Origin of the sequence: Ectobacillus antri (assembly GCF_003852715.1) — a bacterium.
GTDB classification, from domain to species: domain Bacteria; phylum Bacillota; class Bacilli; order Bacillales; family Bacillaceae_G; genus Ectobacillus; species Ectobacillus antri.
The window spans coordinates 173,015-261,314 of sequence record NZ_RIAV01000003.1 but is presented as its reverse complement, the minus strand read 5'-3'; the positions used below and the strand labels follow the sequence as shown (position 1 = coordinate 261,314).

Annotated in this window: 102 protein-coding genes, 2 pseudogenes and 1 other annotated feature (1 of these 105 only partly in view); of the genes and pseudogenes, 19 read left to right on the top strand and 85 right to left on the bottom strand. The window is 39.7% G+C overall.

From position 1 onward, the window contains the following. Window positions 1–135: 135 nt before the first annotated feature. Window positions 136–1,473: a sodium-dependent transporter gene (locus EEJ45_RS05585; protein WP_124563803.1), complete on the bottom strand. Its 1,338-nt coding sequence runs from the start codon at window positions 1,471–1,473 to the stop codon at window positions 136–138. Window positions 1,474–1,570: 97 nt separating this feature from the next. Then, window positions 1,571–1,801 (bottom strand) — a binding site (T-box leader). Window positions 1,802–1,890: 89 nt separating this feature from the next. Then, window positions 1,891–4,608 carry an aconitate hydratase AcnA gene (gene acnA, locus EEJ45_RS05575; protein ID WP_124563801.1) on the bottom strand — a complete coding sequence of 906 codons (2,718 nt, stop codon included), beginning with the start codon at window positions 4,606–4,608 and terminating at the stop codon, window positions 1,891–1,893. 274 nt (window positions 4,609–4,882) lie between these two features. Between acnA and EEJ45_RS05570 the strand changes: the two genes are divergently transcribed. Next, window positions 4,883–5,266, top strand: a complete 384-nt coding sequence (locus tag EEJ45_RS05570; RefSeq protein ID WP_124563800.1) for a hypothetical protein — start codon at window positions 4,883–4,885, stop codon at window positions 5,264–5,266. A 47-nt stretch (window positions 5,267–5,313) separates the two neighbouring features. Further along, window positions 5,314–5,463, top strand: coding sequence for a small acid-soluble spore protein O (gene sspO / locus EEJ45_RS05565; protein ID WP_124563799.1), 150 nt, complete (start codon window positions 5,314–5,316; stop codon window positions 5,461–5,463). 33 nt (window positions 5,464–5,496) lie between these two features. Here sspO and EEJ45_RS05560 read toward each other — a convergent pair whose 3' ends face one another. Continuing rightward, window positions 5,497–5,754: a hypothetical protein gene (locus EEJ45_RS05560; RefSeq protein WP_124563798.1), complete on the bottom strand. Its 258-nt coding sequence runs from the start codon at window positions 5,752–5,754 to the stop codon at window positions 5,497–5,499. A gap of 109 nt (window positions 5,755–5,863) precedes the next feature. On the opposite strand from EEJ45_RS05560, the gene EEJ45_RS05555 reads away from it, so the two are divergent. Together EEJ45_RS05555 and EEJ45_RS05550 are read left to right on the top strand one after the other, a co-directional pair. Continuing rightward, the gene (locus EEJ45_RS05555; RefSeq protein ID WP_124563797.1) at window positions 5,864–6,004 is read left to right on the top strand and encodes a small acid-soluble spore protein P; all 141 of its coding nucleotides are present in this window, start codon (window positions 5,864–5,866) and stop codon (window positions 6,002–6,004) included. A gap of 370 nt (window positions 6,005–6,374) precedes the next feature. Continuing rightward, window positions 6,375–6,752, top strand: coding sequence for an Hsp20/alpha crystallin family protein (locus EEJ45_RS05550; RefSeq protein ID WP_124563796.1), 378 nt, complete (start codon window positions 6,375–6,377; stop codon window positions 6,750–6,752). Window positions 6,753–6,816: 64 nt separating this feature from the next. Here EEJ45_RS05550 and EEJ45_RS05545 read toward each other — a convergent pair whose 3' ends face one another. After that, window positions 6,817–8,055, bottom strand: a complete 1,239-nt coding sequence (locus EEJ45_RS05545; RefSeq protein WP_380018070.1) for an MDR family MFS transporter — start codon at window positions 8,053–8,055, stop codon at window positions 6,817–6,819. 150 nt (window positions 8,056–8,205) lie between these two features. Beyond that, window positions 8,206–8,607, bottom strand: a complete 402-nt coding sequence (locus EEJ45_RS05540; protein WP_124563795.1) for a hypothetical protein — start codon at window positions 8,605–8,607, stop codon at window positions 8,206–8,208. Window positions 8,608–8,738: 131 nt separating this feature from the next. Between EEJ45_RS05540 and EEJ45_RS05535 the strand changes: the two genes are divergently transcribed. Then, entirely contained in the window at window positions 8,739–9,923 is a 1,185-nt protein-coding gene (locus tag EEJ45_RS05535) for an alanyl-tRNA editing protein (protein WP_124563794.1), read from the top strand. A gap of 158 nt (window positions 9,924–10,081) precedes the next feature. On the opposite strand, the pseudogene EEJ45_RS18925 reads toward EEJ45_RS05535, so the two are convergent. Both EEJ45_RS18925 and EEJ45_RS05525 read right to left on the bottom strand, forming a co-directional pair. Further along, a pseudogene (locus tag EEJ45_RS18925) lies at window positions 10,082–10,408 on the bottom strand (3-hydroxyacyl-CoA dehydrogenase NAD-binding domain-containing protein); the annotation flags it as partial. 83 nt (window positions 10,409–10,491) lie between these two features. Beyond that, complete coding sequence (locus EEJ45_RS05525) at window positions 10,492–12,105, bottom strand: long-chain fatty acid--CoA ligase (protein WP_124563793.1); 1,614 nt, start codon at window positions 12,103–12,105, stop codon at window positions 10,492–10,494. A gap of 522 nt (window positions 12,106–12,627) precedes the next feature. Between EEJ45_RS05525 and EEJ45_RS05520 the strand changes: the two genes are divergently transcribed. Then, on the top strand, window positions 12,628–13,437 hold the full coding sequence (locus EEJ45_RS05520; RefSeq protein ID WP_124563792.1) for a YitT family protein: 810 nt from the start codon (window positions 12,628–12,630) through the stop codon (window positions 13,435–13,437). 166 nt (window positions 13,438–13,603) lie between these two features. Here the strand turns inward: EEJ45_RS05520 and EEJ45_RS05515 are convergent, their stop codons facing one another. Next, window positions 13,604–13,900, bottom strand: coding sequence for a rhodanese-like domain-containing protein (locus tag EEJ45_RS05515; protein ID WP_124563791.1), 297 nt, complete (start codon window positions 13,898–13,900; stop codon window positions 13,604–13,606). A 134-nt stretch (window positions 13,901–14,034) separates the two neighbouring features. Then, window positions 14,035–14,157, bottom strand: a pseudogene (locus tag EEJ45_RS05510) (arginase family protein); the annotation flags it as partial. Between the two features lie 192 nt (window positions 14,158–14,349). Between EEJ45_RS05510 and EEJ45_RS05505 the strand changes: the two are divergent. Continuing rightward, window positions 14,350–14,778 (top strand): DUF2621 domain-containing protein, encoded by a 429-nt coding sequence (locus EEJ45_RS05505; RefSeq protein ID WP_124563789.1) that lies wholly within the window; start codon window positions 14,350–14,352, stop codon window positions 14,776–14,778. A 26-nt stretch (window positions 14,779–14,804) separates the two neighbouring features. Here EEJ45_RS05505 and EEJ45_RS05500 read toward each other — a convergent pair whose 3' ends face one another. Together EEJ45_RS05500 and EEJ45_RS05495 are read right to left on the bottom strand one after the other, a co-directional pair. Beyond that, the gene (locus EEJ45_RS05500) at window positions 14,805–15,302 is read right to left on the bottom strand and encodes a CcdC family protein (RefSeq protein WP_124563788.1); all 498 of its coding nucleotides are present in this window, start codon (window positions 15,300–15,302) and stop codon (window positions 14,805–14,807) included. Between the two features lie 87 nt (window positions 15,303–15,389). After that, window positions 15,390–16,097: a cytochrome c biogenesis CcdA family protein gene (locus EEJ45_RS05495; protein ID WP_124563787.1), complete on the bottom strand. Its 708-nt coding sequence runs from the start codon at window positions 16,095–16,097 to the stop codon at window positions 15,390–15,392. A 224-nt stretch (window positions 16,098–16,321) separates the two neighbouring features. Here EEJ45_RS05495 and EEJ45_RS05490 point away from each other — a divergent pair, with 224 nt between their 5' ends. Beyond that, window positions 16,322–16,480, top strand: coding sequence for a YjcZ family sporulation protein (locus tag EEJ45_RS05490; protein WP_124563786.1), 159 nt, complete (start codon window positions 16,322–16,324; stop codon window positions 16,478–16,480). 38 nt (window positions 16,481–16,518) lie between these two features. Here the strand turns inward: EEJ45_RS05490 and coaA are convergent, their stop codons facing one another. The 9 genes from coaA to EEJ45_RS05445 all read right to left on the bottom strand — a co-directional run bounded on the left by coaA (window position 16,519) and on the right by EEJ45_RS05445 (window position 26,424). Next, window positions 16,519–17,436 carry a type I pantothenate kinase gene (coaA, locus tag EEJ45_RS05485; protein ID WP_124563785.1) on the bottom strand — a complete coding sequence of 306 codons (918 nt, stop codon included), beginning with the start codon at window positions 17,434–17,436 and terminating at the stop codon, window positions 16,519–16,521. Between the two features lie 169 nt (window positions 17,437–17,605). Then, complete coding sequence (locus EEJ45_RS05480) at window positions 17,606–19,354, bottom strand: ABC transporter ATP-binding protein (RefSeq protein WP_124563784.1); 1,749 nt, start codon at window positions 19,352–19,354, stop codon at window positions 17,606–17,608. Beyond that, window positions 19,351–21,096: an ABC transporter transmembrane domain-containing protein gene (locus EEJ45_RS05475; protein WP_124563783.1), complete on the bottom strand. Its 1,746-nt coding sequence runs from the start codon at window positions 21,094–21,096 to the stop codon at window positions 19,351–19,353. The genes EEJ45_RS05480 and EEJ45_RS05475 overlap by 4 nt, the downstream gene beginning before the upstream one ends. Before the next feature lie 356 nt (window positions 21,097–21,452). After that, window positions 21,453–21,671: a YneF family protein gene (locus EEJ45_RS05470; protein ID WP_028399092.1), complete on the bottom strand. Its 219-nt coding sequence runs from the start codon at window positions 21,669–21,671 to the stop codon at window positions 21,453–21,455. Window positions 21,672–21,755: 84 nt separating this feature from the next. Continuing rightward, the gene (gene sirA / locus EEJ45_RS05465; RefSeq protein ID WP_124563782.1) at window positions 21,756–22,199 is read right to left on the bottom strand and encodes a sporulation inhibitor of replication protein SirA; all 444 of its coding nucleotides are present in this window, start codon (window positions 22,197–22,199) and stop codon (window positions 21,756–21,758) included. Window positions 22,200–22,454: 255 nt separating this feature from the next. Next, window positions 22,455–24,452: a transketolase gene (tkt, locus tag EEJ45_RS05460; protein ID WP_124563781.1), complete on the bottom strand. Its 1,998-nt coding sequence runs from the start codon at window positions 24,450–24,452 to the stop codon at window positions 22,455–22,457. Window positions 24,453–24,855: 403 nt separating this feature from the next. Beyond that, window positions 24,856–25,341 (bottom strand): CarD family transcriptional regulator, encoded by a 486-nt coding sequence (locus EEJ45_RS05455; RefSeq protein WP_124563780.1) that lies wholly within the window; start codon window positions 25,339–25,341, stop codon window positions 24,856–24,858. Between the two features lie 150 nt (window positions 25,342–25,491). After that, entirely contained in the window at window positions 25,492–25,731 is a 240-nt protein-coding gene (locus EEJ45_RS05450; RefSeq protein ID WP_124563779.1) for a DUF896 domain-containing protein, read from the bottom strand. Window positions 25,732–25,770: 39 nt separating this feature from the next. Further along, window positions 25,771–26,424: a YneB family resolvase-like protein gene (locus EEJ45_RS05445; RefSeq protein WP_124563778.1), complete on the bottom strand. Its 654-nt coding sequence runs from the start codon at window positions 26,422–26,424 to the stop codon at window positions 25,771–25,773. 191 nt (window positions 26,425–26,615) lie between these two features. Between EEJ45_RS05445 and lexA the strand changes: the two genes are divergently transcribed. Continuing rightward, on the top strand, window positions 26,616–27,230 hold the full coding sequence (gene lexA, locus EEJ45_RS05440) for a transcriptional repressor LexA (RefSeq protein ID WP_124563777.1): 615 nt from the start codon (window positions 26,616–26,618) through the stop codon (window positions 27,228–27,230). Window positions 27,231–27,301: 71 nt separating this feature from the next. On the opposite strand, the gene EEJ45_RS05435 is transcribed toward lexA, so the two are convergent. The 5 genes from EEJ45_RS05435 to EEJ45_RS05415 form a co-directional block, all read right to left on the bottom strand. Further along, window positions 27,302–27,505, bottom strand: coding sequence for a hypothetical protein (locus EEJ45_RS05435; RefSeq protein ID WP_124563776.1), 204 nt, complete (start codon window positions 27,503–27,505; stop codon window positions 27,302–27,304). A gap of 436 nt (window positions 27,506–27,941) precedes the next feature. Continuing rightward, a complete protein-coding gene (locus EEJ45_RS05430; RefSeq protein WP_124563775.1) occupies window positions 27,942–30,119 on the bottom strand; it encodes an ATP-binding protein in 2,178 nt (725 codons plus the stop codon). Further along, window positions 30,116–30,496: a hypothetical protein gene (locus EEJ45_RS05425; RefSeq protein ID WP_124563774.1), complete on the bottom strand. Its 381-nt coding sequence runs from the start codon at window positions 30,494–30,496 to the stop codon at window positions 30,116–30,118. Before EEJ45_RS05425 ends, EEJ45_RS05430 begins: the two co-directional genes overlap by 4 nt. A 151-nt stretch (window positions 30,497–30,647) precedes the next feature. Continuing rightward, window positions 30,648–30,932 carry a hypothetical protein gene (locus EEJ45_RS05420; protein WP_124563773.1) on the bottom strand — a complete coding sequence of 95 codons (285 nt, stop codon included), beginning with the start codon at window positions 30,930–30,932 and terminating at the stop codon, window positions 30,648–30,650. Continuing rightward, window positions 30,922–31,758, bottom strand: a complete 837-nt coding sequence (locus EEJ45_RS05415) for a ParM/StbA family protein (protein WP_124563772.1) — start codon at window positions 31,756–31,758, stop codon at window positions 30,922–30,924. Before EEJ45_RS05415 ends, EEJ45_RS05420 begins: the two co-directional genes overlap by 11 nt. A 203-nt stretch (window positions 31,759–31,961) precedes the next feature. Here EEJ45_RS05415 and EEJ45_RS05410 point away from each other — a divergent pair, with 203 nt between their 5' ends. Next, window positions 31,962–32,201 carry a helix-turn-helix transcriptional regulator gene (locus EEJ45_RS05410; RefSeq protein WP_124563771.1) on the top strand — a complete coding sequence of 80 codons (240 nt, stop codon included), beginning with the start codon at window positions 31,962–31,964 and terminating at the stop codon, window positions 32,199–32,201. Here the strand turns inward: EEJ45_RS05410 and EEJ45_RS05405 are convergent. Further along, the gene (locus EEJ45_RS05405) at window positions 32,179–32,502 is read right to left on the bottom strand and encodes a hypothetical protein (protein WP_124563770.1); all 324 of its coding nucleotides are present in this window, start codon (window positions 32,500–32,502) and stop codon (window positions 32,179–32,181) included. The two genes, EEJ45_RS05410 and EEJ45_RS05405, sit on opposite strands and share 23 nt — an antisense overlap. Window positions 32,503–32,670: 168 nt before the next feature. On the opposite strand from EEJ45_RS05405, the gene EEJ45_RS05400 reads away from it, so the two are divergent. Continuing rightward, window positions 32,671–33,168 (top strand): PH domain-containing protein, encoded by a 498-nt coding sequence (locus EEJ45_RS05400; protein WP_245999827.1) that lies wholly within the window; start codon window positions 32,671–32,673, stop codon window positions 33,166–33,168. A 148-nt stretch (window positions 33,169–33,316) separates the two neighbouring features. Here EEJ45_RS05400 and EEJ45_RS05395 read toward each other — a convergent pair whose 3' ends face one another. The 44 genes from EEJ45_RS05395 to EEJ45_RS05190 all read right to left on the bottom strand — a co-directional run bounded on the left by EEJ45_RS05395 (window position 33,317) and on the right by EEJ45_RS05190 (window position 65,163). Then, complete coding sequence (locus tag EEJ45_RS05395; RefSeq protein ID WP_124563769.1) at window positions 33,317–33,640, bottom strand: hypothetical protein; 324 nt, start codon at window positions 33,638–33,640, stop codon at window positions 33,317–33,319. 86 nt (window positions 33,641–33,726) lie between these two features. Then, complete coding sequence (locus EEJ45_RS05390; protein ID WP_124563768.1) at window positions 33,727–34,110, bottom strand: hypothetical protein; 384 nt, start codon at window positions 34,108–34,110, stop codon at window positions 33,727–33,729. Between the two features lie 28 nt (window positions 34,111–34,138). Next, window positions 34,139–35,101 carry a hypothetical protein gene (locus tag EEJ45_RS05385; protein ID WP_124563767.1) on the bottom strand — a complete coding sequence of 321 codons (963 nt, stop codon included), beginning with the start codon at window positions 35,099–35,101 and terminating at the stop codon, window positions 34,139–34,141. 206 nt (window positions 35,102–35,307) lie between these two features. Further along, entirely contained in the window at window positions 35,308–35,955 is a 648-nt protein-coding gene (locus EEJ45_RS05380; RefSeq protein WP_124563766.1) for a M15 family metallopeptidase, read from the bottom strand. Window positions 35,956–35,968: 13 nt separating this feature from the next. Then, a complete protein-coding gene (locus EEJ45_RS05375; RefSeq protein WP_124563817.1) occupies window positions 35,969–36,199 on the bottom strand; it encodes a holin in 231 nt (76 codons plus the stop codon). A 2-nt stretch (window positions 36,200–36,201) separates the two neighbouring features. Beyond that, window positions 36,202–36,435 (bottom strand): hemolysin XhlA family protein, encoded by a 234-nt coding sequence (locus EEJ45_RS05370; RefSeq protein WP_124563765.1) that lies wholly within the window; start codon window positions 36,433–36,435, stop codon window positions 36,202–36,204. Between the two features lie 29 nt (window positions 36,436–36,464). Next, window positions 36,465–36,674, bottom strand: a complete 210-nt coding sequence (locus EEJ45_RS05365) for a hypothetical protein (RefSeq protein ID WP_124563764.1) — start codon at window positions 36,672–36,674, stop codon at window positions 36,465–36,467. Beyond that, window positions 36,674–37,081 (bottom strand): hypothetical protein, encoded by a 408-nt coding sequence (locus tag EEJ45_RS05360; RefSeq protein ID WP_124563763.1) that lies wholly within the window; start codon window positions 37,079–37,081, stop codon window positions 36,674–36,676. Before EEJ45_RS05360 ends, EEJ45_RS05365 begins: the two co-directional genes overlap by 1 nt. A gap of 10 nt (window positions 37,082–37,091) precedes the next feature. Continuing rightward, window positions 37,092–41,477: a phage tail protein gene (locus EEJ45_RS05355; protein WP_124563762.1), complete on the bottom strand. Its 4,386-nt coding sequence runs from the start codon at window positions 41,475–41,477 to the stop codon at window positions 37,092–37,094. Between the two features lie 12 nt (window positions 41,478–41,489). Beyond that, complete coding sequence (locus tag EEJ45_RS05350; RefSeq protein WP_124563761.1) at window positions 41,490–42,221, bottom strand: distal tail protein Dit; 732 nt, start codon at window positions 42,219–42,221, stop codon at window positions 41,490–41,492. Continuing rightward, window positions 42,221–44,191 carry a phage tail protein gene (locus EEJ45_RS05345; protein ID WP_124563760.1) on the bottom strand — a complete coding sequence of 657 codons (1,971 nt, stop codon included), beginning with the start codon at window positions 44,189–44,191 and terminating at the stop codon, window positions 42,221–42,223. Before EEJ45_RS05345 ends, EEJ45_RS05350 begins: the two co-directional genes overlap by 1 nt. A gap of 4 nt (window positions 44,192–44,195) precedes the next feature. Continuing rightward, window positions 44,196–44,816 carry a Gp15 family bacteriophage protein gene (locus tag EEJ45_RS05340; protein WP_124563759.1) on the bottom strand — a complete coding sequence of 207 codons (621 nt, stop codon included), beginning with the start codon at window positions 44,814–44,816 and terminating at the stop codon, window positions 44,196–44,198. Further along, window positions 44,813–45,202 (bottom strand): hypothetical protein, encoded by a 390-nt coding sequence (locus EEJ45_RS05335; RefSeq protein WP_124563758.1) that lies wholly within the window; start codon window positions 45,200–45,202, stop codon window positions 44,813–44,815. Before EEJ45_RS05335 ends, EEJ45_RS05340 begins: the two co-directional genes overlap by 4 nt. Before the next feature lie 56 nt (window positions 45,203–45,258). Next, on the bottom strand, window positions 45,259–46,023 hold the full coding sequence (locus tag EEJ45_RS18335) for a phage tail tube protein (RefSeq protein WP_164464206.1): 765 nt from the start codon (window positions 46,021–46,023) through the stop codon (window positions 45,259–45,261). Then, on the bottom strand, window positions 46,023–46,421 hold the full coding sequence (locus EEJ45_RS05325; protein ID WP_164464205.1) for a minor capsid protein: 399 nt from the start codon (window positions 46,419–46,421) through the stop codon (window positions 46,023–46,025). Before EEJ45_RS05325 ends, EEJ45_RS18335 begins: the two co-directional genes overlap by 1 nt. An 11-nt stretch (window positions 46,422–46,432) precedes the next feature. Next, window positions 46,433–46,792, bottom strand: a complete 360-nt coding sequence (locus EEJ45_RS05320) for a minor capsid protein (RefSeq protein ID WP_124563756.1) — start codon at window positions 46,790–46,792, stop codon at window positions 46,433–46,435. Continuing rightward, on the bottom strand, window positions 46,789–47,130 hold the full coding sequence (locus EEJ45_RS05315; protein ID WP_124563755.1) for a putative minor capsid protein: 342 nt from the start codon (window positions 47,128–47,130) through the stop codon (window positions 46,789–46,791). The genes EEJ45_RS05320 and EEJ45_RS05315 overlap by 4 nt, the downstream gene beginning before the upstream one ends. Beyond that, window positions 47,127–47,513 (bottom strand): head-tail connector protein, encoded by a 387-nt coding sequence (locus EEJ45_RS05310; protein WP_124563754.1) that lies wholly within the window; start codon window positions 47,511–47,513, stop codon window positions 47,127–47,129. The genes EEJ45_RS05315 and EEJ45_RS05310 overlap by 4 nt, the downstream gene beginning before the upstream one ends. Before the next feature lie 6 nt (window positions 47,514–47,519). Then, window positions 47,520–47,663 (bottom strand): hypothetical protein, encoded by a 144-nt coding sequence (locus EEJ45_RS18330; protein WP_164464204.1) that lies wholly within the window; start codon window positions 47,661–47,663, stop codon window positions 47,520–47,522. Window positions 47,664–47,677: 14 nt separating this feature from the next. Further along, window positions 47,678–48,565: a hypothetical protein gene (locus EEJ45_RS05305; protein ID WP_124563753.1), complete on the bottom strand. Its 888-nt coding sequence runs from the start codon at window positions 48,563–48,565 to the stop codon at window positions 47,678–47,680. A gap of 16 nt (window positions 48,566–48,581) precedes the next feature. Beyond that, a complete protein-coding gene (locus EEJ45_RS05300; RefSeq protein WP_245999826.1) occupies window positions 48,582–49,154 on the bottom strand; it encodes a hypothetical protein in 573 nt (190 codons plus the stop codon). An 81-nt stretch (window positions 49,155–49,235) separates the two neighbouring features. After that, window positions 49,236–50,360: a phage minor capsid protein gene (locus EEJ45_RS05295; RefSeq protein ID WP_124563752.1), complete on the bottom strand. Its 1,125-nt coding sequence runs from the start codon at window positions 50,358–50,360 to the stop codon at window positions 49,236–49,238. Continuing rightward, window positions 50,360–51,853 carry a phage portal protein gene (locus EEJ45_RS05290; RefSeq protein WP_124563751.1) on the bottom strand — a complete coding sequence of 498 codons (1,494 nt, stop codon included), beginning with the start codon at window positions 51,851–51,853 and terminating at the stop codon, window positions 50,360–50,362. Before EEJ45_RS05290 ends, EEJ45_RS05295 begins: the two co-directional genes overlap by 1 nt. Before the next feature lie 12 nt (window positions 51,854–51,865). After that, window positions 51,866–53,149, bottom strand: a complete 1,284-nt coding sequence (locus tag EEJ45_RS05285; RefSeq protein ID WP_124563750.1) for a PBSX family phage terminase large subunit — start codon at window positions 53,147–53,149, stop codon at window positions 51,866–51,868. Continuing rightward, window positions 53,142–53,639: a hypothetical protein gene (locus EEJ45_RS05280; RefSeq protein ID WP_245999825.1), complete on the bottom strand. Its 498-nt coding sequence runs from the start codon at window positions 53,637–53,639 to the stop codon at window positions 53,142–53,144. Before EEJ45_RS05280 ends, EEJ45_RS05285 begins: the two co-directional genes overlap by 8 nt. 121 nt (window positions 53,640–53,760) lie before the next feature. Continuing rightward, a complete protein-coding gene (locus tag EEJ45_RS05275) occupies window positions 53,761–54,513 on the bottom strand; it encodes a hypothetical protein (RefSeq protein WP_124563749.1) in 753 nt (250 codons plus the stop codon). Window positions 54,514–54,792: 279 nt separating this feature from the next. Beyond that, on the bottom strand, window positions 54,793–55,059 hold the full coding sequence (locus EEJ45_RS05270) for an ArsR/SmtB family transcription factor (protein ID WP_124563748.1): 267 nt from the start codon (window positions 55,057–55,059) through the stop codon (window positions 54,793–54,795). A gap of 58 nt (window positions 55,060–55,117) precedes the next feature. Next, the gene (locus tag EEJ45_RS05265) at window positions 55,118–55,729 is read right to left on the bottom strand and encodes a hypothetical protein (RefSeq protein WP_124563747.1); all 612 of its coding nucleotides are present in this window, start codon (window positions 55,727–55,729) and stop codon (window positions 55,118–55,120) included. 18 nt (window positions 55,730–55,747) lie between these two features. Then, window positions 55,748–55,921: a DUF6877 family protein gene (locus tag EEJ45_RS18325; protein WP_164464203.1), complete on the bottom strand. Its 174-nt coding sequence runs from the start codon at window positions 55,919–55,921 to the stop codon at window positions 55,748–55,750. Between the two features lie 38 nt (window positions 55,922–55,959). Continuing rightward, on the bottom strand, window positions 55,960–56,211 hold the full coding sequence (locus EEJ45_RS05260; RefSeq protein WP_124563746.1) for a hypothetical protein: 252 nt from the start codon (window positions 56,209–56,211) through the stop codon (window positions 55,960–55,962). Window positions 56,212–56,287: 76 nt separating this feature from the next. Further along, window positions 56,288–57,049 carry a hypothetical protein gene (locus EEJ45_RS05255; RefSeq protein ID WP_124563745.1) on the bottom strand — a complete coding sequence of 254 codons (762 nt, stop codon included), beginning with the start codon at window positions 57,047–57,049 and terminating at the stop codon, window positions 56,288–56,290. 48 nt (window positions 57,050–57,097) lie between these two features. Continuing rightward, entirely contained in the window at window positions 57,098–57,679 is a 582-nt protein-coding gene (locus EEJ45_RS05250; RefSeq protein ID WP_124563744.1) for a 2-methylcitrate dehydratase, read from the bottom strand. A gap of 12 nt (window positions 57,680–57,691) precedes the next feature. After that, a complete protein-coding gene (locus EEJ45_RS05245) occupies window positions 57,692–58,129 on the bottom strand; it encodes a RusA family crossover junction endodeoxyribonuclease (protein WP_124563743.1) in 438 nt (145 codons plus the stop codon). 305 nt (window positions 58,130–58,434) lie between these two features. Beyond that, window positions 58,435–59,745: a replicative DNA helicase gene (gene dnaB / locus EEJ45_RS05240; RefSeq protein WP_245999824.1), complete on the bottom strand. Its 1,311-nt coding sequence runs from the start codon at window positions 59,743–59,745 to the stop codon at window positions 58,435–58,437. Next, entirely contained in the window at window positions 59,717–59,998 is a 282-nt protein-coding gene (locus EEJ45_RS05235) for a replicative helicase loader/inhibitor (RefSeq protein ID WP_124563742.1), read from the bottom strand. The genes dnaB and EEJ45_RS05235 overlap by 29 nt, the downstream gene beginning before the upstream one ends. Further along, window positions 59,995–60,819, bottom strand: a complete 825-nt coding sequence (locus EEJ45_RS05230) for a phage replisome organizer N-terminal domain-containing protein (RefSeq protein ID WP_124563741.1) — start codon at window positions 60,817–60,819, stop codon at window positions 59,995–59,997. Before EEJ45_RS05230 ends, EEJ45_RS05235 begins: the two co-directional genes overlap by 4 nt. A 99-nt stretch (window positions 60,820–60,918) precedes the next feature. Next, window positions 60,919–61,752, bottom strand: coding sequence for a recombination protein RecT (gene recT / locus EEJ45_RS05225; protein ID WP_124563740.1), 834 nt, complete (start codon window positions 61,750–61,752; stop codon window positions 60,919–60,921). Continuing rightward, complete coding sequence (locus EEJ45_RS05220) at window positions 61,742–61,987, bottom strand: hypothetical protein (protein ID WP_124563739.1); 246 nt, start codon at window positions 61,985–61,987, stop codon at window positions 61,742–61,744. Before EEJ45_RS05220 ends, recT begins: the two co-directional genes overlap by 11 nt. Window positions 61,988–62,003: 16 nt before the next feature. Then, entirely contained in the window at window positions 62,004–62,939 is a 936-nt protein-coding gene (locus EEJ45_RS05215) for a YqaJ viral recombinase family nuclease (protein WP_124563738.1), read from the bottom strand. Window positions 62,940–63,013: 74 nt separating this feature from the next. Next, entirely contained in the window at window positions 63,014–63,205 is a 192-nt protein-coding gene (locus EEJ45_RS05210) for a hypothetical protein (protein ID WP_124563737.1), read from the bottom strand. A gap of 5 nt (window positions 63,206–63,210) precedes the next feature. Next, complete coding sequence (locus EEJ45_RS05205; protein WP_124563736.1) at window positions 63,211–63,579, bottom strand: hypothetical protein; 369 nt, start codon at window positions 63,577–63,579, stop codon at window positions 63,211–63,213. Beyond that, window positions 63,576–64,340 carry a phage regulatory protein/antirepressor Ant gene (locus tag EEJ45_RS05200; RefSeq protein ID WP_124563735.1) on the bottom strand — a complete coding sequence of 255 codons (765 nt, stop codon included), beginning with the start codon at window positions 64,338–64,340 and terminating at the stop codon, window positions 63,576–63,578. Before EEJ45_RS05200 ends, EEJ45_RS05205 begins: the two co-directional genes overlap by 4 nt. A gap of 269 nt (window positions 64,341–64,609) precedes the next feature. After that, complete coding sequence (locus EEJ45_RS05195) at window positions 64,610–64,879, bottom strand: group-specific protein (protein WP_124563734.1); 270 nt, start codon at window positions 64,877–64,879, stop codon at window positions 64,610–64,612. Between the two features lie 53 nt (window positions 64,880–64,932). After that, window positions 64,933–65,163, bottom strand: a complete 231-nt coding sequence (locus EEJ45_RS05190; protein WP_342769340.1) for a helix-turn-helix transcriptional regulator — start codon at window positions 65,161–65,163, stop codon at window positions 64,933–64,935. Between the two features lie 154 nt (window positions 65,164–65,317). Here EEJ45_RS05190 and EEJ45_RS05185 point away from each other — a divergent pair, with 154 nt between their 5' ends. The 3 genes from EEJ45_RS05185 (at window position 65,318) to EEJ45_RS05175 (ending at window position 67,510) form a co-directional block, all read left to right on the top strand. Continuing rightward, on the top strand, window positions 65,318–65,722 hold the full coding sequence (locus EEJ45_RS05185; protein WP_124563733.1) for a helix-turn-helix domain-containing protein: 405 nt from the start codon (window positions 65,318–65,320) through the stop codon (window positions 65,720–65,722). Window positions 65,723–65,859: 137 nt separating this feature from the next. Continuing rightward, on the top strand, window positions 65,860–66,339 hold the full coding sequence (locus EEJ45_RS05180; RefSeq protein ID WP_124563732.1) for an ImmA/IrrE family metallo-endopeptidase: 480 nt from the start codon (window positions 65,860–65,862) through the stop codon (window positions 66,337–66,339). A 13-nt stretch (window positions 66,340–66,352) separates the two neighbouring features. Then, window positions 66,353–67,510, top strand: a complete 1,158-nt coding sequence (locus EEJ45_RS05175; protein ID WP_124563731.1) for a tyrosine-type recombinase/integrase — start codon at window positions 66,353–66,355, stop codon at window positions 67,508–67,510. A 107-nt stretch (window positions 67,511–67,617) separates the two neighbouring features. Here EEJ45_RS05175 and glnA read toward each other — a convergent pair whose 3' ends face one another. From glnA to hflX, 4 genes are all read right to left on the bottom strand, one after another. Continuing rightward, window positions 67,618–68,952, bottom strand: a complete 1,335-nt coding sequence (gene glnA / locus EEJ45_RS05170; protein ID WP_124563730.1) for a type I glutamate--ammonia ligase — start codon at window positions 68,950–68,952, stop codon at window positions 67,618–67,620. 52 nt (window positions 68,953–69,004) lie between these two features. Continuing rightward, window positions 69,005–69,352: a MerR family transcriptional regulator gene (locus tag EEJ45_RS05165; RefSeq protein ID WP_124563814.1), complete on the bottom strand. Its 348-nt coding sequence runs from the start codon at window positions 69,350–69,352 to the stop codon at window positions 69,005–69,007. 229 nt (window positions 69,353–69,581) lie between these two features. Next, window positions 69,582–70,847 (bottom strand): methionine gamma-lyase family protein, encoded by a 1,266-nt coding sequence (locus EEJ45_RS05160; RefSeq protein ID WP_124563729.1) that lies wholly within the window; start codon window positions 70,845–70,847, stop codon window positions 69,582–69,584. After that, the gene (gene hflX / locus EEJ45_RS05155; RefSeq protein ID WP_124563728.1) at window positions 70,840–72,114 is read right to left on the bottom strand and encodes a GTPase HflX; all 1,275 of its coding nucleotides are present in this window, start codon (window positions 72,112–72,114) and stop codon (window positions 70,840–70,842) included. The genes EEJ45_RS05160 and hflX overlap by 8 nt, the downstream gene beginning before the upstream one ends. A gap of 140 nt (window positions 72,115–72,254) precedes the next feature. Between hflX and EEJ45_RS05150 the strand changes: the two genes are divergently transcribed. The 3 genes from EEJ45_RS05150 to sspL all read left to right on the top strand — a co-directional run bounded on the left by EEJ45_RS05150 (window position 72,255) and on the right by sspL (window position 73,230). Further along, complete coding sequence (locus tag EEJ45_RS05150; protein WP_124563727.1) at window positions 72,255–72,878, top strand: trimeric intracellular cation channel family protein; 624 nt, start codon at window positions 72,255–72,257, stop codon at window positions 72,876–72,878. Window positions 72,879–72,943: 65 nt separating this feature from the next. After that, entirely contained in the window at window positions 72,944–73,084 is a 141-nt protein-coding gene (locus EEJ45_RS18320) for a hypothetical protein (RefSeq protein ID WP_164464202.1), read from the top strand. 5 nt (window positions 73,085–73,089) lie between these two features. Next, entirely contained in the window at window positions 73,090–73,230 is a 141-nt protein-coding gene (sspL, locus tag EEJ45_RS05145) for a small, acid-soluble spore protein L (protein ID WP_124563726.1), read from the top strand. A 161-nt stretch (window positions 73,231–73,391) separates the two neighbouring features. On the opposite strand, the gene EEJ45_RS05140 is transcribed toward sspL, so the two are convergent. Together EEJ45_RS05140 and spoVK are read right to left on the bottom strand one after the other, a co-directional pair. Continuing rightward, complete coding sequence (locus tag EEJ45_RS05140; protein WP_124563725.1) at window positions 73,392–73,964, bottom strand: poly-gamma-glutamate hydrolase family protein; 573 nt, start codon at window positions 73,962–73,964, stop codon at window positions 73,392–73,394. 41 nt (window positions 73,965–74,005) lie between these two features. After that, window positions 74,006–74,959 carry a stage V sporulation protein K gene (gene spoVK, locus EEJ45_RS05135; protein ID WP_124563724.1) on the bottom strand — a complete coding sequence of 318 codons (954 nt, stop codon included), beginning with the start codon at window positions 74,957–74,959 and terminating at the stop codon, window positions 74,006–74,008. A 136-nt stretch (window positions 74,960–75,095) separates the two neighbouring features. Between spoVK and EEJ45_RS05130 the strand changes: the two genes are divergently transcribed. After that, window positions 75,096–76,079 (top strand): tyrosine-type recombinase/integrase, encoded by a 984-nt coding sequence (locus tag EEJ45_RS05130; protein WP_124563723.1) that lies wholly within the window; start codon window positions 75,096–75,098, stop codon window positions 76,077–76,079. Window positions 76,080–76,107: 28 nt separating this feature from the next. Here EEJ45_RS05130 and hfq read toward each other — a convergent pair whose 3' ends face one another. Beyond that, complete coding sequence (gene hfq, locus EEJ45_RS05125) at window positions 76,108–76,332, bottom strand: RNA chaperone Hfq (protein ID WP_028399070.1); 225 nt, start codon at window positions 76,330–76,332, stop codon at window positions 76,108–76,110. A gap of 39 nt (window positions 76,333–76,371) precedes the next feature. Further along, window positions 76,372–77,307, bottom strand: a complete 936-nt coding sequence (miaA, locus tag EEJ45_RS05120) for a tRNA (adenosine(37)-N6)-dimethylallyltransferase MiaA (RefSeq protein WP_124563722.1) — start codon at window positions 77,305–77,307, stop codon at window positions 76,372–76,374. A 492-nt stretch (window positions 77,308–77,799) separates the two neighbouring features. Between miaA and EEJ45_RS05115 the strand changes: the two genes are divergently transcribed. After that, a complete protein-coding gene (locus EEJ45_RS05115) occupies window positions 77,800–78,030 on the top strand; it encodes a hypothetical protein (protein ID WP_124563721.1) in 231 nt (76 codons plus the stop codon). 191 nt (window positions 78,031–78,221) lie between these two features. Here the strand turns inward: EEJ45_RS05115 and EEJ45_RS05110 are convergent, their stop codons facing one another. From EEJ45_RS05110 to EEJ45_RS05080, 7 genes are all read right to left on the bottom strand, one after another. After that, a complete protein-coding gene (locus EEJ45_RS05110; protein WP_124563720.1) occupies window positions 78,222–79,295 on the bottom strand; it encodes a Ger(x)C family spore germination protein in 1,074 nt (357 codons plus the stop codon). A gap of 5 nt (window positions 79,296–79,300) precedes the next feature. Continuing rightward, complete coding sequence (locus EEJ45_RS05105; RefSeq protein ID WP_124563719.1) at window positions 79,301–80,383, bottom strand: GerAB/ArcD/ProY family transporter; 1,083 nt, start codon at window positions 80,381–80,383, stop codon at window positions 79,301–79,303. 15 nt (window positions 80,384–80,398) lie between these two features. Then, window positions 80,399–81,871, bottom strand: a complete 1,473-nt coding sequence (locus tag EEJ45_RS05100) for a spore germination protein (RefSeq protein ID WP_124563718.1) — start codon at window positions 81,869–81,871, stop codon at window positions 80,399–80,401. 323 nt (window positions 81,872–82,194) lie between these two features. Continuing rightward, window positions 82,195–84,039, bottom strand: coding sequence for a DNA mismatch repair endonuclease MutL (gene mutL / locus EEJ45_RS05095; protein ID WP_124563717.1), 1,845 nt, complete (start codon window positions 84,037–84,039; stop codon window positions 82,195–82,197). A 4-nt stretch (window positions 84,040–84,043) separates the two neighbouring features. Continuing rightward, window positions 84,044–86,632: a DNA mismatch repair protein MutS gene (mutS, locus tag EEJ45_RS05090; protein ID WP_124563716.1), complete on the bottom strand. Its 2,589-nt coding sequence runs from the start codon at window positions 86,630–86,632 to the stop codon at window positions 84,044–84,046. 256 nt (window positions 86,633–86,888) lie between these two features. Beyond that, on the bottom strand, window positions 86,889–87,434 hold the full coding sequence (locus EEJ45_RS05085; protein WP_124563715.1) for an outer spore coat protein CotE: 546 nt from the start codon (window positions 87,432–87,434) through the stop codon (window positions 86,889–86,891). Between the two features lie 586 nt (window positions 87,435–88,020). Then, a protein-coding gene (locus EEJ45_RS05080; RefSeq protein WP_124563813.1) for a YlbF/YmcA family competence regulator crosses the window boundary here: on the bottom strand, window positions 88,021–88,300 show its 3' portion. It continues 125 nt past the right edge of the window; 280 of the gene's 405 nt are visible here — the last part of the coding sequence; its start codon lies off the right edge, out of view; its stop codon occupies window positions 88,021–88,023.

Sequence of the window (88,300 nt, the reverse complement as noted above, 5' to 3'; positions counted from 1 at the left end):
GAATCTTTCCCTTTTAAGTAATCTTGAACGACCTCTAGTTTAGTTTCTAACGTATATTTGGTCATAGAAAAACTGCACCTCCGATTGTTAGACGTGTCTAACAATCGGGGTGCAGTTCACTTAGGTTCCTGCTTTTTATAATATTTGTAACGCATGTAAAAATACAACGATAACAGTAATTGGTGCAACATATTTTAACAAGTAAAACCAAATATTGAACAGCACTTGTCCTTGTTTTGTAACCCCTAGCTCTGCCTTAAGCACAGTCCGCTTCATCTTAGCAGGAACAAATAAAGAAATACTTAGTACACCTAGTGGCAATAATATATTGCTTACTATATAATCCACTACATCAAACACTGTTTTATTGAATATCTTTATTTCTTCCATTACACCAAAAGATAAAGCTGATGGAATTCCTACCATAAAAATGAGAGTTCCCAAGAGAATAGATAAGCGCGGGCGCCTTTCTGCTTGATGTCCTCCAGCAGCTGCCACTACAATTTCAAGCATTGAAACAGCAGATGTGATAGTTGCAAAAAAGAACAATAATAAAAAGGCAAGGAAAAAGATAGATCCCATTGGAATTTGTTCAAACACAGCAGGCAATACGATAAAAAGTAAGCCCGGACCTTCAGTAGGTTTCATTCCAAGCGCAAACACACCCGGGAAAATAGCCAATCCTGCCAATACAGTTATAAATAATGTTAGTCCGACAATAGAAGTGGCAGACTTTACAAGACTCTCTTCTTTTCGCAGATACGAACTGTATGTGACCATAACAGATGCACCAACCGTCAGTGAGAAAAACGATTGTCCCATCGCATACAATATGCCTTCAGCTGTCAATTTTGAAAAATCTGGCTTTAAAATAAATGTTACTCCTTCCATTGCGCCATCTAATGTTAAAGAGCGTCCAATTAGTAGTAAAAATAAAATAAATAGTGCAGGCATCATATACTTATTGGCCTTTTCAATCCCTTTTTCCACACCTCGGCTGACAATAAAGATGGTAATAGCTAAAAATATACCTTGTGCAATAACAGCACTATACGGATTTGCAATTGTTTGTCCGAATAATGTTTCAAAATCGCTTACCTCTCTCCATAATCGACCCGACAAAGCATAATACATATATAATAAAATCCAACCGCCCACTACACTGTAAAAAGACAGAACTAAAAAGCTTGTCACGACCCCTAGGCGGCCAATCCATGGATACAAACGACCTGGTACTAGTTTTTTATAAGCAGTAACCGCTTCAGATTGCGTACTGCGGCCAATCACAAATTCAGCCAATAATAACGGCATGCCTATAAGAAGCGTGAACAGAATAAAGATTAAGAAAAAGGCTCCGCCTCCTCCGCTTCCAGCTACATAAGGAAATTTCCATATTGCACCGAGTCCAATAGCAGCGCCAGCTGATGCCAAAATAAAACCTAACTTTGATGTCCATTGCTGTGTTTTTTCCACACTTTTCTCTCCTTTTCACTCTTATTAGTATCCGAACTTCCCCTCACTTCATACTGTTCACCTCCTTTTGCACGCAAAAAAGTCCTCTGCAAATATTGCAGAGGACGATATGTATTACCGCGGTGCCACCTCGATTGGATTCCAAATCCCACTTTTTCAGATACACATGATACCCTATCCTTGTAACGGCGGAACCCGGGCTGCCTACTACTCTTTCAACAAGCCTCTCACAAGTCCATTCTGTATATCGTATCGTACCAGGTTCACACCTATCCCCAGCTCTCTGAACGCTTCTTATATACATACTACTCTTGTTCACTGATTTACTGTCTTTGAATTAAAGCAATTATATACTAGTATAATAGGTTTGTAAAGATATAAGAATTTAAAAACCAGGCTGCGAATGCAGCCTGGTTTTTAGTTTACAACTTTAGAATCTTTTAACTTGTCACGAAGTACCATTTGCAGAATACCCCCATGACGGTAATAATCGATTTCTACTTCAGAATCAAAGCGTGCAATTGCTTCAAAGTGCTTTACATTTCCTTCCGGATCAATTGCAGTTATTTTTACGATATCACGAGGCTTTACGTACTCGTCAACTTGTACTTCGAATGACTCATTACCGATTAGACCTAGTGTTTCTGCATTTTCGCCTTCTTTAAATTGAAGAGGAAGAACGCCCATCAATACAAGGTTACTGCGATGGATACGCTCAAAGCTTTCTGCAATAACTGTTTTAATACCAAGTAGATTTGTTCCCTTTGCAGCCCAGTCACGAGAGCTTCCCATACCATAATCTTTACCAGCAATAATCATCAAGCCCGTACCGTCTTGTTTGTATTTCATTGCTGCATCATAAATGGACATGACTTCACCTGTTGGCCAGTATGTTGTATAGCCACCTTCTGTTCCAGGAGCAATCTGGTTTTTAATACGAATGTTCGCGAACGTCCCTCTCATCATGACTTCATGATTACCGCGACGAGAACCGTAAGAGTTAAAATCTACCGGTTGTACACCTTGAGATAGTAAATACTGACCTGCCGGTGTATGCTTAGCAATAGAACCTGCCGGAGAAATATGGTCTGTTGTTACAGAATCACCAAATTTACCCAAAACACGAAGTGCTTTCAAAGGTTCTACTTCTTTTGGATCTTTTGATAACCCCTCAAAGAACGGTGGGTTTTGAATATATGTGGATGTGTTATCCCACGTATAAAGCGCTTCGTTAGATGTTTGAATTGCATTCCAACGCTCATTGCTATCAAATACGCGCTCATATTCTTTCTTAAACAACTCAGCAGTTACTACAGAAGACACAACTTCTTGAATCTCATCAGCAGTTGGCCAAATATCGTTAAAATAGATAGGATTGCCGTTCTCATCTTTACCAAGTGCATCTTTACGAAGATCAATATCAACCGTTCCTGCAATCGCATATGCAACTACTAATGGCGGAGATGCCAAATAGTTTGCTTTTACAAGCGGGTGAATACGACCTTCAAAGTTACGATTACCAGATAATACAGAAGTTACAAGTAAATCGTTTTCTGCAATCGCTTTTTCAAGCTCTGGTGCCAACGGACCGGAGTTACCGATACACGTTGTACATCCGTAACCAACTGTATTAAAGCCCAAATCATTCAAATAAGGCGTGAGCCCTGCTTTATCTAAATACTCGGTAACAACTTTAGAGCCTGGAGCCAAAGATGTTTTTACATAGCTAGGTACTTTCAAGCCTTTTTCCACTGCTTTTTTCGCAACCAAACCTGCGCCTACAAGAACATATGGATTAGATGTGTTCGTACAGCTTGTAATCGCAGCAATCGCGATTGCGCCTGTTTTCATTGTTACTTCGCTTCCATCTAAGGTTACTTTCATTTCCTTTTCTAGCTCTTTATCTAAGAGTCCAAAGCCTTGGTTGCCCACCGGCGCCACCACTGCCTTGCGGAACGATTCTTGCATATCAGAAAGTGTAATTAAGTCTTGCGGGCGTTTTGGACCGGAAAGACTTGGTTCAATTGTTGTAAGATCAATGTGTACCAAATCCGTGTAAATTGGATCTTCGCTGTCTGGCGTGTAGAACAGATCATTTGCTTTACAATACTGCTCTACAATATGAATTTGCTCTTCACTTCTTCCTGTTAAGCGCAGGTAGTTAAGAGAAATATCATCGATTGGGAAGAACCCGCATGTTGCACCGTACTCTGGTGCCATGTTGGAAATCGTCGCGCGGTCCGCAAGCGGCATGCTTGCAAGTCCTGGTCCAAAGAACTCAACAAATTTGCCAACTACACCTTTTTGACGTAGTACTTGCGTTACTTTTAATGCAATATCCGTTGCAGTTACACCACTTGGTAACGTTCCTGTTAGCTTTACGCCAATTACTTCCGGAACTGGGAAATAAGAAGGCTGTCCTAACATTCCAGCCTCTGCTTCAATACCACCAACACCCCATCCAAGTACGCCGATACCGTTAATCATTGTTGTGTGAGAATCTGTTCCCACCAATGTGTCCGGATAAGCAATCATCTCATCGCCCACTTGCTGTACATGTACAACTGGTGCCAAATACTCAAGGTTTACTTGGTGTACAATACCAGTTGCAGGTGGAACGGCACGGTAGTTGTCAAAAGACTTTTGTGCCCAGCTCAAGAATTTATAACGCTCTTCGTTTCGCTTAAACTCTAAATCCATATTAAATTGCAAGGCATCTGCAGTACCTGCTTTATCAACCTGTACGGAGTGATCAATAACGAGATCTACTGTAATTTCTGGATTGATTTTGTCTGGGTCCCCGCCCATATCAGCCATTGCTTTGCGCAAAGAAGCTAAATCTACAACAGCTGGAACACCTGTGAAATCCTGAAGAATAACACGTGAAGGTTTAAACGGTACATCGATATCTTGCACATCGTTTGTACCCCATTTTGCAAGATTTTCTACGTGCTCTTCTTTAATCACACGTCCATCTACTTGACGTAATACAGACTCTAGCAATACTTTAATAGAATAAGGTAAACGTGAAACATTTCCTATTCCAGCATCTTCAAGCGCTCTCAAACGATAGTATTGATACGTTTTCCCATCTGCCGTAAATAGAGAACGAGCATGAAATGGATCTTTAACCATTGTAAATCCCCCCTGTTAAACGTAAACAAAAATCTGAATATAAAGTGTATACAAACTTTTCTATACCTTACGATAATATATTATTACAACTTGGAACATAAGTAAATAATAAGAAACTTATAGTGCATAATAAGATTTGTTTATACATGGGGGTTTTTCCGCTATTTTACGCTTATCAAATTTTTATTTACAAAAACAGTGAATGTGATGTTATAGTTTTTTATTTGTCTACAATAATGAAATGCATATTTTCTATTACAAAGGGGCCGTTTGCATGAATAAATATTTGTTCTTAATGCTTTTTTTTGTATTGTTTTGTTGTGGATGTAGTACAAAAACGATAAACAAACCCAAAATAAAAGAACCTTCTTTTAAAATTGTTACAGAAGAAACTTTTACGGATACAAACGAATGCATTGTTCATGTGACAACAGAAGCAACGAACGAGAAAGGTTTAGACAAAGTTGCGAAAAAAGTGATGCAGCATTATGAAGATAAGGGATTAGATGATGTACATTTGTATATACATCAACCAGATAATCACAAAGGTTACGGTATGCTCCGAGCACATACCTTTATTGCTTATACAGAAAAGGGAGCAGAACAGGTTGGCCTCCAAGCACCTCAATCATATAGGGTAGACATGTTACAACGATGAATGGAGTCGGGTTGATAAAGCAATACTATTAGCAGGAGGTGATATTGATGGGCAAAAGAAAAGCAAATCACGTAATTCCTGGAATGAACGCTGCTTCTGCACAAGGACAGGGCGCAGGATATAATGAAGAACTTTCTAATGAACCATTAACTCCAGAACAACGTCAAAATAATAAAAAACGAAAAAAGAATCAGTAAAATTCAAAACAAACCGCGAAATCGCGGTTTGTTTTATTGATAATCCATGTCGTTCATTATTTTTTGCACTTGTTGTTCGTAGCTTTCTAATTGTTGACGTTGCGTTTCTGAAGCTGTTTCTAATGCATTTTGAATTTGATTGTATGCTTGTTCCACTTCTTGACGGAGCTCTTTTAAATGATGCGCATATTCAGGATCATTTGTCACAAGATTGTGCTCACCTTCAGTAGCCTTTTTAACGCCTTGTTGCGCTGCTTGAAACGCTTGTTGTTTATCTTTATGATATGGCATGCGTATCTCTCCTTCTCATTTATTCACTTTAGCTTTTGCTGTTTCATTAAAAACATACGCGTATAAACGAGCAAGTGAAAAACCATGCTAGTAGCAGGGGGTGAGCACAATGGAAAAAAACAATGCAAAATCAATTCGCCGCAACTCTCCAAAAGATGGAGGGGGGCAACCAGAGCCAATGAGCGGTTCTCATAAAGTAAAAAACCAAAAGCATACGCGCCAAAAGCATCATGCACATCACGATCAGTAAATAAACTTCATCTTTTCATAAAATAAGTAGCTTGCGTACACTCACGCAAGCTGCTTTCTCTGTAGCAACAATAGCAAAATTCGTTATTTATAATCTTACACAACATAAATTCCCCTGACGCCTTGATCACAATCATATATCGTGATTTTTCTCTCACGTCTAAAAGAATATTATTTTTTATTTGTACGTATCTATCTGCATTCATAATAATGCGTCTTTTTACATAGGTATTAATGATATTCCGCATATCCCTAACCTTTTTATCTCCTGGTCGTCTTCCTTATTTTCCAAGAGCTTGTCTGTTTCTTTTCACCTCTTCCTTTTCAATGAATACCCTGTATTAATTAGAAGTTATGGAGGGTTTGGCGTTATGTGCTCAAAGAAAAAAAAGGATTGCTTTTTGCGCATCGAGGGGTTCGAGCAATGGATGAATCAATTTTTGTCCGACCCATTTGCACTGCATTATCCCGATGGTATCAGCGTAGATTTATTTGAAACAGAATTAGAATATATTATAGAAGCCGACCTTCCGACTTCTTGCCGTAAACAAGTATGCATTGAAAAGACGGAAAATGGCTTGTGCATTCTTATGAAGAACAACGATTGTACATTGAAACGTGACATTGCATTGCCTATTAATATTATGCATAAAAAAATGGTCGCCTCGTTTGAAAACGGATTTCTTGCAATTCATATCTCCCGGAATCAATCAGCACAGAATGAGCCAATTGTTCAATTTGAAGACTAACCATAATAGTTACAGACATAGAAAAACCTTGCGCATGCAAGGTTTTTCTCGTATACCAGCCAGGTCACGCATGGAGCTCAGCGTCCTTCTTACCCGTTTTCTCTTGACTTCTTAGTAAGATATGAACGAATAATAAAAATGGAAAACCGAGTGCACATACACCAGCTAATAATATAAATACAATATTTCCACTATTGTAGCCATAGTGACTTAAGAGAGCCCCGCCCAGCCATGGTCCCAGTACTCCTCCCAAACCGCTGAAGCTCATTGCACCAAAATAAGTGCCTTTTAAATGCGCAGGGGCCAACTCATCAAGAAACACATCCGTCATCGAAAACATGAATACCTCACCAATTGTAAACAGAATAGTGAAGGCATAAAGCATCCAGCTTTCCTGTACAAACCCGTAACCGATAAGTCCCAAACTCACAGTAATTCCTCCTACCATGATACAAGTCAGAGAAGAATACTTTTTAGCAACACATGTAACCGGATATTGTACAAGTAGTACCGTCACCGCATTTAGCATAAGTGCATACGAAAATAGTTCTACTCCATTTTCAAAGACTGCTGCGTTCGCTAGATACTGTGACAGTGTAGAGGAGAAATGAGCGTAGCCGGAATTGTTAAATATAATTCCTAAAATAACCAATAATAATATTGTATCCTTTCGTAATACACGAAAGGCTTTGCTTATCGTAACCGTTTCTTTTGTAACTGGTCTCTCCGGTAATTGATACTTATTAAATTGAATTAGCAGCGAAACTGTATATGCTACATATACAAATGCAGCAACTAAAAACGGAGTAGTGGATTTAGCTGTACCCAGTTGCAGTCCAATAAACGGTCCAATTGCCACCCCTACATTAATTGCCGCGTAACGCAAATTGAAGATCATTAAACGATTTTCTTGTTTTGTTAAATCGGATAATAAAGCACGAGAAGCAGGCTCAAAAAATGCCCGACAAATACCATTCAAAGCATTCAAAATAAAGAAGATCCATACTGCATCCGCAAAGACAAACCCGATAAACACAAACGTCCAAATTACAATCGAGCTCATCATAATCTTGCGGCGGCCATATCGATCAGATAAGTTACCTCCAATAAAGCCGGCAAACACACCAACGAGCACGCTCGTTCCTATTATCGCTCCAGCGATTACCGGTGAAACCTGTTTTACGGTAGTTAAATAAATAGCTAAAAATGGCATACTCATTGAGGTGGCCAACCGCGCAAATAGCGTGCCGATAATCACATTGATTACTAGCGGATGAATTGACTTTACATTGTTCATTTCCATTTTACACCTTCTTAAAAAGACAATAAGATGATTGTATTCGTTATCTTTTTAGAAAACCCTTTCTATCTGACAAATATTTTTAATTATATATAAACCTCACCGAGTCCACACAAAAAAAGACCAATACTTTGGTCTCCTTAATACATATAGCTACCTCTCCGTACGCGTCAACTCGATATTCATATCATAATCAAAACGAAGAGACTTGATAACTTCTTCAAGCGGTATGTCAACATCATAACGGGTATTAAATTCATGCACCCAGCTTACTATTTCTTCGCGATTATATGTATAACATCCACTTTGCCAACTTTTCATATCACAGCTATTGTGAATACAAATTTGGATGAGTAACTGCTGATATATATGTGAAAGTCCTTGTTTCTTTGTAATTAAATCTTGTAAGTAAAACGCATCAAATTTAATACTTTCTTTATTATAACCTTTCATCGCATCCACCAGCTGCTGTATGTCCCTGTATGTTTCTGATACTTGCGTGTTCAAACAAAGTAACGCGTCTATGCCAGCTTTACGGGAAATTAGTTCTCTCAATATGAACACCTCCTCTCAACTCCACAACTTATATATAAATACTATTATTAATACAATTCGCCTTTTATTTGAAAATCCTCTAAAATAAAGGATATTTAAAGAAAATATAAAAAAACAAGGGAGATTTTATCATGACAGAACGTTTATACTATCAAGATCCGTACATACAGCATTTCACGTCACAGATTCTCAAACAAGGTGCCGATGAAAACGGCGCATATGTTGTACTGCAAGAAACAGCCTTTTACCCTACAGGAGGTGGCCAACCTTGCGATATAGGAACTTTAAATCATGCGCAAGTAACACGTGTTGAAGAAATTGAAGGTGAGATTCGCCATTATACATCTGAAGCCCTTTCTGGAACAGTCACAGGACAAATTGACTGGTCACGCCGTTTTGACCATATGCAGCAGCATGCTGGCCAACACATCTTATCCGCAGCCTTTGCGGAAAAATTCGGCATACCAACTATTTCATTTCACCTTGGTCGAGACAGTTCTACAATCGATTTACAAATAGAAGAGCTATCACAAGAAACAGTGTTGGCTGCGGAAGAACTCGCTAACGAGATTGTATTTAACAATATACCAATTGAAGTGCGCTGGATGAATGAAGAGGAAGCCAACACATTACCACTTCGAAAAAAGCCGAAGGTAACCGAAAATATTCGTATCGTCATGATTAAAAACTTTGATTATAGTGGTTGTGGCGGAACGCATCCAAATCGTACAGGTGAAGTTGGAGCAATTAAAATTGTCGACTGGCAACGACATAAAGGACATGTGCGCCTCACATTTCTGTGCGGGTGGCGTAGTATCCGTACTTTGCAGGAAAAACAAACCATTGTAAAAGATGTGGTACGTTTGTTAAATAGCAAAGAACGTGATGTAGCAAGTAAACTTGCAAACCTTATAGAAACACAAAAAGAATTGGAGAAAAGCCTGCGTGAATCACATGAACAACTACTTGCACATGAAGCAAACACACTGTCACGCACAGCCCGCATACATCGGAATGGAAAATTGATTGCCGCAATTTCTCACCATTCAATATCTGATTTAGCAAAGATGAGTGCAATGCTGACACAAGATTCGGAAGCAATTGTCTTACTGGTTACGCAAACTGATGATAAAATCCAATGCATCTGCGCGTGCGGCCAAAGTATTGAGCAAAATATGAATGAGGTATTAAAAAGCGTTTTACCACTCATAAACGGCAAAGGTGGCGGCAACGCAAAAAGCGCACGTGGCGGCGGAGAAGCTTCTATATCAGCAGAAGATCTTTTAGAACAATTAATAATCAAAGTTTCTTCTTAATAAAACAAGGGAGACGTAATTGTCTCCCTTGTTTTTATATCCTCTCAATAATCGTTGCGGTCGCCATGCCGTGACCAATACAAATTGTCAGCAAACCATAACGTGCGTTTCTTTATTATAATCATAAAAGCCCTTACCGGTTTTTCATCCCAATGCATGCCAATTACTTTTTCCGGACGCTTTGTGCTGCTTGCGATAGCAGTCACACTTAGCTCTGAAGTATTAGTCGCCAAAATGGTTTGAGCATCCGCATACAAATCTAGTTTTGAAAACATTTCTTTTTTCAGCTGTAAATTCTCTGGCACCGCTTCAATAATTAACTCTACTCATTGACATGCTTCTTGCAATGTTTGCATGGGAGCGATGCAATCAAACACATCCATTGCTTCTTCTTCACACATACGCCCTACTTTCACAAAACGCTGCAAGCTTTTTTCAATGCTTGTGCATCCTTTTTGTAAGCTTTCTTTGGAAACATCATACAGCTTAACCTACTTTCCTCCCATTACCAAAGCCTATGCGATACCGCTTCCCATAATGCCTGCTCCAATCACCGCAATACGTTTCATCATGCGCGTGTCTCCAGCGTTTCCTTCACTTTTTCACGAAGTGCTTGCTTTAAAAATTTCCCGACAGACGTTTTGGGGATTTCTTGAAGGAATAAAATATCATCTGGCAGCCACCACTTGGCAAACTGCGGTTTTAAAAACTCGTAAAGCTCCTCCTTATCTACTTGCATGCTTTCCTTTAGTACAACACATGCAATTGGTCTTTCCTGCCATTGCGGATGCGGTACTGCTACTACAGCTGCCTCAAATACAGCGTCATGCGCCATCAATGCATTTTCTAAATCAACAGACGAAATCCATTCTCCGCCGCTCTTAATCACATCTTTCACGCGGTCGACAATTTTAATTCGCCCTTCCTCATCAATTGTCACTACATCTCCTGTATACAACCAGCCATCACGAAATGCATCAGCTGTACGCTCGTCTCGATAATATTCAGATGCGATCCATGGTCCGCGCATCAGTAACTCTCCAATTTCCTCGCCGTCCCATTTAATTTCACCAGATTTGCCAATTGCTTTTACCTCCACACAAGGTACAAAATAACCTTGCTTGGCATAAATATCAAGCTTCGCCTCTTGATCCAAATCCAGCTCATGACTCTTCAACCTTGCCAATGCTACAAGCGGACTTGTTTCTGTCATTCCATATGCATGTAAAAATGGAATGTTATACTTCTGCGCAAACGCTGCAATCATACTTTTCGGTGCCGCAGATCCACCACATACAACGCCTCGTAAGCTACTTGTATCATATGAACCACTTTCAAGTTCCATTAATACACCAAGCCAAATTGTCGGCACACCGGCTGTAAATGTGACGCGCTCCTCTTGAATGAGTTCCAACAAAATTTTTGGTGTAAACATAGGCCCTGGCAATACCAGTTTTGTCCCAAACCAAACAGACGCATAAGGTAGCCCCCAAGCATTCACATGAAACATTGGTACAACAGGAAGCAGTACATCGCTTTCTGAGATGGCCGCGCTATCGGCCAAACCTAGCGCCATACAATGAAGTACTGTGCTGCGATGTGTATATACAACACCTTTTGGGTTACCCGTTGTAGCTGATGTATAGCACATACCAGCCGGATCATTTTCATCAATATCCTGTAAAAACGGATATGATGGATCTCCTTGTGCAAGCAATTCTTCATAATGATATACTGGCTGTAACGCAGTTGGCGGAAGTTCATGTTTATCCGTCATAATAATAAATGCCTCTACCGTGTTAAGTTCGTCTTTTATGCTCTCAATAAGCGGCAACAAATCTTCATCAATAAGCAAAACTTTATCTTCTGCATGATTAATAATATAGGAGATATGATTTGGCGCTAAGCGAATATTAATTGTATGCAGCACGCCACCCATGCCTGGAATAGCAAAATAGCTTTCTAAATGACGATGATGGTTCCAAGCAAAAGTTCCAACTTTATCACCCTTTTGTACACCCAATTTGACAAGTGAACTTGTCAAACGGCGTGTCCGTGCTGCCAGCTCCTTATACGTCAGTCTCGTAATGCCACTGCTCGTACGAGATACAATTTCTTTTTTGGGAAAGTAGCGCTCCGCGTGCTCCATCATGGTGCTAATTCTTAATGGTACATTCATCATATGTAATTCCCTCCAATGAATAGAAATATTAATACTCTATCGCCTTTACGAACACCGCTTTCCTGTAGTGACTCAGCCAGTTTGTCCACCTCGGGACTACTACTCATACATGTAGCGAATGCCTCGATACGACTTTAGAATAGTTTCTTCACTTGGTGCCTTTTGGTTTGGTATTTCTAAATAAACATCCATACATTTCTCTTTTCTATAAAAACGCTTTCAAAATCACTTAGATAATTACATGTAAAAATTAATACCTCTCCAAATAATTATAGGAATATTCTGATAAATTACAATAAAAAGAAGTCGACATTTTTGTTGCTTATACAACAAAAACAGACAAACATTTTGGTTTTTGACAAGCGTCATCATATCCTCAGAAAACCGATTGTAAAACTTATATTTTTAGACTATTTAAATTTTATAAAATAAACTGTTTTTCCACAAACGCTAAAAATCAAATTATAATCTTTTTAATACGTTTGGAAATCGGTATAGATTTATAGTAAAGGACGGGGTTTAATGCGCAATTTGTTCGGTGTAGTAATCGGTTCATTATTAGTAGCAATTTCTTTTAACATTTTTCTGATTCCCCATAAAGTCCTGAGTAGCGGCTTAAGTGGCATTGCCATTATTGTGGGGATTTTAACGCCGTTTAATGCGGGCATTGTAAATTTACTTCTTAACCTTCCCATTCTCGTGCTTGGGTACATCGGACTTGGAAAACGATTTATTTTTAATACGATTTTGTCAGTTTTGGTCATTTCTGTAGGCATGTACTATATACCTGTTGTGCCAATCGCTTCAGAAGCACTTTTGTCTTCCTTATTTGGCGGCGTTATCGCGGGAGCAGGTATTGGGCTTGTTTTAAACTGTTTCGGCTCTACAGGAGGATTTGATGTTATCGGTATGCTTATCTCTAAAACACGCGATATTCAACTTGGAGGATTTTTAATTCTATTAAATGCTGTTGTCATTGTTGTTTCAGGCTTTTTCTTCACATGGGATGCTGCTTTAAACAGTTTACTTTCCATCTATGTAACAGGAAAAGTAATTGATGCCGTTCATACAAAACATCGCAAGCTAACACTCATGATTGTTACAAATAAGGCGGAAGAAATGAAGCAAAGCTTATTAACAAGCGTTGTTCGAGGTATTACACTGTTAGAAGGCGAAGGAGCATACTCCAGCGAAAAAAAGCGTGTACTTATGACTGTCATTTCTAGAGAAGAACTGTTTGGAATTAAATCATTAATTTCAGAAACAGATCCGCAAGCATTTGTTAATATCACTGAGACAGTAGAGGTATTAGGACTATTTCGAAGAGGATAAAAAGAGGCTGGAACATAACTGAATCATGTAACTCTAAAACCGAAAGAATAGAGAATAAATAACACTAATAAATGAAAAGTCCGAACTAAATGGAATTCTAAGTAGAGAATTCTGACTAATAGTTCGGATTTTTCTTTGGTCAAAAACCTTTTGTCTCAGCCTCTTTTTATTCTATTTCACCTTCCCAAGCAAGCATGCCACCGCTCATATTCTTCACTTTGTACCCTTTCTCCGTCAAAAATGCCGAGGCACGCCCGCTTCTTGCACCAGAGCGGCATACCATAATATGCTCCTGCTCCTTATCAATCTCGGTAAGTCTTTGTTCCAATTCGCCGAGCGGAATATGAGCTGCACCGGGAATTTTTCCTTGTGCCACCTCTTCGTCTTCACGTACATCAATAATACTCAACTTTTTCTCAAGACGTAATTGTTCTACTTCATTCGGTGTAATTTCTTTATACATATAAGACACTCCTTTTCATAACTATTGCTTATATAGCGTTTCAATATGTACTACCTTTATACAAATATACGTTTCACTTTATTGTACAGAAAAGATGGGTATTATGCCAGTAAATCAAAGAAGTCAGCAAGATTTCACTGTCTCATCGTTATAAATGTCATAATAAGATGTGCGGCCAATCTGCTCGTCATATCACGAAAATCTAGTGTCGGGTCAATTTCGACAATATCCATTGCTTCAACCGGAGTCATGCCAATGGAACATAACCATGCAACGGATCGTGTGCTGAAGTTTAATCTGTAATCAAATCAGGTGTTATTCCTCGCTGCCATAGCCCCCTGGATTATTATGGTGTTTCATACTAATCATAATTCTATGCAATATAATATATTGCATACCCTTCTCCTCACACCTTATAATGAACCTAGCAATCTAAAGGGGGCTATGCAGTGCTGAACGGATGGTTTAGTTGGTTTATTGTTGGATGGACTGTGATTTTATTAGGACTGATGTCTATCGGCGGTTACTTTATGTTCCGGAAGTTTTTAAAGCGTTTACCAAAAGAAGACGGCATGTCGATTTTAGATTGGGAAGCGCATTATATTGATAAAACGCGCCACTTATGGAACGATGAGCAAAAAGCACTTTTGGAGGAACTCGTAAGTCCTGTTCCTGAATTGTTCCGCGATGTGGCTCGTTCAAAAATTGCTGGAAAAATCGGTGAGCTTGCCTTGCAGGAAAAGGCGACCGCAATTACACAGGACTTAATTATTCGAGGATATATTATCGCTACACCTAAGCGCGATCATAAATTCCTTATAAAGACCTTAGATAAAAAACAAATTGACTATTCACAGCATACTTCATTGTTTACATAAAAAACCTCGGATATATCCGAGGTTTTTTATGTAAACTTCATATTTTTGTCATAATAATCATCTTTCAAAGTAGCTTCCAATTTTTTGTAAGAGCGATACATCGCGATACGCCAAGAAACAATCATAGAAAAGGCAAGCAAAAAGAACATGCCACTTAATTCACCAAATGAGATGGTTTGACTCAAATATGTTTTAAATGCAATCCGGGCCACAAGAAGTCCTATCAAAATAAAGACAAATGCCTTAGAACGCTTCAAATAGATTTGTTGATCACGAACTTCAAATTTTGATGTTTTAATTAAAAAAATAGAGAAAATTAAGCCTACTACGATTGCTTCAAGCATTTCTAGTCGGGTTAACCGAAACATAGGAACCACATACATCAATGCACCCGTGCTCATAAAAAAAGGTGGTAAAATAATTTTTCTTGGTGACACAGGCTTTGCAGACGCTTTCAAACGAATGAAAGTAGCGACAATCATCATGAAAACAGCTGCAACGCTGGATATTAATATTAAGTTCATATCATCATTCCTTTATCTTGGAAGTATACCATTATCCTTATTATATGCTGTATTTATGGGCTTTTCCAATATTTCAGAATATGATTGTTAAAATCCTTTAAATCCACCAAACAGCTCCATAAAATAGATAGTAATCTTTGTCATACCGTCAAAATAAAGTAAAATTCCCATTGCAATCATAATATATCCGCCTACTTTGACAAAACGTGCACTATTCTTTTTAATCCAGTTTAGCTTAGAAATAAAAAGCGACATCACAAAGAACGGTATTGCAAATCCTAAAATATAAGCTACCATATACCACATGGCTGACTCCGGATTGGTTGCTGCGAGTGCAATGACACCGGCTAAAATTGGGCCTGTACAAGGTGTCCAGCCTGCAGCAAAGGCTACACCGATAATAATCGAACCGAAATAACCGGAAGGTCTGCTTTTAAATGTAAATTTATGGTCACTCATTAAAAATTTTGGTGTCCAAACCCCTATAATCATCAATCCGAATACCACAATAAAAATAGCACCTAACTGACGAATAAGGCTTTGATAGTTATTAAACAATTCTCCAATAAATGTTGTTCCAAAGCCAATTGCAACAAACACAATGGAAAAACCAATTAGGAAGAATAACGTATGCAACATGCTCCTTTTTTGCAACATACCTTGTTCTTCTCTTAACTCAGAAACCGACATGCCTGTTATGTATGATAAAAAAGCCGGATACAACGGCAAGCAGCATGGAGAAATGAAGGACAGAAACCCTGCTCCAAACGCCAAAAACAAATTAATATCTTGCATACAATCTCTCCTCTCTACTTCATTGTAGCAAATTTTATCATTCAATATGAATGAAATTATATATGGACAATTTGTGTCAGCCCTACCAACAATTTTACTATTGTAGGATGAGCCCTTTTTTACAGGACTACCTGCAATTTAACATACGATGCATATTGTAAATTGTACAGTTGATTTTCCCATCAGCTTTTACTCTAACACACATTTTGAAGGAGGCACACAACATGAGTCATCATGATCGCGTAGGTGGAGACAGAGATCACGGAGGTTTTTACGGTGGTTTCGCATTACTAGTAGTATTATTTATCCTTTTAATCATCATCGGCTGCAGCTGGGGTTGCGGCGGCTATGGCAGTGGCAGTGGCGGCTACGGTTACTACTAATACAAACTATGAAAGGAGCCTTGTAATCGGGCTCCTTTTTACAATTTACGCAAGCTGATTTTTGTAATGTTATGATTTTCGCCTTTATATAAAATGGACTGAGCACGACTTCTCGTTGGTAAAATATTCTCACGCAGATTTTTTGCATTGATTTCTCTCCAAATACGCTGTGCCAGTTGTAAGGTGTCTTCTTTTGACAGATTAACATAACGATGAAAATAGGAATTTGAATTTTGAAAGGCTGTTTTTTGCAGCATAAAAAAACGCTCAATATACCATCTTTCAATATTTTGCTCACATGCGTCTACGTAAATAGAGAAGTCAAAAAAGTCACTGACAAAAATTTGATGAGACGGACTGACCTGCAAAACATTAATTCCTTCTACAATCAAAATATCCGGTCTATCAATCACCTGTCCATCTCCAGGTAAAATATCATACTCCAAATGCGAATAAACCGGTGCTACCGCTTTTTCGCCGCTCTTTATGGCACTGATAAAATCAATAAGATTTTTGGTATCATAGCTTTCTGGAAAGCCTTTTTTATTCATGATTTGTCTTTCTTCTAAAATTCGGTTTGGATAGAGAAAGCCATCTGTAGTTACCAAATCGACTCTTGGATGACTCTCAAAGCGAGCTAACAACTTCTGTAGCAAACGCGCTGTTGTACTTTTTCCTACGGCCACGCTGCCAGCAATTCCGATAATATATGGTACCTTTTTTGTTCGATTCTCCAAAAATGTGGACACATTGCGATGTAGCTGTTGGGACGCTTCTACATACAAGTTAAGCAACCGTGTTAAGGGAAGATACACATCTGTAACCTCCCTCATGGAAAGGCTTTCATTCAATCCCTGTAGTTCCATTAGTTCGCGTTCCGTCAACTCACATGGCGCCTGCTGCAATTGAGCCCATTGCTCGCGACTAAATTCTATATACGATGTATTACCATGCATGACGTGTGCCACCTTTACTCTTTAATTTAGCTATTGGTTTATGTACAGTTTAAATTATATAAGGAACATTGCCTATATGTATATTGAAAGATTTCTTTTTATACTCGTACTCTGATAAAGACAATTCAAGTGCAACAGAGTACGAACATATTCTTTTTTTCTACTTTACTTACAATGCTTTTTCCAAATGCCCTTTATTCTGAAGCAAATACATGCTGTGATAACGACCTTTTAAGGTTAAAAGCTCTTGATGTGTGCCTTGCTCTACAATTTGACCATTGTGCATAACAAAAATTTTATTCGCATCTTGAATGGTTGACAGACGATGGGCGATTGCAATGGTTGTACGTCCATCCCTCATTCGACGAAGCGCTGTTTGAATATACTCTTCTGTTTCAGTATCAATGTTTGCCGTTGCCTCATCGAGTACTAAAATTTTAGGGTTGGTCGCAATTGTACGCGCAAACGTGATGAGCTGACGTTGTCCGCTTGAAAAGGCAGCTCCGCGTTCTACAACTTCCGTATCATAGCCATTCTCTAATGTACTAATAAAAGGATCTGCCTGCACAAATTGAGCCGCCTCCACTACCTCTTCATCCGTGATACGTTCGTTATACATCCGAATATTTTGCCTTACTGTCCCAGCAAATAAAAATGCATCCTGTAGTACCAGCCCGATATGCTGCCGGACTTCTTCTTCTTTAAAACTTGTTAAATCTGCACCATCAATTTTAATACAGCCTTGCTGAATATCATAAAAGCGCATCAGCAAATTCATAATGGTGCTTTTTCCGCTTCCTGTGTGACCAACAAACGCTACGGTCTCCCCTGGCTTTACCTCAAAGGAAACATCATGCAGTACGTTGCGTTTTCCATCATAAGAAAACGTAACATGTTCAAATAAAATATTGCCTTCTGTAATAAGCGGATTTCCCTGCCCTTTTTGTACTGGTGCGGCATCGCTTTCGTCCATGAGCTCAAAAACACGTGATGAAGAAACAAGGGCTTGCTGAAATAAAGAAAGCTTCATCATCATTTCATTAATCGGATCAAAGAATCGATTAATATAATTGACAAATGCATACAGTACCCCAACTTCTACAGGGCTCTTTATTGCATCTACACCAAATAAGGCTAAAATTGTGATAACAGCAAATACGCGTACCAAATCAGTAGCAGGGCGCAAAAATAATGCATCAAATTTTAAGTTTTTTCGTGAAGCTTCATAATGAAGACCGTTGACTTCTTCAAACTCCTTACGTAAACGACGCTCTTGACGGAAAACTTGGATAATCCCCATTCCTTGTATAGACTCGTTTAACTTTGCATTCAACTGGCTCACTTGATTACGAATTTCCGTATAAAAGACAGAGCTTTTTCTTCTGTATGCTATCATAATAGAAATGATGACCGGCAAGAGTAGCAGGCAAAATGCTGCCATTTTTGGGTTCAGTAAGAACATTGCCGTTAAAATACCTAGTAAAAATACAATATTTTTTACGAACGTAGAAAGAACGCTTACAAAAAAATCTTTAATGGCCTCTGTATCATTTGTAACACGCGACACAATCGTACCAATAGGTGTTCGGTCGAAAAAACCTAATGCAAGTTTTTGCACATGTCCATACACTTGCATACGGATATCCTGCACAATCTTAAAGGCAATGTTTTGAAAATATAATAAGTTTAAGTAGGTTAAACATACTTTAATCAAGTGTAAAGCAAAATATATGATAAACAATGTAAGCAATGCCTTCTTTTCAAAGCTGCCTGGTACTAAATGTTCGTCAATGAAGATTTTAATAAGAAACGGCCCTGCCATTTCTGCCGCTGTCGCTCCCATTAAAAACAAAAATGCAAGTGCAAGTGTTTTTTTGTATGGTTTCATATAGCCAAGCAATCGTTTTAAATCACTCATGACGCCTCTCCTTCCACAAGAGATTCTAGCTGTTGCTTTTCATACATCTCTTTATACCATCCATCCTCTTGCATGAGTTCCTCATGCACACCGCGTTGTACAATACGTCCTTTTTCCATTACAATAATATGGTCAGCATGCTGAATGGCGCTTAAGCGATGGGCGGTAATAATCGTTGTTTTATTGCAGCGTTCTTCTTTTAGTGCAGTTAGTATTTGCTCTTCTGTTTTTGCATCAACTGCCGATAAGCAGTCATCTAAAATTAAAATCTCAGCATTCGTCAGCAAGGCGCGCGCAATCGAAATGCGTTGCTTTTGTCCTCCTGATAAAGAAACCCCCCGCTCTCCAACTACTGTTTCGTATCCATCAGGAAACGCTAAAATATCGCTATGTATGCATGCAACTGTCGCAGCATGAGCAATTTCTTTATAAGCTGCCTCCGGCTTACCAAAAGCAATGTTGTCACTAAGTGTAGCGGAAAACAAAAAGTGATCCTGCGGTACATAAGAAATAGCCGATCTCAAACCATGTAGAGAAAAGTCCCGAATATCTTGACCAGCAATTGTAATACGCCCATCTATGTGGTCATATTCCCGAATTAAACATTTAAGCAAGGTTGTTTTTCCAGAACCTGTGCGCCCGACAATTCCTAATGTCTGTCCCTTCGGCAGTGTAATACAGATATCTTGTAAATCTGTTACATCATTTTGCTGATACGAAAATCGCTCAATACGATACTCTATCTCACCACTTGGGACTATATCCAGCTTCCCATCTATGACCGAAGGTTTTTCATCCAACAGTCGGCTTACGCGATCATAGGACGCACGTCCCCTCTCAACGATATTGAACAACCATCCGAATGCGAGCATAGGCCAAATTAAGGTTCCTAAATACGTTGTAAACGTCACAAGTTGCCCTACTGTCAGCTCTTTATTGACAACAAGAACTGAGCCGTATCCAACCGCAATCATAAACGAAAAACCTACTATTAATGAAATTGTTGGATCAAATAGAGAATCAATTCGTGCAACTAGCACATTTTTTTGTACCACATCCTCCGATTGTTCACGAAACGACTTCAGGTCTTCCTTCTCCTGTCCTAAAGAACGAATTACTTTCATGCCGCTCATGCTTTCTTGTACTTTATCATTAATTTCTGAAAAAGCTTGTTGCGCTTTATGAAATCGCTTATGTAGCAATGTGCCATAATAATTCGTACTCAGTACAAGAAAGGGCATAGGCAATAGACTAAGAACCGTTAACTTCCAACTAATCGTTACCGCCATCGTAATTAAAACCGCTCCGCCTACAGCTAGGGAATCGACAAGTGTTAAAACCCCAGCCCCTGCTGTTTGCTGAACGGCTTGAATATCATTCGTAGCATGCGCCATTAAATCTCCTGTACGATATTTCTGATAAAATGCAGGACTCATGCTTGTAAAGTGTTCATACAAGCGTGTACGAAGCTGCCTTGCTAACTTTAAAGAAGATCCAAATATCATAATGCGCCACAAATAACGTAAGCCGTACATGGTCAATCCAGCGATTGTTAAAATCAAACACCACTTCAATAAACTTTCCTTTGTTATCGTATTTGTTCCAACTTCATCAATTACGATTCCAATTACTTTCGGAGGTACAAGCTCTAAAATAGCAACAGCTAATAATAAAAGAATACCGGTAATGTACGAACGTTTTTCTTGTTTAAAAAACCATGCTAAATCTAAAAAAATTTTCATCTTTACCCCTCCATCCTTACAGACGATGATTTTAGTGTAACAAAATTTCATAATTTTTAAAACATTTATTATAAATAGTATAATCGATATATTCAACTTCTCATGGCATACAAAGACAACAAAGCCCTTTACCTTGTAAAATAGCAGTCCTGCCAGGGTAGCAAAGAAGGAAATTATCACCTCTTACATCGCAAAGAAACAAGGCTGTTTTCGCCAAATTTGTTGCTATGTAACAAATAGTGGGGAGTGGTTGATTTCCGCTCCAACCAACCTGAAACAAAGAAACTTATCTAAAAACAACAATCTTTTAGAAAAGAGCTAAAAACAAAAAGCACTCGAGATTCGAGTGCTTTGTCTTATTTCATTTGTTTGTTCATCGCCTGAAGCATTTGATTGATTTTTTTCTGAGATGGTTTTTGGCCCATCTGCATCATCATCATTTTCAACATTTGTTCATTAATTGGCGGATTTTTCTTTAGATAATCCATCATATATCGACGAGCGATAAAAAATCCTAGTGCTACACCTGCAATTAAAGCAAGCACGCCTACTAGAACACCTACCCAAACTGGCATACCTTTTTCCTCCTTCATGTTGTCTACATTACAGTGTACTAAAACCTTATCAATAAGACAAGGAGGTATTCGACATTTTTTTACTTACACGAACTTCCTTTCTTGCTTAATCGGATTTAACCAGCCATAACGGCGCTCCTGATAGTTCATGGCTAAAAATGTATCTTCATTTTTTCGTAGCACCTCAAAAAATATCGTTTCCCATTCTCCGCTTCCTTGTGAATGAATCTCAACATGGCGGTGATATAAACGCAAGGTGCAACACTCCTCTTTCTCGCCATATAATAGATGACATTCTTCTCCTTTTTTATAAGCTAGACTGTTTTGCAAGGCTTGTTCTATTCTATGATGAAGCTTTATCGTTTTAATCGGCTTCGTAACAAATTGAATTTGTTTATATAGTACTTTTTTCTCTGTTAAAGAATTGGCATTGCTAAATCGGGAAAATAAGTCAAACAACAAAAATTCACGCCCAAAATACGTTTTGGCAATGTCATCTTGAATTAGGTATAGATGATATGTTTTCACATGTCTCCCCCTCTGGACAACCTATTTTCTCTTCATTATAAAAGATAAATAAGAAGAGGATTGTCTGAAGATGGAGCAAGAAATAACTTTTTCTGTCGAAAATCAAAATTATACACAGAAAAACTAAAACTTAACCTATAACTTACACTCTTATGTGTTGAAAAATTCCTGTTAAAGTTACTTGTTACTTATTCACATTAAACTTTAGCACAGCTTTTGAAAAAAGACCCTCCTGTTTGGGAGAGTCTCTTTTCATTATAGTAAAGCCTTCGCTTTTTTCACTACGTTTTCTACTGTAAAGCCGTACTCTTGCATAATTTTTTCACCTGGTGCAGACGCACCAAAAGTATCAATGCCGATTACATCTCCATCTAGCCCAACATAACGATGCCAACCGAGAGTAGAACCCATTTCGATTGCAAGACGTTTTGTTACTGCTTTTGGTAGGACCGATTCTTTATATTCAGCAGATTGTGCTTCAAAGCGGTCGAAGGATGGCATGCTGATAACCGCTGCGTCCACGCCTTCTGCAGCTAGAGCTTCTTGAGCTTTTACAGCTAAATTTACTTCAGAACCAGATGCCAAAAGCAATACATCTGCTGTTTCTTTTTTGCTTGGTGACAAAACGTATGCACCTTTTTTCACTTTTTCATACGTATCTGTCATTGCACCTTCTAATGTCGCTAACGCTTGACGTGTCAACACAAGTGCTGTTGGCTTGTCAGATTCTAACGCCAGCTTCCATGCTGCTATAGATTCGTTACCGTCTGCAGGACGAATTACAGACATGCCTGGCATTGCACGAAGAGATGCTAATTGCTCTACTGGTTCGTGAGTTGGACCATCTTCTCCTACTGCAATGCTGTCATGTGTAAATACATACGTTACCGGAAGCTGCATCAGTGCCGCCAAACGAATCGCAGGACGCAGGTAATCAGAAAACACGAAGAATGTACCTCCATAAGTTTTCAAACCACCATGAAGCGCGATACCGTTCATTGCAGCACCCATCGCAAATTCCCGCACACCGTACCAGATGTTCTTGCCGCTGTAGTCATCACGTGTAAAGTCTTTTTCTTTCTTCATGTACGTATTGTTAGAGCCTGCAAGGTCTGCAGAACCACCGAAGAAAAATGGTACACTTTCAGCGATAGCTTGAATTGCATCTCCAGAAGAAGCGCGTGTTGCAATGGATTTACCCATTTCATATTTAGGCAGATTGGCATCCCAGCCCTCAGGAAGCTTACCTTCAATCGCCATTTTCAATTCTTTTGCAAGCTCTGGGTAGCTTTGCTCATATGCTGCGAATGTTGCTTTCCACTCGTTTTCTTTCTTTTTACCCGCTTCTTTGACCGTTTGATTGAAGTGGTCATATACTTCTTCAGGTACATGGAAATCTTGCTCAAATGTCCACTGATAAGCTTCTTTTGTCAATTTAATTTCTTCTGCGCCAAGCGGTGCACCATGAGAAGCAGACTTACCGGATTTATTCGGTGAACCATGACCAATTACAGTTTTAACTTCAATTAATGTTGGACGTTTTTCATCAGATTTTGCTTCTTCTAGCGCTTTTGTAAGCGTATCAACATCCGTTCCATCTTCTACACGAATAACTTGCCAGCCATACGCTTTATAACGATCTTCTACACTCTCAGAGAAAGAGCGGTGCAAGTCGCCATCCAAGGAAATGTCATTGGAATCGTATAAAACAACAAGTCGACCAAGCTGTAAGTGTGCAGCTAAGGAAGACGCTTCTGCTGATACACCTTCCATCAAGTCACCGTCTCCGCAAATAACATATGTATAATGATCTACAACGTTAAAGGTATCGCGGTTGTATTTTGCAGCCAGGTGACGCTCCGCCATTGCCATACCTACAGCTGTAGCAATACCTTGTCCAAGTGGACCTGTTGTTGCATCTACGCCTGGTGTATGGCCAAACTCAGGATGTCCTGGCGTTTTGCTGCCCCATTGACGGAAGTTTTTCAAATCATCCATGCTCATATCGTAACCACACAGGTGTAATAAGCTGTATAACAACATAGAGCCATGACCTGCGGATAATACAAAACGATCACGGTTAAACCAATTTGGATTTTCAGGATTATGATTCATAAATTTTGTCCATAGTGTATAGGCCATCGGCGCAGCACCCATAGGCATGCCCGGATGTCCAGAATTTGCTTTTTCAATTGCATCAATAGATAGTGTACGAATTGTATTAATCGAAAGCTGTTCGATTGAATGTGACATAAAATTCATTCCCTTCATTCAATTTGCCAAGCGGCACATTATATATGATAGCTTGCCACATCGTATTATACAACATGTATGCAAAAATATGTGCTTTTTTGCTCACAATCACAAGAGTTAACAACCAATATCCCTAACAAACATAAGGCTCTGTTAAAGTGCGTTGTTGATTTCCTTTATGAGGAGCGCAGTCACAGATCCTCCTCAGCACTACGCGTTTGCGGGGTCTCTCTTTAACATAATTCCGAAAGAAGTCTCCCACTTCAAACGAAGCTAAGTGGTGAGTAGTTCACCTAGATAGTTTCACACCTTCATTTCAATCAACAAGTTTCAATTATCCCTATCAGCCTTTAACACAGTCAAAAATAAAAATACCTACGCAGCCGCGTAGGTACTCCTATTTTTAACTCACCTTACTTTCCAACAAGTCCGTAGCTTGTCGTTCTGTGAGTCCTTTAATTAAGGCAAGTTCACTAATGAAAATTTTACGGGCAGTGTCTAATAGCTGCTTTTCGCTTGCATTGAGTGGTTTTCCTTTATGCTGTCGCATTAAATCGCGCACAACTTCGGCTCCCTCGTATATCGCACCTGTTTTAATTTTTTCCATGTTCATGCGGTGTCTTTGTTTCCACGGTACCGATTGATCAGACTCACCATGCTCAAATTGAAACAATACATCTTCAAGCGTACCACCATCTACTACATATCTTACAGCAGAAGCTTTTCCAGTTGGAATCATAATTTGCATGTCATTAATCGGCATGTGGATAATATAATATGTCCTAGTCTTACCTAAAATTTCCTTTTCTTCAATTGCCTCGACAACGCCGGCACCATGCATAGGGTAGACAATCTTATCACCTATTTGAAACAAATGAATCACCTCCATATACTCCTATAATCAGTATAACAGAGTTTCAAAAAATAGTAAAATAAATTATATTAACACTGATTTTTTATCATTGTCAATACATCGAGGTATGTTTCTTAAAATATTTTCTTTTAAACACAAATAAAAAAGCAGCCTAAGCCGCTTTTATCAATTCACTAAACCGTTACCTTCCGCTTTCAACAGCTTGAGCTTTTCCGGTGTAACGTCTTTTCCTTTTTCATCCACAATTTTCATAGACTTCAAATGAGTGAGCATATCGCCGCGAAACGCTTTTAAGTATTCCTGACGGAGTTCGTGACGTTCTTTCTGCTCTTCTACAGTTAGCCCTTGTGCCTTAGCCTTTCGAGCCAGTTCATTAATACGGTTTAGTTTTTCAGCTGGTAACATGGGCATTCTCCTTTCTTAATGATATAAATCATACAACAGTTATTTTACAATATCAAGTTGTTCGCGTTCGTATTCCTGGTAGCGTCTGTGAACAGTAGCTTTTGATACATCATAGCCAAAGCCACGAAGTGTAGCTGCAATTTCAGCAAAGGTCAATTCACTTTTTCGCAAACGAACGATTTCTTCAATAGGCACTTCTTTCTTTTCACGTCCGCTGTTAATATGCTGATTTTTTAAGTTGCGCTCGGGGCGAAAACCATTTTGCACAGCTCGCTGCATACCACGCTTAATCTTCATATTATGTATTTTCCGCTGATACTCTTCCACAATTGCGATGATATCAAGGACCATAGAATCCGCATCAGATAATTCTAGTTCACCACTATTAGAATGCGTGTACACACGCACCCCTTCTTTTTGTAAACAGCGCATAAGCGCAATTTTTGCGTTCCCTCGCCCAAGACGAGTTTCATCCTGAATGAGAACCACATCTGCTCCTTCTTTTATTGTATCAAGCATATCCAAAATTCCTTCACGCTCAATTTCATATCCGCTTGCTTGCTCTTCAATTATCTTTACGACCTGCATTCCATAGTTTGCTGCCATTTGCAGCAATTCGTCACGTTGCCTAGTTAGTGACGTTTCCTGTACGTCTTTTTTAGTGCTCACTCTCGCATAAATAACTGCTTTCATTTTAATCCTCCGCAATCTAAACCTTGCCTGCAGGACATATAAAAGACCTTTTTAAACAGGAAGGGCTCATCATTTTATGTAAGTCTCTATATTATAGCACAAAAAGACACACATTCGAACTTATGTTTGTGCATCAAAGTATGCTATGATATACTATTTATAATAATTTTTATAAAACGAGGTGATATGCTATGGAAAAATTGTCAAAACGACAGCTGGACATCTTTAATTTTATTAAACAAAAGGTGCAAGAAAAAGGCTATCCACCTTCCGTACGAGAAATCGGCCAAGCAGTAGGTCTCGCTTCCAGTTCTACTGTACATGGTCACCTTGCCCGTTTAGAAGAGAAAGGTTATATTCGCCGCGATCCGACGAAACCACGTGCCATTGAAATTTTAGAGGAAGACAATGTAGCTTCCTTTCCAGCCGTGCACGTTCCAATTGTCGGTAAGGTAACAGCTGGGTCACCGATTACCGCTGTTGAAAATATTGAAGAATATTTCCCGCTCCCTGCCAACCTCGTTTCGAGTTCGGATCAGGTATTTATGTTAACAGTACAAGGTGACAGCATGATTGAAGCCGGCATTCTTGATGGCGATTTGGTTGTAGTTCGTCAACAACAATCTGCAAATAATGGTGAAATTGTCGTTGCTTTAACCGAAGACAACGAAGCAACTGTGAAGCGCTTCTATAAAGAAAAAGATTATTTCCGCTTACAACCGGAAAATGCTACACTATCCCCTATCTTATTAAAGCAGGTTTCCATTGTCGGAAAAGTAGTCGGCGTATACCGCAGCATTCACTAAGAGCCCACGTCGGCTCTTTTTTTATCATATTAGGTGAAAAGTCCCCACCTCAAGAGTAGGGAGCCTTTCATCTATACGCTACGATGTTGAAACAAGTACAGCTCTTTGGCAATTTTACGTAGGTGCTCAGGAATTTTCGTGTGTTGCCGGCAATTATTACAGTATTCCTCTGTCACAATACTATTTCTCCAGCCATTTCGAAGCGCATATTTCGTAATACGTTTTGGTGTACCGCATGTGTCACATAATGCTAAATATACCATCTTCCGCTGCATTTTCATCAACTCCCCGTTATTGTTATTTATATGTACGGAAAACATTGCAAACGTATTCATCAATTAGTAGAAATAGGTGTGTCGCAGACATAATTGCTTTATTATTTACATTCTGCATATGACTACATATGGCGTATTACTGAAGTACAAAAAAGCCTTGATATCAATGATACCAAGGCTTTCTCTTCTTAATAAATGCTCATATACTGATCGCGTTCCCAAGGGTGAACTTGTGTTCTAAATATGTTTCTTCCTATTTATATGGAATCAAAATATATCATGTATGTTGATTTTCTAGGTCTTTCAACAACAGGTGTTTCATTATGATTCACCTGTTTTTGTTTTTTCGTGGTCATTTTGTGGTCATTTATGTGGGCAAATTTATTGTGATATGAACAGTTTTTAATACTTGTATAAGTATACAATGTTTTGTCATTCAACGCTTGTTTTTTATTCGTATGCTTGGTGGCGCTGCCATATGTGCGATAAACGGCTTTGTAGACTCTCCATTAGTACGCAGGATATTAATTGCGTGAAACCTCTTTAAATTGATGCAGTCTGTTAAATCGAATGGTGCAATCTCTTCTTTGAACTTCAGCCACGTCTCTTTTGATGTTGGATATAAATGATAATGTGGCAACGCGTTTTTCACTGCACTCTGTGCTTGCTTCGGTAGCTGCTCCCAGTAATGAAACAGCCACACGAACCCCACACGCCATTTCCGGCTTTCTACCGCCATACTCTCCCATAACTTCGCACTTCGGTTAAACTGGTGCGGTTCATCAATCAATACGAAGAACGGAAACTGATCTTCTTCTTTCCTCATTTGCATTGCCAGGTTCACCTTAGTCATGATGAGATTACCAATCAGATTGATTTGTTTCGGCGTGAGTAAATCCTTTTTAGCCACATCAATAATGATTGCTTTCTTTTGGCTAAGCAGTTTCACGAAGTCAAGTGATACATCACTATGGAAACATTCCATCATAAAAGAATCTCCCATAATCATATCCATGCGGTTATAGATAGGCTTTACAATCTTCATCCGCATGTTCTCACTTTCTTTAGAAAACTGCATGAGTGTGGTTTTGTGCATCCCATCTGGAAGCTTCTCAGCAACTTCCTCCAAGTAATTCATGTCCTCCATGATACGAAATACCTCGTTGAGCTTAGCGGTCTGCATGCCCATGATAAACGCCCGTAGATATCGTTCTGTTTGCACACTATCTTCCAATGAATCTTCAAAGAAGGAAAGGACTGCATCAGCCAATAGTCCCTTCCCATACTCACTGTACTGTGCCTCGCACCAATCAAAAGAAGGTTTCAAGTGTTTGATATTGATAATCTCATATTGGTCCGGTCGTAATACCTTCTTCACCTGTTCGCTCACCTGATGTTTAGCTGGGTCGATGAACATGGCGCCAAATCCATTTCTCACCGCTTCTACTACACGATTTGCCCCAAAGCCATCTGTTTTCCCTTGCCCCATGCCACCGATCGCACAGACCGGCAGGCAAAGTTCATCCCAATTTGTTGTCGGCATATACACTTGTTTCGTCTCACCACGGTGTGTTTGTTCACCAAGAAGTAAACCACCTTCAAATAATGTAGCTGCCACCTCTGTCTCCTGGAGCTTAATGCCTGGGATATGATACTTTTCTTGTAGAGATAATGGCGGCAATGTGAATAATCGGGCTATTTCCGGAATAGACATGTAATCAGACGCTAGTTTCATTCCTTTTCGACGTTCTTTCATTAGAGAGAATGTCTTTTTTGTGTTCGTGATACGGTTCTGTAATTGGTTATCTCCATCAAACTCCCGGAACGCCGTACTAACAGCGCGGTTTAACAGATGTGCTTGCTTCGTATTCGTACTTTGGATACCAATCCTTATACTCACGTCATACGCGTCTCCTCGTGTCTTCTGGACTGTTTCTGTACGTAAGGGACCGTCTCTAAGAATCATCCCACGTTCCCCTGCGGATAAATCCACCTTTTCCGGTTCTTCCCCTGTCAGTAGCTCTGTTACAATAGAGATGGCACCAAACGTGACGTATGCAGCTGCTTTGATGGTAGACTGCACCATGTCTTTTTTCGTAAACCGCAGGCGCTGCGGCATACTTCCTCTTTTGAATTGCATGTAAGCCTCTGTTGCGGGTACATACCAGTCATGAAACGCTGGCTCACTGAACACTTGAATGATGACCTTGTCACCAGTCTGCATGATGTTCAGGACCTCAAGTAATGATTTGAGCCAGTTGCCCCTCCGATCTACACGCATCGCTAAGAAATAATGGTGTCGCATCTCCATGACAGATGTGAGTGCGGGTGTAAAGGTATGCAGAATATCCTCCTGTTCTTGCACAGTTACTTGTGGCCAAGAAGAATGTACCGCTTTTTGCACGATTCGTTCAGCATCTTCCGGTAACGTGATATGAAAACTGGTGTTCTTTGGCTCGAGCATGATTTCCCATGAAAAGAAATTGGCATCCAACCGTTTTGTTTCCTTATTGAAACGTTCAAACATGGAGCGGTAACTGCATAAGGACTGTGCAAAATGTTCTACCCTTCCATTTTCTAAGCGACTATCCGGCATAATGCGCATATGCTTCATTTCGTCACCATCGCCTTTCCTACCTCAACCAAGATTTGCATGATGGACGGCGCGAACTGTAAGCCGATGTAACCTACTGCAGCCCATTTAATCATGGAAAGCCCTTTGCTTCTTTGCCCCATAATAATAAGTAAGAAGCCACCACCAATCATCAGGAACGTAACAGGATAGGCTACACCTTGCACTAGGCTAATGATGGGGTCAAACGCGCTGATAATACGTGCTGTCGTGTCCATTGCCGATACAGGATGTAAACCACCAAACGTTAATGCTGTTCCCAAACCCACGGCATGTAATACTGGACTTGGTTGTTTTTTCTTGTTCTTATACTCACCGCTTATAAACTCACCGAAGCTGTACGTCACAGTTTTTGCCATTCATTATCTCTCCCTTTTTGTAAATAATATAGGTACAACATGAAAAGGGGGCTGCGTTTATGCCGTTAGTACTACTTGGAAAAATTCTCGTGGGCTCTGGAACAACATTGCTGGTATTAAAAATCATTGCGGATCTGATTACCCTCGCGCGTTAAATGAAAGATGACATAGATACTTTTTTCTCTTTTCGCTCTTCTCGTACAATTACGGGAGGAGTTTGTTTTTGTTCTGTACTAGGAGTAAAGGAAGGTTGTGATGTTTGTTGTAAAGGAGTATAAGGTACTGGACTATGCGCCTGCTCCATGTCACGCTGGATAAGTCGTTTTACGTATTTTGCGAACATGCCTTGTTGCTTTGCGTGGCTATACATCTGCATTTCAAAGGAATCTTTTCGATTAAAAGAGACGTTTTTAAACAAGCGATTTTCATCCTTCATAACCGTACACCGCCTTAGCAATATGATACATACCAACAACTGTCGCGTATTTTGGATGAACAGACATGACTTTGGTACCGACTTTTACAAGAGGATGAATGACTTTACAATCCGGAAACTGCATTTGTAAATATGGTTTCACTTTCTCTGCAGCTCCCCCAACGATTCGATACGAGTCTTGACGATTAAAGCGGTTCAGGGCCGAAATAATACCATAACTCATAGCCTGCATATCCTTTGTTTTGGTGGATTCAGCACCAAACGGCAATGTAAAACTTTCCTTATCAATGAATTGTCCGTCTCGAATTGTTGCAATGTTTACTGTGCCACTGCCCACATCGACGATATGAACAACAGGTAACTCTTCTTGTAAGCTCCAGTACGCTGCAGCTCCTTCTGGTGCTACCTCGGTATTATGAATATAGAATTTCCTCTCTACACCATTTAACACAAGACGGTGTTCTTTCGCCAACATCGCTTTAATCCGTAGTTTCTCCTCTGATTTATGGCTTTCAATTGGTTGCCCTACCACAATATGATTATCGTAATGCTTGCTGTAACGATGTAAAGCGATGAGAATCCTTAACTTGGCATCTTCATGTGCTTTGGAAAGCCCCATAGAGTTGCGTGGGAATTCCGATTCGTACTGTGCCAGTTCACCTGCAAAAAATGGCATTCCATTGTACACACCAATCATTTCATCTTCATATTGAGACTCAAGACGACGATCTCGCGCTTCTCCTAAAAATGAATTGAACGAAAAGACACCTTCTGCTGTAGCTACCTTTACTTCGTTGTTGCCAGCATCAAGCGTAATGATGTTCATTCTATCCCATCCTTTTCACTATTGTGGCACATATGCTACACATCTGTGTGATGGTGTCAAATCCGTGTAGCAACTGTGTATTAAAATGTATGACACACGCCTACACATTTTGCATGTACCACTTAAAAAAGTACGTGCATATCGTCATTTTTTAACAGGATAAGCTATGAAGTTTACCGAAATATAGCTATGAGGTGAAGGAAATGAAGATTATATGTCGTTTGAAGGTTATTTTTGCAGAGAGGAATATTAAGCAGACTGTATTCGCAGAAAAGATTCAACTCAGCAGAACAACATTAAGCTCTTTAGTGAATAATCAGGCATTACCTAGTCTGACAAATGCTTATATTATTGCAAAAGAGTTAGGGTTACCTATTGAAGAAATATGGATACCTGTGGTGGAAAATAAAAAAGACCCCGTTACGGAGTCAATAAACGAATGATGTATTGGATATGGACTGCTTCGCGCTTCTTTGCATAGTAGCGCTCTTTTTTTCTGTCACTTTCCTTTTCTGCTTCTAGCTTCTCCAGTAGCAGGTTCTTCATGTGCGGAAAGAGCTGTGCATCACGAATCTTCTCTGTTTTCCCGTCAATTTTACCGCTTAGCAGCAATTGTGAGGTTTTCTCTTGGATCTGGTACTCCACTTCTTTGATTTTATGAAGCGTATCATAATACGCTAGTTCCGTTTTACTGATTTCATGATTCAATTCTGTCAGTCGTTGGATAAGCTCTTGATTGTTCACGTACCCACCTCCATCGGCTTTTCGGTGACTCGCTCACCAAAAGCATATGCGCTGTAGGGGTTGTCAGTTGCTAGTACTACTAAAAATAAACAAATTTTTATGAAATATTTTCCTCATTATTTGCTATAATTATATCGTAAATCAAACATAAATTAGGAGTGAATCTAATTGCAGAATAAATTCAAGAAGTTAAATCAGCGGTTTGGTATCATTGAATATCCTGTCACATTAAAGGAGATGGAAGAAATCTCTTTAGAGTTCCCCAAAACTGAGCGTAAATTTTATGAGTTTGCTATAACGGCTTTGAAAAAGATTATGAAAGAGAGTGAAAAGATTTATTCTTTTACTACTGCTGATCCTAAATTAATGAAAACGGGTTTTTTAGTAGTAGCAGAATATAATCTCATCCTCGTATCTTTGAAAGGTGGTTTATTCGGGGGAGCAGAAACAGAATTAATAAAATATGAGGCAATAAAAAATGTAGATTTTGATATTGCTCCAAACCCCTTCGGAGCAGCTCAAATGGAATTAGGGATACTACATTTAGAAACAAAAGGAATGTTGGGTGGAAAAAAAAGAACAATCCGCAATATCCCAGATTACAGCCTTGATTATGTCGTGAAAATGGTTCGAGATAAAGTTAGTGAACAGGCATTAAAAGCATAAGATTTATCTAACCGCGGATTAAAATTTCACAAAACGTCAAATCCGCTTTAACTAACAAGTTATTTTAGAACTGTAATGCATTGGTTATAAATGATAAATAAAGTAACCCGCCTCGTTGAGGGCGGGTTTTTCTTTTTATAAAGATTTTTTACATTTTACTAATAATATCAAATATCTGTAGACCCGCTGATGATGATTGAATGATTTGTGATAGCCACCCGAATATTTTTTCCGCACGGGCTTTTTCGTTATTAACCACCGCATCTTTTAATTTAGAAGCAGCTTCTAAATCGTCTACCCTATTATCAGTAGTGGAAAGTGTTTCGATTGCCTCTAACAATTTACTGAAAATAGCGTCCAACTCTTTATTATCCGTTGTTTGATAAATAGTCAGTTGCTGAGAGTTATTATCGCCAGTATTAATAATATTTTGTCCAGCATTTCCTTGTATTGTAATACTTTTGTCTACCACTACAATTATCCCCCTTTCATTTCTTGCAACAAGTCCAAGTCGTTCCAAATCAGAATACAATTTCACATTCTGCATAGAATCTTGATTTAAACTAACTGTAGTATTGATTTGTTGATGACACTTTTTTTTTTACATTCATCTATAAATTCTTTAGCGAATTGAAATGCTATGAGAACATTATCGGGTTCGAATTCATCTTCAGAACACCAGCATTCGTATACTTCCTCATAATTAATAGGTTCGTCCAACTTATAAATATGGCATTTATGGTTATTTGGACACAGAACAATCTGAACCGCATTTAGCATATATCCTTGTAATCTCATTAAATACTTAAAAACATCTCCATAATAAGATTCATCTAAGTTGGCAGCATATAAAACATTTTCTACGGTAAAATTTTCAATTGGTGGAGTTATTGTAGCCCAGTCTTCCAATATACTATTAATTCTTAAAGCTGGAACATGCATAATGTTTCCCCACCTTTCTTAAAATATGTTAACCTTCACTGCTTGCAGCTGCTTGTTGAGTAGTTGCTTTCATGGTATAAGCTACATAAATATATGCTTCTAACACATGTTCATATACCGATTCCGTAACTTTCTTTTTAAATTTAAATCCACCGTTCTTTAAGTTAATTTCGAAAGAGACTTCAATAAGTATTTTTGTGACAGGGTCCTCAAAATCAAAAAAACATACTTCATCCATAGTATCATTTGTAGGTAGTCCCAATTCCTCAATAGCATCAGTTACTTTACTAAACCACACATCATTGCGCAAATCAACCTTCCTGCTTGCATTAAAAGTCATGCTCCCAAGCGTAGCCGGAATTGCAATTTGGGTAGATGCTAAGCCTGCCTTCAAGAGTTCGCACATTTGTTTGGCCTCATCTTTAGTTACAATAGTAGTATATGTCCACGTGTATGGTTGACCATACCCTAACAATTTCATAACAAACTCCATATACTTCTTTCGCTCATTATATGAACATCTAAGCTCTACTACTTGGTCATTAAAGTGAATAACTACGCAAGAAGTAGCTGCGTACATTCCAGATTCAGAATTCCATCCATTTTTACGAGTAGTATATTTTGCCTCTGCCATTTTTAAATATACGTCTTCTCCATTACGATAAATAGCACAGAGTTGAAGTTCTTTAGATAGAGGGGGTTTCCATTCTGTATCCAATTGCGAAATATTTATATATTTTTCGGTAATGAGAGAGTTTATAAATGTATCAGCGTCTTTTGATTTTGTTGGGAATGCAGAATCTGGTTTACAGATTGTTAAATTAGTATCGGTAAACAAGAACTGATTATGCAAATACATTAATTGATCTTGCAATTTTAGATTAACAAGATCAGCTATCACATCCTCAATATCTCTCCCATGATGCCTTACATTATGTCGAGAAGCTAATCTCTTTATATATTTCGACGGTATATTATAAGTTCCTGCCACAAGCAAACCTCCTGCTAGCAAAAGAAGAAACCACAACACTAATCTATAAACCTAGACAAAATGACTAATTTTTAATAGAATTTAGATAGATATAAGGGCATGTTTGGTTCATCCTGCATGTCTTTTTATATTTTTTACATATTATATAATATTTTATTAATATTTTCCACAAAAAAAGCCGGTCCCTATGGTGCCGGCTAAGTTAACTACACTAATTCCAAGTATGCTCCTTTGTTTCCATACACCCACGCATCGCGGTGATCGTTATTAGCTAGGATGATTTTATGCCAATCGTCAAGGTTTCCTGTTACGTTATATAACTCTCCTTTGTATGCCTTAGCGATAATCGGGTACTGTGTGCCGTTTCCAGCTCTGATGTTGAGTACATCTACCTTCACTCGTACCGTAGCAATAATTCCACTTTCACATGTAGCTGTTGCGACCTCAAGCACTGTATCTGTGCCATAGCCTTTGTAATTAAACTGTAAGTGCGGATGATCAACAAAATCTTTCCAATCGCCTCCCCACTCAAAGCCAAGTTGTTTTGCGTATGTGATGGCAGATGCATATGGCTCTTGTAAGTACGCACTGCGACTCCATTCATCTTTTCCATTAATAATAGGAACAAAATCCAATGCTTGACCTTTCAAGTGATACGACTTTAATGTTTTTGTTGCACCACGAGCTAGATAAATCTTTTGCGTTTCCAAAGTACGCAGCGTTTCGTAAATTAGAATGTCTGCACGAAGTTCAATACACTTTTCATACCACTTGTATGCAGCTGCCCGTGTGTTAGGTGCCAACTTATCTAAATTAGCGCGGTTACGTTTATCGTATGTCATTGTAAACGTCATGTTTCATTCCCCCTTATTTCTTAATAATTTTGGATTGGTCAAAGAGACCTGATGCTGACAAGCCAACTACAATGCCACCTAAAATGTTATCTTGTATATCTGCAGGCAAAAAGAAAACGCCTAGCAATACGCCAAGCGCTACATTTAGTAGTGGAATGTATTTAGCTTGCAATCCTAAGCCTTTCACCACCTGAGACAAACCAATAATAACAGCGATGAGATATAAAACCATTTGTTCAAACATCATTACACGCCCCCTTTTAACACAAATCCAAGACCTGCCATCACCAAACCACCAATGATAAGACGTAGAATCCATGTTGTATTGTTCTTAATGCCTCGTAAATCTTCTTGGATGCCTTTAATGTCCCTTTCTGCTACCGTTGTCCGTGTAGATAGGTCATTTACACGGTTTTCCAAACTTTTGATATCTTGTCTCAACACCTGTACTTCTTGCTGCAAACCAGTTGCTTCTGGCATCGTCCTCGCTCCCTTCTACAAAAAAAGAGCTATATAAGCTCTGTTGATTGCATTTCTATTTGTGTTTCTTGCCATGCTGCGTACTCTGCTTCAAATGTGTTACAACGTTTTTGCTCAATAATCTTCCTAAACGTTAGTTTAACGCTTGTTAGCGGGAAGCCGTAGCCTACCATTTTGCACCAATACTTCTGATCACGAACATTCCAATACGGGTCATAAAACATACTTACATCTAACATTAAACAGTTCCTCCTTCTAGTTGTATAATGCGCTGCTCCAACTCTGTAAGTTTTGCTAGTATAAATTCGTCTACAACTTGCATGCCTGCGGTACGTTCGTCCGTTACAGTTAAGTTTTGTAACGTAAAGTCGTCCACGGCTTGTAGCCCGTTAATGGTTTCGCTTAAAATGCTTTCTTTCGGCACCACTTTAAACAGTTCGTGTTCTAGCGCCAGGCCCCTTAATGTTTCTAAGCTATCTTCTTCTATGCCTGTAGTAGAGGGTAAAAGCAAAACCTCCTGACTTTCCCCAATACCGCAAATGCTGCCATCATGCCAAGTAAACTCGTTTAAATCTGTAATTTGTACATTAAGTGCATTTTTAATGTCTAATAAAATTGCACCGTCTTGTATTAAGCAAATTCGCATGTTATCCCACCTATCTATATGTGACTTGCAATGATGCACTGGTAGATAGACTCATATAATCAGTGCTACCACCGCCAGGGATATAAACGCCAAACCCTTGCTGCGTACCATTTGCAATTTGTGTTTGTGTAGCGCTTGTAACGTCAATTACCAACGTTTGCCCCCAACCTAAAACACCACTTGCAACCTCGCCAGTTACCGCAAAGTCGCCGTTAGGGTTGGCTGTTTGTGCGTGGCATACAATGTGTGCAGTACGTCCACCACTTGCACCCCCACGGCTATCGCGCGTAATGGTAAGTTTAGCACTAACAATGGTTTTACCCGCCAAGGTACCGCGTATGTTACCAAACACCCACAAACCTTTGCGGTTACCGTAACCATAGTCGCCTTGCTTAACCTCGTTAGCTGTAAAAAAGCCTTGGGAGCTGTAGTTACCGCCAAAAGTGCTACTCCATACCGTTGTCTGTTCGGGTGGTACCGCAGGTGTAGCCTCGCCAAGGTTAACTGTCCAAACGTCCTGCTTCCACGTATTGTCAGTATAAGAGTGATAACCTAGCATACCGCTATTTGTACGGCTTAAAGTACCGCCCCAACGTGTGCCAAATCCGGATACGTGCCCGCCTGTATCAACTAAAAAAGATACGGGTACACTCCCGTAACAGTTATAAACATCTACACGCCCTAACGTAACGTATAGCCCACGGTCAGCAACGCCATATACATGCGTTTCACCGATTAATCCACTTGCACGATCGTAATAAATACCGTGCTGCGCCTTGTTAAATCCGTACAATTTACATGCATAGAACTCTACATTTGTACATAAAAACACGTCAACAAGCGCATTACCAACGGTAGTATTATCACCCTCAAATACAATGTCCTGAAACAGTACCCTTGTACTACATCCACTAACACGGCTATACCCTACAAACGTACTTTTTTGGGCGTTATAACCCGCAATCAATAACTGTCCGTTTTGAAAGCCGTTGATCTGTATACCGCCATATATTTTAATGTTACTAATCCAAATGGTAATATTGCGACCGTTCAGATTTTTAGGTAAGCCATTAATAACGTTAACCAAGTTCTTTTTAGCAAGTGCCATCGTGCTGCCATCATTAGCGTCATTCCCGTTTGTACCGTCTACATAAATAGCTGTGTGCCCGCCTTGGTAAACATTAACGACGTTGCCCCTAATGTCATTGCTGGTGATGGTAGGTCCAGATATGCCCTTTTCGTTCACCTGCCCTACTAGTTCCTGCTGTCCATCGCCATCAGTATCCGCATAAACCTCTAACTCACCGTTACCATATGCTTGTCCTAGCTTTAGTTTCCCGCCTTCTGCCTGGTCGAATGATATTTTACCGCTATCCGCTACTGTTACGGCAGGGGAAAACATGTAAAGGTCGCTGTTAACCGTATTAGCGTAGTTAAGTACACGCACCAAAACAAAACGTGTGTTAGGTGGTAATTTAATGTGCCTGTCTACGTTTTTGCCATTCGGGAAGTTAGTAGTGCCAGCATCTGCACCCAATGCGTAACCTTCCATGTATCGCCATACGCCGTTCGTTTGGTTTGTATCGCCTGTATTACTAAACCAAAAGTACGGGAAGCTCGCGCTACCGCTTAATGTACGAGTACTTACGTTAAAGTAGTCGCATGTAAGCTGTACAAAGTCTTTATCATACGCCACAATACCGAAATAGGTTCTTCCGCCCTGCCCTGTAGGTTTATATAAAGCCACTTTGAATTTATATGCTTTGTTAGGATCTACTAAAAACAAATTTGAGTTAAAAGCTCCGTTGCCTGTGCTGCTCAACTTTGCTACTTTTACAGCAGATGAAACGCCACCGCCTGCCGTAGTTAATGGGTTATCCGCTAACGTAATGGTACCTGCACTAGCAACCCAATCCGTAACTGTCTCAGTCATAGTCGGGTTATTAATTAGGTTAAACGCAGTAACTTTTAACTTGTTAGCGTCAATAGAACCTGTAGCTAATTTATTACCATCAATAACTGTAGCCCCGTTTTCACTTGTAACAACCGCATTAATTTTACCGCTAGTATCAGTTAACTCTCCTACAATTTCATCGTTATTAGGCGTCCAAGCTGTAGCCTTTGTTCCTTGCTCTAGCTTTATTTTGGCTACGTAAAATAACCCGTAAGAGTTTGTACCTGAAAAGTCAAAACTTACCCTAGAACCAATAAGTAAGCGTACAGTAGGGCATGTACTTGTAGCAGTAAAGGTTAATTCATAGCGGTATACAGTTAGCACAAAAGGTGTAGTCATACTGCCGTATACCTTTTGTACGCTTACGCTTGTAGTAGGTATGCGTTGGTTGGTGCCCCCATCGTTAATAAGATACGTATAGTTTAAATCGTTTTGTGCGCTAGGGTGTACGGCAACTAAAAAGGATAACGTATACTTTTCGCCACCAATTACAGCAAATTTAAGCCCTGTCGCACTACTTTTAGTCCCTAAACCAAACGTACTACTAGCACCCAAACCAGCAACAGAAGCTACACGTAAAAACGGCAACACTTCACCGCTATCTAGAGTAATATTTTGCACGCTAGGCGCTTGTGTGTTAGCATTCCACACCTGCCAATCGTTTACGTTAAAACGGCTAAAGTCCCACCCCTTTAACATATTTGCACTACCAATTACCATTTCTACAGGGTTGTAACCATTCTCAAACGTAGTCCCCGCACCAATGCGCACACGGTCTGCGCTTAACAAACCCGTATTAATGTTATCTGCGTTAATGTTAACAATATCAATTTCTACAGCATCAATAGTACCTGCGGTTAGTTTATCGGCACTAACGTTACCTATTTGTGCATTACCGATGGTAGCGTCTGCAATGTACGTACCATTAATTTTAGCTGTGCTAGCGGTAACTTGCGCTGTATAAGCACTGTACTGCCCTGCTGTGTTAAAACTACGTAATCTAAAGTACCATGTTTCGTTAGGGTTTGCTTTGTGCGTAATACCGCCCGCCTTACCCTTCCAAATTAAGTTACTAGCTTGCGGTGTAAAATTGTTAACTGGGGAGCCGTAAACTTCATAACCTGCAAGTCCTAAACGGCTATCAAAATCCCATTTAAGCGCAATAAGTTCGTATAAACCGTTAGCCGTGAAGTTAGTAGGGGTTGTAGCAATTACCGGTTCAACATCACCATCTGTAATGGGACTAACCACCCCATCCCAAACACCACCCCTATCATTAATCGTCTGTTCAATCTCTTCAATACGACTAGTAATATCCGTCAACATAGGGATAAAGTTACCTAAAACAAACTCTGTAGCTGCTGGGTCTGTTAGGCTACGGCGTATCTCTATCACGCGTGCTTGTACTCGTAGTTCCGGGGTAAACTCCCTGTCTATGATAAATACGTTATCTCCCAGCCGTACTTTTTCGTGGTTTAAGCTTGCCACTCGTTCAAGGTCTATTGCATTTACTTCGTAGGTTAAACGCGGTTTATTTACCGTTTGCAAGTAATTCCATGTTGCTTGTAATAACGCAGCAGGATCTTCTATATCGTTAAACTCAACAATTCCGTAGCGATGGCGCGTTCCATTCGCCAAACCATAAAGTGCAAGAGCGTTAGTATCTCCTACCCATTCTTGTCCGGCAGGTTTATTAGCGGGGTTACCAACAGTAGTCCAAACAACGTCTCTAAACGTGGCTTTACGGGTATAACCATCTGTAGCTTCAATCGTGCTAGATTTACCTCGTCCATATAAAGCTGTTTTGATCGATGTTATATCTTCCGTACGTTTGACGCTTGTAAGGTCCTTAGTATATTCAAAACGCTTCCCGGTATCAGCTCCGCGTCTAGCTAATAAATCTACGTATCGCCCTGTAATGGATCCAGCTGTGTATGTTAATCTGAATCGGAGTTCCCCTCCATATACGCGGACAATCTCACGCAGATTATTTAAAGCATTGCTGTAGTAAAAATTCACATTGTTTGTACCTAAACTGTCCACTGTACCAATTTGCCATCGACTCTTCGAAAGTGCATCCGTTACAGCATGTAATGCTGTACCATTCACTGTTCGTTTATCCTCAACGATATCGTCAAGCAATTCATAGCTTACATGTTCACATGAAGCTGTTTTGGTAAAAGTATCTCCATCATGAAACTCTTCCGTATTGTAAATCGTAAAAGCTTGCAAGTTACCATCCAAATCAAGAAATCCTGCAATGTTACCTCGTTTTACATAGATGGCATCAGCATGATCAGCAGGCACAGAAAATGTGAACGTGAAGTCACGATTTAGCTGCTCCACATGTTTATCATCATAAAAAGGCATCATGTTCCCATCATTACTGCTAACCGCAACAAGCTTTTCAGTTAAACCGTCGAATAAAAATAGCTGGTTCACGCTTTTGCCCTCCTACAGCCATTTATCCTTGTATGTCAACGTCATTGTACCTAAAAATGTAGTACAGTTGATTGTGTTTGTTCCAGGATACAATGACCAAAAATCACTACTTAAATCTAATGCAGGCATAATGTTTGTACCGTTTAATGTAATAAATCCCTTTCTACAATCAATTATTAATGTATCTGAGCTTACAAATGCCTTAACTAGCTTAATAACTTCATTTTTTTCTACATGCTTGATACTCAAATTAGTAGTGGCGCCGGTAAAAGTAATTGTAATAACCGGCAAGACATCAGCAGTTCCCATAACATTTATAGTTTTATTTCCGTTGCTCGTTAACGTGATGTCAGTAGCTGCACTACTTTCTGCACAAGGATCTGCACAAATAAACTGGATTGTACCATCACCGAAACGAAATATCTCTTCCCAGTCTGTACCGTCTGTAATAGCGGTATAGACTTTGTCTGGCTCATCATCAAATATCAATGGAGCTTCTAATCTATTGTTGTGTAGCCACTTGGTAATGTTTCGAGCATTTGTACGAAGAGCTGCTTGTGATATAGCTTTTATTTTTACTTTGACTGAAATTTCACGTTTACCTAATGCAGACTTTGCAAAGTATGCACCGTTTCTTCCAGGCGGTTCTACAAAGGTATTTTTAATTGCAGGTAAAGGAGGGCGTGAGATGCTTATCACCTTAATTCCATACGTACTCGCATGTATACCATTGAATGTAAACATTAACCGCGCCCTCCTGTTCTCTGTGATCTTTGCTGCAGCACATGTAACCTTTGTGCAATACGGTCTATATCCGCTTCTTCCCTTACGACAAGTTGACCAATTTCAAATATATTACGAGTTGAATTTTTTTGTATGGTGCTTGTTTGTGGTCCGGTCGGACTGATAGCTGGTAATGCAAGCATATCCCCTAATAGTCCTTGTACTAAAGGAAGACCTTTTGTAATGCTATCGGAAATGGGGCCGCCGAAATCCAGTTTATCTAAGTCAGAAAGCGGACCGACCTTGGCAGGGGAAAACGGTAAGAAGTTACGAATCTTCCCAGCTACTTTGGAAATCGTAGAAGTGACCTTTCCAATCATGCCTTCAATACCTTGAATCATCATGTCAATGAAGCCGCGGCCTGCATTATAGAAGCTGTTACCAATATTGGAGAAGACACCACCCAGTGCATTTCCTAAGCCACGAACCACTCCAAGAAATGCATTCACTCCCATAGTGGCTACATTTTTCATCAAGTCCCAAGCATTCTGCAAAATGCTTTTTACGTTTTCCCAAGCTCCACGCCAATTCCCTGTTAATAAATTAGCGAATAAACCAATGATGCCTAATATGATGCCAATGGCAGCTTGAATGATACCCTTGATATTTCCCCAAACTGCTTGCACCACGCTTTTTAATACTTCAAAAATAAATTTAGCTGTTGTGACCATTCGTTGGATATGAGTAATGACGTAAGATACCACGAATGCCCAAATCGTTTGTGCAATTTGCTTAATTTGCTTGCCGTTTTGGTCCCAAAACTCTTTTAGTTTCCCAAATAGTTGCTTTCCAAAACTTACAATGGCATTCCAAACAGGCAGAAGTACATTGTTTAGGATGAAATTCCATGTGGCAATTGCTGCAGCTTTAATCACCTGCCAGCCAGTAATAATGGCGTTTCGGAAACCTTCATTTGTTTTCCATAAATACATAATTCCAGCTACTAACCCGACAATTGCAGCTGCTACAATCCATACTGTTGCACTCATGGCAGCCAAACCGGTAATCAGCGGTCCTATCATTGTCCATATAAACCCCCATGCTGCTTGTAACCCTGCCCACAATCCAATACCAATTGCAAGGGGGGATAAGATTAATAGTAAGGCTGGAATCAACATCATAATGCCTTGAATGATTTTAGCCAGAGTGGGATGTGCTTCATTAAACTTAATAGCCATAACCGCAATTGCATTGATGAAGTCATATACCTTTGTCATGACCATCGCAAATACATCCACCATCGGTTGAAAGGCTTTCTTGAGATTCGCTACCATTGTCTCAAATGACTTCTTATATCCTTCGTTTGACTTCATAGCCGCTTTATGGAGTCCACCATAGACCAAAACACCAGTGACTAAAGCTCCTAATGCAACCATTTGAAAACGAACAAGACCTTGATTAATCATTCCTTGCATATCACGTAGTTGCTTCATATTAGCCGTAGGACCTAACAATCGTAAGGCTAATACAGAAGCATTACCGTTTAATGCAATTTTATTTAAGGTATTTGCGACCGCTAAACCCGCTTGATTCACCTTATAAATCGGGTTGCCCATCCGATCATAATTCTCGGAAATCTTTTGAGCTTGCGTGCTCATGTTCATCATTTGTCCAGCTGTCTGAATCATAGAGGCTTTCGCTAAATTGTTATTGGCAATCATCGCATCAGACGCTTTTTTATACTCGGCCCCAAGCTGTTTTACCTGGTCCATAAACTGTGCATTGGTTCCTTGGAATGTGTCCATGGATTGCGCTAATTCCAGCATCTTCACTTCCGTTTGTAAAAGTTGTGTTTTAAATGGCAATAGTGCTTTTTCTGCTTCTTGGAACTTCTGTTTCACTTCATTCAATTTCGTTTGAATTTGTTGTAAGCCTTGTTCAGCACCAGTCCCATCTATTTTGGAATCAATAATGACTCTGCCATCTGACATCGTTTCACCCCCTTGTTTTCAAGAATGCTGCCACGTTATCAAATTTTTTGTCCAATTGTTCTAAGGCTTGCTGTTCGTTTATCTCTTGTTCCAGACGATACATACGCTTCATGCGCATGACATGATCGCGGTATTCCTGGTTATGCTTATCTGGTGCTGGCACCTTCATTTGACGATAACCGATTACCTCTTTAAATTTGGACTTTTCATCTAAATGCGTAAGGAGTTGCAGGAATTTTTGCCAATGCAATTTCCCATGTTGCTCAAACAAATCCATTTGATATGCACGTAAAAAGGACGCATAAATAATGCCTGCGTCTTGTTCAAAATCATATACTTTTTGGCTGTCCGCTTCTTCTTGCTGAGTCAAATCCATATCCAGAAATTCTTTAAAAATATATAAAAAAAGAGTGTACAAATCCTTTGTAGAAAGATGTTGTATACTCGAATATTCGATAAGTAACATTTCTAATGCAATCTCAATCTTTTCCCCATCAGAGAACACAGGATCTTTGAATAGTTCAAATACACGTAATACATTATCGAATGATAAATCTACATGCAGCACTTGCCCTTTGTATAAAAAAGAATCATCAAAATCAGATGTAAGAAGAAAAGAGCTCATGCCCTTCCCTTCTTCACATACTTGCTCTTTTTCTCAATACGGGATTGCTCTGTTTTTTCTTTCATGATATCAGCGATATAGGCTAACAAATCAAACATGTTGAGCATTGACCGCCCTGCTTTTTCATACAGTTCTTCAAATGCGTCTTCACCTAATAATTGATTGGTAAAACGTTTTACCAAATCTTTTTGATTGTCTATCACATGTTTTTGTTCTTCATCTGTCAGATGTTCCACATCTAAAACTTCTAACTTTTGTGCTTCTGCATAAAAGTCTTTAAATCCCTTTTGATACTGTTCGACTTTGTCGTCAGCAAAATCAATTCGATAGGTTTTACCTGCAATCTCTACCTCTTCATAAGCCTTAGCAAATTCAAATTTACGCATTCTCTCCACCCTTTCTTAATTAAAAAGGAAGTATCCTTTCAGACACTTCCTGCTTCTTATACGGTTCTAAAGTTGGTAATGCTGTTGGCCGCGAGTGCATTACCCGCAACATCCTTAACATTCCTCGTCGCAACAGCAATATAATCTGTGGCTGCGGTTAAGTTGGCTGTCGGGTCAAAGGTAACTACTGTGTTGCCTGCACTAAGCGCAAGCGTCCCCGCTACAGGCGTGCCATCCGCTTTGGTAACGAAGAAGTTTGCATCTGTTACTAAGCTGCTTTGAATGGCTTCAGAGAATGTCCAAACAATGTTAGAACCCACAGCAAATCCGGTTGCACCATCAATCGGGTTGGTTGTGACTGTAGGAGGTGTACCATCCGCTGCAGCCGGTGTAAATGTCGGTTCACCATTAAAGTGGATCTCAAAGGAGATTTCACCTTTTGCGTTTGCATCCCCACTTGGTCCTTCAATGTTCGCAATTGTGCAGGCTCCTTCGAATTTACTTCCATCCGGTAATGTCCAGCGAAAATCTGTTTCACGCTCCGAACCTAACTTCGTTAATTTGCTAAAAATATAGTCCTGCGCTGGATTCCCGAATTTACGGTGACCAGTGAACGTTAGAATTAATTGAGCTCCCGTCACTGTAGAAGATGCAAACCCTTTGCCGTCTAAATACGTATCCTGCGCAACTTCTTCATTTGTGTTGGGCTCGAAATTATTTAGTCCTTCCGCAAGACGTGCAAACGTACCAGGCGCTACACCTGGTGTTGTATTCAATTCAAACAAATGAGTAGATTGCAATAACAACCCTTGTGGTGGCATTAAACACCTCTCCTTTCAATTTCCGCTTGGAATAAAGCAGTGTAGACATATTCATCATGTTCCGTTTTCTGCACGAAATTTGGCATGGTATACACGTTACACGATACAAATGAAAAGCTGCCATTCCCACTTACGATAGCCCCGTTTTCTAAAGTATCTAAGAAAAAGGTGATATCTTGCAGTGTGAAGACAGCCTGCTGTTGATTGTGATCTTTGATAAGGATTTGAAAAGCAAAATGATACGTATTTCCCTTATCCAAATACTTTGTTGAAGGATAAGAAGGTGTTTGCCGGATACAGATAGCAGGAGACTGTGTACTCAATACTCCAACTTGTATAGGAGCGGGTAATGCTATATTTGTTGTGATTTTGTCAATTAACCGCTGAAGTAGATCCACCCAAACACCTCCTATCCCATATTCTGATTCACAGTATGTTGTGCAATCTTTTCCCAATCTGATCCGTGACGCGCTTTGGCTTCTTCAAACCATAACCCTTGTGCATTTGGGTTTTTATCCTGTGAAAAGTTATATTGTGGGTTGTAATAGAGACGTCTGGCATATGGTGTATTCCATTCGATATGCCCTTCTCCCGTCCGGCTAAAACGCAAGGAGCTCTGTTCAAGCGCACCTGTATCTTTTGGGATAAAGTTGTTGCTGTCCTTTAATATTTGCTCATCTAATGCCAATTGAGCTTTATTTAAGGCCTGTTGTGCTTTATCCATCGTTTTTTGGGCATCATACGTAATTTTCACATCAAACTTAATCATACCAACGTCACCTCCCAGTGATGGGGAATGGTACCAAATCCATAGAATTCATCCACATTGGCTACATAGTAAGTTGTACCGTTCAATACAATCTTGGATTTTTCTTGCCAATTCACTTTTGGATAAGAATGCACGGCATCAAAGAACAAAATAGAAGAATTATTCTCCTGTTCCCGCTCGCTTGTCCCAATTTTACGCCGATAAGAAGGAATGGACTGCACTAAAACGTTATAAAGCATAACAGGAGCCTTATAGGCTTCTCCCCAGGTGCTGTTCCCGTTATATTGATGGTATTCCACAGTGTGAATCAATAATTGTAAGGGAATGGGCCGTGTCATAGCGTATCCACTCCTGTATACAACAATCCCGTTGGTTTCAAGTATTCAATAACCGCTGGATTGGTTCTGCCTGCATTGCCGCTTGCTCCTGATCCGCTATACCGAAACTTTCCGATACTCACACTGTTTAATGCATCTCCATTGAATGCTTGTTGACCATTTAACACGAAATGCTCTGTTTGAACAGCTGTTGCCTTTTTCACTTGTTCCTGTACAAAAGCAGGAAAATCACTCAGTTTATTCGGGCTCATTGCAATTTTATAACCGGTTATTTGGTCTATGACGTCACTAGCTCGCTTTATCAAAACAGCAAGGAGGGTGCTGTCCCCTCCTGCAATACCGCCATATTCATTTTGATAGTAATTGGTATCAATGTATGCCAATTACGCTCACTCCTTAGATTTTGAAGTCTTTGCTGGCGCTTTCTCTTCTACTTCGTAGCCATCTACAACTTCATAGCCGTTTAGCTCCAATTCTTTTGCAAGAGTATCATCTGCCTCGATATACGCGTTATCTTTCTTCAACAACTTCATATGTCATCCTCCCTTTACGGCTTCGCTACTGTGCCATGAGACACGTATAAACCATCCGCTTTATTTTTCATCACAAACAGGTCGTGGTACATGCGGTTTTGATACAAGTAACCATCCCCTTGTGTATGCTGACCTGGTTGGAATAGATAAATGCTGCTTAGCTTCGCTTTCGCTATGATAGATGGCTTAGCTACCACCAAGAAGTTAATAGCAAATGACCCTGTCGCAGAGACAAAGCCTGATGTAAAGTTGAAAGACGTATGGAATCGCCCTGCATCCCAAACCTCTTTAAGCTTCACCCCATCAATGGATGTTACACGTGTGCTAATCGCACCACTATTAGACATAACATCAATTTTGCGTTGGAAATCTGTAGATTGCTCCAATGCATCCATAGCCGCAGAAGACATATATACGATAATATTAGATGGACCATATTTACGAATTGGTAAGATAGCTGCTTTTAGCTTCCCGTAAATATTTGTTTTATCTACTGCTTCAGCAGCAAAGCGAGTGTCCGCTTTTGCACGGGTAGCCATTTTAGAGAAGCGGTATGCATCCACTTCAGGAATCGCGTTTTCTGTCATGAACACCTTTGTGATGTTTGCGGCAGAAGCGGCTTGATTGGATTCATCTACATCTGCTTGATCCACGAAGAATTCAATGTCACGATCAAAGCCGAGTGTATACGGCTCATTCGTAGTTGTTACATCTCCACGGTTGTAGCCACCGTTACGAGAGTGTGTTTTATAACCAGAAACTGCTACATTCGGAACTAGAAACGTTTTAGCGTTCAGCCAATTCACATTCGGGGTTTCAAGCTCCGCTGTTAAAGACTCTTGTTTCAGGACTTGGTCAAGCTCCTGCCCATATTTTTGTGCATAGTTAATTGCGTTTGGCATAAGTTAGTGCCTCCTTTTATTTTCCTAGTAATGCGCGGACAAACGCATCAGATGTATCTGTTTTCCTCTGGTGCTGTCCACTTGTGAAATGAGGGTTCTGTTCTTCTTGTGGCTGAGCTGTTTTGAAATGTGGGAATTCCTCGACAACCAACGTGATAGCCTGCGCAATGTCTACCTCATCCGTTACCTTGGTTTTCGCCAATGTGATGACTGCATTGAGATTCTTTTCATCCGTAATACCTGCTTTAATAGCTGCATTTTCTGCTTTTAAAGAGAAAATGATATCTTGGCTTTCTTTGACTTGATTTTCGTATGATGTCAGCTTTTCATTTGCCTTTTCTTGTTCCGTTTTTTGTGATTCTTGCCACTCTCGGAACTTTGTAAGGCCGTCTTTTGCGCTTTCAAAGTCTTGAATGCCTAGCTGTTTCAAAAGCTTCTCTTGTGCTTTCTTTGCTTCTTTGGCAGCAATCCCATTTACATCTTCTTGTGTAAAGGTTTTTACCGATTGCGTAGCAGTAGTTTGTTCTCCTCCAACTTGTTGACCTTCAGCTTGTTGGTCAGCTGTTTGTTGTTGCGTTTGTTCCTCCATCGTTTCTACCTCCCAAAAGGGTTTTTGTCCTTTCGTTTTGTTTAACGTCCACTACGAATAACGGACAAAAGAAAAAGAACGCTATACAATGCGTTCTCGATCATATCTACGTGTTCTCTTCGTCTGTTCAATAAATTCCCTCATTGCAGCTTGACGCTGAGCCACTTTCATTTTTGCTTCTTTTACACCTTCTGGATCACCAAGTGCTTGCATGACATTTGCTTCTTTTTTCGCTTTCCGGATTTGTCTCTCTAGGTGCCGTTGTTGTTGACTTTCTTGATACGCTTGCTTATTTTCAGCAGCATCATAGGGTTGATATCGCTTTGTAGATTTCCCTTGAATGTACGGATACACCACATGATGACAGTTAATACCTAAGAGCCCCGCAGCTTCTCCATACGATGTACTAGAGAATGCTGGGTATCGTTTACTCTGACCACTTTTAGAAAAAATACGACCTTGAAACGGTGCGCATCGTGGCCGGGCGCCCATGTGTGAACTAACTTCTACTAAATCCACACCATATTCATCCATACGAGTAAGCTGCATATCGTTTGCAACTTGCTGGCTAAGCGTACGCGTAACCATGTTGACATAAGCTTCCGTGCTCCAGCGCCTACCTGCTTTATCAATCAATGCCGGAATGCCACGCTGAGACCATTCAGAAACCGTCTGTTTTAACGCCTGCTGTGGTGTAATAACGCCACTTAATACCTTACCTACTGTTTTATTCAGAACGTCTATATAGACCTGCTGAGACTGCTGTAGCATAGTTGTATTGATAAGATTAAAAGTGTCTTTCGCTCGCTGTTCATAGGCATTCAGTACACTAATGAGCGCCATGCTGGTGTGTGGCGGTGGAGCTGTCAGTAATGAACTTCCTCCTTGTAACGCCTCTTGGAAAATCGATTCGTGCTGTTCCACCGCGGTAAAGCCTGCTGTTTCCAGCATCTTCTTTAATTCCTCAGCTGTTTTTCCCGAATGTTTGGCAATGATCCTCATTTGTTGTTGCGTTAACGTGTTTAGTTTTTGAAGCTGCACGATACGCCAATGTTGGTATTCTGCGCCATTCTCAGCAAGCAGTAATAAATCTCTATCTTGTTTTAGGATTCGGGCTATGTTGACCAGCAATTCTTCTTCAATCGCATTATAAATATCGACCATAAACATAGAGAGCTGTTGCAATTGGTTAGGAGTAAGAGCCATTATTCGTCCTCTTCTTTCGGCTTGGATGTACCGAATAAATCTACTGCTTCTGGAAGCATGGTTTTGTTCTCTTCTTGAATCTCTTGTAGCATTTTCTGTGCTTGCTCTTCTGTGAAACCATGGATTTTCATGATGGCTAATTTTTTACTCGATAACCCATTGATAACAAGACCAGTCCAGTAGGTCGCATTCGTTGTTTTATCTTCTGTGATGGAGTCGTCAAAGGTAACAGTGACTTCATATTCTTTGCTAGGTCTTGGAAAAATGTTATACAAAGCTGCTACTTCAATAACGACATTGATTAACTCTTGAATTCCTGCTTCAATTGTAGTTTCATGGCTCGTTTTGGTACGGAATGTCTTCGAGTTTTCACTGATGACTTCTGTAGCCGTTTTTAATCCTGCGCTATCGAAGGTGAATGTTCCAGCACTAAAGCCGACTTGCATAGCTAAATGCGTCAATAAAGCATTAATAGCAGCAATATGCTCCTCCACCCGCAGTTCCACTTTAATATCCTGGATTTGTTTCATTTCTTCACTGAAGTTAAAAGCTTCGTATACTTCATCATTTGCATCAAAGTACCGCTGCATAATCCCAGTCTGCGGATCGACTACCGTTTTAATGGCATTAGTCGGAACTAAAATCCGTTTCTTACCCAAACGGAACTCACGCTCAAAGCTATCGAACGCTGTATCAAGTGCTTTTAGCGTATCCAGCGCATTCGCATACAACGAAACACCTAACGGACTGTTTAAGTCGACGTTATTTGCCGTATTTGGCTTGATATAGACGAATAAAGAACGTTTTAGACCATTTATAGCTACCTCTTCTTGTAACTCTGGAAAATGGCTATGAAGCGATATTTTCACACCTAAACTTTCTTTATTTTGACTCTCATACAATTCATTGCGAATGACGTAGGTTTGCCCTTCCCACACATGCCACTCCAAGTGGGTATATTTCTTATCACTTTTAAAAAACTCATTTACAAAAATACCTTCTGTAACTTCTTTATTGCTCCAAGAGAGGGGGATAAAACAATCAGCTGTGACGTATGACAATTTAATGTCTTTGCCATGAACGAATCCTTTGATAGCTATACCGCCTAAAGCAAACTTATACTCTAGGTACCTTTGAAACTCTCTTTGGAAATTGTTTACCTTAAACACCGTTTCGATATTAGCAGCCAACGTTTCATCAGAAATATTAATGCTACATTTCTCATTGAAAACTAAAGAAGCCATCTCCTGTGAGATGACTTTTGGCATATTTAAGCTGTTCATACGGCGTTCTTTTTTACCATTTACAGTTTGGTATTGGATATCATGAAACTCGCTGTAATAGCCTTGATAAAGCTGTTTCCAGACTTCGATTTGGCGATACTGTTCATCACTTACAGAAATGTCTCGGACCTGCGATACACTCTTAACACCTTTAATCAGATTCATTTTATATAACACCTGCCTTATCTTGGCGATTAGGCTTTTAAGCACCCGCTCACCTCCTTAAATGACATATCGTTTATAGAAATAGTTCACACCATAGCGAAATTCATCCATTGCATGGTTCCATTCGTCTATTGGCTTCCCACTCTCATCACGGCAGTACATCCCGACCTCTTTCAAGAAATGATAATGACTGTACTGTTCTGTCTCCACTAAGCAAAATTGTTCATTCGACAATACATTCTGTCCGCGTTCAATCCCAACTTCAATCCCTTTTGCATTCCCTTTTACATCGTGTGCATTGTTGTCAGCCTTTCGGGTATCAATTAGCAATAGATGCAGTTCCTCACGTAAGGATTTACACGCGGGATCTACGAATACTTCGGTATATCGCATCTGGAAAGTGGCTACGCACCATTGAACGAACTCTTTGATTTCCTTAGCATAAATGCTCATTGCCTTAGTTTGACCTGTTTCTTTTCCAGAATGATAGTAATGAGCGACACGATTCAGCTTATATTTTAGTTGATCATCTACCTTTTGCCGGGTGACAATATAACACGCGCAGCTGGTCGCGTCGCTTTGCCCGCCATCCGCTGTAAAGTACATTTCCAAGGGTTCTCCCTGCAAAGTAGACACAATATGCTTGTCCATATCAAACATGGCGTATATAACGCCTTCAGGCATCACTCGTTTGCCATACCAGTCACGCTGCAGTAAATACGGGTTCTTAGCAAGTGTGTCGTAGATCTCTTGCTTTCGTTCAGGTGTGATAATCGGATTATCTTGAATGGTCCAGTGCTTCCATCGCGTCTTTTGCACATTAAACACATTCTCAATAACAGGATGATTTGGAGCCGGCGGATTGAGATCTGCAAGATGATACCGCATCCGCGCCGCAAAGGTACGACGGAAACACTCCTGAATCATATCCATATGCAATAGATTAATTTCACAAAAGACCACAGAGCCAAGCGACATACCTGTTATTGCTTTTACACTGTCAACCTTACCTCCACCCTTGTAATACACCTTTTTAATACCCTTCGACGTGTGTACTTCTAAATGGTCACCAAGCCTGTCACTTTTCGGTTTAGCTAAGTCACCAAATATGTGCAGCAAGCCTGTTCCATCACCATCAATGAATAAACGATAAGCTTGTTCTTGGTTATAGGCTACAATCAAATGGTTTTCATCCGGGGTAACAGATAGATAGTAAGCATATCGAAAATGGCCAGCTGTTGTTTTGCCTGAACGTGGCGTTCCTTCATTCGCTTCAAGCGTCACATCAAACGGAGCGCGGATAATCTCAAGTTGCTTAGGTGAAAATGTAATGTTAGTCATCGCCTTTCACCGCATTAATTAAAGCATCTAGTAAAGACGTATCTTTTGTTGCACCTTTCAACAACTTAATGCGCTCTTGCACCAATTGTGTATCAGCTTCTAGTTTACGAAGTTCCGAAACTCGTTTTGCACGATCACCGCCCCAATCTGACATACGATTCTTTAGCCAAAAGATAAGAGCGGTTGTATCTGGTGTTACCTCTTTACATACTCGTTTGACCTCAACACCCATCTCATACGTAACTTCCTCATATTGATACCCAAGTGCACGTTTGAGCAGAGCGTTCTCGACTTCACGGTCTACTACTTCTTTTCCCTTTTTTAAGGCTTGTAAAATCGGCATATGACTGTTTTTCCAGTTGTATAAGGTTTTAACTGCAATTCCCATATTCTTTGCTATCTGCTCATCTGTAAGTCCGTCACGTGCCCATCCTTCTATGAGTAGCAGGCCTTCCTTCGTGAGCCATTCTTGATATTTCCCTTTTGCCATAACACCACCTCACGCTAATTGCTTGATGTCGTCATCTCGCGCTCCCACCCCAACGCCCTATTATGAGATGTGTTTTCCCTTTTAGCCAAAATAAAAAGCACTCCCGGAGGAATGCTTTAAGTTAAACCGTTTTATTCTTACAAAAAAAATCAATAAATTGTACTCCAAAAGAGGATACAAACTCATATTTAAAAGGCTTAATACTAATAGCCCTAGCTCTCATAGAGTTTCCTTTTAACGTATTATTAATGTCATCTATACTTCTGTATAGATCTTCAACATTATCTTCAAAATTTGTAGACAATAATCCCATTCTCAATAATTTATTTGCGATAAATTCATTCTGTTCCTGACTAATTCCTATTTTTTCTAGGTTTATTGAATTCCTCGTTGTCATCCCAGCTGTATGATATAACATTAGTACTCTTAAATCTAAAAGACGCATTTCTTTAAGTGTATCATAAAATAATAAGACAAATTCTTCATGGATGTTCTTATACTCAGCTAATTCAACCAATCCATTTACCATATATTTAATTTTTTCAGCCTCGGCTTCTTCTGGAACATAATCAAAAACTAATTCCATTGCTTTTTTAAATTCATTTAGCTGCTCGTATTTCATATCTCGCAACCGATTATCAAAATCCTGTTGTCTCACTTCAAACTCTTTCATAAGCATTGCTAAATTATTTTCTAGTCTGTTTTGCCTATAAGAAAAAATAATGTTAGTTAATCCTGGAACAAAATTTCCGATTATCCCACCAACAATTTCACCAACTATTGAGGCTCCGCCTTCAGTACCAACTTTAAAAACTTTGTTTGTAATACTCTTTACTTTAAGCATAGGTTCTTTATTAGTTACCAATTTATCCATTCTCTTTTTCACCCTTTCGCTTCTTACATTTCGACAAAAAGAACTAATATCCTTCAATCAAAATATAAAAAAGTAGCTACTCAAAATGAGTAGCCAAAAAGGGATACATAGATGAAAAGAATTGCCGAATCATGAAAGCAAGTGGTTTCCGCCACCTGCTTGTCCTCATTATAGCAAATAGTATTTATTGACATCAAAAAGTGTAATATGTGTCTATTTTGTCAAAAAGGTAAAGCAATATAAAAATCCGACTCAGTGAGCCGGACCTTCAAATATGTTTTATTTTAATACTCTAACCAATTGCTCGATGCGCGGATCAATGATTTCATAATAAATCTCTAAACCCTTACGGTTACCACGTAAAATTCTTGCATGTCTAAGTTTACCCAAGTGTTGACTGATTGTGCTTTGCGGCATATCAAACTCTCCTTGCAGCTGCGTTACATTTGACGGACCTGCTTGAAGCAAGAAGTTTATAAGACCGAGGCGCACTGGGTGCGCCAATACCTTTAATAACTCTGCGTTTTGTTCGTACTTTTCCTCCATGTCAACATCTCCCTTTAGCCTTTTTCTTTTATTTTAATATCCATATAAAAACATTTCGTTATACTTTTTCCAGTTCCTCTTTGTAAATATCAGTCGCTAAACTTGTGATAATCTCGCGGCGTATCTCATTTAACGTTTGGCGAGATACTCCTACATGCTTAGCAATCATGTTCATCTTTACCCCATCAAGCATGCATTCCAGCACAGTGAGCTTACGTTCCTCTGTAATTTTCTCTGCTGCTTTATTGATTCGTCTTACCTTTTCTTGAAGCCTCTCTAGGCGCTCCATTTGCCGTTTGTAGCGTTTTTCGTTAACGGATGACCTTTGCCCTTTCCCGTTCGGCATAACAGCCTCTATACCCCATTTAGCGGTCAATTTATTATGTATCTCTGGGTTGTTTAGGTCTGCTTCTAATTTATCAATCTCTTTTGTCATCCAGCGGTAGTCACGGACGTCTTCTTCAGTACGTTGAATGATGTCCATAATTTGTTCTGGATCATACATAGAAAGCTGACCATCTTTCTCTTTGAACAGCTTTTCTTCCCACTGAGGACAAGATTGCACTTGCTGAATCTTTGTTTGGTGAACAGAGCAGAAGCTGCTGTCACCCCATTGACTGCCCGGACATTCAATACAGATGTCTGTTTTAAGTATTTGGATATCCTTCACAGCTTCTTCACCCCTTTGTTATCTCCACTCTTGGTTTACAAACTTCTTTGCAAAGCGTAGCTGCTGTTCAATATATGGATCTGTTTCTTTGCCCCCAGATGCTAGCCAATCTCCAATACGTTGGTTAATGTCTTGTAACACCTCTAAAGGTAGCAGATATGCGATTTTATTAATTTCTTCCAAAGGATTCATTCGTTTCCCTCCCTTGCGCTACATCTTCGGACTGTTAACTACTTATTTAATTTCTTACCGTCCTTTAAGCCTTTCAAGTAAGCCATTTCTATTGCTTTTATTACGTTTTTGAAATCTCTATTGAAAGTAGCATCTTCGGGTTCTGCTGAATCAGATAAAACCATTAAAGTTTCAGCACCATCGGTGATTTTAATGTAGTTTGCGTATTCTTTACCCCAACCGTTATTAGGTTGAATTTCTCTTTCCTCTTCCGTTAAATCATCAAATTTAACCAGTTTAACTTTTAACATCTTTATTCTCCTCTCTCATGTCACAGTATGTGTCTACAGCGAACCTGTAAGAGCTCCTTACAAGTTCGACTTTTTCTTACAACACAATCTCAAGCAAATCTTGCTGGGCCGCGATGACCGCCAATGCTTTGCGGAACCGGATACTTTCATTGACTTCCGCTTGCTGCAGATCGAATTGCTGACTTGTCGCGTCTTGCAGCTCAGCTGTTAGCCGATTTACTTCTCCTTGCAGCCTAGCAAGCTCTTTTTCTTTTATACTTAAAGTCTCTGCCAAATCACGCATTTCAATTTCCAATCGTGTGTTGTCTTTTTGAATCGTGTCATAATTCGCTCGCCACTGGTCGCGCTCTTTACGGATCATATCTTGCACTTGTACAGCACCTATTAACTTTTCTTTAAACAACTCAATCGTATCGTTATGTAGTTGTTCGCTAGCCACTTCTTCAACACTGTTATCAGGCTCCAGTTTCACCTCTGTCGCGTTTTTTTCCTTTTCCGGTACACCTGTTACCTTTTGCGCCCATTTCGCCGTAGTGGGCAACTTACGCTTTTTCAGGTGTCCGTGTAAACTTGGTGTCTTGACCTCGAGTATTTTCGCAATACTCCCTAATTGTTTGCCGGTCTTTAATTCTTCCACAGCTTTTGCGCAAATATCATCCCATTCTGCCTCGGTTTTAAAGCCCCCACCCTGTCTTACCATGGCTAGTTCCTCCTCTGTCATCTGATACGTTGTGATTTTGCTGTAGTCGAACGTGTCTCGATTGTCTTTACCTACCCCGAATCGCAGCAGCCCTTTCCGGCGATCTGAACCACTATAACTACTTGTTCCTGCGCTCATCTCTCTGCTCCCCCTTTAAAGAACAGGCGGCCTTAGCCGCCATACTATTTACTTGTCAGCGTCTTCGTCTTGCTGTTCCTTCCACTCGTTCCATTTCACAGCAAGCGGTGCAACACGCTGGCGGTATTCGCCTACGAAAGTCACAATTTCACTAGAGGATATGCCTAATTCATTTGCAAGCTTGTTGTACGACTCCCCTTCAAGTTTTCGCTTCACGATGTTCGCAAAGTCGTTAGGCAGGTCATCGTAGCTTGGGGCCATACCGCTGATAATAAAAGCATCAATGATTTCACGATCCGCTTCTTGTTTTTCTTCTTTTGTTGGTACCTTTGCTTCTTCAACGTCCAATTCCGCTTCTAATTGTTCATGCGAAGGCTTTAACTCCTGCACAACACCTTTATCATCTACTGTGTACTCACGCATTGGCTTGTTTGTTCGGGCGTTAATTGTGATGCTGTAGTTCACTTCAAGTGATTCCAAAGAAACTTCTACCTTGCAGTCAATCATTTCAGACAATGCATCTAACTTGCCATTCAGTGTACCGTTTGTTACTTCCAAAACGATTTCTTGCTTGCCATCCGGCTTTAGGTTCACTTTCTTTAAAACAGGTTTAAATTCAATGTAGCTCATTTCCCCATCCCCCTATAAAATTGTTAGTTGTTTTTCTTCATCAAGCAGCTGGACAGCCACCTCAATACGAGGCTTCTCGCTATACCATTTACTGACACGTAGTTCCACTACTTGACTATCATCTTTCCAAAGAACCTTATTACAGGCGTCTTTAATCCCTTTTACATAGTTATCTACATCTGGCTTAGAAGTCGGCCGTAAGATACCCTGCTCAGCCTGCAGCTTCTTTTTGTTTGAGAAACTTTTTAGCGATGATTTAAACACCTTAACTTCTAATAACAAAGGACCTTCAAGTAACTGCGTTGGCGCATAGTCCTGCGCCACTAATTTCACAATTTGCTTAAAATCCTTGGACTTCTTTGGATCGTACATGCGCACCATGCCATTGATGGTGCTTGCTCTCGGTCTACCCTGTGCAACAGGTTCCCCATACACCGTAAATGCGATCATTGAAATTTCACCTCTTCCCCTTTACGAAGCACTTTCTCCGTGTCTGTATCCTCGATTTGCTTGCATTGTTTACAATATCGGAGTAAATGCCCTTTTAAACTCCCTTTACCTAAGCCGGGTTTAAATGAACCACAACCACAATTCCCGCACCTACCTGTTAGTATCACGGCTGAATCCAACCTAAGCGAATCAACATGTTGCGCCAATCATGTTTTAAACCTGCTTTCTGGCGAAGTTTTATTGCACGCTTCAGACGTTTTCTTTGCTTCCGTTTATTCATCCGGGTCCCCTCCCTTTGTAATAAATCAGATTCGAATAGCCTCCTGCTTAGCCAGGTTTAAGAACTTACCGTATTCCTTCAGAAATGCCATCTCCACATTTCCTACTGGACCATTTCTTTGCTTCGCAATAATGGCTTCTGCTACGTTCTTCTTCGCGCTGTCTTTCTTGTAGTACTCTTCGCGGTACAAAAAGATCACGAGGTCCGCATCTTGCTCGATAGAGCCTGAATCACGTAGGTCACTCATCATCGGTCGTTTGTCTTGTCGTTGTTCCACGCCACGAGAAAGCTGCGATAAAAGGATGATAGGGATCTTCATGGAGCGTGCCATCACTTTCAGTTCCCTTGTGATAGCTGCAATCTTAAGGTCGTGTCGGTCAAACTTACCTGGCATCGTGATGAGCTGCAGGTAGTCAATGACGGCAACGTGTGGCCTGCCAGGATATTGCCGCATGCATTTACGAATGCTGGCTCGTATGTCAGCCAACGTTTGTCTAGAATCATCAAATATCTCATATGGCATCTCGTCCAATTTCGCTACAGCCATAGAAGCCTTTTGTATATCGCTTGGTGAAAAGTACTCAGCGGGATTTTGCCACTTGCTGCCGTCAATATTTGCAACGCTACTAATTAAACGTTTATCCAGATCTTCTTCATCCATTTCAAGAGAAAAGATACTAGCCGATGCACCAGCTTCACAGCCATTCAATGCTAAATTCAAAGCAAATGCCGTCTTACCCATTGCCGGCCGGCCCGCTACAATGATGAGTTGACCACCCTTTAGACCACCAGTCATCATATTGAGCTCGGCTAACCCTGTATCAATCCCGACTACCTTGCCATTACCTTTCGGGCGGTTAATATCTTCCATCACCTTCAGTAGTACATCACGTTTACTCTGCGCTTTAACAACGCCAGTTTCTTGAAGCTCTCCCAGCTTGTTATATGCTTCCGAAATTTTTTCTTCGTTCGTTTCTTCTAACAGTTCTCCGGCCAACTTGCGTGCTTCACGGATACGGTACTGTTCATAGACAATACGCTGATAGTGCAGCAGGTTTAATGTACTTGGTACGCCGTTTGCCAAATCTGTTAGGTAAGAAATCCCGCCGATGGATTCAAGTACACTACCGAGCTTATCTACCACAGTGACAATATCAATCGCTTCCCCAGCTGCTTGAATGGAGCGCATGGCTTTAAACAAGATTTGGTTCTTCCTGTTTTGTAATTGATGAGGATGCAACGTTATATCCTGTATTAATTCCCCTTCAATCAAGAGACACCCTAGCAAGGACTGTTCAGCGCTTATATCAATGACTGGAACCATGTTCTCGTTCACGATGTGCCTCCTCCTTCCACTTCCGGAACTTATCGAACACCTCGTTGTTTCTGCCTTCTTTCACGATGACCTCTGCAATACTTGGAGGGAAGCGATGCTGCCGGATATGCTCCTTCACTCTGGATAGAGAGCCTTCAAATGAACTGTCTTGTAACATCTCCATCCATACATCCATGCTGTCTTCTGTTACCTCAAAGTTTGGATAAGCGGCGCCAATGTACTTTAAAATGCTCATTACCTGTTGTGCGTTCATTTCAACAGCCCCTTTCGCCTTGCAATCTCATCAATTTTATCTATCGCTGAACCACGAGAGCTTTTACTCTTTGGCTGCTTACTGCGCTTAAACTCTTCTTCCCGAGCAATCACAGCGTCCAACGTTCGGATGTTATCAGAAAACCATGACTTCAATATGCTATCTGCATAAGCCCATTTCTTTTGGTTTTCTAGTGCACGTTTCATGGCTGCAATAACAAGCTCTTGTCCCATATCATCTACCCAATGTCCTACTTGCTCTGACATATAAGGACTTAAGACACCAAAGTTTTGTTGATAAAATGCGAATGCATTTTCACTACTACTGCTACTACTACATATATCTTTATCTTCTTCTTCCTCTTCCTCTATAGCGTTACGTAACGTTACTGTAACGTTACTTGTTTTTACATTTGTTCCTGATGATTCTAAAGCTTTCTTTCTAGCACGATGTGCAGCTACTCTTTGGCGTGTTTGCTCTTTCTTGTGCTCATACTTATCAAGACTTTGATGCTTCTCCCAATTAGTAATGGAGATGAATTGTGCATCATCTACCTCAATCATGCCGAAATTCTGAAAGGTACTTAATGCTAATCGAATCGTGTTTAACGGACGATTAAATAACGTAGCCAACATTTCATCCGAATACGGAAGGTTTTCACTTAAGAAAATGTATCCTTGTGCATTCTTCTTGCCAGCTAATGTGAGTAGCTTAATCCAGATGATTAACATTGTGTCTGCCTCAGGCATGCTTTCGATTAAGCGAATCTTTTCATCGTCAAACATTCCTAAGGAGAGCTTAATCCACTTAATTTCTGCCAATGTTGCAACCTCCTTGTATAAAATGTTTATACTTGGCATAACCTGTACTATCTAATATTTTTTAAGTGCTCCTCCCTGGGCCGGGAGGAGTCTTTTTATTTACACTAGCGATTCAGGAATATCTCCATTTGATTCTTCAGGCTCCGTTTCAATCACGTTTCCCATATTAATCTCGACTGCATCTGCCTCAATGTACTCCGGATCTGCTGTGATATCTTTGCGAACAACCTCATCTTGCTGTGCTTGCGCTTGTACTTCGATAGAAATCGGTAAGTATTTAAACATGGCGCGTACAACAGTTTTCTTAGCCATCTCTTCATAATCTGTCTTCCATGGTCCAAAATCTTTTGACTTAGAGCGACCACGACGCTTTTCAATCTCCGACTTTGGCATGAATTCCATTTGGTAACCACCGTCCTTGAAATGAGCAACAGCATAGGCTCCAATAAATTCACCTCGTTCTCCGAAGGACGGCTTATGTGTTAGTTGTGGGTGTAGTCCCAATTCATATTCAAAATCATCATTTTGATAAACAGCATGAGCATAAATACTTTGGATGTGACCAGATCGACGTGCAAGGTCAATCATCCCTTTATAGCCAATGATGAACTGTACATCTGTTGTGCCTGCTTTATTGTTTTTGAATGGTAACAAGTAGCAATGACCTAGCAGACCTGGCTCTAACCCTAATTGCACTGCTTGCATAACTGCTCCCATCAAAGACGGTACCGTCGCTTCAAGAAGCTTTGGGTTTGTACGAATGGTTGTTAGCGCGATACGACTCATGCGTTCCATATCCATGTGCTTTGGTAGAACTTCTGCGAAACGCGGTGCCATCTTCTTCATATACGCCTCAATGGTGTCTGCTACTGGTGCTGGTTTATTACTTGTGCGGCTTGCTAATTGGTTCTTCAACTTGTCGTTAGTTGCCATTGGTTAATTCCTCCTCAATCACTGTCATTTTCAAACCGACTTCGCTTTCAAAATCCTCAATATGGAAAGAAACAACTTTCCCTGTAAAGGCGACTAGGTAAATCATTTCGCCATTCACGTCTTTTACGAGAAACAAATTGTTCCACTTATCTCCATCAACATCAAAGCCAACGACACGAACTGCCTTACCTTTGAGCTGGCGATTGAAGACTGGCTCTTGTACGATAATTTGCATATCATTAATCCCCCTATTATTTAATTGCGAAGCGGCGAGAAGAACTTTCCTTCGCGTACTTCGCATAGATTTCTGGCATTTCTTGTTGAAGCTTCTTACTGTCGATACGCTTAGATGTAACGGACTTCCATGTGATGGTGTACTTCTCAGTGCCACCAGCTTCATTTTCACCAAGCATCGCTTTCAGTTTGTTCTCATACTCCGCTTTTTGTTTTTCTAAAGCTTTGAGTTCTGCTTCCACCTGGTTCCGAGCTTCAATCAACAACTCAGCTTGTTGACCAAGACTTACAAAGCTATCTTTTAAGGCATCCGGATACATTTGCTTAAGCAATTCACCTGATGCTTCTGTACCATCAAACATAGGCGGTTCTTGCTTCTCCACGTGCTCCAACCAAAAATCTTTTTCAATAGTGGTGATGTAATGGATGATGTCCTCATCACGCTCTACTTTTTTGTACACGAACTTGTTGCCACCAATCAGGACTGCAATCCACCATGCTTCATAACCAGTCACCGCCATATAGTGCTGACACTGCAAAAGATAAGCTGCAGGGATTTCATCGCCCTCCCATTCCTTCTTGTTGTATTCAGAGGTGGTTTTGCACTCGAGACCAACTCTTTCCCCTACAATGAGCCTGTCCACGTTAGCGAGCATCCAAGGATACTCAGGGTGTTGCAGAATGGCATTTCGACGCTGAACTTTTAAACCAGTACGTAAACTAAATTCTTTCGCCACTATGTCTTCCAAGATGTTGCCAAAATACGCAGCATCACTTTGTACATCTTCTTTTTGTAACAAGCCTGTTTTTTCAAGATACACTTGTACTGGTGATTTCCATTTACTTAATCCTGCAAGAGCAGCTACATCTGAGCCCCCAATCCCTTTGGACCGCATTGCTAACCACGTTTCACGATCCATATTAAGCGTGTTTACCAAAACTTTTGCTTGCATGGTTTTTCCTCCCTTTCTGTGGTAAACTAATTCCGAAACCTTTTTCACTAGAACCCACCCCAATGGGTTCTTTTTTATTCTCCTGCCACTCTCACAAGGGCAATTTCTAAAACCCGATGTGTGCATTCTTCGCAAATCAAGATAGTCCCCATCTGGTAATACTTCATGCCGTGATAAATCTCACCATCGCAGATTGTGCAGTAATCATCGAAGTCTTTCTTACAGCTGTCATGCTCGTTATGAAGTGTCATGCCGTTCTCAATCAAGTTCCTCACCTCCCTTCAAGTGCTATAAGTTGCAAGTATTCTTGCTCACCACGCATCTGTGCTTCTCCAATGACATGTGCTACGCTATGTAATCCCCTGTTCTTTAGGTCTTTTAGCAAAGCTGATACCTTTTGTTGCTCAGCTTGTTTCTGAACAAACTTTTCTTTTAGCTCAAACAATTCAATCTCAGCCCTTAGCTGCTCCATTTTCCAAAACCTAAACTGTTCGTCGGCTTCCTGTGGGTCGGCTAAATTCATCGTGTTCAGCAACCAGTTGTTGCAATGTGCGATATAGCTTTGTAGTGATAGTGCGCGCTCAAGGTCAGTAGACGCTACTTGCTGACTGAGCGTATAACGTTTGATTGTGCTAATCACGCACTTTCCTCCTCACGGTCCATAAGAGGAATGATATTTCGTTTCCCGAGCACTTGATGAATAAACAATCGGCCTTTTTGTGTCCATTTGGTATGCATCCGTGGTTCACCTGTAGAATCAATATGCGTTTTCGATTTGGTATAGCCTTTGTCTTGATGCTTGCTGTATAGCAACCATTGTCCGTTCAACTTGTACTGAACTTTCTCTTCTTCCAAAATCTTATTAAGTGTCGGGCCACCCAATCCGTAATCCTTGGCGATCTGAGTAATATTGACCGTACTATTTGATTGGAGGATGGTATCGTAATACGTGACCTTTTCCTCATTCTCTTTCACCTGTTGCTCAAGCATGAGCGTCTTCGCCTTCAATGACAGCTTTTCTTTCTGTTCTTCAATCCACCGCTCTGCTCTCTTAATGGGATCTTCTAGCATGTAAGAAGGAGTAGAAAGTTGCCGTAGTCGTTCTTCCATGTGGTTAAAGGCCTCAATATACATTTCTTTAAATCGAGCTGCTTTCTCGCCAGTGAATCCCATTACCAAGAACACAAGGCCATCACGTTTAATTAAGTACTTTTTGTACGTTTTGTTGTTACCAGCTACCCTGTATTCTGAAACGCCAAAATTGGCTTTTCTAAAATCTGTACTACATCCTAAATCTTCAATAGCGCGAATTACTTTTGCATGTTCCTTTTCAAACACTTCTGCAACCGTTAAGCTATCTGTTACGACTTCTCCTTTATCAACGAATACCAATTCCTTCATTCACCGGTTCCCCTTTCTTTCGGTTCACGATTTTTCACACTCTATTTTTTAAAGGTGTTGTAAAAATGCAACTCCTTAATTTGAAAGGAGGATTATTTTCCGTCCTTCCTTAATTGACGTAATCGCCGATTCTCTTGCTCTAATCGGTCATGATCGTCAATTAACAACTTAATTACTTGCATGATAAGTGTTAAACCGCTAAAACTACTTACTAACAAAAACATGAATATCAATAAATTAGTTGTGTTCTCTATCACAAGTTCACCTCCTTATGATGTTGGCTGCTCACTCAACCAAGTAAGTAGGAAAGCTTTTGTTGCTTCGGCTGGAAACAACCATTTCCCCCCAACCTTACGTTTCGGAAAACGTGGGTCGTAGAAAAACTCTCTTTGAATGGTATTCCAACTTAGGCATGTACGACGTCTTAATTCACTGGTATCCCAGAACAGTAAGTCAGTTTCAATGTGCTTGAGTTTTTCCTCAAGCTTGGCCAAATACAATTGCTTTACTTCTTGTTCATCTACTTGGATATTAAGCATGTTTTTTTCACCTCACTTTGCACAAACTAAGAGACATTTGCCGAATTGGCAATTTAATCTTCAAAAAAAAGATCATTCATACAAATATCTAGTGTGTCAGCTACTTTGGCTAATTTATCGGCCGGAAATACACATCTTCCCACCTCTAGATAATAATAACCATTAGGTGTCTTATAACCTAAAATATCAGACATATCCTGAAGTGATAACTTCTTCTGCTTACGCAAAAGTCTAATTTTATTTAAGTCCACCTTCTTTGTTTTACTCATTCGATGATTCACCACCTTTGCCAAATCGGTAACTTATGATTTCATCTTACATTACCATTTTGGCAAAGTCAACATCATTTTATCCATTTTGGTAAAAATATTTTTTAGCTTTTACCAATGTGGTAAAATAGACTTTACAAAAAAAAGATTCTGTGAGAGGAGGATTATTATGGATGTGTTAGCACAAAGAATAAAGAAATTAAGAGAGCTCAATAATTATTCACAAAAACGTGTCGCAGATGCTCTAGGGATATCAAATGTACAGCTATCTAGGTATGAATCAGGAGATAGAAAACCAGAACCCGAAACAATTAAAAACATTGCTGATTTTTACGATGTTTCTGTGGATTATCTATTAGGAAGAACTGATGTATCTTCTCTCTCTTCTGAACAACCCTATGACTCCCTCGCAGAAATCACCAAATTCGTCCAGCAGCTCGGTTTTACACAAATGGGCTTTTTTAATATCGAAGAATGGAAAAACTTAAGTCCAGAAGATGTTGAGGATATTAAGCGACATTTTGAGTTTACTGTGCACAAAGCATTAGAACGTCAAAAAAAAAAAAAAAATTAAATTAAAATATTAATAAATGTTATTAAGGATTAATAATCCTTTCATAGTAATTTTTTCAAAAAGCCCCTATACGGCTTTTTCTTTTTATACTAGAATAAGAACATACGTTCTTTTATACATATTAATGGGGTGATTTTATGACACTGGACTCTTATACAACTTTATTGGAGGATTGGGTCTCTGCTTTTTACATACGAATTGGCATACATACACCAGATGACCTACAAATTGAAACTATCGCAGATCGGTGCAATATTATCGTCCTTTATGAGCCTGTTAAATCACACTGCATTGCAAATGATTTTATTCGTATCATTGTTGTCAATTCGACTTTATCCATGGCAGAACAAAGAGAACAATTCTTTCATGAACTTTGTCACATACTACGACATGAAGGAACGCAAGGAGATATACCTCGGCCCTTCCGTGATTTACAAGAATGGGATGCGGTACATTTTACCAAGTATGCTGCCATTCCTTCTCACATGTTACAATATATCCGGCTTGAGGGAGATGTTGTACAAGATATGAAAGAGCGTTTTAAGGTCACGGCAAACCTTTGCTCTCAACGTCTGCAACAAATCCAAAACAGGCTGCATTCTGTATATTCTGCATGAAAGGAGGCCCATTATGGCCAGCTTTAGGAAATATAAAAAGGGCGGTAAAGATGCCTGGTCTTATAGGATACGTTATAAAGATCCATTTACTGGGGAGTTTAAAGAAAAAACAAAGCGCGGATTCACTTCAAAGAAAGAGGCAAGTTTGGCCGCTGCTGAAGAAGAGTTAAAATTAGCGAATAAGGACGAGGTAGAAAATGTTCCTGTTTCCCTAGAGCATTTTCTATACGATTGGTTAAGTTTATATAAGAAAAGTAATGTACGAAAAAACACATTCCAGCTACATCAACGCAATATCGCAACACATATCCTACCTCACTTTAAGAAAGTAATGCTTAAAGATATAAAGCCAATTATGTACCAAAAGTTTATTCATAAGCTGGCTGCTAAAGGTTATAGTAAGCGCACTATCGAGATTATACACAGCACCATGAACAATGCGATGAAAAAAGCAATCCAACTGAACAAGCTTAAAAGTAACCCTTGCGAGCATGTAGTTATTCCTAATGTATCTAAAAATACTGAGGAATTAAAGTATATGCGGACAGAAGATATCCCAAGATTTCTTCAAGCCGCATATCAATACAACTATGTTTACTACATCTTTTTTAAAGGGTTGCTTAATACCGGGATGCGTAAAGGTGAGGCTGCAGCTCTTCAATGGAAAGATATAGATTTAAAAGAACAGCAAATTCACATTAACAAGACATTAGATTTCTCCGCTAAAACAAGGGAAGATCTATTTGGCGACACAAAGACGTTTACTTCCAAACGAACAATTAGTATCCCAAAATCATTTACGGATGATTTACTAAAGCATAAACGTTGGCAAAATGAAAATAAGTTAGCTTTACAGGATCTTTATAAACATGATCTCGACTTAGTATTTGCAAAGGCTGATGGGGATTTTCTTCCAAAGTCTACTTTATTTAACGCTTTTTCACGTATTTTAGTAAGGGCTGAATTGCCACACTTAGATATTCATTCCTTGCGACATACCCATGCAGTTCTTCTAATGGAATCAGGCGCTAATATGAAATATATTCAAACTCGACTGGGGCATAAAGATATGCAAACTACCGCAAATATTTACTCACATATTAGTAAGAAGATTAACCAAGACTCCATTAATCAATTTGATTACTATATGAGCAATGTACTAGAGCAATAAAATTTTTGTGGTCAAATTGTGGTCAATATGAATTTCCCTTTCTGAAATTGTTTTTGACCACATCAAGAAAAAAGCCCCAATACCAGTGGTATCAAGGCTTTCTCTTCTTAATAAATGCTCATATACTGATCGCGTTCCCAAGGGTGAACTTGTGTTCTAAACATATCCCATTCAATCTCTTTTGCTTCAATAAAGTGCTCTAGCAAATGCTCACCAAGCGCGTTGCAGATAACTTCATCTGTTTTTAAGTTCTCAAGCGCTTGTGCAAGTGTAGCCGGAAGGTCTACGATACCCGCTTTTTCACGCTCAGCACGCGTCATCACGTAGATGTTTCGGTCTACTGGTGCTGGTGCTGCAAGTTTGTTTTTGACACCGTCAAGACCTGCCGCAAGAAGAACGGAAAGCGCCAAATATGGATTCGCTGCTGGGTCTACACTGCGCACTTCTACACGTGTACTAAGACCGCGCGATGCCGGAATACGGATAAGCGGACTACGGTTGCGAGCGGACCACGCCACGTAGCAAGGTGCTTCATATCCAGGTACAAGACGCTTATAAGAGTTTACTGTCGGGTTTGTAACCGCAGTGAAGTTTGGTGCGTGCTTTAAGATACCCGCAATGAAATGACGTGCTGTTTCACTTAGCTGTAGATCACCATTTTCATCATAAAATGCGTTTTCTTTGCCACGGAACAGAGACAGGTTACAGTGCATACCAGATCCGTTTACACCAAACAATGGTTTTGGCATAAATGTTGCATGCAAGCCATGCTTACGCGCAATTGTTTTTACAACCAGCTTAAATGTTTGAATATCATCACATGCTTTTAATGCGCCTGCATATTTAAAGTCGATCTCGTGTTGTCCCGGCGCTACTTCATGATGAGATGCTTCAATCTCAAAGCCCATCTCCTCTAGCTCAAGCACAATATCGCGGCGACAGTTTTCACCTAAATCCGTAGGTGCTAAATCAAAGTAACCACCATTGTCGTTTAGTTCAAGCGTCGGATTTCCTTTTTCATCTACCTTAAACAAGAAAAACTCTGGTTCTGGTCCTAAGTTAAAATCCGTGAAACCAAGATCTTCCATTTCTTTTAAAACACGTTTTAGGTTATTGCGCGGATCCCCTGCGAAAGGCGTGCCATCTGGATTATAAATATCACAGATTAAGCGAGCAACTTTCCCCTTCTCAGAAGTCCAGGGAAATACAACCCATGTATCCAAATCAGGGAAGAGATACATATCAGATTCCTCGATACGAACAAAGCCCTCAATAGAAGAACCGTCAAACATCATTTTGTTCTCTAATGCTTTTTCAAGCTGACTTACAGGAATTTCTACGTTTTTAATAATTCCTAAAAGGTCGGTAAATTGCAAACGGATGTACTTAACGTTCTCTTCTTGCGCAAAACGAAAAATGTCTTCTTTTGTAAACTTTGCCATTTTCTGATTCCCCCTGATTAACATTTTATATGGAAAACATGTAAAACCAATATCAGTGAAAAAATCGGGACATATCGCCCTGCCGAAGCGAAGTGCGATTAAAGCGACCCGCTTGATACAGTTCATCGCGAAGCAACTTGCGAAGCTCCGCATCAGAAATTTGTTTTGACTCCTCAGACACCACTTGAGGTGGTTGCACCTGACCCGTAGCTTTTAGCTGCAACACTTGCTTAATACCAGCTAAGTTCAAGCCTTGATCAAGCAAATCTTTAATTTCAAGTAATTTATCGACATCATTGAAAGAATAATGCCGACGGTTGCCTTCTGTTCGTACCGGTGTGATGAGACCATGCTCTTCATAGTAGCGAATTTGGCGAGCAGATAACTGCGTTAGGTTCATAACAATGCCGATTGGAAACAGCGGAGTAGAGCGTCGATCGTGATTGCTCACTTCAATTCCTCCTTCTCCTTAACATGCCTTTATTTTATATTATGGTATGTATAGTGTCAACAAATGTTAGCTTTTATGACATTTATTTTTAACCGTTTCCACACCAAATGAGATGACCTTTGTATCCTATGTGTACACCTTATTTATATGCCCAAGCCCTGCTCCTTTTACAAAAACTTTATAAAGAAAGTAGCCCCTTTTCGAGTAACGAATCGATGGCAGAACAAATGGCAATTTTAACATGTGAATAAGTGAGGCCACCTTGTACATAAGCAACATACGGCGGACGAATGGGACCGTCTGCGGATAATTCGATGCTAGCACCTTGAATAAATGTACCTGCCGCCATGATAACGTCATCTTCATAACCCGGCATATAATTTGGATATGGTGTAAAGTGCGAGTTAACTGGAGATGCATATTGAATAGCCTGACAAAAAGCAATCATGCGCTCACGGTCATCAAACTGCACGGATTGAATTAAATCCGTTCGTGGCATATCCCATCTAGGGGACGTGTTCATACCAAGCTTTTCTAAAAAGGCAGCCGTAAAAATAGCTCCTTTTATGGCTTGTGCCGTTACGTATGGGGCCAAGAAAAAACCTTGATACATTTCCTGTAAGCTGTATAAAGACGCCCCCGCCTCCGCTCCAATACCAGGTGAGGTGAGGCGATACGCACATGCTTCTACGTATTGCTCTTTTCCGACAATATAGCCACCAGTTTTGACAATGCCGCCACCAGGATTTTTAATAAGTGAACCCGCAATTAAATCTGCTCCCACATGACAAGGCTCCAACTCTTCTGCAAATTCGCCGTAGCAATTATCTACAAACACTACAACATCCGGCTTAATTTCTTTTACAAATCGAATCATTTCCGCAATTTCGGCCACAGTAAACGACGGTCTTGTTGCATAACCTTTGGAACGCTGAATACCAATCATCTTCGTCTGCGGACCAATCGCTTCTTTGACACGTTCCCAATCCACCCCACCGTCAAGCAAATCAACAGTGCGATAGCCAATGTTATACTCTTTAAATGAGCCAATGCCTTTACCGCGAATACCTACGATTTCTTCCAATGTGTCATACGGCTTACCTGTAATATAAACAAGCTCATCACCGGGGCGCAACACACCGAAGAGCGCTGTAGAAATAGCATGTGTACCGGATATGATTTGCGGACGTACTAACCCTGCTTCTCCTCCGAATACATCAGCATATACTTTTTCCAGCGTATCTCTACCAATATCATCATAGCCATATCCTGTTGTTGGAATAAAATGAGAGTCACTGATTTTATACTTGCGAAAGCTTTCTAAAACGCGGAATTGATTACTTTCCGCAATATCATCTACTCGTTTATGAGCAGCGGCAATCATTGCCTCAGTCTCTTGTACAAGTGGGGCTAACTGTTCCCCGTATTTCAATCTGTTAAACATCGAATTTCTCTTCTCCTTTTCGTGCTGTATATTTCTTTATTTGTCCATTAAGCGGAGAATTTGTGAACACGTATCCTACACATATGTACAAGTGTGTATCTTCACAAAACGTCATTGTTTCCAAAATAGTTTCTGTCCGCAAAAGTGTAAGCAACCGGCCTTCCTCAGCCGGAACTTTAATATGATAAGGATTCATCAACTTTTTCATTTCAGCTTCAATACGATTTCTGAGCATTTGTAGGTCTTCTTGATGAAATGCACTGACACGAACATGTTCACCGTGAGGAGACGGAATGAAAGACGGTTCTGTCCTATCTTTTTTATTATACAGAGTAAGCGCAGGTATTTGCTCTGCTTCCATTTCACGTAGCAGATTCTTTACTGTCTTTTCATGTCCTGCATAATTCGCGTCAGATGAGTCTACCACATGTAAAATAAAATCTGCCTCGTTTACTTCTTCTAGCGTAGAACGAAACGCAGCAATTAACGCTGTAGGCAAATCCTGAATAAATCCAACTGTGTCTGTTAATAAAACAGTGTAACCACACGGCAGCTGCATTTTACGCGTTGTTGGATCGAGCGTTGCAAACAACAAATTTTCTTCAAATGTATCAGCCATCGTCAAGCGATTAAAGAGTGTCGACTTACCTGCATTCGTGTAGCCTACCAACGAAATTTGAAAGGTGCTGTTTTGTTTCCTGCGCTCACGATAACGCTTGCGATGCTCCACAATTACCGCTAGTTGTCCCGTAATTTCATCGATGCGGCTACGGATATGACGACGGTCTGTTTCGAGCTTTGTTTCACCCGGACCACGCGTACCAATACCTCCACCAAGGCGGGATAACCCTTCTCCCTGTCCTACAAGACGAGGTAAGGCATATTTTAGCTGCGCCAGTTCTACTTGTAGCTTTCCTTCGCGCGATTTGGCACGTTGCGCAAAAATATCTAAAATTAATTGTGTACGATCAATAACACGCGCTTCCAGCTCATTTGACAAGTTGCGAATTTGACTAGGTGTTAGTTCGTTATTAAAAATAACAACATCTGGTTCTGTTTCTTTGACAAGCGCAGCCAATTCCTCTAGTTTTCCTTTTCCAATATAGGTAGCAGGATGAAATCGCGTCCGCTTTTGTGTTGTTGCTAAAATCACTTCTGCTTGCGCAGTTTTTGTAAGTGATGCTAGCTCTTCCATTGAATATGTAAATCGGTCATCTGGATCTGTCGGTAGCTGACAACCCACTAAAATTGCTTTTTCTTTCTCCAAATATTTTCACATCTTTCTTTTCGAAACTTCAACCTTCTACTATAATAGCAGAGGAAGCATTTTTCTTCTACATTCAATCCCTATAAGCCTTATCATATGGTTGATGTAGAAGCTTATCATTCATCGGGAGAGATTGCATCATGACATGGGAGTTATTTAGTATTATCGGCACGATTGCTTTCGCTGTAAGCGGTGCCATTGTTGCCATGGAGGAAGAGTACGATATTTTTGGTGTGTACATTTTGGGAATGGCTACAGCGTTTGGCGGCGGTGCCTTGCGCAACTTACTTATAGGATATCCGGTTGAAGCATTTTGGAAACAAGATGTATTGTTTCAAATTGCTCTTTTATCAATGACGATTATCTTTTTATTTCCGCACAAACTAATGAAACATTGGAAGAAATGGGAAAATATAACAGATGCAATCGGTCTTTCTGCCTTCGCTATTCAAGGTGCTTTATATGCTCAAAAGTTAAACTTACCGCTAAGCGCTACGATTGTCGCAGCCGTTTTAACAGGAACGGGCGGCGGTATCATACGAGATGTGCTGGCAAAAAGAAAGCCTCTCGTATTGCGTGCTGAAGTATACGCATTTTGGACGATTTTAGCTGGGTTTGCTGTTGGAACAAACCTTGTAGCAACACCGATCCATATGTATCTACTGTTTATCGTCATCGTCGTATGTCGTATGTTATCAATTTATTACAACTGGCATTTACCCATTAAATCTTTGACAAATTCATCAAAGTCTATTGACAGTTGAAAACGCCGCATGCGGCGTTTTTTTATAGGCAGAAAAGCCATACTATACAAAAGGGGGTGTATCATATGACTAATCATGTAAACAAGGGCAAGCAAAAAAGCTCAGTAGATCACTCAGGACAAACACCAGAATCTGCGTACGGGAAAAGCAAAAAAATGGAGAAGCATCATCAGCTTCACATACAACAATCCACAGGAAAGGAATGACAAAAATGGCAAAAGGTAATAACCAAAGCAATCGCGGAAAAGCAGCAAGTAGTGTAAATTCACAAGGTATGACACCAGGCGAAGGCAACTACAGTCCAAAAAGTAAGCTTGAAAATCGCGCCAAAAAAAGCAATACAAAGATATAAACAGCAGGAGGCTGGGACAAAAGGTTTTCAGTCAAAGAAAAATCCGAACTATTAGTCGGAATTCTCCACACAGAATTCGATTTAGTTCGGATTTTTTCTTTTTTAGTGTTATGTATTCTTTCGGCTTTAGCGTTATATGATTCAGTTATGTCCCGGCCTCCTCACATTACTTTTTTTACTGCTTGTACAATTGCTTGTACATAAGCGTCGTAGGCATTGACACTCATTTGTAATAATTTGCGCTGCGCTTTGGTCAACTCAAGCTGCAGACCTCTTCCGTTTTTACTGCGATTCACAATATTAGTAGGACTGTCACCATTAATTCTACCAGGCGCCTCCTTTACTAAAAAGCCGGCATCTAATAAGTGTGCTGTGGCAATTCGCTTTAACTCCCCATCATTTCCTCCTATATAAGTTACGGCCGTGTCACCATACGCTCCATGTACAGAAACTACATACGATGATGTTTGTACAAGCTCTACCGCTCTCGGTTCGTCAAATTGAGCTGATGTAATATGAAGTTTTGGATTATTTTTTAATCCTTGAAATGTATAAAAGCTTGCATGTAAAGCCTCTGCAATATCACTGGCTAACTCTGAGGTTCCAGACTCAATCGTCCCACCGTGAATAGCAAGCACCGTTATTTCAGCATTTCTTCTTACACATAAGATTTGATAATCTACATGCTCTACCTCGCACTGCGCCAGCTTTGCAAAGTTTTCGTATGTATGCATAGCACACCTCCCTTTTGTAGTATGTAAAAAAACCGCCTAACTTATAAAATAGGCGGCTCTTCATCACACTCTAAATCACTTCCTGAAATTGTAAGTAAATCGAATTTATCGTAAGAATCCTGCGATAGCAATCTCATCGCTTGTGAGCGTACGGATTTTTCAACGATATTCCGTACATAGCGCCCGTTGCTGAAGGAGGTAAGACCAGAAGAGTACTTGACTGCATTTAAATGGTCGCGCAACTTCCATTCCGCTTCTCTCGAGAGTTGATACTCCCGCTCTTCGTACATGCGTCTACCAATCTCAATCAGTTGATTGACCGTATAATCGGGAAACTCGACAATGAAAGGAAAGCGTGATTGCAGACCCGGGTTTAAGGATAGAAAATGATTCATTTCTCTGGAGTACCCAGCCAATATTAAAACAAAGTCATGTTGCTTATCTTCCATATGCTTCACCAAAGTATCTATTGCTTCTTTTCCAAAATCTTTTTCCCCACCTCTCGCCAATGAATATGCTTCATCCACAAATAAAATGCCACCCATTGCCTTTTTTATAAGCTCACGCGTTTTTTGAGCTGTATGACCAATATATTCTCCCACCAAATCTGCACGTTCCGCTTCAATTAAGTGTCCCTTAGACAATACATTCATTTGAAATAATAATTTGCCGATAATACGTGCAACTGTCGTCTTTCCTGTACCCGGATTTCCTTTAAACAACATATGAAGAACCTGCTTTTCCGCTTTCAAGCCCATTTCTTGCCTTTTTTTATTCACGTAAATCCAAGCGTATATTTCTTTAATGATCTTTTTCAAGTCCTCCATACCGACCAATCGTCCCATTTCTTCCTCTACTTGCCTAAGCATGTCATGCTTGGTAGCCACGTTTTCCGTTAATATTTTCTGTGGCGGAAGAGGAACACTTTCTTTTTTTCTATGGTTTAATACAATATTAATTTGGTTTTTATTGTTTTTGCGTATGGACTGGTCCATAAGCCACCTCCAATTAGCAGAACACGGATGTGTATGCATTAATTAGCTGCTTTCAGCGCAGACTTCCTTACCTAATGAATACACACTTACCACCATTTTCTGTTATAATTTATGAAAATGAATGGATGGTGAATGTATGCAAGTCAAAAAAGATGAAGATACAAGCTTACACGAATCTGTACGGGAATTCGCCGCATATTTAACAAGCAAGGGAAGAAAACAATCAACTATAAAACGCTATATATATGATTTGGAAGATTTTATTCATTGGACTCGCAAGCAACTGGACATTTCTTCTAATAGTATATGGTCTACATTAACCACAAAAGACTATGAAAATTACTTTTCTGACTTAAAAGCTACTCGTCACTATTCTGAAAAAACAATGCATCGCATTTTTATTGTTTTAAACAGAATGTACCGCTTTTTACAGCTTGATAATCCCACTTTAGTCAATCCAGTCAAGCATATGGATTTCATCATTCAACCTGACCGCGCTTTACGGGACGAAGATTTTATTTCCGAACAAGAAGAAGTTCGTCTAAAGAACATCATCATGTCGTTAGAAGGTTTATCTGATAAACAGTTACCAGTACGTCCCCTTTTAATGGATCGCAATTTTTGCATTGTCATGCTGTTAGTGGATTATGGTTTATCCTTACAAGAGCTTGTTTCATTGAACATGCATCATATCCACTTTGAAAACAACACCATCACTATTCCACCAGTTTCGGGAATTGCTCGTACTATTTGTCTAACATTAGAGGATAAACAAAGATTATATAGTTACTATAAAATCATTCCAGAAGCTGTTAGGCCGAAATACCATACAAACGACCCTGTATTTGTCGCATTTGATTTCAATCGAAACACATATCGGTGGGTGTATGATAACGATGCGCCAAAGAGTTTGACGGAAATAGCTGTACAAAAAATGATTCGGCAAGAGGTAGCGAGGGCTGGACTGCGAAAAGGTATATCCGCTCAACATTTGCGCAACACATATATTCTGCGTCTTATTCAGGAAAAGGTAAGCGAACCAGAAATCGTAAAGCAAATGGGATTTAAAACAAAGCTCTCATTAAAGCGCTACTACGACTATATGAGGAATAAAGAATAAAAAAAAACCTCTTTACAGAGGTTTTTTACTATTCTAATTCAATACTTACATTTTTTTGTGGAACGAATGTGGAGATGGCGTGTTTATAAATAAGCTGTTGCTTGCCATCAGTTTCCAAAAGAACTGTAAAATTATCAAAACCTTTAATAAGTCCTCTTAGTTGAAAACCGTTTAGCAAATACAGCGTCACGTATGTATTATCCTTGCGAAGTTGGTTTAAAAATTGATCTTGAATATTAATTGACTGCTTCATGTAAAATCCTCCTCTTTTTCTCTACTTACCTCTATTCTACTAAAGTTTCAGCAATCCTTCCACTTTATGTGAAATTTCTTGTATTTTCGGTCCTTCTGTCACGTCAAACCACATAACGTGTTCTTTGTTACGGAACCATGTCAGCTGCCGCTTTGCATATCTTCTTGAATTAGTTTTTAACACATTCACCGCCTCTTTTAGGCTTATTCTATTTTCTAAATAAGCATACAGCTCTTTGTAGCCAATTGCTTGAATAGACTGACAGTCTCGAATTCCTGTTTCATACAAATGACTTACTTCCTCTAAAAGCCCTTGCTTCATCATCATATCCACACGCATATCAATACGCTTATACAATTTCTCCCGCTCCATCGTAAGGCCAATGAAAAGTGCATCATATAACAGCTCGTGAGCCTGTGCTTCTAAGGACTCGCTCATTGTCCTTCCAGTTGTTTCAAAGATTTCAAGAGCTCGGATTACACGTCTTATATTATTGGGATGGATGCGAGACGCACTCTCTGGGTCCACCTGCTTTAATCTTTCAAATAAAGCATCGCCGCCTTCACTGGCCACAAATGCCTCCATTTTTTCACGATACTCTTGATCGCCCCGATTTTTGGTAAATTGATAATCATACAGGGCTGCTTGTATGTATAATCCTGTCCCACCCACAATAATGGGTAATTTACCTCTTCCTGCGATGTCGGCAATATGTTCTCTCACCCTCGTCTGAAATTCAGCTACTGAGAATGATTCTTGAGGTTTCTTTATATCGAGCATATAATGTGGGATTCCTTCTTGTTCTTCTTTAGTGACTTTTGCTGTACCAATATCCATTCCTTTATATACCTGCATAGAATCGCCACTAATAATTTCACCATTAAACATTTTAGCAAGCTCAATACTCAGTTTTGTTTTGCCGACCGCCGTTGGTCCCACAATGACGATAACTTTTTGTTTTGCTGCTGCACTCATTTCGTTCACTCTCTTTATATAAAGTCGTCCATTTGGACAGTATATCCAGTTTCATTCCAAGTAAACCTAATTGTTATAGTAAATGAAATTTCACAAAAACTTATATTGCATAATCTACATACAAACACAGGACAACTACTATACAACGCTTACTTAAAATCATTCATAGATCGTAAACACTCCTACATATCACCTATTCTTCTCTTTTATCTATATAAGTACGACTAGAAAAAACAACATTCTTTTTTTGGGTGGAAAAGAAGAACGGGCAATGTATAGTTGCGGTCAGGACCTAAGAGATACGCTTGTCAAGTAAGAACATACACATGTATCGAGGTGTTCTGGCGCTGTGATTTGCTTTCTGTTTCTATATCGAAAAAGCTATGTAGACTTATATAAAATAGAAATTGCAACCTTGCATGCATAAAATTGTAGCTTATTTGACATAGTTTGTCCATATTGTACATAGCTTGATAAAAAAGGAGGGATTGTATGAAAACCGAACTGAGACACGAACGTGTACAAGCATTATTAGATGAAATGATTGTAGACATTTCTACAAATTCACCTCATGTTTCAAAAGAAGAGCTCGACTTTTCATTACTGTGCCTCATGCGTGCATGTCAAGGCATACTAGATGAAGAGCAAAACTGGGATTATATTGAAAGTAAATTTAATGCAGCATATAACCTGTTAACTGGCCGAGCTGTATATCCATTTTAGTAAATATTTTTGTACCCAAAACAAGCAGACGACTTTTAGTCTGCTTGTTCCATATATTTTATTTAAAAGCATTACCTTTACACTTGCAAAGATCCTGCTTGCACTATAACATCTTAATTATATAGATGTAGTGATTACCTTGGTGCATACTACATTCAATTGTACTCTAACATAATTTTAGTTTAAGTAAATTATCTAACAACCCCACTTCCAGATATATGAACATTTGCCTTTACTACAATCTTGGTTGTGGGATATATTTGATTCCAATTTGCTACATTAAATTGTCTTGTTTGACTTCTCACTCTATCACCAATACATAATGGATCTATTTTTAAGTTCTGAAATTTCCCCACTAACTTTCTCCCTTTAGATTCTATTTTTCTTTCTAGAGCTTTTTGGATCATGTGTTCCACTTTAGTATTAATTTGCAAACCAGAATATTCACTAATGGAGCCTTTTACACTTATATTAATATAAATTGTCGGAACACTTTTATGATTTTCAATCCTGTATTTAACATTAGAAGAAACTTGCTGCAAGCTTGCATAACCACTATGATTCACTTTAAGCTCATGAACACCAATATTTGCTTTTTCATTCATTAAATTAAACACAAATGTCTCCTCAAGGTTTAACTTCTCAACCATTTTATCGTTTTTAAATAAAGCAAGGCCTGTTAATTGTATCTTATTTCCTTTCTTATTTATAATGGGTACATAAGGATCCATTCCTGCTCCTTTATACATATAATCGTATAGATGTAAATTTGTGCGAGGGAAATTAGAAAATTCAACTGATTTATTAATTAAATTCTTAATATGTGGTCCTAATCCCTCAGGATACCCATAGTCGTATTTAACTAAATCGTGAGCACTCCCTCCCTCAACAATTGCTATAGTAACTAATCTACCGACAGTAGCATCCCGCAAATAACTATCTAAAATGCGCGTAATCCCCTTATCCTCAGAAGCCATTTCTTCACTAAATAAAATGACCGCTATCTTTCCAATTGTAATGGGCTTTTGAATTGCACTTAATTGATTACGTAATCCTTTACTTGTATGACTACTAGCTGTGTACGTATATATGGAACTGGATTGGTCTCTATTAAATACTTGTGAAGCAACGGTTGCCTTCATCTTTTTATTTTCTCCTGAATCATATCCGACAACAAAAACTACAGGAAGTTCATCAATTACTTTAGGTGATACACAACCTGTAATTAACAATATACACATCAATACAAATATTTTCACTTTCACTTATTTCATCCCATCTTTTTCTTTAATAAACCAATCATATATAACAATGGAATTAGCATATATGTTATTCCTAGTCCGACCAGACTAACATTTGTTTGTAACCATTTTATTTGAGGTGGTGATTGTATAATACAAACAGAAATGAAAGCAATTGCTAGAATACCTATTAAAAGTTTTTGTTGTTTTATATGAAAAAGCTGTTTTCCCATACGAGTTGCAGACCAAATATAGAGACAAACATTAGGAAACATCACTAGACTCCACATAACAACACCTATATATTCAAACCTTTCAACAAAAGGAAACTCAACAAATTTCCATATTGTCAATGTAGCCCAAGGTGTATTATCCAACTGATTCACATTAAATAATACCGTTGTTATTATGACGACATATAAATATAAACAAGTTGTCATTGCCACGCCTAAATGAGCCCATTTTTGCGACTTACCTTTGATAAACGGATAGAACACTAATAACGCTTCAATTCCGAGATAACTAAAAGTTATTTCTTTAGTTGCTTTTATAAATTCGAAAGCAGAATGATCCATAATAGGTGATAAATTCCTGAAAAAGTAAAACTCCAATTTTAAAGGTACAGCTAACGTTAAAAATAATCCCATTGGAATAATAACGCCAAAGAAACAAATTCCTGTTACAGTTCGAAATCCGCCAGAAAGAACATAATATATCATTAACATATATAAGAATCCTGGAATCCATGTTGCCAAATCAGGAAACATCCATAGCTGTACCACAGATATATATGTGCGTATTAAAACGATAGATAACAAAATAAAATACCCCATAATTACAACGTTTAATATAGAAGATAAGATGCTACCGAAAGTTTTTTGCATAATATGCACAAATTCGACTGAATCACCATTAAATATGCCATAGATCATGTACACAATAATATGAAAAAGAATTCCTGTTAAACCAACTACAATCCAAGCATCCTGTCCGACCAACTTTGAGATTTCTGCTTGAAATCCAAGTACTCCAACCCCTACTTGTGCACTGTGGACGATAAACGGAACTAAAAAAGCGGAAATCACCATATTTTCCTTTATTTTTGACTGCAACAAATCTCCTCCCTTTTAATCGTCATCAAAATCTCTAAAATGAAATCCCTCAAAGAAAGAAAAACGAGTTTTATCCTTTGCACGTAAAAAGGTTGGTCTGTATTTTTGCATGCCAAACGGCAGACGAATTAAGAAATCTTTCATATCTGGTATTCTTGGTGGATAAATAGGCGAAAGATATGGTCGATTAAAAGAGGTTAACTTGATTAGATGAGTTAACACAAAAATACCAAAGAGAGCAATTCCAAATAAGCCTAGGAATTGTGCAAATAGCAAAAATGGATACCTCAAAAAACGTATGGTATTTGTTACTTGATACACGGGTGTGGTAAATGAAGCAAGAGCAGCTAATGCCACTATAATCAATAACACATTGCTAGTAAGCGAAGCTTGTACAGATGCAGTCCCAATTACAATTCCTCCAACTATGCCCAAAGTTTGACCAATTTTTGAGGGCATTCTAGCACCTGCTTCCCTTAATAACTCGATAGTGATTTCTAAAAATAGGGCCTCTATAATAGGGGGAAACGGAATACTACTTCTTGATGAAATTAATGTACCTAATAATTTAGACGGAAATATTTCATAATGATACGTAAGAATAGCAACATATAGTGGCGTGACAATCACTGACAAAAAAATCGAAATAACACGAACAATTCTAAAAAAGGAAGCCAATATCCAATTTAGATAATAATCCTCAAATGAAGTCAACAAAATTCCAAGCGTAGCTGGTGCGATAATAGCAGAAGAAGAACCATCACACATAATTACTACATAACCATCGCTTAAAGCGCCAACAATCCGATCTACCCTCTCTGTATCAACAGTTTGAGGAAATATAGATAACGAATCATCCACTATCATTTGATTTAAAACTGCCACATCAGAAATCGCATCATATTGAATATCTTGAATGCGTTTTAAAATTGTATTTATATTATCATCATCCGTAACATGTTCAATATATAGAATAGATACCCTCGTTTGGCTCATGGTTCCAATTTTCATTTCTATAGTGATAAATCCCGGTATAGGGAGACGCTTTCTTATTAAATGAATATTAGTATCTAAGTCTTCAATTAAAGCTTCTTTTGGCCCCATAACAGTAAATTCGTTCTCTGGGGCACTAATATTTCTGGACTTTCTAACTGTAGCTTTGATTAACAAGACATTTGTTTTATCATGTAACAACTCAATAAGAACATATCCATTAAGAAGCCTTTCTTCAATTATTGTTTTATCTGTTGTGATAATACTATCTTCAATTGGAATAGCACCTTTTAAATCTTGTATAGATAAAAGACCTTGTTGATTCATTGCAGGTAACATCTCTCGATGAAGTGTATCAATATTAATTAAAGAAGAAAAGTAAGAAATAGAATAAGGTAAAATCGCCTCCTTATTACGATAATTCACAAAATCATATGATCGGCTTAACTTTTTCTTCATACCTTGAATTTCTGACCACTGGCTTGAAGTTTCCATATTCTATATACCCCACTACCTCTTTGAATTTATATTAGATAGTGTTTTCCATTTCTGCTTTTTTTATAAGGTATTTTATTACGACTCTGAAGTCACACTTAAGCACAAATACTTTACAATAAACCTTAATTTCCCACAATTACTAGTCCAAACTTTTATGAAAGTCAGATATCTTTATCACCTTTTTTCGCCTGTTCCCTCCACACCATTAATAATCTCTTTATACAAAAATAAAAAAGAACAACCAGCGTCTATAGACTGGTTGCCCTTTTTCAGTTCATGCAATTTTTTCGCTCCACTTTATTCATTTTCCCTAAAGCGACTTACATTACCCGTTTAAACATTTTCTCCAGCTCATACGTGGAATAATGAATTACTATCGGTCTACCATGTGGACACGTATAGGGATTTGTTGTTTTACGCAAATCCTCTAACAACGCAAAAATTTCCTCGTTCTTTAGATGTTGATTTGCTTTAATGGATGCCTTACAACTCATCATTATTGCAGCCTCTTCACGCAGTTTACTTATGTCGACCTTCTTCTCTTTACGCACCTGCTCCATCATCTCCTCAATGATTTCTACTTCGTCTCCTTTTGGAAACCATGTCGGGTGGGAGCGTACAATAAAACTTTGCTGACCGAACGGTTCGAGAAACAATCCGACCTTCTCAAGCTCTGATAGTTGCTCCTCAACCCTCAGAAACTCTTGCAGCGATAAATCAATGCGATACGGAATTAACAATTCCTGTACATCAGGTGCAACACGACCAACCTTTTCTCGAAAATATTCGTAGTTAATACGCTCCTGCGCCGCATGTTGGTCAATAAGATATAATCCTTGATCATTTTGCGCCAAAATATACGTCCCGTGCATTTGTCCAATTGGATAGAGCGGCGGCAAGTCGTTGCCGTTCATTTCCACCTCACAAACTATCTCTGTAGGCGATGTTAACACCAACTCTTCTTCCGGCTCGTATAGAAACTTCTCGCGCTCCGGTCGTGGTTCTGGCTCAATAGCTGGAGGTGATATTGGTGATTCCATTATAACAGGCGTTTCAACCTTTTTCTCGAGCATATCAGTCGGCAACTTAATATCTGGTGTAATAGTGTGCTCAAATCGGAAAGCACCTTGTGTGCTCTCCTGCTGTACAGGCTTTTTCACCGTAGCAGAGGGAATGAGTTGGACCTTTTGAAAGGCTTCTTTTACAGCAGCAGACACTAGCTCAAGCAATTCATTCTCTTTACTAAAACGAACCTCGAGTTTTGCGGGGTGAACATTTACATCAACTAGCATCGGATCCATTTCAATAGAAAAAAAGGCAACTGGATATCTGCCGATTGGTAGCAATGTATGATAGCCTTGTTGAATGGCTTTAACAAGCGAATAGTTACGAATATAGCGCCCATTTACAATCGTTGAAATATAATGTCTAGAAGCCCTTGTTACTTCTGGAAGTGCTACATAGCCTTTTATGATAAAATCGAGAGACTGCACTTCAATTGGAATCATTTTTTTCGCAATCGGTACGCCGTATATTGCAGCTAACACTTGACGTACATCACCGTTTCCAGTCGTGTGGAGCAGCTTTTTACCATTATGCAAAAGACGAATGGATACGTCTGGATGCGCCATCGCAATACGATATACAAGATCAGTAATATTTCCGAGCTCCGTATTAATTGTTTTCATATATTTTAAGCGAGCAGGGGTGTTAAAAAACAAATGTTCAACCGTAATATCTGTACCTTTGCGGCTCGTAGTTTTTTCGTGCAAAACCAGTTCCCCGCCTTTAATCGTCACCTTTGTTCCCGGTCCTTCTCCCGTGCTCGTAAGCAGCGTTAGCTCACTAACAGAAGCGATGCTCGGCAAAGCCTCACCGCGAAAACCAAGCGTACGAATACGGAACAAATCTTTTTCATCTTGAATCTTGCTTGTGGCATGACGCTCAAACGCCACAAAGCAGTCATCTTCTTCCATACCATCTCCATTATCAATAATACGAATTTTGGAAAGACCGGCTTCCTCCAAATGAATTTCAATGCTTGTACTGTTTGCATCGATTGCGTTTTCAAGTAGCTCTTTTACAACGGAAGCTGGTCTCTCAACTACCTCCCCCGCCGCGATTAAGTTTGAGAGCTGGTCGTCAAGCTTACGAATTTTCCCCATTCTCTCATCCTTTCTTCAGCAGTTTTTGTAAACGATACAATTCGTTTAGCGCCTCAAGTGGCGTCATATCTAAAATTTCTAGCTTCTTAATTTGTTCTAGCGCTTTTTTCTCCTGCGATGTTTGTTTTGGTTCTACCGGGGGCTCTGCCATCGTAAAGAAAGAAAGCTGGTCGTCATGTAGCGTGGATGCTTCCTTCTGAGGCTCTGGGACCTTTTTTATCTCTTGTCCCTCTAGTGCTGCAAGGACCTCTTTCGCACGGTTAATTAAACTACTTGGCAATTCGGCCAGCTCCGCAACATGAATCCCATAACTTTGATCTGCCGCACCTTCTTTTACTTTATGAAGAAATACGACCTTTCCATTTTCCTCAATCGCGGATACATGCACATTCTTCAACTTGTCTAGCTGACCGGAAAGTGCTGTTAACTCATGGTAATGCGTTGAAAATAACGTTTTGGCACCAATATGGTGATGAATGTGTTCAATAATGGCCTGTGCAAGTGCCATACCATCGTATGTGGATGTACCGCGCCCAATTTCATCAAATAAAATTAAACTATTCTTTGTAGCGTTTGTGATGGCATTTTTGGCTTCCAGCATTTCCACCATGAACGTACTTTGACCTGAGATTAAATCATCAGCAGCACCAATACGGGTAAAGATTTGATCAAATACTGGCAGCACCGCTTCGTTTGCCGGTACGAAACATCCGATTTGCGCCATTATAGCATGTAACGCCAATTGCCTCATATACGTACTTTTACCGGACATATTCGGACCTGTAATTAAAAACATATCTGTTTCTTGTGGCATCCATACATCATTTGGTACATATGTTTTTGTGTTAAGCACCTTTTCCACGACCGGATGACGGCCATCTTTTATAAAAATTTCACGCTTAGCTGATAGCTGTGGCTTCACAAACTGTTCTTCTTCGCTGACTGTCGCAAAGCTTTGGAATACATCAAGCTCGCTCACAATTTTTGCAAGGAGCTGAAGCTTTGGAATATAAGCTTTTACCTGCTCGCGAAGTTCGACAAACAAATCATATTCCAGCTGTACAATTTTTTCTTCTGCACCTAAAATGAGCGCTTCCTTTTCTTTTAGCTCCTGCGTTACAAAGCGTTCAGCGTTTGCCAGTGTTTGCTTGCGCTCATATCTTCCTTCTTGTAACGCTCCAAGGTTGGCTTTTGTCACTTCAATATAGTAACCAAAAATACGGTTGTAGCCAATTTTTAGAGACTTAATGCCCGTCAGTTGCCGCTCACGCTGCTCCATTTCAGAAATCCACGTCTTCCCATTTTTACTCACATAGCGATATTCATCAAGTGTGCTGTTATAGCCATCTTTTATAATATTTCCTTCTTTTATAGACAAAGAAGGGTTGTCCAAAATGCTACGTTCCAGCAGCTCCGCTAAGCTCTCGCACGGATCTGCCTCGGAAACAAGCGCATCCGCGTATGGACTTTCCAGCTGCTTCGTTAATTCTAAAATAGCGGGAATTTGCTGAACAGAACGTTTAAGTTGTAATAAATCTTTTGCATTAACGTTTCCGTATGCCACCTTTCCAGCCAATCTTTCTAAGTCATAGACATCACGGAGTTTCTCTTTTAAATCTTCTCGTACAAAATAATGCGTCATGAATGTTTCAACCATGTTATGCCGCTCTTCAATTTGCATTGCATTCACAAGCGGCCTCTCCACCCATTGTTTCAGCATGCGACCACCCATTGCGGTTTTTGTTTTATCAAGCAACCACAGTAATGATCCTGTTTTCTCTTTAGTTCGGATTGTTTCTGTTAATTCCAAGTTTCGCTTAGAGTGCACATCTATTTTCATAAACTGATTGCTGTAGTACATACGCACAGGTTGTAAATGATCTAGAGATCGTTTTTGTGTACGCAACACATAACAAAACAGACGACCAACGGCCATCATTAATTTCTCATCTTGCAAATGGGAAACAAGTTGGCGGAGTTCTTCCGGTACATCTGTTTCATCTTCATGAGAAATGGTAATCTTCAGTTGACTCGTTAATTTGTGAAGCTCATCTGTTGGAAATGTACTACTAACTACAATCTCTCTTGCTCCAAGCGCATGTACCTCAAGTAATACATCCTCCATAGATCCATTCAACATCGTCACTGTGTTCTCACCTGTTGACAAATCATTGCACGCAAGCACATAGCTTCCCTGAAACTCTGTGAGTGCTACAAGAAAGTTGTTTTCTTTTTCATCAAGATTGCGCCCTTCCATCATCGTACCTGGTGTAATTAACTGTACAACTTCACGTCGTACGACACCTTTAGCCGTTTTCGGATCCTCCACTTGTTCACAAAGAGCCACTTTATAGCCCTTTTCTACAAGTTGCTCAATATAACCTTTAGCTGCATGGTGAGGTACACCGCACATTGGAATGCGCTCACTTCCACCCGCATCACGGCTCGTTAGTGTAATCTCCAATTCATGTGCTGCTTTAATAGCATCATTAAAGAACATTTCATAAAAATCACCTAATCTGAAAAACAAAAAAGCATCTTGATAATTTTCTTTTATCTTTAAATATTGCTGCATCATCGGGGTATATGTCATGGTAGTCCTCCAACACGTAAATATCTCATAATACTCCATTATAACATGATAGAATTTTTACGCAGTACATTTACTTTTAAAAGAAAAAACAGATTTTGGGTATATCGTGCAAAAGCATTCTTTTTTAGACGAGAGAAAAGTGCGTACCGGTAAGAAAAAGCATGATGAACGCAGTTTTGACTGTGGCTGCTTTATGCAAAACACCGTCTGTACTTATATAACAAAAAAGCTAGGAAGAAATTCTTCCTAGCAATTCTTACTCTTCTTCTGCATCTAACATAAAGTTCGGATCTAAGTCTTCAAATTCTTCGTCATCTACTTCACAGTATGCATCATCATCGTCACGGCAGCCTTCTGGATTCACGCGAACACACACTTTTGTTTCGCCAATTACTTCCACCAGAAACTCACGCTCCACCGTTACAATAATTTTGTTACCATTTGGAGAAATGATAGCTTCCAAACAATTCGGATGCTGGATGACGCGAGCAATGATTTCATAATCATCACCGGTAAAGTTTTTATCACGATAACGAATCTTTACTTCTTCTTTGTAGTGTACGCGTTCTGTCACAACTTCTGTTTTTGTGTTGTCATCATAGGAATACCATGTGTTAATATCGTAATATCCATCAATCTCTACATACTTACCACATTTTTTTGCTTCGTACGCATGGTTGATGACCCAGCACCCGAGAATACTTGTAGGTGTATGATTGGGGTCGACAGTATGGGTCGACTTCATATATTGGCGGCCTTTTCCCACAACCGCTTTCGTAATAATCTCTCTATATTCGGACATTCCTAACCCTCCTCAATCAATATTCAATTCATCATATGCGAGACAATTGCGGAATGTGCCATCGCCTACAAAAAAAAGCCTACAGATGATTGCGTGCATAGAATCTGCATAGTCCATTTTATGCACGAAAATTCGGATATGTGCTTGTACATAAAGAAAAAGATGCCCAAACAGGCATCTTTTTTATAAGGGTGTTTTCGCAAACTTTGTTGCTATGTAACAAATAGTGGGGAGTGGTTGATTTCCGCTCGGGGTTGCTCGCTTTCCGCAGGGCGTGCGGTGAGCCTCCTCGGCTTACAGCCTGTGAGGTCTCACCTTACCCGCTACTCCCGCAGAAGTCTCGCACCTTCCGCTCCAACCAACCTGAAACAAAGAAACCTATCTAAAAACAACAATCTTTTAGAAAAGAACCTTTTAGGACCAAGAACCTTAGCTTCTGTGCCTAATCGGTCGGCTCCGCTTTTCTACTGTCCAGCTGCACCTCCCAGGCACTTCCACCTAAGAACCTCGGTCTCAAAAAGGCAAAAAGCGCCTTTTAGGACCAAGAACCTTAGCTTCTGTGCCTAATCGGTCGGCTCCGCTTTTCTTACATACAAGTGCCGCAAGCGCCTTTACTTGCTATTTCCGCGCCGGTTTCCCCTTTTAATACATTGCCGCCGGTAGAGATTAAAATATCATCTGTTACAGTGTTGGAGATTGTACTTGCTACTAACTGCAACAAGTCGTTAACATATGTTTGTGAAGATTGAAATTCTTGTACGACTGGAATAGCTTCCAGTTCAGCTTGTAATGCGTCGATTTGAGCTTCTACCTTTTTCAAGGCTTCTGTTTTACCGTAGTGCTGCAAGTTAACCGCATGTTTTTGC

What these genes read in the sequence shown, in the direction of transcription:
- EEJ45_RS05525 (WP_124563793.1), bottom strand. Translation starts at nt 12,105, where the DNA reads ATGATGAATGTACCATTAAGAATTAGCACCATGATGGAGCACGCGGAG.
- EEJ45_RS05315 (WP_124563755.1), bottom strand. Translation starts at nt 47,130, where the DNA reads ATGACACGGCCCATTCCCTTACAATTATTGATTCACACTGTGGAATAC.
- EEJ45_RS05215 (WP_124563738.1), bottom strand. Translation starts at nt 62,939, where the DNA reads ATGCAAGCAAAAGTTTTGGTAAACACGCTTAATATGGATCGTGAAACG.
- EEJ45_RS05350 (WP_124563761.1), bottom strand. Translation starts at nt 42,221, where the DNA reads ATGTTTACATTCAATGGTATACATGCGAGTACGTATGGAATTAAGGTG.
- EEJ45_RS05390 (WP_124563768.1), bottom strand. Translation starts at nt 34,110, where the DNA reads ATGCATGTTCCAGCTTTAAGAATTAATAGTATATTGGAAGACTGGGCT.
- EEJ45_RS05200 (WP_124563735.1), bottom strand. Translation starts at nt 64,340, where the DNA reads ATGAAGGAATTGGTATTCGTTGATAAAGGAGAAGTCGTAACAGATAGC.
- EEJ45_RS05425 (WP_124563774.1), bottom strand. Translation starts at nt 30,496, where the DNA reads ATGGCAAAAACTGTGACGTACAGCTTCGGTGAGTTTATAAGCGGTGAG.
- EEJ45_RS05130 (WP_124563723.1), top strand. Translation starts at nt 75,096, where the DNA reads ATGCAAGTCAAAAAAGATGAAGATACAAGCTTACACGAATCTGTACGG.
- EEJ45_RS05475 (WP_124563783.1), bottom strand. Translation starts at nt 21,096, where the DNA reads ATGAAAATTTTTTTAGATTTAGCATGGTTTTTTAAACAAGAAAAACGT.
- EEJ45_RS05380 (WP_124563766.1), bottom strand. Translation starts at nt 35,955, where the DNA reads ATGACGTTTACAATGACATACGATAAACGTAACCGCGCTAATTTAGAT.
- EEJ45_RS05455 (WP_124563780.1), bottom strand. Translation starts at nt 25,341, where the DNA reads ATGGAGGTGATTCATTTGTTTCAAATAGGTGATAAGATTGTCTACCCT.
- EEJ45_RS05445 (WP_124563778.1), bottom strand. Translation starts at nt 26,424, where the DNA reads ATGAAAGCAGTTATTTATGCGAGAGTGAGCACTAAAAAAGACGTACAG.
- EEJ45_RS05185 (WP_124563733.1), top strand. Translation starts at nt 65,318, where the DNA reads ATGGATGTGTTAGCACAAAGAATAAAGAAATTAAGAGAGCTCAATAAT.
- EEJ45_RS05410 (WP_124563771.1), top strand. Translation starts at nt 31,962, where the DNA reads ATGAAGATTATATGTCGTTTGAAGGTTATTTTTGCAGAGAGGAATATT.
- EEJ45_RS05515 (WP_124563791.1), bottom strand. Translation starts at nt 13,900, where the DNA reads ATGTATAAAGAAATTACACCGAATGAAGTAGAACAATTACGTCTTGAG.
- EEJ45_RS05305 (WP_124563753.1), bottom strand. Translation starts at nt 48,565, where the DNA reads ATGCCAAACGCAATTAACTATGCACAAAAATATGGGCAGGAGCTTGAC.
- EEJ45_RS05500 (WP_124563788.1), bottom strand. Translation starts at nt 15,302, where the DNA reads ATGAACTTAATATTAATATCCAGCGTTGCAGCTGTTTTCATGATGATT.
- hfq (WP_028399070.1), bottom strand. Translation starts at nt 76,332, where the DNA reads ATGAAGCAGTCAATTAATATTCAAGATCAATTTTTAAACCAACTTCGC.
- sspL (WP_124563726.1), top strand. Translation starts at nt 73,090, where the DNA reads ATGGCAAAAGGTAATAACCAAAGCAATCGCGGAAAAGCAGCAAGTAGT.
- EEJ45_RS05280 (WP_245999825.1), bottom strand. Translation starts at nt 53,639, where the DNA reads ATGGCAAAAGGGAAATATCAAGAATGGCTCACGAAGGAAGGCCTGCTA.
- EEJ45_RS05415 (WP_124563772.1), bottom strand. Translation starts at nt 31,758, where the DNA reads ATGAACATCATTACGCTTGATGCTGGCAACAACGAAGTAAAGGTAGCT.
- EEJ45_RS05335 (WP_124563758.1), bottom strand. Translation starts at nt 45,202, where the DNA reads ATGCGTAAATTTGAATTTGCTAAGGCTTATGAAGAGGTAGAGATTGCA.
- EEJ45_RS05435 (WP_124563776.1), bottom strand. Translation starts at nt 27,505, where the DNA reads ATGCAGCGGAAGATGGTATATTTAGCATTATGTGACACATGCGGTACA.
- mutS (WP_124563716.1), bottom strand. Translation starts at nt 86,632, where the DNA reads ATGACATATACCCCGATGATGCAGCAATATTTAAAGATAAAAGAAAAT.
- EEJ45_RS05175 (WP_124563731.1), top strand. Translation starts at nt 66,353, where the DNA reads ATGGCCAGCTTTAGGAAATATAAAAAGGGCGGTAAAGATGCCTGGTCT.
- EEJ45_RS05570 (WP_124563800.1), top strand. Translation starts at nt 4,883, where the DNA reads ATGAATAAATATTTGTTCTTAATGCTTTTTTTTGTATTGTTTTGTTGT.
- EEJ45_RS05550 (WP_124563796.1), top strand. Translation starts at nt 6,375, where the DNA reads ATGTGCTCAAAGAAAAAAAAGGATTGCTTTTTGCGCATCGAGGGGTTC.
- EEJ45_RS05520 (WP_124563792.1), top strand. Translation starts at nt 12,628, where the DNA reads ATGCGCAATTTGTTCGGTGTAGTAATCGGTTCATTATTAGTAGCAATT.
- EEJ45_RS05295 (WP_124563752.1), bottom strand. Translation starts at nt 50,360, where the DNA reads ATGGCTCTTACTCCTAACCAATTGCAACAGCTCTCTATGTTTATGGTC.
- EEJ45_RS05535 (WP_124563794.1), top strand. Translation starts at nt 8,739, where the DNA reads ATGACAGAACGTTTATACTATCAAGATCCGTACATACAGCATTTCACG.
- acnA (WP_124563801.1), bottom strand. Translation starts at nt 4,608, where the DNA reads ATGGTTAAAGATCCATTTCATGCTCGTTCTCTATTTACGGCAGATGGG.
- EEJ45_RS05360 (WP_124563763.1), bottom strand. Translation starts at nt 37,081, where the DNA reads ATGCGAATTTGCTTAATACAAGACGGTGCAATTTTATTAGACATTAAA.
- EEJ45_RS05180 (WP_124563732.1), top strand. Translation starts at nt 65,860, where the DNA reads ATGACACTGGACTCTTATACAACTTTATTGGAGGATTGGGTCTCTGCT.
- EEJ45_RS05555 (WP_124563797.1), top strand. Translation starts at nt 5,864, where the DNA reads ATGGAAAAAAACAATGCAAAATCAATTCGCCGCAACTCTCCAAAAGAT.
- EEJ45_RS05220 (WP_124563739.1), bottom strand. Translation starts at nt 61,987, where the DNA reads ATGCAAATTATCGTACAAGAGCCAGTCTTCAATCGCCAGCTCAAAGGT.
- recT (WP_124563740.1), bottom strand. Translation starts at nt 61,752, where the DNA reads ATGGCAACTAACGACAAGTTGAAGAACCAATTAGCAAGCCGCACAAGT.
- EEJ45_RS05495 (WP_124563787.1), bottom strand. Translation starts at nt 16,097, where the DNA reads ATGCAAGATATTAATTTGTTTTTGGCGTTTGGAGCAGGGTTTCTGTCC.
- EEJ45_RS05420 (WP_124563773.1), bottom strand. Translation starts at nt 30,932, where the DNA reads ATGAAGGATGAAAATCGCTTGTTTAAAAACGTCTCTTTTAATCGAAAA.
- EEJ45_RS05165 (WP_124563814.1), bottom strand. Translation starts at nt 69,352, where the DNA reads ATGAACCTAACGCAGTTATCTGCTCGCCAAATTCGCTACTATGAAGAG.
- EEJ45_RS05255 (WP_124563745.1), bottom strand. Translation starts at nt 57,049, where the DNA reads ATGAGCGCAGGAACAAGTAGTTATAGTGGTTCAGATCGCCGGAAAGGG.
- tkt (WP_124563781.1), bottom strand. Translation starts at nt 24,452, where the DNA reads ATGTCACATTCAATCGAACAGCTTTCGATTAATACAATTCGTACACTA.
- EEJ45_RS05275 (WP_124563749.1), bottom strand. Translation starts at nt 54,513, where the DNA reads ATGGATAAATTGGTAACTAATAAAGAACCTATGCTTAAAGTAAAGAGT.
- EEJ45_RS05545 (WP_380018070.1), bottom strand. Translation starts at nt 8,055, where the DNA reads ATGGAAATGAACAATGTAAAGTCAATTCATCCGCTAGTAATCAATGTG.
- EEJ45_RS05085 (WP_124563715.1), bottom strand. Translation starts at nt 87,434, where the DNA reads ATGTCCGAATATAGAGAGATTATTACGAAAGCGGTTGTGGGAAAAGGC.
- EEJ45_RS05430 (WP_124563775.1), bottom strand. Translation starts at nt 30,119, where the DNA reads ATGAAGCATATGCGCATTATGCCGGATAGTCGCTTAGAAAATGGAAGG.
- EEJ45_RS05250 (WP_124563744.1), bottom strand. Translation starts at nt 57,679, where the DNA reads ATGAGCTACATTGAATTTAAACCTGTTTTAAAGAAAGTGAACCTAAAG.
- EEJ45_RS05115 (WP_124563721.1), top strand. Translation starts at nt 77,800, where the DNA reads ATGAAAACCGAACTGAGACACGAACGTGTACAAGCATTATTAGATGAA.
- sspO (WP_124563799.1), top strand. Translation starts at nt 5,314, where the DNA reads ATGGGCAAAAGAAAAGCAAATCACGTAATTCCTGGAATGAACGCTGCT.
- EEJ45_RS05480 (WP_124563784.1), bottom strand. Translation starts at nt 19,354, where the DNA reads ATGAGTGATTTAAAACGATTGCTTGGCTATATGAAACCATACAAAAAA.
- EEJ45_RS05375 (WP_124563817.1), bottom strand. Translation starts at nt 36,199, where the DNA reads ATGTTTGAACAAATGGTTTTATATCTCATCGCTGTTATTATTGGTTTG.
- EEJ45_RS05365 (WP_124563764.1), bottom strand. Translation starts at nt 36,674, where the DNA reads ATGTTAGATGTAAGTATGTTTTATGACCCGTATTGGAATGTTCGTGAT.
- lexA (WP_124563777.1), top strand. Translation starts at nt 26,616, where the DNA reads ATGGAAAAATTGTCAAAACGACAGCTGGACATCTTTAATTTTATTAAA.
- EEJ45_RS05140 (WP_124563725.1), bottom strand. Translation starts at nt 73,964, where the DNA reads ATGCATACATACGAAAACTTTGCAAAGCTGGCGCAGTGCGAGGTAGAG.
- EEJ45_RS05270 (WP_124563748.1), bottom strand. Translation starts at nt 55,059, where the DNA reads ATGGAGGAAAAGTACGAACAAAACGCAGAGTTATTAAAGGTATTGGCG.
- EEJ45_RS05260 (WP_124563746.1), bottom strand. Translation starts at nt 56,211, where the DNA reads ATGTTAAAAGTTAAACTGGTTAAATTTGATGATTTAACGGAAGAGGAA.
- EEJ45_RS05370 (WP_124563765.1), bottom strand. Translation starts at nt 36,435, where the DNA reads ATGCCAGAAGCAACTGGTTTGCAGCAAGAAGTACAGGTGTTGAGACAA.
- EEJ45_RS05235 (WP_124563742.1), bottom strand. Translation starts at nt 59,998, where the DNA reads ATGAACGCACAACAGGTAATGAGCATTTTAAAGTACATTGGCGCCGCT.
- glnA (WP_124563730.1), bottom strand. Translation starts at nt 68,952, where the DNA reads ATGGCAAAGTTTACAAAAGAAGACATTTTTCGTTTTGCGCAAGAAGAG.
- EEJ45_RS05100 (WP_124563718.1), bottom strand. Translation starts at nt 81,871, where the DNA reads ATGGAAACTTCAAGCCAGTGGTCAGAAATTCAAGGTATGAAGAAAAAG.
- coaA (WP_124563785.1), bottom strand. Translation starts at nt 17,436, where the DNA reads ATGCATGGTAATACATCGTATATAGAATTTAGTCGCGAGCAATGGGCT.
- EEJ45_RS18330 (WP_164464204.1), bottom strand. Translation starts at nt 47,663, where the DNA reads ATGAAGTTGTTGAAGAAAGATAACGCGTATATCGAGGCAGATGATACT.
- EEJ45_RS05490 (WP_124563786.1), top strand. Translation starts at nt 16,322, where the DNA reads ATGAGTCATCATGATCGCGTAGGTGGAGACAGAGATCACGGAGGTTTT.
- EEJ45_RS05285 (WP_124563750.1), bottom strand. Translation starts at nt 53,149, where the DNA reads ATGACTAACATTACATTTTCACCTAAGCAACTTGAGATTATCCGCGCT.
- EEJ45_RS18320 (WP_164464202.1), top strand. Translation starts at nt 72,944, where the DNA reads ATGACTAATCATGTAAACAAGGGCAAGCAAAAAAGCTCAGTAGATCAC.
- EEJ45_RS05300 (WP_245999826.1), bottom strand. Translation starts at nt 49,154, where the DNA reads ATGGAGGAACAAACGCAACAACAAACAGCTGACCAACAAGCTGAAGGT.
- EEJ45_RS18335 (WP_164464206.1), bottom strand. Translation starts at nt 46,023, where the DNA reads ATGCCACCACAAGGGTTGTTATTGCAATCTACTCATTTGTTTGAATTG.
- EEJ45_RS05195 (WP_124563734.1), bottom strand. Translation starts at nt 64,879, where the DNA reads ATGCTTAATATCCAAGTAGATGAACAAGAAGTAAAGCAATTGTATTTG.
- mutL (WP_124563717.1), bottom strand. Translation starts at nt 84,039, where the DNA reads ATGGGGAAAATTCGTAAGCTTGACGACCAGCTCTCAAACTTAATCGCG.
- EEJ45_RS05340 (WP_124563759.1), bottom strand. Translation starts at nt 44,816, where the DNA reads ATGAGCTCTTTTCTTCTTACATCTGATTTTGATGATTCTTTTTTATAC.
- spoVK (WP_124563724.1), bottom strand. Translation starts at nt 74,959, where the DNA reads ATGGACCAGTCCATACGCAAAAACAATAAAAACCAAATTAATATTGTA.
- EEJ45_RS05245 (WP_124563743.1), bottom strand. Translation starts at nt 58,129, where the DNA reads ATGATCGCATTTACGGTGTATGGGGAACCTGTTGCACAGGGTAGACCG.
- EEJ45_RS05560 (WP_124563798.1), bottom strand. Translation starts at nt 5,754, where the DNA reads ATGCCATATCATAAAGATAAACAACAAGCGTTTCAAGCAGCGCAACAA.
- miaA (WP_124563722.1), bottom strand. Translation starts at nt 77,307, where the DNA reads ATGAGTGCAGCAGCAAAACAAAAAGTTATCGTCATTGTGGGACCAACG.
- EEJ45_RS18325 (WP_164464203.1), bottom strand. Translation starts at nt 55,921, where the DNA reads ATGAATCCTTTGGAAGAAATTAATAAAATCGCATATCTGCTACCTTTA.
- EEJ45_RS05160 (WP_124563729.1), bottom strand. Translation starts at nt 70,847, where the DNA reads ATGTTTAACAGATTGAAATACGGGGAACAGTTAGCCCCACTTGTACAA.
- EEJ45_RS05150 (WP_124563727.1), top strand. Translation starts at nt 72,255, where the DNA reads ATGACATGGGAGTTATTTAGTATTATCGGCACGATTGCTTTCGCTGTA.
- EEJ45_RS05345 (WP_124563760.1), bottom strand. Translation starts at nt 44,191, where the DNA reads ATGTCAGATGGCAGAGTCATTATTGATTCCAAAATAGATGGGACTGGT.
- EEJ45_RS05450 (WP_124563779.1), bottom strand. Translation starts at nt 25,731, where the DNA reads ATGTTACCAGCTGAAAAACTAAACCGTATTAATGAACTGGCTCGAAAG.
- EEJ45_RS05470 (WP_028399092.1), bottom strand. Translation starts at nt 21,671, where the DNA reads ATGCCAGTTTGGGTAGGTGTTCTAGTAGGCGTGCTTGCTTTAATTGCA.
- EEJ45_RS05320 (WP_124563756.1), bottom strand. Translation starts at nt 46,792, where the DNA reads ATGATTAAGTTTGATGTGAAAATTACGTATGATGCCCAAAAAACGATG.